This window comes from Limimonas halophila (genome assembly GCF_900100655.1).
Classification (GTDB): domain Bacteria; phylum Pseudomonadota; class Alphaproteobacteria; order Kiloniellales; family Rhodovibrionaceae; genus Limimonas; species Limimonas halophila.
Window position 1 is genome coordinate 1 of the sequence record NZ_FNCE01000010.1, and the last position, 93,771, is coordinate 93,771.

Below are 93,771 nucleotides of genomic sequence, written 5' to 3' on the forward strand. Positions count from 1 at the left end.
GTCCCGAGCATGCAAGAACAATGGGACGCGGTCACCGCGTCCCGAGCATGCAAGAACAATGGGACGCGGCGACCGTGTCCCGCCGATCCAACAAGAACAATAAAAACGAAAATGATGAGGGAGAGTCACGTCATGACAACGGGAGAGAGCGCCATGGACCGCCGGCGGTTCCTTCGGCTCGGCGGAGCCGTGGCGGCGGTGACGGCCGCCGGCGCGCCGGTGCTGTTGGCGTCCGACCGGGCGCTGGCGGTCGAATTGACAGGCGCCGTGGATCAGCACGGCGCCGACACCCTGCTGGCGATGCTGCGGCGCCTGTATCCGCACGCCAGCCTGGGGGACGTCTACTACCTGAACGTCGTGGCCGACCTGGACAGCGAGGCGGCTGAAAACGGGGAAACCAAGACGCTGCTCGCCGAGGGCGTGAAAACCTTGGACGACGCCATGGGCGTGCCGTTCAAGACGCTCTCCGACGGCTACCAGGTCAAGGTGCTCAAGCGGATCGAGGGCGAGCCATTCTTCGAGAAGGTGCGCGGCAAGGCCGTGGTGTCGCTCTACAACCAGAAGCTGGTCTGGCGCCAGCTCGGCTACGAGGGCGCGTCCTTTCCCAAGGGCGGCTACATCCGCCGCGGGTTCGACGACCTGGCGTGGCTGCCGGATCCGCCGGCCAGCGCCAGCCCGCCCGCCCACGGCTGACCGCCCCGCACGTTCAGGGAGGACGCACATCATGGCCACGATCGACGCATCCGACGACAGCGCCGTCGTCATCATCGGCTCGGGCGCCGGCGGCGGCACGCTGGCGAACGAACTCTGCCAGAAGGGCATCCGGGTGGTGCTGCTGGAAGCCGGCAAGCGCTATTCCATCGGCGACTTCACCAACGACGAGTGGGAAGCCTTCAACCAGCTGTCCTGGCTGGACCTGCGCACTGCATCCGGCAGTTGGCGCGTGGCGCGGGACTTTCCCAACCTGCCGGCGTGGATCTGCAAGACGGTGGGCGGCACCACGGTTCACTGGGCCGGCGCCAGCCTGCGCTTGCAAGCGCACGAATTGAAAGCGCGCAGCACCTACGGCGACGTGCCGGGCGCCAACCTGGCGGACTGGCCGCTATCGCTCGACGACCTGGAGCCCTACTACGACAAGGCCGAAAAGAAGCTGGGCGTCACGCGCACCAACGACATCCCCGGCCTGCCGGGCAACAACAACTTCAAGGTCATGTACAACGGCGCTTCGCGGGTGGGCTACGAAACCGTCCACACCGGGCGCATGGCGATCAACAGCCAGCCGCGCGACGGCCGGCCAGCGTGCCAGCAGCTTGGCTTCTGCTTCCAGGGCTGCAAGACGGGCGCCAAGTGGTCGACGCTCTACACCGAGATCCCCAAAGCCGAAAAGACGGGGAACCTGGACCTGCGCACCCAGGCGCAGGTGGTGCGGATCGAGCACGACGACGCCGGCAAGGCCAGCGCGGTGGTTTACGTCGACGCCAACGGCGACAAGCAGCGCCAGCGGGCGCGCGCGGTGTGCGTCGCCGGCAATTCCATCGAGACGCCGCGCATGCTGTTGATGTCCGACAGCAACAAATTCCCCGACGGGCTGGCGAACTCCTCGGGGCAGGTCGGGCGCAACTACATGCGCCACATGACCGGCTCGGTCTACGGGGTCTTCAACAACCCCGTGAACGGCTACCGCGGCACCACGATGGCCGGGATCATCCAGGATGAGTCGCGCTTCGACGACAGCCGCGGCTTCGTCGGCGGCTACGAGATGGAGACCATCTTCCTGGGCGTTCCCTTCATGGCGGCCTTCCTGAACCCCGGCGCCTGGGGCGAGGACTTCACCGAGGAAATGGAAGCCTACGACCACATGGCCGGGATGTGGCTGGTCGGCGAAGACATGCCGCAGGAGAGCAACCGGATCACGCTGCACGACTCCAAGCGGGATCAGAACGGCATGCCGGTGCCGAACGTGCACTTCGACGATCACCCCAACGACATCGCCATGCGCAACCACGGCTACAAGGCCGGCTCGGCGGTGTACGAAGCGGCGGGCGCCATCCGCACGATCGAAACGCCACCCTATCCCTCGACCCACAACCTGGGCACCTGTCGGCAGAGCGCCGACCCGGCGGACGGCGTCTGCAACAGCTTCGGCCAGACGCACGACGTGGCGAACCTTTTCATCTCGGATGGCAGCCAGTTCACCACCAGCGGCGCGGAAAACCCGACGCTGACGATCGTGACCCTGGCGATCCGGCAGGCGGACTACATCGCCGAGCAGATGCAGAAGCAGGCGATCTGATCCCCGCACGCCGCGCCGATGCGGCCGGGAGCGCTGTGCCAGCCGCAGCGCTCCCGTTTCGTGAGGGGATCGGATGAAGCCCAGCGCGGCGGCTTCGACCCCGCCGCGAGCGCGCCGTTATGGCGCGCCCGCCGCCGACCCGCCGTGAAGGTTCGGATGGCGACCGTCCCCGAGACAGCCGCCCCCATCGCCGGTCCGCGGGCGTCCGTTTGCCCGATTGATGGGATCAACCTGCTTCCAGGTTGCGGATGATGGTGCCGACGCCGCGGTCGGTGAAGGTTTCCAGCAGCAGGCAGTGGGGCACACGGCCGTCGAGGATGACGGAGGCCTCGACGCCCTGCTCGACGGCGTGCAGGCAGGTCTCGACCTTGGGGATCATGCCGCCGGAAATCGTCCCGTCGCCGATGGCGTAGCGGGTCTGGTCGGGCGAAAGCTCGGGGATGAGCGCCCCATTCTGATCGGAGACGCCGGGCACGTCGGTGAGCATGAGCAGGCGCGTGGCGCCGAGCGCCGCGGCGATGGCGCCGGCGGCGGTGTCGGCGTTGATGTTGAAGGTCTCGCCGTTGGGGCCCCAGCCGATGGGCGCGATCACGGGGATCATGCCGGCGTTTTCCATGGAGGCGATGACGCCGGCGTTGATGTGCTTGGGCTCGCCGACGAAGCCGAGGTCGACCACGCGCTCGATCTGGGAATCCGGGTCGCGGGTCTTGCGCTGAAGCTTGCTGGCCTCGATGAGGGCGCCGTCCTTGCCGGAAAGGCCGACGGCGGTGCCGCCCTCGGCGTTGATGGTGCTGACGATCTGTTTGTTGATCGTCCCGGCGAGCACCATCTCCACGACCTCGACGGTCTCGGCGTCGGTGATGCGCAGGCCGTCGACGTACTGGGACTGGACGTTGAGGCGCTCCAGCATGCGGCCGATCTGCGGGCCGCCGCCGTGGACGATCACGGGGTTGATGCCGACGTGCTTCATCAGCGCGATGTCGCGGGCGAACACCTTGGCCAGCTCGGGGTCGCCCATGGCGTGACCGCCGTACTTCACGACGAAGGTCTTGCCCGAGTACTGGCGCATGAACGGCAGCGCCTCGGTAAGGGTGCGCGCCGTCCGCAGCCAGTGCTTGGTCTCGCCGATGCTGCGCTGTTGGGTATTGCCCGCCATGCCCGCTCCCGTCGTCACTGTTCGATATGCGCCGCGAGCGCCGCGAGTTCGCCGCGGACCTCTTCGATGCCCCGGCCGGTCTGCGCCGAGGTGACGCGCACGACCGGGTGGAGGGCCACGTGCTTGGGCCCGAGATCGCGAACCGCCTGCACGGTTTCCGTCAACGCGGCCTGGCTGCGCATCTTGTCGGCCTTGGTGAGCAGTACCTGATAGGGCACCGCGGCCTGGTCCAACGCCGTCATCACGGCCCGGTCGTTGTCGCGCACACCGCGGCGTGCATCAACCAGCACGCACACCCGGCGCAGGTTCGGTCGACCACGGAGATAATCGTACGTCAGCTCGGTCCAGCGCCGCACCTTGTCCTTGGGCGCCTTGGCGTAGCCGTACCCGGGCAGGTCCACCAGCATCAGCGCGCCGGCGAGATCGAAGAAGTTGATCTGCTGCGTGCGCCCCGGCGTTTGCGAGGTGCGGGCCAGCATCTTCTGGCCCACGAGCGCGTTGATGAGCGAGGACTTGCCGCAGTTCGACCGGCCGGCGAAGGCGATTTCGGGCGTCTCGTGGGCGAAACTCGGCATGGAGTCCAGCTTGGCCGCCCCCGCGACGAAGCGGGCGGGCCGGGCGAACAGCAGCCGCCCGGCCTCCAGATCCAGGTCCGATTCCGGCTCGACAGCGGCCGGATCGGGCGCGGGGCCTTCGTCCACCTCGTCGTTCATGGGGCGTCGCTCATGGCGGTCAGCGCTTGCGGCCCTTGCGGCCCTTGCCGCCGCCCTTCTTGGCCGCGGCCGGGTTGCGCTTGCTCGTGCGCGGCCCGCCGTCGCCGCCCTGGGACGCCGCGGGTTGGGCCGGTTCCTCCGCCGGCTGCGCAGCTGCCGGAGCGGGTGCGGTTTCGGCCTCGCCATTGCCCGTGCCGGCGGCGGTGGCCGTACCGCCGTCGCCGCCCGAGCCGTTGGCGTCGCCCGTGCTGGCGGCCGGCTTGGCGGGCGATTCCATCTTGCCGCCGATCTGCATGCCCGCCCGGCGCATGATGATGTACTGCTGCAGGAAGGTGAAAATGTTGTTGCTCGTCCAGTACACCACCAGGCCGGACGGGAACTGTGCCAGCAGGAAGGTGAAGACGATCGGCAGCAGCTTGAAGATGCGCGCCTGCGTGGCGTCGGCCGGCTGCGGGTTCAGGGCCTGCTGGGCGTACATCGTGATGCCCATGATGATGGGCAGGATGCCGATGCTCAGGAAGTCGATCGGGCCCAGGTTCGGCACCTGATAGGGCAGCAGCCCGAAAAGGTTGATCCAGCTCGTCGGGTCCTTCGCCGAGAGGTCGTCCAGCCACAGCATGAAGGGGGCGTGGCGCATCTCGATCGTGACGAAGAGGACCTTGTAGACGGCGAAGAAGAAGGGGATCTGCACCAGGATGGGCAGGCAGCCCGAGGCCGGGTTCGCGCCCTCGCGCTTGTAGAGCGCCATCATCTCCTGGTTCAGGCGCTGCTTGTCGTCGCCGAACTGCTCGCGCAGGCGCTGCATCTCCGGCTGCAGCTTCCGCATCTTGGCCATCGAGCGGTAGGACTTGTTGGCCAGCGGGAAGAAGACGAGCTTGATGGCGAGCACCAGCAGGATGATGGCGACGCCGAAGTTGCCCGTAATCCCGGCGAAGAAATCAAGCGCGTGGAAAACCGGCTTCGTCAGGAAGTAGAGCCAGCCGAAGTCGACCGCCTTGTCGAAGTGCGGGATGCCGAGATCCTCGGCGTAGCCGTCCAGCAGCGAGACTTCCTTGGCGCCGGCGAACAGGCGGTTGGTCGTCGCGAACTGCTCACCCGGCGCGATGCGCGTGCTGTTGTGCAGGTAGTCGGCCTGGTACTTGTCGACGCCGTTGCCGTTGGTGTGGACGAAGCGCGTCTCCACCTCGGCGTCCTGGTCGGGGACCAGGCTGACCAGCCAGTACTTGTCCGTGATGCCGGTCCAGCCGCCCGTCGTGGTGCGGCTGATCGGGCCGTCCTCGCGCACGTCGTCGTAGTCGATCTCGTCCAGGGTGCCGTTGTACACCCCGATCGGGCCTTCGTGCAGAATGTAGTAGCCCAGCGTGTCCGGTGTGCCGCGGCGGGATACCAGCCCGTACGGGGCCAGCGAGACGGGCTCCCCGGCCTCGTTGGTGACGCGCTGCGTCACCTCGAACATGTAGTCTTCGTCGATGGAATAGGTGCGCTCGAAGCGCAGCCCGGTCTCGCCCGTCCAGGTGAGCGTGACGTCCTGGTCGACGGTCAGCTTGTCCGCGCTTGCCTCCCACCGCGCGTCGCGGCCCGGGACGTCCGCGGGGCCGCCCGAGGCCACCCAGCCGAAGGACGCGTAGTAGGCGTTCTCGGAATGCGGCGGGGAGAGCAGGTCGATCTTGGGGCTGTCGGGGGCGTTTTCGACGCGGTACTTGCGCAGCGTCAGGTCGTCGATGCGCCCGCCGACCAGCGAGATCGAGCCGTCCAGCTTGGGCGTGTCGATGGCCACGCGCGGGCTTTCGTCCAGCGCGTTCGCGCGGTTCGTGACCTCGCCCCCAGCACTGCCCGGCGCGCGGCCGTCCGCCGTGGCGCCGCCGCCGTCGTCGGGCTGCGGCGCCGAGGCCGGGGCGTCGCCGGTGGCCTGCGACTGGGCAGCCTGCTGCTCCGGCGCGGGCTTGCCGTCCTGGCCGGTCGGCTGCTCCTGCGTCCGGTAGAGCAGTTCGAAGCCGAGCAGAATGGCGACCGAGAGCACGATCGCCATGAGGAGGTTGCGCTGCTGCTCCATGGCGTCCGCCGTTCGTTACCGCCGGTCCTGCCCCGGTGCCCGGGCGGGTGGCACCGGATCGAAACCCCAGCTTCCCAGGGGATGGCAGCGCGCCAGCCGGCGCACGGTCAGCCACCCACCGTAGACCACGCCGTGGCGCCGGAGCGCGGTCAGCGCGTACTGGGAGCACGTGGGCTCGTAGCGGCAGTGACCGGGCGTGAGCGTGGAGATGGCCCGATACACATGAACCGCACCCAGCGCGGCGCGCTGGGCCAGCGCGGACGCGATGGGTGCGGCGTGCTTCATTCCGTGTCCTTCCCGGCGTCCGCCGGAGACGCGGCGGTGGTGCCCGCGCGGCCCGTTGCGGTGTTGTCGGCCCGGGCGTGCGCCGTTCGGCGATTGAGCTTGCGGACGGCGACGCGCACGTCGTTCAACAGGTCCGGGTACGCGCGGTCCAGCGTGGCCTTGCGCCCGATAACGACGTAGTCCGTGCCGGGCGCGCCTTCACGCGGCAACACCTCGCGCGCCGCGGCCCGGAGCCTGCGGCGCGCGCGATTCCGCTGCACGGCCTTGCCGACCTTGCGCGAAACGGTGATGCCCAGGCGCGCGACATCGTCGGCGTCGACACGCGACTCGCGCGGAAGCGCCTGCACCACGACTCCCGGCATGACCTTTTTATATCGCCCGCGGGCGATACGCAGGAACTCGGGCCGTTTGGTGAGCCGGCCGAGGCGCGGCATGCCTCGCGGGCGTCAGGCGCTCAGGCGCTTGCGGCCCTTGCGGCGACGATCGTTGATGACTCGGCGGCCGCCCTTCGTCGCCATGCGCGCACGAAAGCCGTGGCGGCGCTTACGGACCAGGTTGCTGGGCTGGAACGTCTGCTTCACGGCTGTAAGCTCCTGTTTGTCCGGCGGTGGGGCGCGGGTATAAGCGGCGGTCCAGTCCGTGTCAACGCGCATTGCCGCCGCTCGGCAGCGGGCAGCCGCCCGCGCATGCCGAGGGCACGGCTTCCACCGGGTTTCACGCCCGTTGACAGGGTCGTGATTTGGGTTCGCGCCCCAACCTGCGCCATATCAACGTTCGATGGGCGTGGGAAGACCGGGCTCCGGAAGCAATATGGGCGACAGGATGAGCACCAAGGATCAGGCAGACGCCCCGAACCAGGCCACGGGGACGGGGCGCCGTTCGCGGTTGACGCGGTGGCTGCCGCTGCTGGCGCTGGTGGCCGGGTTCGTCCTCTTCTTCGCGCTCGGCCTGGACAAGTACCTCAGCTTCGACGCGCTCGCCGAGCACCGGGCGTGGCTGGAACAACAGGTGGCCGACAACGCCGTCCTGGCGGCGGCGGCCTTCGTGGTGGTCTACGCGCTGGTGGCGGCCTTCTCCATCCCCGGCGGGGCTTTCCTGACCATCCTGGGCGGCTTCCTCTTCGGCACGATCGGCGGGGCGATCTACGCCGTGACGGGGGCGACCATCGGGGCGGTCGCCGTCTTCCTGGCGGCGCGCACGGCCCTCGGCGACGCGCTGCGCGAGCGCGCGGGCTCGGCCGTGGAGCGCATGCGCGCGGGCTTTCAGGAAGACGCCATGAACTACCTGCTCTTCCTGCGCCTGATCCCGGTGTTCCCGTTCTGGCTGGTGAACCTCGTGCCCGCGTTCCTGGGCGTGCCGCTGCGCACCTACGCCATCGGCACGTTTCTCGGCATCGCGCCGGGCTCGGTGGTTTACGCCAGCGTGGGCAACGGCGTGGGCAACCTGATCGCCGTTGGTGAGAAGCCGAACCTGGGCATCATCTTCGAGCCGAGCATCCTGGGGCCGATCATCGGGTTGGCCCTGCTGTCCATGCTGCCCGTGGGCTACAAGAAGTACCGCGCCTGGCGCGCCGCGCGCGGCTGAGCGATATTCGTCCTTTCAACACGTCTCCGGATCCCGAAACATGACACGCGAGCTTACGCCGGATCTCTGCATCATCGGCGGCGGGTCCGCCGGCCTCGCCATCGCCGCCGGGGCGCAGCAGATGGGGGCCGACTGCGTCCTCATCGAGCGCAACAAGATGGGCGGCGACTGCTTGAACTACGGCTGCGTGCCCTCGAAGGCGCTGCTCGCCGCCGGCCGCTCGGCGCAGCTGGAGAAGCTGGCACGCCAGTACGGCGTTCAGTACGGCGCGCCCACGATCGATTTCCAGGGCGTACACGACCACGTCCACGGCGTCATCGCGGGCATCGCGCCGCACGACTCCGTGGAGCGCTTCGAGGGCCTGGGGGTCACCGTCCTCACCGAGCACGCGCGCTTTGCGGATGCGCGCACCGTGGAAGCCGGCGACGCCCGCGTGCGTGCCCGCCGCTTCGTCATCGCGACGGGCTCCGGTCCCATGGTCCCGCCCATTCCGGGCCTTGATCAGGTGCCCTACCTGACCAACGAGACGGTGTTCGAGCTGACCGAGCGCCCCGAGCACCTGATCGTCGTGGGGGGCGGCCCCATCGGCTCGGAGATGAGCCAGGCTTTCGCCAACCTGGGCTCGCGGGTCAGCCTCGTGGACATGGCGCGCGTGCTGCCCAACGACGATCCCGAGGCCGCCGAGGTCGTGCGCGGCCAGCTCCGGGCCGACGGCGTGGAGATCCACGAGCAGGTCAAGGTCGCGGGCGTGGCCAAGGGCGCCGACGGCGGCGTCGAGGTGACGCTGGCGGACGCGGACGGCGAGCGCACCGTGGCCGGGAGCCACATCCTCGTCGCCGCTGGGCGTCGCACGAACCTGGACGGCCTCAACCTGGAGGCGGCCGGCATCGAGCACGCCAAGGGCAAGCTGACGGTCGACGACCGCCTGCGCACCACCAACAAGCGCGTGTTCGCCGCGGGCGACGCCGCCGGCAGCTATCAGTTCACTCACGCCGCCGCCTACCACGCGGGCGTGATCATCAAGAACGCGCTCTTCCGCCTGCCCGCGAAGGCGGACCACAGCGCCCTGCCGTGGGTGACCTACACCCACCCCGAGTTGGCCCACGTGGGGCTGAGCGAGGCCAAGGCGCGCGAGCAGCACGGCGACTCCATCCGCGTGCTGCAGGCGCCCTTCGCCGACAACGACCGCGCCCGCACCGAACGCCGCACGGACGGCTTCGTGAAGGCGATCACCACGGCCAAGGGCCAGGTGCTCGGCTGCACGATCGTCGGGGAGTCCGCAGGCGAGTTGATCTACCCCTGGATCCTGGCGGTGCAGCAGAAGCAGAAGGTGGGACCGCTGGCGCAGATGATCGCGCCGTACCCCACGCTGGGCGAGGCGTCCAAGGGCGCGGCGGGGCAGTTCTACACGCCGAAGCTCTTCTCCGAGCGGACTCGCCGCATCGTGCGCTTCTTGGCAAAGCTCGGCTGACGCGCTATTGCGGACGCAAGCACCTACCACGCACGTGGATGGTGCGGTCGCCCCGAACAGGAAGGGGTGCATCCGTACAGCATGTCGCGCATCCGTTTGCCGAGCGCCGTCAAGAGCCTGTCCGCGCGCCTGCTCGTGCTGACGATCTTTTTCGTCATGCTGGCGGAAGTGCTGACCTACGTTCCCTCCATCGCGCGCTTTCGCATGACCGAGCTGCAGGACCGCCTGCAGGCCGCCCATCTGGCCGTCATGGCCGCGCAGGACAGCGAACGGCTCTCGCCGAAGGCGGAAGCGGGCATGCTGCGCGAGGCGCAGGTTTACGCCGTCGAGCTGCACCGGCCGGATGGAACCGTGCGCAGCCTCGGCACCAGCGCTCATGTCACGCCCGCGCAGACCTATGACCTGCGCCGAGCCGGCCTTGTGGACATGGTCGGGAACGCCTTCGACACCCTTTTTACCGGTGGCGATCGGCGGTTGCGCGTCATCGGGCCGGTGCCCGGCCGTGACGACGCCGTGCTCACCGTAGACCTGGACGAAGGGCCCCTGCGCGCGGCCATGATCGATTACAGCGAGCGCATCCTGGCGCTGTCGCTGGTCATCTCCATCTTCACGGCCACGCTCGTCTACATCGCGCTCACGCTGCTGATGGTGCGGCCCATGCGCCGGCTGACCGACAGCATGATGCGCTTCCGCGAAGACCCGGAGAACCCGGACAGCGTCATCACCGCCTCGGGGCGCGACGACGAGATCGGCACCGCCGAGGCCGAGCTGGCGTCCATGCAGGAGCGCCTGACGAATGCGCTGCGCCAGAAGGAGCGCATGGCCGCGCTGGGCGTGGCCGTGACCAAGATCAACCACGATCTCAAGAACATCCTCGCCACGGCGCGCTTGGTGTCCGACCGCATGGGCGAGAGCGAGGACCCCGAGGTCGCGCGCATGGCGCCGCGGCTGGTCAAGACGATCGACCGCGCGGTGAACCTGTGCGTGCAAACCCTCACCTACGCCCGCGAAGGGCCGGTGCAGCTGGATCTCGACACGGTCGACCTGAACGCGTTGGTAAGTGAGGTGGCGGCCGGACTGCCCGTTGCCGCGCCGGATCAGGTGCGCGTGGACAACGAGCTGCCCGAGGGCTTCACGGCGACGGCGGACCGCGAGCAGCTCTACCGCGTCTTCGCCAACATCGCCCAGAACGCCGTGGAGGCCGGCGCGACGCACCTGCGCGTCCACGGCGGCCGGAAGGCGCGGCGCACGCTCGTCTGCATCTCGGACAACGGGCCCGGGCTGCCGCCCACGATTCAGGACACGGTGTTCCAGCCGTTCCAGACCGCGGGCAAGACCGGCAGCAGCGGCCTCGGGCTCGCGATCGCGCGGGATCTGGTGCGCGCCCACGGCGGCGAGATCACGGTCGTCAGCACCAGCGGCGAGGGCACGGAGTTCCGCATCGATTTGCCGGACCGCGCCGCTGCGGCGCAGGCCGTGCCGCGGGCTGCGGCGGGCTGACACGGCCGCGCCGTGCGCCGAAACGGTGGGCGGCGGGAGTGCGCGTGTGTAAACTGCGCGCGGGAATCGCCCCGCTTTTTCGGACAACGGACGTTTCGACGGCATGGATTTGTGGACGCGCTACACCTTGATCGGCGTCGCCATCGCGATCGCCGCGGTCATCGGGCTGAGCATGGCCGCCGGGGCGGAGACCAGCCGCGGCTACGGCTTCGGCCTGCTGATCTTCGCCGTGGCGGTGCTGCTCGAATTCCGTGTCGTGAACGCGTACTTCGACGCGCGCGACGGCCGTACGGCCAAGATCCTGCCGCGCGTGGACGAGATCACGCCGGCCAGCTTCGAGGGGCGCGTGATGGCGGGCGCCGGAAGCGCGGTCGTGGCCGTCGCGGTCGGGCTGTCCATGGCGGCGGGCGCGGCGCCGTCCAGCTTCAGCTACGCGCTGGGGCTGCTGATCTTCGCCGCCGCCGTCGGCTACATTTTCCTGCTCATCAAAAAGCACTTCGACAACCGCGACGCGGCCTGACGGCGCGGTGCCCGAACCTCTCGGATCGCGCCCCATCCCCCGGTGAATACAGCCGCGCAGAAGTGCGAGCGTAGGGGTTAAGCAGCCCACCAGTGTTCGCCGTGCACCAGCCGGCTCGGTGAGACCCAGCCCCCGGTGAATACAGCCGCGCAGAAGTGCGAACGCAGGGGTTAAGCTGCCCACAGCTTATCGCGGATCATGTCGTAGAGCCGCCGCGCGGGTTCGGAGGGCCGGCCGGGCGCGCGGTGCAGCGCGATTTCGATGGCGGGCAGGGACGGCAACCCGCTGTTTTCGTCCAGCGCGCGCATCTCCGGCGTCACCATGTTCACCGTTGTCGGGGACACGGCGAGGCCGGCGCGCACCATGGCCTGCTGGCCGGTTACGCTCTTGCTGGTGTAGATGACCCGCCACCGCCGGCCCGCTTCGGTCAGTGCGCGCGTGGCGTGTTCGCGGAAGACGCAGGCCTCGCGCGGATAGACCGCCAGCGGCAGCGGATCGGCGTGCTCGATGGCGCGCGAGCGCGCGGCGCTCCACACCAGGGGCTCGCGCCGCAGGGCCTCGCCGCCAGGGCTGCGGGTCTGGCGCGTGACGAGAGCGAGATCGAGATCGCCGCGGCGCACGCGGTCCACCAGGGAGACCGAGAGGTCGCAGCGCACGTCCAGGTTCACCGAGGGGTGCGCTTCCGAGAAGTCCCGCAGCGTCTCCGGCAGGTAGAACGCGTAGTCGTCGGGGATGCCCAGGCGCACCGCGCCCGACAGCGCCGCGCCCGTGAGATCCCGCCACGCCTCGTCGTTCAGGCGCACGAGTTCGCGGGCGTGGGTTTGCAGGCGCTCGCCGTCCACGGTCAGGCGCACGCTGCGGCCCTCGCGGTGGAAGACGGGCGTGCCGAGATCCCGCTCCAGCCGGCGGATCTGCATGCTCACCGTCGATTGCGTCGTGCCCAGCACCGAGGCCGCGGCGGTGAAGCTTCCCGCCTCCACGACCGTGAGAAAGGTGCGCAGCACGTCCAGGTCGAAGCTGTTGGCCGTGGTCATGCGTGCGGCGCTCAACTCATCGCCGTGTTTGATCGAAGCCATCACGGAGATGTCCTACCGCGATGGTCCGTTCCGACTTAGGTGTGCGCTGGCTTCAGGGTCAAGGCACGCAGGGAGGTCGGTCATGCAGCGGCGTATTCTGGACGGAACGGCAGCCTGGACGGCGAGCGAAATCCGGGCATTCGCGGCAGCGGTTTTCGCGGTGGTTCTCTGGGGGCTGCTGCCGGTGCTGCGCGAGCACGCCGCGAGCGTGCCGGCGATGCAGATGACGGCGCTGGCGCTGGCCTGCGCGGCGCTGGTGGCGAACCTCTCGGGCGGCCAGCGCGAAACCGGCGAGAGCGGCTCGGCGCACGTGGACGTGCGCACCTGGTTCGTGCTCTCGGGGGCGCTGGTGGGCGCCATCGTGTTCTACTTCCTGGGGCTCAACGCGGCGCCGGCGGCGCAGGTGACGCTGATCACCTACATCTGGCCGCTGATGTTCGTGGCCGCCAGCGAGGTGCTCACCGTCGGCCGCGTGCGCGCGGTGGTGCTGCTGGGCGCGCTGATCGCCTTCGCCGGCGCCGCGGTGCTGATCGCGCGCGACTGGGACGGCGGCATCGTGGCCGGGCACGCCGCCGGCTACGCGGCGGGGCTGGCCAGCGGCGCGTGTTGGACGGTGTATTCCCTGATCGTGCGCGGCCGGCAGGCGCTGGGCGCCGGCTTCTTTCCGCGCCTGTTCACGCTGGGCGCGCTTATCGCCGGGGCGCTCCACCTGTGGATCGAGCCCACGGCGTGGCCCATCGCGCCGGAGGCCATGCTGATCGCGGCGGCGATCGGCGCGGGCCCGTACGGCCTGGCCTTCATCGCCTGGGCGCACGGCATCCGCTACGGCCCGGTGCGCGCGGTCGGGGCGCTGACCTACGCCGTTCCCATCATCGCCAGCGCCTTCCTGGTGGCGCTCGGCCTGGCGGAGCCGTCGTGGCGCCTGGTGGTGGCGACGCTTGCCGTGATTGCCGGGGTCGCGGTGACCAGCCGCGGCAGCCGGCCCAAGGCGGCCTGAGCGGCTCCGGCATGCTCCTTTCGGGATCGGCTCGCGTCCGCTAGACTCAAGTTAATCGGAATGCAACCCGCGTAGCCGTACGAAGACGCCGGGCGGGTCCGAGGGGGAGCGAGCATGGCGCTGGATCCGGACAAGGCGCAGACCATTTGCGACCGCATTGCGGGCGAGTTGGACCTGACCGTGTCCTTCATGGGGGAGGGCGGGGAGATCTTCGCCTCCTCCGCCCGCGAGCGCATCGGCTCGAAGCACCGCATCGCCGCCGAGGTCATGGCGGGCCACAGCGACTGCCGCGACGTCTCCGCCGAGGAGGCGGCCCGCAGCGAGGCCATGCGCGAGGGGCGCAACATCGCCCTGGACGTGGACGGCGAGCGCGTCGCCAGCCTGGGCGTGGCCGGGCCGCTGCAGTTCGCGCGGCCGCTGGCGAACGTGGCGCGCGAGTGGGCGCGTTCCCTCATGCGCGAGGATCAGGCGCGCGCCGAACGCGACGCCGCCCTCAAGCGGCTGGGCGAGAGCCTGCGCGACGACATGGGTGCCGCCGTCCGCGAGGTCGACGACAGCGTGCGCGCGCTCACCGACGCCTTCGACAGCGTCAGCCGGCACCATTCGACGGTGCTGGCGGATGTGAGCAGCACGCGCGAGGCCACGGAAAGCGTGCGCGCGCATCTGGACGAAATGCGCCAGCGCGCGGAGGCTCTGTCGGAATCAGCCAACACCGTCACCAGCGCGGTCAAGGAAGCCGGCAGCAGCGCGGCCGAGGCGCGCTCGGAGGCCGACGACGCCAGCGAGGTCATGGACAAGCTGCGCACCGCCGCCGACGAGATCGGCAAGGTCGTCGACCTCATCAATTCCATCGCGCGCCAGACCAACCTCCTGGCGCTCAACGCCACGATCGAGGCGCAGCGGGCGGGCGAGGCCGGCAAGGGCTTCGCCGTCGTCGCCGACGAGGTGAAGAGCCTGTCCAACCAGACCACGCAGGCGACCGAGACCATCGGCCAGCACGTGCAGGAGCTGCGCGAGCGCACCGCCGCCGTCGACGAGCGGCTGCAGCGCGTGGTGCGTGCCGTGCACGGCGTCGAGGAGACGAACACGCGGATCGACACCACGGCCGCAGAGGCGGCGCGGCTCGTGGGCGAGATCGCGGACGGCGTGCAGCAGGCGGGCGCGCAGGGCGAAGCCGCGGGGGAGCGCTCGCGCTCGGCGGAGGATGCCGCCGGCAGCGCCGACCGCGACATTCAGGCCGTCGCCGGGGTCGGAGAAACGGCCCTCACGGCTGTCGCCAAGCTGCGCGAGCACCTGGACGCGACCGTGCGCGAACTGGGCGCTGCTGGCGCCGGAAGCGCCGCCGAGAACGCGGGTACGGCGGCAGCTGCGTAGCCCCGGGTCGCGCTCACCACCCACGACGGTTTGACGCTCCGGCCCGGCGTGGCGACACTGTTGCAAGATGCGTGTTTAGGGCAGGTGAGGATCGCGCGTGGGTCGAGGGGGGACAAGCCGACGCGCCGTGGCGGCGATGCTTGTGCTGGTGCCGGCCGTGGCGAGCGCCGAGCCGCTGTCGCTGGTGACCGGGCCCGGCTACGAGCCCTTCGCCGACCCCGACCTGCCCCACGGCGGCGTGGCCACGCGCGTCGTCCGCGCGGCCTTCGCGGCTGCCGGGCGCGAGGTCACGGTGAGCTACATGCCGTGGAAGCGCGGCTACCGGGCCACCCTGGCCGGGGAGTTCGCCGCCACCTATCCCTACGTTCATACCCCCGAGCGGGCGCGGAAGCTGCGCTACAGCCAGCCGATCGTGGAGACGAAGGCCAAGGCCTGGGTCCTGGAGGGCCATTCGCTTGCCGTGTCCGAGCCGCGCCAGCTCGACGGCACGACCGCGTGCCTGCCCGACGGCTACGCGCCGTCGAGCGCCACTGCGGCGGCGTACGCCGATGGCGCGATCGAGCGGCTCAGCCCGGGCTCGATGCGTGCCTGTTTCCGCTTGCTGCGGCGCGGCCGCGTGGACTTCGTGGAAACCAACCGCCCGGTCATGATCGCCAGCGCGTCCGCCGTGTTTCGGGACCTGGACGGGATTCGGCCGCTGCCGTTCGTGCTGGAGAAAAACGCGCTGCATCTGGTGGCGCCGCGCTCGGCGGCGGCCGCGCAGGACGTCATCGACACCTTCAACCGCGGCCTGGAAAAGCTGAAAGCCAGCGGTCGCTACGACGGGATGCTGGACACCTATCTGGCGGAGTGACGCCGGCCCGGGCGTCAGGCGGCGTTTTCCGCCGCCTCGCGCACACGCCGGCTGGCGCGAGCGGCCACGCTGGGCGCGTAGAGGACCGAGAGCGCCGGCTCTTCCGCGTGCCCCGGATTGACCACACCCATCGGGCCGTTTTCGCCGCCGTAGGCCGGGGCTTCCTCGGCGCTCAGCCGTTCCACCCAATACAGGCTGGGATCGGCGAACCCGCCGCTCCCGCCGGGCGCTTCGTTGCCGACATGGCGCGGCACGTAAATCTCCTCGGCGTCGGCCGCAAGCACGCGGGCCATCGCCGCCGAGGGCGCGCGAACCACGACGTCGTGCCAGATCCGCCGGTCCTGCCAGCGGCTGTCGGTCCGGTCGGCCACCGGGACAAAGCGCCAGAGCGGCATGGTTACTCCCCCGCAGGTCACGCCCGACCGGCGCGGATACCGTACGGCGCGGCGGCTGGCAAGGCCCCGCCGCGGGCGGCAGGCGGGGCCGGGTGCGGGTGTCCCGGGCGTTGACCGGGACGGTGCCGCGGCGTCACAACCGTGCGACGGGCAACCACCGCGGAGCGGGCATGTCCCAGAGCACTGCCTTCATCACGGGCGCGACGGGGTTCGTCGGCCAGAACCTGCTGGAACAGCTGACCCTACAGGGCTGGCAGGTCACGGCCCTCCACCGGCCGGGCGCCGACCCCGAGCCCCTCGACCGCTTTCACGCCACCCCCGTCGAGGGCGATGTTCGCGACCCCGACAGCCTGCACCGCGCCATTCCCCAGGGCGTCGACGTCGTCTTTCACGTCGCGGGCAACACCAGCGTCTGGTCGCGGCGCGATGCGCAGCAGTGGCGCGTCAACGTGGAGGGCACGCAGAACCTCCTGGCCGCGGCGCGGGCGCGCGGCGCCGGCCGGGTCGTGCACACCTCCACCTGGAACGTCTACGCCCCCGAGCTGCAGGCCCGGATCACGGAAGACAGCCCCAAGCTGGGCGCGGAGTCGTGGATTCACTACACGCGCTCGAAGTATGCCGCGGAAAAGGCGGTACACGACGCCGTCGCCGCCGGGCTGGATGCGGTGGTGGTGAACCCCGGCCACGTGATCGGCCGGTACGACGCCCGCGCCTGGGGGCGGCTGATCCGCGCCGCGGCGCGCGGGCTGGTGCCGCTGGCGCCGCCGGGAGAGGGCTCCTTCGCCCACGCGGAAGCCGTGGCGCGCGCCCACATCGCCGCTGCCGAGCACGGGCGCACCGGCGCCAACTACCTGCTGGGCGGGGCCGACGCCTCCTTCCTCGACCTCGTGCGCGAGGCCGCGACCCTCGCGCACCTGCGCTACGTGCCGGGTCACACCGTTCCGGCACCGCTGTTCCGCCTCGCGGGACGCGTGGGCGCGCTGATGGGCGCGGTCACGCGACGCGACCCGGGACTGACGCCGGAAGCCGCGGCGATCACCTGCACCCGCGCCCACATCGTCTCCGACCGGGCCGAGCGCGAGTTGGGCTACGAGCCGGCCGACCTGCACACCATGGTCGCCGACTGCTACTGGTGGATGCGCCGCCACAACGCGCTCTAAACACGCTCGAAAACGAAAACCGCCCGGCAGCCGCGGGGCTGCCGGGCGGAACGCCGCGGATTGGCCGGCGGCGTCAGCCGATGTCGCGGTTGACCGTGAAGCCGCGGCCGTCGCGCTTGAACTGGAAGTCGCCGTCGACGACGGCATTGGCCCAGGCCGCGGACTTGCGCAACCCGCCCAGCGGGTAGATGTGCATGCGCTCGATGCCGCAGTTGGGGTCTTCCGCCCAGTACTTGGCCAGGTCGCTGACCAATTCGTCCGGCGCGTTGGTGCTCATCAGCTTGCTGACGTTCTTCGCCCGCCGGGTGAGGAACTGGATCGAATTGCCGATCCCCGCCCAGCGGGCGTAGTTGAGCAGGGTCTTGATCGTCGCCAGCCCGGGCACGCCGATGTGGATGGGCAGGGTGTTGCCCTCCGCCTGGATCTTGCGGTCCCACTCGATGACCGGCTGGGCCTCAAAGATGAACTGCGTGACGATATAGACGTGGGCGTCGGTGCGCTCGGCGAAGCCGTTCTTCCACTTCAGCGCCCGCATGATGGCTTCGTCCGAGATATCCGGGCTGCCCTCGGGGTGGCCGGCGACACCGATCTTCTCGATCCCTTGCTTGTCGAACAGCCCGGTTTCCAGCAGCTGCATGGAATCCGAGAACTCGCCCACGGGATTGTCCACCGCGCCGGCGAGCGCGACGACCTGGCGCACGTCGGCTTCCCCGCGCAGGCGCGCCAGGAAGTCCTCCAGCTCGCCCTTGTTCTTCAGCGAGCGCGCGGCGATGTGGGGCGCCGGCTCGAAGCCCTCGCGGCGCAGGCGCGCGGCCACGCGCACGGTATCGCGGTAGTCCGAGCCGGGCAGGAAGGTCACCGCCACCTTGGTCCCGGGGTGCAGGTGATCGTTGTAGTCGTTGACCTTTTCGTCGCCCTTCGGGGTGGTCTCGATCGACCAGCCGCGAACGAACTGACGGATCTGCTCCGAGCGGTCGCTCGGCCGGTCGGCGTTGGCGGCGTCGCGCGCGCTGCTCATGGGGCTCGTGACTCCTTCCTCGAGGGTGGTCGGCACCGGGCCGTGGTCGGTTCGCGGTGTCGGGCCGGCCCGCCACTCGCGCGCGATGGATACCAGATCGCGCACGCGGTGCCAGGGCATCGGGCGGACTCGATCGCCGGTGAGCGTGGCGTCATCGTTGCCGCGGTCAAGGCCGGCGCAACGCCGCGGCGGTTGTCGTCGCGCCGTCACGCGGAATGCCTGATGCAGGCCCCGGCTGGCCTCCCGTGTGCGCCGCCGTCTGTTGCAGCTGCGCCACACTGCCCGCGGAGCCGTTACAGCGTAACCCGTCCGTCATCTCCCCGTCACGAACCCGCAATGGGCCGTCCCTAGCGTCCGCGCCGCACCGCGCCGGAAGGCCGCGCGGACACGGAACCAAGCGCCGCCCGGGCCGCGACGGCGCGGCCGGGGCGCACCAAGGAGGGGACGGACGATGGTCACAACGACGAACACGCTGCGCAGCGCCCGCCGCGCCAGCCTGGTCGCGGGCACCGCGCTTGCGGTGGCGATGACGGCCGGGCTGGCGACGCCGGCGGCCGCCCAGAACACCGAGCAAGAGCTCCGCCAGCTGCGCGAGCAGATGAACGACATGCGTGAGCGCATGCAGGAGCTTCAGGGCCAGGTGAACGACGTCCGCGAGACGGCGCCCGCCGATCGCTCGGTCCAGCCCGAGTACCCGGTGACGCTGACCGTCGCCGGCCGCGTCAACTCGGCCGTCCTGTACGCCGAGCAGGAGAACCAGGATCAGGCCTTCGTCGCCGACAACGACGGCTCCGGCTCGCGCTTCGAGTTCCTGGCCGAGACCGAGTTCGGCGAGTGGACCTCGGGCGTTGAGATCGTCGTCAGTGCCGAGGTGAACTCCACCGACGAGATCAAGTTCGGCGCCAACCAGGGCAACGCGGACGAGCTCAACGACCTGGGCAACTTCCGGCAGTCCCACTGGTTCATCGAGAACGAGCGCATCGGCTACTTCTCGATCGGCCAGGGCGACACGATGTCCGAGGACACCGGCCACGTCGACCTGTCCAACACCGCGCAGGCCGGCGCCGGCTCCGACGTCGACGACATGGCCGGCGGCCTCGAGTTCGTCGACGCCAACGGGCAGGACCTGCGGGTCGCCGGCGGCGGCGCCCCCACGGACGACGACGAGGTGGACGACTTCTTCGATGCCCTGGACGGCAGCCGCGCCCGCCGCGTGATCTACAAGACCCCGTCCTTCGGCGGCTTCTCCATCGGCGCCTCGCTGCGCAACGACGGCGACGAGCTGGTGCCGGACGTGGGCATCGAGTACGGTGCCACCTTCCAGGGCTTCGAGGTCGAGGCCGCGGCCGCCTGGCGTGAGAACGAGGACGACGAGAGCACCTTCCACGGCTCCGCGTCCGTGATGAGCCCGATGGGCATCAACCTGACGTTCATGGGGGCCACGAGCGAGAACGACGGCACCACGGACGCCGGCAACAGCATCGAGGACCCGAACGCCTTCTTCGTGAAGGCCGGCTACCAGGCCAACTTCGTCGAGGTCGGCTCGACCAGCTTCTCGATCGACTACTACACCGGCCGCGCCAACGACACCTTCGTGGCGCCCAGCGGCGCGCTGCCGGAGGCCGAGTCCTTCGGTGTCTCCGTGCTCCAGGAGATCGAGCCGCTCGCGGCCGAACTCTACATCACCGGCCGTCAGTACGACATCGAGGACGTGAACGCGCTGGCCAACGACGGCACGGCGGGCAACAGCACCGCCATCGGCAATCCGGACGAGATGCTGGCCGTCATCTCCGGCGCCCGCGTTCGCTTCTAAACCGCCGATCCGGTATCCGAACCGGTTCCCGGGGGTCCGCCGCGGCCCCCGGGTTTTCGCGTTGAAGGGAAATTTTGCCGTTGAAGGGGGAGACGATGCGCCACCACCGCCACACCGCCCTCGCGCTCGCCCTGCTCGCCGGCGCCGCCGCCGGCTGCACGGGCGAGGGCTACGCCCCCAGGGATGTCACCTCGAACGACGACTGCCTGACCTGCAAGCCGGAAGGCGGTCTGTTCTCCGGCGGCGACGGCCAGTTCACCGTACTCGGCGGGACCAGCAAGAAGAAGCTGGACACGGATGACCACCAGGACGGGGCCGAGTAACCGCCGCGCCGCCTTGGCACCCGCCCGCCGCACGGCTACAACGCTGGGCAGGACCCGTGCGGCTGGAGAAACGATCGTGCAGCGACGCAGCCTGCTTCGCGCCGGGGCGGCGGCCGCCGCCATGCCGCTGGTGTCGCGTGCCGCGCGCGCGGCGCCGGACCCCATCGTGATCGGCGACCTGAACAGCTATTCCGCGCTGCCGGCCTTCACGCGCCCCTACCGCAAGGGCTGGAAGCTGGCGCAGGCGGAGATCAACGACGCCGGCGGCGTGCTCGGCCGCCCCGTCGAGGTGGTTTCGCGCGACGACGGCGGGGCGCCGGGGCAGGCCGTTACCGTGGTCAACGAGCTGATCCGTCGCCACGGCGCCGAGCTGCTGATGGGCACGCTGCTGTCCAACGTGGGGCTCGCGGTGGCGGACACGGCCGCCCAGCGGCGCAGCCTCTTCCTCGCGGCCGAGCCGCTGACCGACGCGCTGGCGTGGTCGCAGGGCAACCCCTACACCTTCCGCCTGCGCCCAGGCACCTACGTCCAGGCGGCGATGCTGGCCGAACGCGCGGCGAAGCTGGATGCCAAGCGCTGGGCCATCGTCGCGCCCAACTACGAATACGGCCAGTCGGCGGTGAAGGCGTTTAAGCGCCTGCTGCGCGCGGCGCGGCCCGACGTGGACTTCGTGGCCGAGCAATGGCCGCCGCTGTTCGGCATCGAGGCCGGGTCGGTCACGCAGGCCGTGGCGTCCGCCGACCCCGACGCGATCTTCAACGTCACCTTCAGCACCGACCTCGTGAAGTTCGCCCGCGAGGGCCAGCTACGCGGGGTGTTCGAGGGCCGCGACGTCGTCTCGATGCTCACCGGGGAGCCGGAGTGGATGCAGCCCCTGGGCGCGGACCTGCCGGAAGGCTGGATCGTCACCGGCTATCCCTGGGACACCCTGGACACCGAGGCGCACACGCGCTTTCGCGACGCCTACCGCGCGCGCTTCGACGAGCACCCCTACATGGGCTCGGTCGTCGGCTACACCGCGCTGCACGCGTTGGCAAAGGCGATCGAGCAGGCGGGCGAGGCCGGCGCCGATGCTGTCGCCGCACAGATGCGTGGGCTGTCGCTCGACTCCCCCTTCGGCGGGATTCGCTTCCGCAGCGTCGATCAACAGTCCACGATGGGCACGTTCGTGGGCGAAACGGCGGTCAGGGACGGCCGGGGTGCGCTGGTGGACTGGACCTACAAGCCCGGCGAGGCGTACCTGCCGTCCGACGACACGGCTGCCGAGTGGCGGACTGCCGCCGGCAACTGAGGGCGTGCGCCGGCACGGTTTGGACAATCATCCCAATCGATACGGCACGAAGCACTTGAAGAACGGGACGGCCTGCCCGCAGGCTCCCCGTCATCCGCCGGTCGCCCGACCGGCCCACCCGCAGGAGACTGTGACCGATGAAGCTGAATGACGAGCAAGCCAAGGTCGTCGAGGAGCGCACCGGCCTGCAGCCGATCCCCGAGGACAATCCGGCGATGAGCCAGCTGAAGGAAAACTTCGGCGACCACACCTTCTATGTGGACGACCAGGGGCTCTACGTCCTGGAGGCCACCGAGGCGGAGAGCGAGAAGGACGATCCCGAGGCCGCCCAGGCGGTGCAGATCGCCAGCTGGACCGACGAGAACAAGACCGCGCTGCAGGCGCACGAGCCCCAGGCCACCGATGCCCAGTTCAAGCTGAAGCGCGACGAGGAATAACCCGGCGCCGCGCGCAGGCGTCCGGCGGGGCCGCCCGCCGGCAATGGCGGAAAAACGGGATCACGTGCTGGTCCGGTTTTTCCGGGCCTGTGCGGCTGTGCCTCCCAACCCCGGACGCGGATCGTCCCGGCGCCGTCGTGGCGGCTGAGGCCGTTCGCGCGTCCGCCAAGTTCCCCGGAGCCGCATGGATTTCGTGGTCGCTCAGGGCCTGACCGGGCTGGCGAGTGCGTCCGCCCTCTTCCTGGTGGCGTCCGGGCTGACCATCATCTTCGGTGTCACCCGCATCGTGAACTTCGCCCACGGCTCCCTCTACATGCTGGGGGCCTACGGCGCGTATTCGCTCACCACCACGCTCATGCCGCTGGCGGGCGGCCTGGGCTTCTGGGCCGGGGTGCTGGCGAGCGCGCTGGCGGTTGGCGCCGTGGGCGCGGCGCTCGAACTGCTGGTGATGCGGCGGCTCTACGGCTCGCACGAGCTGTTCCAGCTGCTCGCCACCTTCGGCGTCGTGCTGATCGTCGACGACGTGGCGCTCGCCGTGTGGGGGCCGCAGGATCTCGTGGCCCCGCGGCCGCCGCTGCTGGACGGCGCGGTCGCGATCATGGGCCGCGCCATCCCCACCTACGACCTCGTCCTCATCGCCCTGGGGCCGCTGGTGCTCGTGGGGCTGCACTGGGCCTTCCGGCGCACGCGCTGGGGGCTGCTGGTGCGCGCCGCCACGCAGGACCGCGAGATGGTGGGGGCGCTGGGCGTGAACCAGCGCGGCCTCTTCACCGCCACGGTGACGCTGGGCGCCGCGCTCGCGGGGCTGGGCGGGGCGCTCCAGCTCCCGCGCGAGGCCGCGAGCCTGACCATGGACATGGCCGTGATCGCGGAGGCCTTCGTGGTCACGGTGGTGGGCGGCATGGGCTCGGTGCTCGGCGCCTTCCTGGCGGCGCTGATCGTGGCGGAGCTGAACGCCTTCGGCATCCTGATCCTGCCGCAGATCTCCATCGTCCTGCTGTTTCTCGTGATGGCGGTGGTGCTCGTGGTGCGCCCGCAGGGCCTGCTGGGCCGCGCCGAGTTGCAGGCCAGCCCGACCCACGGGGAAAGCGAGCCGCTGCTGATCCCGGGCGGGCCGCGCACGGCCGCCGCCGCGGCGCTGGCGGTGGCGGCGCTGGCCGCGTTGCCGGCGGTGGCGGGCGGTTACGTGATCTCGGTGGCCACGGAAATCCTGGTGATGGCGCTCTTCGCCGCCTCGCTGCAGTTCGTGCTCGGCGTGGGCGGCATGATCTCCTTCGGCCACGCCGCCTATCTGGGGCTCGGGGCGTACGGCGCGGCCCTGCTGACGCAGTACACGGGCGCGCCCATGACCGGGGCGCTGCTGTTGGCGCCCCTGGCCGGGGGACTCGGCGCGCTCGTCTTCGGCTGGTTCTGCGTGCGCCTGTCGGGCGTCTACATGGCGATGCTGACGCTGGCCTTCGCCCAGATCGCCTGGGCGGTGGCGCACCAGTGGGTCGCGGTGACGGGCGGCAGCAACGGCATCCTGGGCGTCTGGCCGGCGCCCTGGGCGGGCGGCGTGACCGCGTTTTACTGGCTGACGCTGGCGGTCGTGGCGGCGGCGATCGCGCTGCTTTGGCGGACGGTTTTCGCCCCCTTTGGCTACGGCGTGCGCGCCACGCGCGACAGCCCCCGCCGCGCCGAGGCCGTGGGCGTGAACCTGCACCGCCAGCGCTGGCTCGGCTTCACGCTCGGCGGCGTTTTCGCCGGGCTCGCGGGCGGGCTGTACGCCTTCCTCAAGGGCAGCGTCTTCCCGGCCGTGCTGGCGATCCCGATGTCGATCGACGGGCTGGTGATGGTGCTGCTCGGCGGCGTGCAGACGCTGATCGGCCCGCTGCTGGGCGCGGGCGTCTACGACGGCCTCAAGACCGTGCTGATGAGCGCCACGGACACCTGGCGCGCGGTCGTGGGCGCGGCGATCGTGCTGCTGTGCGTCGCCTTCCCGCGCGGGCTGGTGGGCAACGTCAAGGCGTGGCTGACAACGCGAACGGGGCGTGCGGGATGAGCGAGCCGGTCCTGGCGGTGCGCGGGCTGATGAAGCGCTTCGGCGGCGTCGTGGCCGTCGACGACGTCACCTTCCACCTGGCGGCCGGCGAGATGCTGGCGCTCATCGGCCCCAACGGCGCCGGCAAGTCCACCTGCTTCAACTGCATCGGCGGGCAGCTCAAGGCCGACGGGGGCTCCGTCCGCCTCAGTGGGCGGCGCATCGACCGCCTGCCGCCCCGGCGGATCTGGCGTCTGGGGGTGGGACGGACCTTCCAGGTGGCGGCGACCTTCGCTTCGATGACGGTGGCGGAGAACGTGCAGGTGGCGCTGCTGTCGCGGGCGCGACGGCTGGGCGACCTGGTCACGCGCGCCAACCGCTTCCAGCGCGGGCGCACCACGGACCTGCTGGCGCGCGTGGGCATCCCCGACCTCGCCGACCGGCCGTGCGGGCTGCTGGCCTACGGCGATGTCAAGCGGGCCGAGCTAGCAGTGGCGCTGGCGAACGACCCCAAGCTGCTGCTCATGGACGAACCGACGGCCGGCATGGCGCCTGGCGAGCGCGCAAAGCTGATGGCGCTCGCCCGGCAACTGGCGCACGAACAGGGCATCGCCGTTCTCTTCACCGAGCACGATGTCGACATCGTCTTCGACCACGCCGACCGTGTGGCGGTGATGGACCAGGGGGCTCTCATCGCCGACGGCCCGCCGGGGCGCGTGCGCAACGACGCGCGCGTGCGCGAGGTCTATCTGGGCGGGGGCGAGGACGAACCGGCGCCGAACGGGGCCGGGGAGGCGGCGCCGTGCTGAGCGTGGACGGGCTGTGCGTGCGCTACGGCCGCGCCCGGGTGCTCTTCGACGTGGGCTTCGGCGTCCCCGAAGGCCGGGCCGTGGCGCTCATGGGCCGCAACGGCGCGGGCAAGAGCACCACGCTCAAGGCCGTCATGGGGCTGGTGACGCCCGAGCGCGGTTCCATCACCTTCGACGGCGCCGAGATCACGGGCCTGCCGCCCGCGCGCATCGCTCGCCTGGGCCTGGGCTACGTGCCCGAGGACCGGCGCATCTTTCCCGACATGAGCGTGGCGGAGAACCTCGCGGTGGGGCGCCGGTCGCGCGCGGACGGCGCGGGCTGGGACGAAGCGCGGGTGTTCGAGCTCTTCCCCGAACTCAAGGGGCTGCGCGATCGGCGCGCGGGCACGACGAGCGGCGGCGAGCAGCAGATGCTTGCCCTGGCGCGGACGCTCATGGGCAACCCGCGCCTGCTGGTGCTCGACGAGCCCTCGGAGGGGCTGGCGCCCAAGGTGGTCGCGCGCATGCGCGAGACCGTGGCCGACCTCAAGGCCGAGGGCCTGACGCTCCTGCTGGCGGAGCAGAACCTGGGCTTCGCACGCGCCGTCGCCGACGACGCCGTGGTGCTGCACAAGGGCCACGTCGCCGAGACCACACGCATGGCGGCGCTCGCCGACGATCCCGAGCTGCGGCGGCAATACCTCGCCGTCTGAATCCCCCGCGTGCGCGCCTGCGTATGTACGATTTCTTCACTTCGTGAGCGTTACGTGTCCATCCTGTGACGGCTCGAGCGTGATGAGGGCAGGCAGGGACGGGCCTGGCCGCACCAGGATGGGACGCGCACCGGCATGAAAGCCCGCGGGTACGAGGTTTACGGCCGCGCCGACGGCCGCTGGTTCCTGGACTCCGCGCACGCGGACAAGGCGCCGGCGGTGTCGCGGGCGCGCGAGGTGGCGCAGAGCCCCGGCTCGGGCTACGAACGCGTCGCGGTGTTCGAGGAGCGCCGCTTCCGCCCCCGCAACGTTCACGAGGAAAACTGCGCCGTCCAGCCGGGTGCCAGCCTGCGCATCGAGCCCATCGAGACGGCGCCCGTCTGCCAGCGCCTCACCGACTACTACGGCCTGCCGGCGCGGCTGACCGTGGGGCGGCTGCTGCGCCAATACCTCGACGCCGAGGGCATCACGGCGCTGGAACTGTTGCACGACGCGCTGCGGCTGCGCCGGCTGATGGGCGATTATAGCATGGCGCCGAAGGCACTGGGGCGCGTGGCGGGGCTCCAGGCGCAGGCCCTGGGCGTCTCGCACAGCCAGCGCATGGACGCCCTCTACCGCGCCGCCGACGCGGTGCAGCGCTGGGCGCACAAGACGCAGACGCGGCGCGGGCTGGTGCAGGCCCTGGAACGCGACGGCGTGCCGGGCGTGCGATCGGTGCTGCCCCAGGACGCCTCGGACGGCGCGGTGGCCATCTACACCTCCGGCGCGGTGGCGCACTACCTGCGCCTGTGCGGCGACTGGGACGAGAAGGTCGTCGCCCTCGCGGAGCTTGCGGCGCGCGACGACGGCGATACCCTCGCCGCCGCCGACGGGGCGATCGCCGAGATTCTGGACACACCCGACGCGATCCGCCGGATCGTGGACTGGCACCCCCACCTGGACGGGCTGGAAACCGGGCTCCAGGGCCTGATCCAGTTGGCGCAGGGGCAGGGCGACGGTGCCATGCCCACGCGCGCCGCCGAGACCGTTCGGGCGCTGGCGGCGCGGCAGGGGCTGCCGCAGACGCGCAGCATCCTGCTGGACCGCGTGGATCGGGGGCTGCGCGGCGTGCAGCCGCTGCGCCGCGAGGGCGGCGGTGACGAGGAGGCCTTGGCGGCACTGGTCCAAGGGCTTATCTCGCCCGGCGGCATCGTGGGCGGCCCCACGATGGCGGCCGCGCTAACCCGGCGGGCGCGGCTGGCGTTCGCGGCGGGCGAGGAAGACCTGAGCGTCGCGGACGCCGTGGCGCGGGTGCTCGCCCTGATCGACTTTCCCGGCGCCCGGCTGGGCTATCTGCTGGCGCTGGCGGCCTCGCCCCTGGGCCGCGAGCACGCGGCCGCGGTGCAGGGCCATCTGGCCCGCTTCGCGCGTGGGCTCGCAGGCCCGGATTCCCTAGTGCCCCGGAATGGACCGCCGCTGCATGCTGTCGTGCGCGATCTCAAGAGCCACCTCAAGGACCTGGAAGACGCGGGCGTGGCCGGCGCCGAGCTGCGCGCCGACCTGGACACGCTCGTGCGCCGCGACGACGGCCGCGCCGCCCCGGCATGACCCCCACGCGCGGGGTCGGGAGGCGCGCGCATGACCGAGCGCGTGCTTCAGATCTTCCAGATGCAGCAGGCGCGCGGCGACCGCGTGACGCGCTGGCTGGAAGCCGCCGGCTACGAGCTGGACCAGCGCTTCCCGTTCCGCGGCGATGCGCTGCCCGACCCGGGCGAGGACTACGCGGCGGCCGTGGTTTACGGTGGGCCGCAGAGCGCCAACGACACCACGTCCCAGATCCGCGACGAGTTGGCCTTCATCCGCGCCTGGACCGAGCGCGACAAGCCGCTCCTGGGGCTGTGCCTGGGCGCGCAGCTTTTGGCGGCGGCACACGGGGGGCGCGTCGGCAAGCACCCCGAGGGGCTGATCGAGGCCGGCTACACCCCGGTCCATCCCGGCGAAGCGGGCCACGACCTGCTGCCCGCGCCGCAGCCCTTCTACCAGTGGCACACCGAGGGCTTCGAACTGCCGGACGGGGCCGAGCGCATCGCCACGGGCGAGCGTTTTCCCAACCAGGGCTTCCGCTTGAGCCCGCGCATCTACGGCCTGCAATTCCACCCCGAAACCACGGTGCGCATCTTCTCAGCCTGGATCACCGAGGCCGGCCACATGCTTGAGCTGCCGGGCGCGCAGCCGCGCGAGCAGCACTTCCAGCAGGCCCTGCACCACGAGGACCGGGTCACCGATTGGCTGAACGGCTTCATGGCTGCGTGGCTGGGGCATGATGCAACCGGCCGGTGAGCTGCACCGGCGAATGCGAATAGGAGGGCGCGTGACCACGCACCGGCTTCCCCATCCCCACGGCGTGCTGCTCGACCGCGACCGGCCGATGGGCGGGCAGCTCGACGGCGCGCCCGTCGCGGGGGTCGACGGCGACACCCTCATGAGCGCGCTGCTGGCCCACGGGCGCCACGCCATCGCGCGCTCGCCCGTCTACGGGCGGCCGCGCGGACCGGTGACGCTGGCGGGCGTCGAAGGGAATCTGCTCGTCCGCGCGGGCGACGGCGCGCCGCAGCCCGCCGACGGCATGCGCCTGACCGACGGGCTGACGGCCGCGACCGTGAGCGGCCCGCCCGCGCGCGGCGGTGTTGCGGGACTGGCCCAGCGCCTGCGCGGCGGCAGCCCGTCCGGTTCGGTGACGACGGCCGGTGAGCTTCCGGCGGGAGAAGCGCACGAGCTGCACCCCGACGTGGCCGTGCTCGGCGGCGGACCCGCGGGGCTTGCGGCGGCGGAGGAAGCCGCGGCGAGCGGCGCCGGAGTGTTGGTCATCGACGAGCAGCCGCGGCTGGGCGGTTCGCTCGTCACCGGCCGCTGGGGCATCGAGCCGGGCCGGGGCGGCGACGAAGCCAGGCGGCTGCGCGCGGCGCTGAGCCAGCGCGACAACGTGCGCCTGCTTACGGGCGCGCGCTGCCTGGGCTGGTCCGCCGACGCGGGGCTGACGGCCGTGCGCGGCGGGCAGCCCTACCGGGTGCGCGCGCGCCAGCTCGTGGTCGCCACGGGCGTGCTGGAACAGCCCATGGTGTTCCGCAACAACGACCTGCCCGGGATCATGACGGGCACGGCCGTGCAGCGGGCGCTGCGCCTGTGGGGCGTGGCGCCGGGCACGCGCGCGGTGGTGTGCACCGTCAACCCGCAGGGCTACGCCGCCGCGCTGGACCTCGCCGACGCCGGGGTGGAGGTGGCGGCCGTGCTCGACCTCAACGAAGACCACTTCGACGGGCCCGAGCGCCGCGCGTGCGAGCACCGCGGCATGCGCGTGATGCCCGGCCACACCGTCTACGAGGCGCGCGCCGGGCGGGCCGGCCGGCATCTGGGCGCGGTGGTGATCGACGCGCTTGCCGACCACGAGGGCGACGTCAGCCACGCCACGGAGCGCGTGGCCTGCGATCTCATGGTCATGTCGGTGGGCACGGCGCCGCGCGCGGACATCCCCGCGCAGGCGGGCGCGACGCGCATCAACGACACCTACCACGGCACGCTGCTGGTGGAGGACGTGCCGGCCGGCATGCACCTCGCCGGCGGGCTGAACGGGGCGCACGACCTGAACGACGTGCTGGCGGACGGGCGCCGCGCCGGGTGGGCCGCCGCCAAGGCGCTCGGGGCCAAGGTCGGCCCGCGGCCCGACGACCCCACGGGGCCGCGCCCGCTGGTCGATTATCCCTGGCCCATCTTCCCGCATCCCAAGGGGCGCGAGTTCGTCGACCGCGACGCCGACGTCACCGTGGCCGACGTGCGCCGGGCCGCAGCCGAGGGGGCGGACCTGGATGCCGTCCGGCGCGCGACGGGGCTGGGCACCGGCTGGTCGCGGGGCGCGCTCTCGGCGCTCAATGCCCTGCGGCTGGCAGCGCGCGCCCGCGGCGAGTCGTCCGGCGGGCAGGTGCTGTGACCCATCACGCGATGGTGTCGGCGGGATGAGCCCGGTTGATGACATTGGGCTTGACGCATGCGCCGGGGCACGCGAGGCCATGACGGAATTCGACGCGCCGTCCGTCGGTCTCGCGATATTGACGCGCCCGGCCGGCGGTTAGCGTGCGCGCCGACCCGACCTGACACGCGTGTATGCCCACCATCGAGGAATCAGGGACGTCAGGGACAATGAGCGACATCGACATCGCACGCTCGGCGCATTACGAGCATATCAAAAACGTCGCCGAGAAAATCGACATCCCGCAGAAAGCGGTGATGGAATATGGCGACTACAAGGGCAAGGTCTCCTACGACTATCTCCGGTCCGTCAGCGACCGCCCGGACGGCAAGGTCGTCCTCGTCACCTCCATCAACCCGACCCCGGCGGGTGAGGGCAAGACCACCACGACCGTCGGCCTGGGCGACGGCCTGAACCGGATCGGCAAGAAGGCCGCGATCTGCCTGCGCGAGCCCTCGCTCGGCCCGGTCTTCGGCGTGAAGGGCGGCGCCGCCGGCGGCGGTCACGCCCAGGTGGTGCCGATGGAGGACATCAACCTCCACTTCACCGGCGACTTCCACGCCATCACCTCGGCGCACAACCTGCTCGCCGCGATGATCGACAACCACATCCATCACGGCAACGAGCTGGGCTTCGACCTGCGCCGCGTGGCCTGGCGCCGCGTGATCGACATGAACGATCGCGCGCTGCGCGACGTGACGATCGGCCTGGGCGGCGTCGCCAACGGCTTCGTGCGCGAGGGCGGCTTCGACATCACGGTCGCCTCCGAGGTCATGGCCATCTTCTGCCTGGCCACCGATCTGGAGGACCTGACGCGCCGGCTGGGCAAGATCGTTGTCGGCTACACGCGCGACAAGCAGGCCATCACGGCCGGTGAGCTGGAGGCCCCGGGCCCGATGAGCGTGCTGCTGCGCGATGCCCTGATGCCCAACATCGTGCAGACGCTGGAGAACAACCCGGCCTTCATCCACGGCGGGCCGTTCGCCAACATCGCCCACGGCTGCAATTCCGTGATGGCGACCAAGGCCGCGGCCAAGCTGGCCGACTACACCGTGACCGAGGCGGGCTTCGGCGCCGACCTGGGCGCGGAGAAGTTCTTCGACATCAAGTGCCGCAAGGCCGGCATCCGCCCGAACGCGGCGGTGGTCGTCGCCACGGCGCGCGCGCTGAAGATGCACGGCGGCGTCGCCAAGGACGACCTGAGCAAGGAGAACGTCGAGGCGCTGAAGAGCGGCTGCGCCAACCTGGCCCGCCACGTCCAGAACGTGAAGAAGTTCGGCCTGCCGTTGGTGGTGGCGATCAACCGCTTCCCGACCGACACCGACGCCGAGCTGCAGGCCATCCAGGCCTACGCCAAGAACGAGCTGGGCGTGGACGCCGTGATCTGCACCCACTTCGGCGACGGCGGCGCCGGTGCCGAGGAGCTGGCGAACAAGGTGGTCAACCTCGTCGAGGGCGGCACCGATCAGTTCGCCGCGCTTTACCCGGCCGACCAGGGGCTGTGGGAGAAGACGCGCACGATCGTGCGCGAGATCTACGGCGCCAACGACATCATCGCCGACAAGAAGGTCCGCGACCGCTTCAAGGAGCTGGAGGAAGAGGGCTACGGCCACTTCCCCATCTGCATGGCGAAGACGGCCAACTCCTTCTCCACCGACCCGAACCTGAAGGGCGCGCCGACCAACTTCGACGTGCCCATCCGCGAGGTTCGCCTCTCGGCCGGCGCCGAGTTCGTCGTGGTGATCTGCGGCGCGGTGATGACCATGCCCGGTCTGCCGAGCAAGCCGGCGGCGAACGAGATGTACGTCGACGACGAAGGCCGGATTCAGAACCTTTCCTGAGGGGCTGACACCGGTTATACACCCTGCGGCGCCCGGCGGCCCGGCAGGGCCGCCATCTCCCTCGGCGCACATGGGGCGGGGCCGGCACACGCCGGCCCCGCCTTTTTCGTTGGCTGGTTGGCCCTTGCCAAGCCGGCGACCGCGACGGTAGATCGAACAGGCATGCCACCGCTCGGACGAGCCGGTGTGCGGCGCGGTCGGGGCCAGTGTAGCTCAATTGGCAGAGCAACCGCCTTGTAAGCGGTAGGTTGGGGGTTCGAGTCCCTCCGCTGGCACCAGCCGCACGATCACGCCCCCCGATCGGGGCAGCCGAAGGTGTGGACCCGATGGCCAATCCCAACCGTGGCCGTTTCCGTATCACGCACGATAAGGTCGTCGCCGCCGCGGTCGTGGGCGCGGCCTTCGTCATGACCGTCGTGTTGCAGCCGGGGCTGACCGCGAAGCTGCTCGACGGCCTGGGGTTCTGACGTCGCGGCGGTCCGGCTGAGCCGCCGGGTCAGCCCAGGTGCTTCTTGCCGCGCTGTTCGCGCAGGATATCCACGATGCTGACCATGCCCACCAGGATGCCCTTGTTGGTCACGGGCATGTGGCGGACGCGGTGGGCGCGCATCGCCTGCATCACACGCGAAACCTCGTCGCGCGGGGTGCAGGTCCGCACGCTGTGCAGGCAGACGTCGCCCACCTTGCGACGCAGGAAGTCGTGACCCTTGTCGCCGATCCCCTGAACGATGTCGCGCTCGCTGATGATGGTCTGCGGTTTGTGGCCGTCCGGGGACACGACCAGCGCGCCGATGCGGTGCTTGGCCAGCAGCCGCGCCGCGGTCTGGATCGACGAGCTTGGATGCACCGTAAGGATGTTCTTGCCGTTGCGCTTGAGGACGTCCTTGACCTGCATGCCCCCTCCCGGTCGCGGCGGCGTGACCCGGCGCAAACCTGGGATGGAGGGGTTAAGAAACGCAAAACGGCGGGCGGCCGAAGCCGCCCGCGTGGCGGAACCGCGCCAAGACGCCGGCGTTACCAGGTGCCGGTGTTCTCCATGCTGGCCCACGGCTCCTGCTTGGGCAGCGCCTCGCCTTTCTGGAGCAGCTCGATGGAGATGCCGTCGGGCGAGCGCACGAACGCCATGCGCCCGTCGCGCGGCGGGCGGTTGATGGTGACGCCGCTGTCCATAAGGTGCTGGCAGGTGGCGTAGATGTCGTCCACGCGGAAGGCCAGGTGGCCGAAGTTGCGCCCGCCGGTGTAGGTTTCCGGGTCCCAGTTGTAGGTCAACTCGATCAGCGGCGCGTTCTCGGCGCTGGCGCGCTCGGCGTCCTCGGGTGCGACGAGGTAGATCAGCGTGGCGCGCGCCGGCTCCAGATCGCGGCGGCTGTGCTCCCGAAGGCCCAGCTTGTTGCAGTAGAAGTCCAGGGATTCCTCGATGTCCGCGATGCGGACCATGGCGTGCAGGTATTTCATGGTGCGGTGCTCCTTCGCGAGGCGGTGAGGGTAAGGGTTCCAAGGTGACGTGGCCGTGCGCGCCGCGCACCGCAAGCGGGAATCGCCCTGGCGGCGTGCGGCGAGTGCCCGACACAGCCGTGCCGCCACCTGTACAATCACGTGCCGCCGCAGCAGCACGAATCCGACGAGGCATGGATGGCACTGGGCACCGACCTGATCCTGGTCGCCGCTGGACTCGTGTTTGTGAGCATCCTGGCCGGGCTGCTCGCCAACCGCATCGGCGCCCCGCTGCTCCTGGTCTTCATGGCGCTGGGCATGCTCGCGGGCTCGGACGCCGGCCTGGGGATCACGCTGACCAACCTGGAGGCCGCGTCCACGCTGGGCGCGGCGGCGTTGGCGATCATCCTCTTCGACGGCGGGGTGCACACGCGCACGGAGATGCTGCGCCTCGCCGCCGGGCCGGCGCTGGCGCTGGCGACCGTGGGCGTGGTGGTGACGGCCGCGCTCACCGGCGCGGGCGCGGTGGCGCTGCTGGACGTGGGTTGGCGCGAGGGGCTGCTGGTGGGCGCCATCGTGGCGTCCACGGATGCGGCGGCGGTCTTTTTCCTGCTGCACCGGGGCGGATTGAACCTGGCCAAGCGCGTCAGCGCCGCGCTGGAGGCCGAGTCGGGCCTGAACGATCCCATGGCCGTGTTCCTCACGGTCACGCTGGTGGACATCATCCGCGTGGGCGGCGGGATCGGCTCGCCCGGTGCGCTCGTCGTCACCCTGGTCGTGCAGCTGCTGGGCGGGTTGGTAATCGGGCTGGCCGGCGGCTTCGCGCTGGTTTCGCTGATCAACGCGGTGCGGCTGGCTTCGGGGCTCTACCCCGTGTTCGCGCTGTCCGGCGCGCTGGTGGTGTTCGCGGCGGCGCAGGGAATGGGCGCGAGCGGCTTCCTTGCCGTGTACCTGACGGGCGTGGTGCTGGGGAATCGGCCGCACCGGGCAACCCAGCTGATCGACCGTTTTCAGGACGGGATCGCCTGGCTTAGCCAGATCGCGATGTTTTTGATGCTGGGCCTGTTGGTCGACATACCCACGCTGCTCGATATCCTGCCCGCAGCGCTCGGCGTGGCGGCGGTGCTCATCCTCGTGGCGCGGCCCGTCGGCGTGAGCCTCTGCCTGCGCCCCTTCGGCTTCGCCTGGCGGGAAACCGCGTTCATCTCCTGGGTGGGGCTGCGCGGCGCGGTGCCGATCTTCCTTGGCACTGTGCCGGTGCTGGCGGGGCTGGAGAACGCGCCCGTCTATTTCAACATCGCCTTCGTGTGCGTGGTCGCCTCGCTGCTGGTACAGGGCTGGACGCTGACGAACGCGGCGCGGTGGCTCAACCTGGTGCTGCCGCCGCTGCCGAGCGAAACCCAGCGCGTCGACGTGAACCTGCCCGGCGACGCCACCCGCGACCTGGCCGCCTTCGTCGTGCCCGAGGACAGCGACGCCGTGGGGCATCCGCCGGCCGCCGTGCGGCTGGACGAGGGGGTTACCGTGGTGTCGGTCGTGCGCGAGGGGCGCGTGATGGCGCCGGGCGAGGTGGGCCACCTCGTGCCCGGGGACACCGTGATGGTGGTCGGGCCGGGCGCGGCGCTTGAGCGGCTGGACGCCGTGTTCGGCCGCAAGCCCCCCAGCGATCCCCTGGGCCGCGACCAGGCGGCGCTCGGGGAGTTCGTCCTCAACGGGGCGACGCCGCTGGGCCGCGTGGCGGAACTTTACGAGGTGCCGGTCCCCGTCGCCGAGCACGACCTCTCGCTGGACCGCTTCCTGCGCCGCCACCTGCGCGGGCGACCCGCCACGGGCGACCGCTTGCGCCTGGGCGCGGTGGAACTGATCGTGCGCGAAACCGACGATCGAACGGTCACGCGGGTGGGACTGGAGCTGGAGCCGCGGCCCGTCCTCCCCATCGGCATGGACGCGCTGCGCATCTGGCGCCGGCACTGGACGCGACGGGTGTTCGGCCGGCGGCGTGCGTGAGGAACGTGAAACGAAACGAGCGGCCGTCCGCGTGGGAACGGCCGCTCGCTCGCGACAACGGCGCGTCGGAAAAACAGCGAGTCGATTTAAAGCCCGATCATCTTGAGCGCGACCACGGTCGCCGCGGTCAGGGTTAGCCAGATGACGGTGGCCGGCGGATTTTCCAGCACGTGCATGACGCGCGTTCGAACGTCCGGCCGGTTCACGCGGGGACCGCGGGCGTCCACTTGCTGCATGAGAGCCTCCCCAATCGACGATGATCCGAAATCGTCCGTCGGCTCCTTTTTGGTTTTGGCGCGAAAATACCACGGGGTAGCGTCCCGCCGAAATGGATTCGAATCTCCCCGTTCGGGGTACGCGCCGGGCAGGGTTTCTGGGCGGGCGCGGGTGGATGGCTCTTGCGTCGGCCCCCCTCGCGAGCGCATCTTACCCGTGCGACCCGCGCTCGCCGTGATCGCGCCACGCGTTGACTTCGGTTTCACCTTCTCCGGGGCAGCCGCGAAAGGGGCCGGATGCGACGGGGCGGTCGCCATACGTTCGTGACTGACTCGGAGAAGAGACGACCATGACGATGGGTACGGTGAAGTGGTTTAACACCACCAAGGGGTACGGCTTCATTGCTCCGGACGGCGGCGGCAAGGACGCGTTCGTCCACATCACGGCCGTGCAGCGCGCGGGATTGGAATCCCTCCAGGAAGGCCAGCGCATCGAGTATGAGTTGGTGGCCGGCCGCGACAATCGCCAGGCGGCGGACAATCTGCGCATCGTCGAGTAATTCGGCGCACGCTGCAGACACCGTGACGAAGGGGAGCGGCAGCCGGACGGCTGCCGCTCCTTTTTATGGTCCCTCATTTTTCGCCCGGGCCCATGCTTTTCACGCCGTGCCGCTGTTTCGATCCACCAGCCCGTGACACGTGCCGCCCGTCGCGCCACGTCATCCCTGGTACGCGATGGAGGACGGCATGCGCGCGATGGGCTTGGCTGTGGCGGCGATGATGTTGGCGGCGCTGCCGGCGCAGGCGGGGATGGAGCGCTTCACCTGGGCGAATCGGCCGCTCGTGGTGCTGGCGCCGGATGCCGATCATCCCGCGCTCGGCGAACAGCGCGCCATTGCCGAGGCGCACGCGGCCGGCTTCCGCGAACGCGACATGGTTGTCGTCACGCTGGCCGGCGACGGCCCTGTGCGCGTGGACGGTGAACCCGCCCGCGATGTCGACCCGGCCGCCCTCCGCGCCCGCTTCGGCGTCGCGCATGACGCTTTTCGGGCGCTTCTGGTGGGCAAGGACGGCACGGTCAAGCTCTCGCGCGGCGAGTCCATCGCCGCCGACACGCTCTTCCGCACGATCGACGCCATGCCCATGCGCCAGCGCGAGATGCGCGAGCAGGGCGACGGGTAGCTGTCAGGATCCGCCATCGCGGGCGATGACGCTGTAGACGACGTCCTCGCCGGGGCGCACCTGGACCACGTGTTCGTGCGTGCGGCCACCGTTGGTGACGGCGACCTCGTACCAGCCCGCGTCCAGCAGCAGGCGCGGCCGCGCGGCCGCGGCCTCGGCGACCTGCTTGCCGGCCGCCTTGCCGCGCGCGTAGGTGCGCACTTTCCAGCCGAGCTCGCCGGCGATGGGCGGCTGGCCCGGCTGGGGACGCAGCTCTAGGCGCACGTGGCCGGCTCTTAGGTCGATGCGCCACGTCGCCGGCCCGTCGCCGGCTTCGAGCGTCCGGTCGATGACCCGCCGGGCGCCCTGATAGCGCACGAGCAGGCGGTAGCGCCCCGGTTCCAGCGACAGCTTCGCGGGCAGGCGGTCGCGCGCCGCCACGTGTGGGCCCGCTGTCCCGTTCGTCATCGCCCAGACGCCCACCTTGGCGGCACCCTGGAGCGCCGCCGCGCCGTCGGCGGGCACGGCCTTGATCTCAACCGGCCGCGCATGGACGGCATGCGCGCCGGCCGTCAGCGCAAGGGCCGCAAGCCCCGCGCCTGTGCAGCTTTTCCAATCGGCCACGATCCCCCCACGGCCTGTGGCAGTGAACACAGGTCAAGGAGTCTCGCGGATCGCGGTTAATTCAGCGTTTACGGTGCCGTCGGGGCGAGGCCGCAGAGCGGTCAGATCTCGTCGGCGGCGCGGGCGGCCATGTCGCCGAATTCGCGCAGGAAGACGGAGCCGGAGACGGTGCGCTGAACCAGGACGCTGCGCTTGTCATTGTCGTCGCGCTTGCGCTTGACGAGGTCCAGGTCGCTCAGCCGGTCGATGGCGCGGGTGATCGCGGGCTTGGAGGCGCCGAGCGTCTGCGCCAGGCCGCGCACGGTGTGCGGCGGCTCCGCCAGGTAGACGTGCAGCAGGACCGCCATCTGCCGCGTCGTCAGGTCGGGCTGTTCGCGCGCGATCCCGGCCAGCGTCACGGCGTGCCAGAGGTTGAGCGCTTGCTTGGGGTCCATCTCCACGGCGCACCTCGTTCCAGGCCCGCAACGAACCTACCCGCAGCGGCCCGTCGGGGGAACCCCCGATCACCTGAATAAAGTTACGCCGACCGGCTCGCCAGCCAGTCGGTCAGCGCGGTGTAGGCGGCGCGCAGGCCCATGGCCTCGCCGCCCTTGGGCCGTCCCGGGCCGGGCGAGGTGTTCCACGCCATCTGGTCCAGGTGCGCCCACGCGGTGCCCTCGGGCACGAAGCGCTGCAGGAAGAGTGCCGCCGTGATGGCGCCGGCGAAGCCGCTGTCGGGGACGTTGACCAGGTCCGCCACCTCGCTCTTCAGCCAGGATCGGTAGTCCTCGACCAGCGGCATCTGCCACACACGGTCGTGCACGCGCTCGCCGGCGTACTGGATGCGCCGGGCGAGGGCGTCGTCGTTGCTGAAAAGCGCCGGCACGTCCGGGCCCAGGGCGGCGCGCGCGGCGCCGGTGAGCGTGGCGAAGTCCAGCACCAGCTCGGGCGAATCGGCCGCGGCTTCCGCCAGGGCGTCGGCGAGCACCAGGCGGCCCTCGGCGTCGGTGTTGCCCACCTCGACCGTCAGGCCTTTGCGGGTCTGGAGCACATCCTGCGGCCGGAAGGCGTCGGCGCTGACGCTGTTCTCCACGCACGGCACCAGCAGGCGCAGGCTCACGGGCAGGCCAGCGTCCATGATCATGCGCGCCAGCGCCAGGGCGTGCGCGGCCCCGCCCATGTCCTTCTTCATCAGCTTCATGTTGTTGGCCGGCTTGAGGTCCAGGCCGCCGGTGTCGAAGCACACGCCCTTGCCCACGAGCGTCACCTGCGGCCCGCCGCCGGCGTTCCAGCGCAGATCGGCGAGGCGCGGAGCGTGGGCAGCGGCGCGCCCGACGGCGTGGATGGCCGGGTAGTTCCGGCGCAGCAGCTTGTCCCCCTCGATCACCTCCACGCGCGCGCCGTGGCGCTTGCCCTCGCGGCGCACGGCGTCCGCCAACGCCGCGGGGCCCATGTCGTTGGCCGGGGTGTTGATGAGGTCGCGCACCAGCGCCGTCGCCTCGGCCGCGCGCGTGACGGCGGCGCGGTCGGCCCGCGCGGGCCAGACGAGCGCGGCGGGCTCGCGCTGGCGCGCGACGTAGCGGGTGAAGGCGTAGCTGCCCAGCGCCCAGCCGAGTGCCAGCAGCTCGGCGCTCGTGGCCTCCAGGTCCGTGTCGAGGCGGTAGGTGCCCTGCGGCAGCGCCGTCGGCAGCCCCGCGAGCGCCCAGGGATCGTCGAGCCGCTGCACCCCCGCCAGCACGCGCGCCAAGCCCCCGCTCGCATCGGGAATCAGCGCGTGCGCGCCGGGCTTCGCCGTGAACCCCGTGGCGCGGACCCAGCCCGCCAGCGCCTCGTCTTGCGTTTCCAGCCAGCGTGCCAGGCCGTCGGCGGTCAGCGGGGTGATGGGGACGGCGGCGTCGGTGCGCTCGACCAGGTGCTGCATCGCGGAACCTCGCGTGCCGGGACTCGTTTCGACTGCCTTACGCGCAAAGCGGCGTGCTGTCAGCCCGAACGCGGATGCCGTTTGCCCGCGCCCAGATGCGCTCCACTTTTTCGGCTGGGGATCACAGTGTCACAGACTGTCCCATCCCCCTCTGGGTTTGCGCCTGCGGCCCAAACCCGTCTCCCCCTTCCCCAACTGGGGAAGGGGGAGATTATAGAGAGGGTTGGGGCCGCATACATCGATCAAGACAGCCACAGTTTCTAGGATGAGAGCGATCGCCGATCCCATGTCCGATGTTGCGGGTGCCGCGCGCGCGGACACTGCCCTGCTGCTGTGCGCCCACGGCACCAAGGGCGTGGCCGGCGCGGTGAGCACCCACGCCGAGGCGCTGGCGGCGCGCGGCATCTTTCACAGCGTGCAGGGCGGGGCGCTGTACGGCACGCCCAAGATCGATTGTGTGCTCTGCGGCCTGGACGCCCCGCGCGCGGTGCTCGTGCCCTTCATGATGGCTGCCGGCTACACCCTGGAGACGCTGCGCACCCGCTTGGCCGCGCACCCCTGGGGCGAGCGCGTCCACCTCGCCGATCCGGTCGGGGTGCGCGCGGAGATCCCGGAGATGGTCGCGGAGATGGGCGAGGCCGCGGCGGCCGGGCGGGGCTGGGCGCCCGGCGAGGTGGCGCTGCTGGTCGTCGGCCACGGCACGCGCAAGCATTCGGCCTCGGGCGCGACCGCGCGGGCGTCTGCCGCCGAGATCGCGGACAGCGGCCGCTTTGCCGAGGTCGGCACGGCGTTCCTGGACGAGCCGCCCGAAATCGGCGAGGCCGTGGCCGCCTTCCGCGCGCCCGCATGCGTGGCCGTCGGCTTCTTCACCGATGCCGGCAACCACGGGCGCGAGGACGTGCCCGAGCTGCTGGCGGAAACGGGCGTGCCGCACGTCTACGCCGGGCCGCTGGGCCCCGACCCGCGCATGGCCGAGCTGATCCTCAAGCAGGGGCTGGCGGCGGCATGACCGGGGACGTGAACACCGCCATCGCGGCGTTGGATGCCGCCAACGCCGAGGACCCACGCACGGTCACCGTGGACGGCGAGTCCTGGCCGGCGGAGCTGCTCTATGCCCGGCGTATGCGCGCCTGGCTGGACCGCCTGTACCCGGACGCTTCGGACGCGTTGCGGCTGGCGGCCTCGGCCCAGCACGTGCGGCGCTGGGAGATCCCGCGCGGCGACTATCCCGAGGGGCGCGACGGCTACCTGCGCTGGCGCACGCACCTGAAGCGCCACCACGCGAAGGTTGCCGCGGCCATCCTGGCGGATGCGGAATGCGATGACGCGACGATCCGCCGGGTGCAAACGCTCGTGCGCAAGCAGGGTATCAAGACCGATCCGGAAACCCAGGCGCTGGAGGACGTGATCGGCGTCGTCTTCCTCGACAGCTATGCCGCCGATTTCGTGGAGAAGCACGACGAGGCGAAGGTCGTGCGCATCCTCGCCAAGACCTGGGCGAAGATGTCCGAAACCGGGCGCGAGGCGGCGCTGACCTTGGACCTGCCGCCGCGCGTGCGGACGCTGGTGGAGCGGGCCGTGAGCGGATAGCGGCGAGGTGAACGGCCGTGGGTGGCCTCGACGGCTGCTGGTCGCGGTGATTGAACGAGCTTGACGGACTACCGCAGCCGCCAAGCCGGAAAAATCATCATCAGGGACGTGCCGACGTTTTTCGTGCTTTCAATGTGTAGCTGCCCACCGAGGCTCTCCACCATCGCTTTGACCAGTGAAAGGCCGAGACCGATTCCCTCCGATGTCGAAATCCTGTCCGTGTCCGCCTGATTGAAGGCATCCGTAACGCGGGGCAGGTCTTTTTCGTCGATGCCGCTGCCTGTGTCGGCAACCGTTAACGCCACATCGTTCGCAGCCGTCCGTTCCACGGAAATTTTCACGCGTCCGCCAGCGGGCGTGAATTTGACGGCATTGGCAAGGGCGTTGACGAGGCTTTGCCGGATCAGTTTCGGGTCGGCCAAAAGATGCCAGGCCGGAGACACATCGGCTTCCAGCTCAACCCCTTTGGTTTGGGCTGACGGTTCGTTCATCATGCAGCATTCAGTAACGATTTGGCGCAAATTGATATTTTCTTCATGAATATCGTACTGCCCCATTTGGAGGCTGCTCATTGTCAATATGTCGTTGACAAGTTCCAGAAGATGTTTCGCGGAGTCTTTGACGTTACGAGCTGCATCGATGTAGTTTTCATTGCCGATATTTCCGTATATGTCGTTCTCGATCATCGACGAAAATCCGACGATGGCGTTGAGCGGCGTCCGGAGTTCGTGGTTGATGCTCGTAATCAAGTGATCCTTGGCCTTGTTCGCTTCCTCTGCGGCCCGCCGCGCGGCAACGAGCTCTTGCTGGCGCTGTTTTCGCTCCGTGATGTCCCGCACCACGGCGGTAAGATAATGCGTGTTTTCGTGCTCGGTTTTGAAAAAGGACGCCTCGGCGGGAAATTCCGCCCCCTTCGCGCGCAAGCCGACGATCTCGCCCCGTTGTCCCATGAAGCGGCCAGCCTCGTCGGCCCTCAGGAAGCGCTCGACATGGTCCCGGTGCGCCGTCCGATAGCGAGGCGGAATCAGGATCTCCAGCGGTTGGCCGAGGAGATTGGCGGGACTGTACCCGAAGATGTCGCCGGCCCCGGCGTTTGCAAACACAATGGTTTGGTCGGCATCGACCGAGATCACGCCGTCCGGGAGATAGGCGGGCAATTCATCCGTGATCGTCATACCTCGTTCCCGATTGCATGGCGCGAAGCGACTGGACAAGGCACTGTCCGCCCGCCCGACGACATCCCGGGCATTGCGACTGCACGATTTCGGCCACGTCGGGTGCAAGTCGCCCCAGCTCCGGACACGAGCGGACGCGGCTCGCTTGCCTGCCTTCCTGGTCCGTCATGAACGCCTCGTCTGCGCGGCGGAATGACAAGGATGTTTCACCAGTAAAAACCATATATTTTTTATGGATTTTGTCAACCAGTTTCGTCTGCGCTGTCCATTCAGCCCGCTGCGCAGCCGCAACAAAATGATGGTTTCTTGTGCAAAAGAATGTGCGCGAGGGGGCGGCGTCACACGGCCTGCACGTCGCGCAGGAAACGCTCGACCTTATCTTCCAGGCCTTGGCCGCGGTCGCTGATGGCGCTGGCGGCCTCCAGCACATGCTCGGCCTTGGCCCGGGTGTTCTCGACCGCCTGCGCGGCGTCCTGGATGCCCTGGGATACCCGTTCGGTGCCGTCCGAGGCCTGGGCCACGTTGCGGGCGATTTCCTGGGTCGAAGTCGTTTGCTGCTCCATCGCGCTTGCGATGCTCGACGCCGCCTCGTCGATGTCGCGGACACTGGCGGAGATGCGTTCGATCGCGGACACGGCCTCGCGCGTTTCGTTCTGCACCTTGGTGATGCGGGCGGCGATGTCTTCGGTGGCCTTCTGCGTCTGGTTGGCGAGCGATTTGACTTCGTCCGCGACGACGGCGAAGCCTTTGCCGGCTTCCCCGGCGCGTGCCGCCTCGATGGTCGCGTTCAGGGCGAGCAGGTTGGTCTTTTCCGCGATGTCCTGGATCTGCTGGATGACGTCGCCGATCTGCCCGGCCGCGTGTTCCAGGGCCTGGACGCGCTCGTTGGCGCTTTCCGCTTCCCCCCGTGCGGTGCGGGCGGTGCTGGACGCCTGATTGACTTGCTGCGAAACCTCTTCGATGGACTGGTTCAGTTGCTGCGCGGCGGAGGCGACGGTCTGGACGTTGCTGTTGGCATCCGAGACGGCGGAAACGGCGTCCTGCGTCTGCTCGCCCGTCTCGCGCGCCATGCGCCGCATTTCGGTCGCGGTGTCCTGCAGTTGCTGGGTCGCATCCCGGATGCTCGCGAGCGCGTCCTTGGCGGTGGTGTCGAATTCCTCGATCATCTCGCCGCGCCGCCGGTTGCGCTGCTCGCGCTGTTCCAGCGCCATGTCGTTGTAGACCTCCAGGGCCATGTCCATGTCCAGGAACACGGCCTTGTTGATGGTCTGGATCACCGACGACAGCTTGGCCGGGCGGAACTTGTAGATATTGATCGCCCGGTCCACGAGTTCGTTCAGGATCGTGCAGTAGCCGCCCATGTACCAGGTCTGGGCAAGACCGATCTTGTAGTGCTGTTCGCCCACGCGGCGGGCACATTCGCGGTATTCGCCGTCGAACGTGCCGCTGAAGAGCAGATGCCAGTGGTGCTTCTGCGCCTCGCGCACACGGCGGATGTCGCCGTCGCCGCCGAACATCGCGGCGAGTTCGGGATAGTCGGTGATGTGCCGGTAGAAGCGGTCGAGGATGTCGTCGAGGTGGCGGTCCACCACCTCGCCGCGGACCGTGCGCACGGTGTCCGCCTCGCGCTCACCGAAGCCGAAATAGGCCTTTTTGACGTCGACGTCCTTGTGACGGTTTTCCGTCGTCTGGGCTTCAACCGTCATGCCGGATTTCTCCCGCTTGGCGCCATTCGCGTTGGAATGGCCGTATCTTTATTGGGGTTATGATTCCATAAGGGGGTGTGTACCCAAAACAAAGAATCTCCACTGATCACTAACCTGGGTTAGTGCATATGTGGACGCTTTCATTCCGTGAGCAGGGGGAACTAAACTCGTAATGGTTCGTTGCGTATCTATTGTATTCCAAAGATTTGAGGATTGGCGTCGTTTTTCCAAATCGGCAGCTCACAGGTCTGCTCGATGACTGCCGAACCGGACGCGGACGGCGCCGCGTCCGGTTCGGGGTGAGCGGCGATCAGACCGCGTTCACTTTTTTCAGGAAATCGTCCACGGTCTCGCTCAGCTCGCGCGTCTGCTTGGCGACGTTCTCGGCCGCGCCCGTGACCTCCTTGGACGCGCTCTGCGTCTCGTCGGCGGCCTCGCGCACGCCCTCGACGCTCTTGGTCACCTGGCCGGTGCCTTCCGCCGCCTCGGCGACGTTGCGCGCGATCTCGTCGGTGGCGGAGTTCTGCTCCTCGATCGCGCTGGCGATGCTGTGGGCGACCTCCTTGATCTCCTCGATCGTCTTGGTGATCGAAGCGATGGCGTCCACCGCCTTCCGGGTCTGTTCCTGAACGGAGCGGATCTCGCCCTCGATCTGCTGCGTCGCCTTGGAGGTCTGGTTCGCCAACGACTTCACCTCGTCGGCCACGACGGCGAAGCCCTTGCCGGCCTCGCCCGCGCGCGCCGCCTCGATCGTGGCGTTGAGCGCAAGCAGGTTGGTCTTGTCGGCGATGTCCTGGATCATCGTCACGACCTCGCCGATGTTCCGCGCGGTGGTTTGCAGCCCCTCCATCGTCTCGGTCGTGCTCTGGGCTTCTTCGGCGGCGCTGGTGGCGATCTCGGTGGAGCGGTTCACCTGCCGCCCGATCTCGCCGATGGAGTTGGACAGTTCCTGTGCCGAGGAGGCGACGGTGTCCACGTTGGTCGAGGCCTGCTCCGCGCTGGAGGCCACGGTCGTCACGCGGTCGGCGGCCTGACTGGCGGCGTCGCTCATCGTGTGCGCGGTGCTGTCCAGCTGTTCCGATGAGGCACGCAGTGTCTGCATGATCGTGCCGATGTCGCGCTCGAAGCCCTGCATCAGCTCTTCCAGGCGCTTGGTGCGCTCTTCGCGGCGGCGGTTCTCCTCGGCCTGCTCGCGCTCCAGGCGCAGGCGCTTGTCCGTGGCCTCGCGCAGGGTGCGCACGGCCTGTGCCGCTTCGCCCATCTCGTCGCGGCGTTCGGGCAGATGCATGCGCACGCTCGTGTCGTCTTCCGCCAACGCGTTGAGCGCCTGGGTAATCCGGCGCGCCGGGTCGGCGGTCCAGCCGACCAGCAGCCGGCCCGACAGGACGCTCAGCACGACGACCACGCCGCCGCCGATCAGCAGGCTCCAGAACGCCCAGGCGTTGGCGCTGGCCTCGCGCTCGCGCGCCGCGGCGACGGCGTCCTGCTGAAGGCTCTCATAGTCGGCCAGGGCAGCACGGATGGCGTCCGCCTTGTCCTGGTTCGCGCGGTTGGCGAGCATGTCGCGCGCCTCGGCCTGGTCGTCGCGCGCCGTTTCGATCAGCGGCTGGGCCACGTCCGAGCGCCAGGTCGTCACGGCGTCCTTGAGCGTGTCGCGGATCTCCTGCTCTCTGCGGTCGGTGGACCCCAGCTCGTCGGCGCGGGCCAGGGCCGTGTCGAACCGCGACGCCCGTTCCCGGTATTGCTCGACGAACCCGGTCTCGCCCGTGCGAACGTAGCTGCGCAGCGCGACGAGCTGGCCGCGCATGTTGGCGCGCATCTCCTCAATGGCGACGAGGCTCTTGTAGCGCTTGTCGACCGTGACCGTGATTTCGTGGATCGTCTGGACTTGGCTGAAGACCACGGCACCGACGACGAGCGCCACGGCCGTGAGGCTGCCGAAGGCGAGCGCGATCTTGCGCCCGAACGAAAGATTGGCGAGCGCGGCGAACATTTGTCCTCTCCCGGTCGCGCTTGGGTCTGCCTGAACCGCGGTTTGTACGGCGAACGCTGTTGACACGCCGGTTTGTCAAATGGGCGCGAACCCACATTGCGTAAACCGCCGCGGAGGGTGGGAGGGGAATCTTGACCGATCGTTGAGACGCGCCGGCCAAGTTCGTCGCGGCATCGTGCCGGTGGTCGGTTAGGCCCCGTTCTTGCGCAGCAGGAACAATCCCTGCTCTGCCAGCACGTTCGAGAACCAGGGCGTTCGGAGCTTCTTGTCGAAGCCCTTGTCGTCCAGGCTGAGCGCGCGCTCGACCGTGATGTCGAGGCTGTCCGCGAGCGCCAGGAAATCGCGGATCGTGCACAGGTGGATGTTCGCCGTTTCGTACCAGGGATCGGGCAGGAACCCGGTTTCCGGCATGCGCCCGTGTAGGAGCAGGTGCCCGCGCACGCGCCAGTGCCCGAAGTTGGGGAAGGAGACGATGGCGTGCCGGCCGATGCGCACCAGGTGCTCCAGCACCAGCTTGGGCGCGCGCGTGGCTTGCAGCGTTTGCGACAGCACGACGTAGTCGAACGCGCGCGTGGGATAGTCCTTCAGGTCGGTGTCGGCGTCGCCCTGGACCACCGAAAGCCCGTGGCGCACGCAGGCGTTCACTCCGGCCTGGCTCAACTCGATCCCGCGGCCGATGGCGGCGCGCTCGTGCACCAGCAGTTCCAGCAGCGCGCCGTTGCCCGTGCCAACGTCCAGTACGCGCGCCCCCGGCTCGACCATGCCGGCGATGAGCTGGAGGTCGGCGCGGATGCTCTCGCGGCGCGGGGCGGGGGTGTCGGCGGCGGCGCTCACCGGCCCAGCCCCCGGTGTTCGGCGCAGCCCTGGAGAAAGCCGCGCAACACGGCGAACAACTCGGGCTCGTCCAGCAGGAAGGCGTCGTGGCCCTTGTCGGACTCGATCTCGCAGAAGCTCACGTCGGCCGCCGCGGCGTTGAGGGCGTGGACGACCTCGCGGCTTTCCGGGGTGGGGAAGAGCCAGTCGCTGGTGAAGGAGATGACGCAGAAGCGCACCGGGGTGTCGCGGAAGGCCTCCGCCAGCACGCCGCCGTGCTCCGACACCAGGTCGAAGTAGTCCATCGCGCGGGTGATGTAGAGATAGGCGTTGGCGTCGAAGCGGTCGACGAAGGTGGAGCCCTGGTGGCGCAGGTAGCTCTCCACCTGAAAGTCGGCGTCGAAGCCGTAGGTGACGCTCTTGCGGTCCTGCAGGCTGCGGCCGAACTTGCGGTGCAGCGCGGCTTCCGAGAGGTAGGTGATGTGCGCGGCCATGCGCGCCACCGCAAGGCCCCGGCGCGGTGCCGTGCCGGCCTTCATGTAGTCGCCGCCCTGCCAGTCCGGGTCGGCCATGATGGCCTGTCGGCCGACCTCGTGGAAGGCGATGTTCTGGGCCGAGTGCCGCGCCGCGCCCGCAATGGGCACGGCGGCGAAGGTGCGCTCGGGATACGCCGAGGCGAACTGCAGCGCCTGCATCGCCCCCATCGAGCCGCCGATGACGCAGAACAGCTTCTCGATGCCCAGGTGGTCCAGCAGCATCACCTGGGCGCGCACCATGTCCGCGATCGTGATGACGGGGAAGTCCAGGCCCCACGGCTCGCCCGTGTCGCGGCGGATTTCCGGCGGTCCCTCGGTGCCCGAGCAGCCGCCCAGCACGTTGGCGCAGACGATGAAGTAGTGATCGGTGTCCAGCGGCTTGCCGGGGCCGATCATCAGCGACCACCACCCGGCCTTGCGCGAATGCGGCGGGTCCACGGGGTGCTGGTCGCCCGTGAGCGCGTGGCACACCAGAATGGCGTTGGAGCGGTCCGCATTGAGCGTGCCGTAGGTGCGGTACGCCATGCGGAAGGGGCCGAGTTCCGCGCCGCAGTCCAGCTTCAGCGGCGTCTCGTGGCCCAGCTCGACGCGGTGGCCGGCGTCGAGCGCGGCCCGGGCCGGGCTGCTGGTGGGCGCGGGATTGTCCATCTTCATCGCAACTCGCGGCTCGTGTGGCCCCAGGCCCTCACCGGCGAAAGCCCATCGCACACGCTAGCGGCGCACGTCCAATCGGCCGAACCGCTTGGACACGTGGACGTTGAGAGCTAGAAACCCCGGTCCGGGCTGTCAACGGATACGGCGTGGGGGTTTTGCGGTCGGGTCGCCGCCCGCGCGGGGTTTTGTTTTGATCTGCCGCGGGTGACACCCTATTCCTACACGACGTGTGCGGGGGCTGCCACACGCCGTCCCGATGGGCAGGTGCGCCGACCGGTCGTGGCCGGGCCGCCGCGCGCCGCCGGCCAACCGACGGGCTGGCCACGCGCTTCGCGCGGCCGGCCAATCGACCAGGATACGGGTGCCATGACGCTGGGGGAAACCTCGCTCGCCGAGCTGCGCCAGGAAATCGACGCCATCGACGACTCGCTGCACGACCTGCTCATGCGCCGCGGCGACGTGCAGGCGCATGTCGGCCGGGCCAAATCGGGCGACGGCGTGTATATCCGCCCCGGGCGCGAGGCGCTGGTGCTGCGCCGGCTCATGGCCCGCCACCAGGGCAGCTTCCCCAAGCCCGCGCTCGTGCGCATCTGGCGCGAGATCTTCGCCGCCGGGCTGTCGCTCCAGGGCGACTTTTCCGTGGCCGTGCCGACCGCCGGCAACGGCGCCATGAAGACCCTGGCCGTGGACCACTTCGGCGCGCTGACGCCCACCCTCGAGCTCGCCGATGCGGGCGAGGTGCTGGCTGCCGTGCGGCGCGGGGACGCGGCCGTGGGCGTGCTGCCAATGCCCCAGCCGGGCGAGGCCGAGCCGTGGTGGCGCCGGCTCGCCCGCGATCCCGGCGCGCCGCCCATCATCGCCCGCCTGCCGTTCGCCGCGCCCGCCAGCCGCGCCGGCGACGCCGAGGCCCTGGCGGTCGGCGCCGCGCCCGCGGAGGACACGGGCAACGACCGCAGCTTCCTCGCCCTGGAAGCCACCGGCGAGGCCACCGACGCCGACGTCAGCACGGCCGTCACCGACGCCGGCTTCGAGCCCGTGGCCTGGCAGACCGCGCCCGCTGACAACGGGGGCGGCCGGCTCCACCTTCTGGAAACGCCGGGCGTGGTCGTGCCCGGCGACAACCGGTTGGAAACGCTCGCCGGCACGCCCGCCGTCGCCGACGCCCGCGCGCTCGGCAGCTACGCCGTGCCGCTGACCGCCGCCGAACTGGCCTGATACCTTTTTCGAGCCCGGAGACGTTCCATGCCGCCGCAGCCGCGCCCCGGCATCCTGGCCACCGAGCCCTATCAGGGCGGCGAAAAGGAGCTGCCCGGCTTCTCGCGCGTCGCCCGCCTCGCCTCCAACGAGAACCCCTTCGGCGCCAGCCCGCGCGCGCTGGAGGCCTACGAGACCGCGCGCGAGGGCCTGAATCGCTACCCGGACGGCCACAGCGCCGCGCTGCGCACGGCCATCGGCGAGGTGCACGGCCTGGACCCGGCGCGCATCGTCTGCGGCGCGGGCTCGGACGAGCTGATCGGGCTGCTGACCGAGGCCTACGCCGGGCCGGGCGACCGCGTCGTCTACAGCCGCCACGGCTTCCTGATGTACCCCATCTTCGCCACCACGGCGGGCGCCACCCCGGTAGCGGCGCCGGAGGCGAACCTCACGACCGACGTGGACGCCATTCTGGCGCGCGTGACGCCGGAGACGCGCGCGGTCTTCCTGGCGAACCCGAACAACCCCACGGGCTCCTACCTCTCGCGCGCGTCGCTGGAGCGCCTGCACGCCGGCCTGCCCGAGGACGTGCTGCTGGTGATCGACGCCGCCTACGCCGAGTACGCCACGGCCGGCGATTACAGCGACGGCGCGGAGCTGGCGGCGCGCAGCGGGAACGTCGTGGTGACGCGCACCTTCTCCAAGATCTACGGGCTCGCCGGCCTGCGCATCGGCTGGGCCTACGGGCCGCCGGGGATCGTCGACGTGCTCAACCGCGTGCGCATGCCCTTCAACGTCGCCACCCCGGCGCAGGAAGCCGGCGCGGCCGCCGTGCAGGACCGCGACTTCGTCGCGCGCTCGGTGGCGCACAACACGCAGTGGCGTGCCTGGTTCCGCGAGCGCGCGCAGGCCGCCGGCATCGAGGCGCTGCCGTCGGAGGCCAACTTCGTCCTGTTGCGCTTCGCCGACGAGGACGCGGCCGAACGGGCGCTCAGCACGTTCAAGGCGGGCGGCGTGCTGGTGCGCCAGATGGGCAAGTACGGCCTGCCGGACTGCCTGCGCGTCTCCATCGGCGGCAGCGAGGACATGCACATGGCCGCCGACGCGCTCGACGCCTTCGCGGGGCAGCCGGGATGAGCGGGCAGCGCGTCGCCAACCGCCTGGCGATCCTGGGGATCGGCCTGATCGGCTCCTCGCTGGCGCTGGCGGCGCGCCGCCACGGCCTGGTCGGGGAGATCGTGGGCTGCGCCCGCTCGCCGGAAACGCGGCGGACGGCGCTCGACCTCGGCATCGTGGACGCGGCCACGGGCGACCCGGCGGAAGCGGCGGCGGACGCCGACATCGTCGTCTTCGCCACGCCGCTGAGCGCCTATCCCGCGCTGGCCGAGGCCGTCTCGCCGGTGCTGAAGGCGGAAAGCATCGTCACCGACGTCGGCTCGGTGAAGCAGTCGGTGATCCGCGACATCGGCCCCTTCGTGCCGGACCACGTGCACTTCGTGCCCGGCCATCCGGTCGCGGGCACGGAGAAGTCGGGGCCGGAGGCCGGCTTCGCCGAGCTGTTCGAGGACCGCTGGACCATCCTCACGCCGCCGCCGGGCACGGACCGCGACGCGATCGCGCGGATCACGGCGCTCTGGCAGGGCGTGGGCGCGATGGTCGAGGAGATGGACCCGCGTCACCACGACCGCGTGCTCGGCATCACCTCGCATCTGCCGCACCTGATCGCCTACACGATCGTCTCCACGGCGTCGGACCTGGAGGGCGACGAGCGCCAGGAGGTCATCAAGTTCGCCGCCGGCGGCTTCCGCGACTTCACGCGCATCGCCGGGTCCGACCCCGTTATGTGGCGCGACATCTTTCTGAACAACCGGGATGCGGTGCTGGAGATCCTGCAGCGCTTCAACGAGGACATCACCGCACTTCAGCGTGCCATCCGCTGGGGCGAGGGCGAGGTGCTCGCCGAGCGCTTCGACCGGGCGCGCCAGATCCGGCGCGGCGTCATCGAGGCGCATCAGGCCGGCTCGTTCGATCCGCGAGAACCGGAGAAAGCCGCCCCAGCGGCATCGGACCCACAAGCACCTTCCCGTTCCGGAAATGAAGGGGAACGGTGATCGTCTTCGGCCCCTCGTCCTGAACCTGCTGCAGCGCCGCCGCCAGCATGCGCGCATAGCCGGCGATGCGCTCCGACACCCAGCCGGCCTCCAGCAGCGCCCGGACGGCCGGTTCCAGCCCGCGCACGTCGACCTGAAGCGTGCCCGCCGGGCGCAGCTTTTCGTCCAGGGCCACTTGACCGTCGGCTTTGACCGTGACGTCCGCCCAGTGGACGCTTGCCGCGTGGACTTCCAGCGCGCCGCCGTTGCTGCGCCAGGCCTGCAGGCCCTCGCGCGTGATCGCGTCCGGAAGCGGCCCGCGCAGCGTGGCGTCGATGCGGATGCGCCGCACCGTCCGGCCGAGCGGGAGCGCCAGTGGGGCCGGCAGCGTGACCTGTCGAGCCTCCGTCCGGAGTGGGACGCGGTGCTCACCGGCGTTTGCCCCACCGCCCATGCGCGCGGTGACGTGCTCGGCGCCAACCCGGCCCGCCCGAAGGCCCGTCAGGTCGACCTCCGCGAGCCGCATCCGGCCGCGCTGGAGGGCCCCGGCGGTCGAGAGGGTGGCCCGCCCCCGCGCTTCCTTGCCGTCCAGGCGCAGTGTGCGGCCCGCCTGGGTGGTGAGCGTGTGCGTGCCCGGCGCGCGCCAGTGCACCGTCAACGGCTGTGTCAGCTGCGCTCTCGCCGTCACGCCGGGAAGCTGCCAGTGCCAGCCGGCGGGCGCCCGCACGGCGGGGCCGTCGAAGCGCGCGGTGATGCGGCTCGGAAAGCCTCCGATCTCGGGCTCGGCATCGGTGAAGGCATAGCCCTCCGCGCGCCGCTCGGCGAGCCAGTTGCGCCAGCTTTCCGCCAGTGCCGTGCTGGCCCACAGCCAGCCGCCGCCGACGACGGACGCCGTCAGCACGAGCAGCGCCAGCGGCACGAAAACCAGCAGCTTGCGGCGCATGGCACGTCTCCTCGTGTGCGCGGGCCGGTGTGAGCAGGCGGGTCGCGGCGGTTTTCCCGCCCCGCCGGACGGGGTAGGCTCCGCCGGCGCGTTCATCACGGGCCCCGGACCATGACCCGATCCGATCAGTCAGCCAAGTTCTACCAGGGCAAGCCGCGGCTGGACCCGCCGCCGGACGCGGATTTCTGGGTGTTCGCCTACGGCTCGCTCATCTGGCGGCCGGGCTTTCCGCACCTCGAGGTCAAGCGGGGGCTGTTGCGCGGCTATCACCGCCGCTTTTGCGTGTATTCCCACACCTATCGCGGAACACCCGACCGGCCGGGCCTCGTGCTCGGCCTCGACCGCGGCGGCTCGTGCCACGGGCTCGTGTACCGCGTGCCCGCCGCCGAGGGCGAGTGGGTCATGGACTACCTGCACGACCGCGAGATGGTCCTGGGGGTCTACGATCCGCGCTGGCTGGCCGTGGATACCGACGATGGGCGCGTCATGGCGGCGGGCTTCGTCGTCGATCCCGGTCACCCGCAGTACGCCGGCGACATCAGCCGCGCGGAGATGGTGCGCCTCATCCGCCAGGGCGAGGGGCGCGGCGGTCCGTGCGTGGACTACCTGCGCAACACCGTGGCGCACCTGGACGCGCTGGACATGCACGACCACACGCTGCATGAGCTCTTGCGCGAGGTGGACGGCGCCACCTGAGGGATGGTCAGCCGACGGCGGCCGTGCGGCGGCTGGGGACGCCCGCGCCAATGTCGATGAAGGTGATGTCGAGCGCGCCCTCGCGCGCGGCCGGGTTGGCGCGCGTGTCCACGGAGAAGGGGCGCTCGTCGCTGTCGGAAACGGCAAAAAACTGGCAAACGCCGCGGCGGTCGTCCGCCACGGGCAGGAAACAGATCTCCGCGCGGTAGGCCAGGCCGTGGCGGCGCACGACCTCGCGCACCAGCCGCATGCCGCAGGGATGCTGGACGGCCTCGCGGATGACGTGGACGCGCCAGTCCGCGTGTTCTCCCGGCAGGCAGTCGCGGAAACGCATGCCGGTGGGCTCGAATCCCCAGCGCTCGACCACGTTCGAGCCGGCGAGCCGGATGACGGGGTCGCCCGCGTCGCCGTCGAAATCCATGACCAGACAATCGGCCATCAAGCGGCCCAGGCTTTCCGGGGCGATCCCGCTGCGTGCCGGGATCACGGTCCTGGCCGCGTCCCGCCAACCGCACCACGTATGCACGAACGCGCGGCACGTCGGGCCGGTGAACTGTTGGGGCAGGCTCCTCTCGCTCGTGGGCACGCGGGACCTCTCCAGCATCGACGGTTGTGGGAACGCTAGTGCGGCTTCGCCCACGCCACAACATTTCAATTTCGAGATATTCAAATGCGTTAACTGTGGTGCGGCTCGCGGCTCACGCCCCGCAGCGGGAGGCGCCGCAGTGCGCGCACACCCGGCACCCCGGATGGCCCAGCACCTCGCGGGCACCACAGACCCGGCACGGTTCCTCGGCGAGCGTGCGGTGGTCACCCGGGCTGGTTTGGCCCGCATCGCCGCCGGCTTCCAGCACCGCGCCGGTCGTGGGGTTCGGACGGTAGGTGGTGCAGCCTTTGCAGCCCGCCTCGAACGCGCGGCGGTAGACGTCCTTGAAGGCGTCGAAGCCGATGTCGGCGGGGACGTTGATCGTCTTGGACACCGAGGCGTCGATGTAGCGCTGCACCGCCGCCTGCATGGCGACGTGAGCGTCCGGTGTCAGCGATTCCGTGTCGACGAAGGCGGGCGGCAGGGCGCTGTCATCGCCCACCAGGCGGCGGTATTCGGCCACGGCGTAATCCGTGACCGTGACCTCGCGGTGGGTGTCGTCGCGCTGGCGGATCTTGCGCGTATAACTCGGGCTGTAGACCGGCTCCAGGCCGGAGGAGACGTTGTTGGCGACCAGCGAGATCGTGCCCGTGGGCGCGACCGAGCCGACGAGGCCGTTGCGCACGCCGTGCGCGGCGATCGCCGCGCGCACGTCGGCGTCCAGCGCCTGCACCGTGGGGCTTTCCAGGTAGCGCTCGCGGTCGAACAGCGGGAAGGGGCCGCGCTCGCGCGCCAGCTCGACCGAAGCCAGATAGGATCGCCGCTGTAGCGCGTGCAGCCAGTCTCCGGTGCGCGCGACGGCGGCGTCGCTGCCGTAGGTCAGCCCGCACATCATCAGCGCGTCGGCCAGCCCGGTCACGCCGAGCCCGATGCGGCGCTTGGCCACGGCTTCCTCGCGCTGCTGCGCCAGCGGGAAGCGCGAGACGTCGATGGCGTTGTCCAACATGCGCACGGCCCGGGGCACCAGCTCGTCCAGCGCGCTTACGTCCAGGTCGGCCGCGTCCGTGAAGGGATGGCGCACCAGCCGCGCCAGATTGATCGAGCCGAGCAGGCACGCCCCGTACGGGGGCAATGGCTCTTCGCCGCACGGATTGGTTGCATGAATAATTTCACAATATGCGAGATTGTTGAGGGCGTTCACGCGGTCGATGAAGATGACGCCCGGCTCGGCGTAATCGTAGGTGGCCGCCATGATGCGGTCCCACAGTTCGCGGGCGCGCAGCGTGCGGTACACCTCGCCCCCGAAGGTCAGCGGCCAGGCGTCGTCCGCCTCGACGGCGGCCATGAAGGAGTCCGTCGCCAGCACCGAAAGGTTGAACATGCGCAGGCGGGCCGGGTCCGCCTTGGCGGCGATGAAGGCCTCGATGTCCGGGTGGTCGCAGCGCAGCGTGCCCATCATGGCGCCGCGCCGGTTGCCGGCGCTCATGATGGTGCGGCACATCGCGTCCCAGACGTCCATGAAGCTGACGGGCCCGGAAGCCGTGCCGCCCAGCCCGCGCACGGGCGCGCCCGCTGGGCGCAGCGTGGAGAAGTCGTAGCCGATGCCGCCGCCGGCGCGCAGCGTTTCCGCAGCTTCGCGCAGGTGGGTGAAGATCCCGTGCAGGTCGTCCGGGATCGTGCCCATGACGAAGCAGTTGAAGAGCGTGACCTCCAGCCCCGTGCCCGCGCCGGCCAGGATGCGGCCCGCCGGCATGAAGCGGAAATCGTCGAGCGCCGCGCGGAAGGCGTCGCGCTGCGCCGCGCGCGTGTGCGCCGGCTCGGCCTGGGCGAGCGCGGCGGCCACGCGGTCCCAGGTCTCGCCGATGTCGGCTTCCAGGGGCGTTCCGTCGGCCGCCTTGCGGCGGTACTTCATGTCCCAGATGCGCTGGGCGATGGGCGTCAACTGGACCGTCATGCCGCGCGCGTCCGCCGGTGCCTGTGGTCCCGGCAGTTTGGCGGCACAAGCTCGCGCGGCAAAGGGTCAGGCGACCTCCACGGTTTCACCCGCCAGCGGCACCCCGGCGTCGGCCAGCATCGCCAGGTCCACGTCGCTGATGTCCCGGCTCTCCCCGGCCCTGAGCGCGGTGGCCATGAGGTCGCCGTCGTCGGCGAGATGGTAGGGATCGCCGTCCGCCAGCGGGACGGTATCCCCGCCGTTCGCCTCGCGCGCCGACGCGCCGTCGAAGACGAGGCCGCCGAAGGGGTCGCTTTCGACGTTGGTGTCGAAGGTGGACACACGGCCGACGTTGCTGGTGTGCGTGCCGTTGAAGCCGAGAACGTGGCCCAGCTCGTGCGTCAGGATGGTGAGTGCATCGAACTGCGTGCGCGGCACGTCCTCGGACAGCTCGGTGTTGAAGACCCAGTCGTCGACCTCGGGGATCTCGATGCGCAGATCCTCGCCGATGCCGTTGGGATCGGTGCCGGTCTTCAGCTCCGCGACGACGCCCTGCTGGTGCACCGGCTGGCCCGCGTCGTCGACCAGCCCCGTGTCCACGGTCGTCCCGCTGAGGGCCTGCGCGAGGGTGCTGTCCGGGAGATCGGGGTCGCTGATGATCTCGGCCTCGATCGTGACGTCGGTGTCGATGGCCAGTTCGTCCGTCCACTGCACCCAGGCCGCTTGCAGGGAGTCGCGCAGCTCCGGCCGGACGCCGTCGAACACACCCGCCGGGTCCGTGAAGGTGGCTTCCAGTTCGGCGCCCGCGGTTGCGCCGCCGTCATCGGATCCGTCGCTCGTCGAGGTGCCGCCGCTTCCGGTGTCGGCGATGCCGGAGATGTCCGTGCCATCCAGGTTGACCGTCGACGGATCGAAGCCGGAATCGACGGCCCGCCCGTCCACCTGAACGCTCGGGGTGCCGCTGCCCGCGTCGATGCCGGCGGTCGTGCTGCCGTCGGCGAAGGCCAGCTCGACATCGGCGTTGAGCGCGATCTCCGCGCTGGCGCCGTCGGGGCGCGAGACCGTCAAGACGTTGCCGCCGGCGGAGAAATCGTAGGCGTCGGCGTCGCGCGCGAATTCCACCCGGTCGCCCGTGTTGCCGCCGAAGCTGATGTCCCCGCGGGCCGGCACCTGAAGGGTTTCCGCCGCGCGGGTCCCGCTTACCCGGGCCTGAAGCGGCAGCAGCACCGTCTGCTGGCTGCCGTCGAGGACGAAAAGGTTGCCGTCCATGCCGCCACGCTCCTTTACCGCCAAGGCCGCCCATCATGCCGCGCCAGCTTGAACAAAGCTTTAACCCGGAGGGGCCCATCGTTGGTCGCCAGCCAGAACAGCATATCGCTCCGCGCCGCCGAAGGGGGAGGCGATGCCGCGCCACGCACCGACCGCCGCGGCACCGGCTGCCGCGGCTCGCTCGCCGTTCAAGGCCCTGCGCGCCTGGCTTCAGGGCTTTCAGTACAGCGAGGATGCCGACCCCGAGGGCGCCTTCGTCGGCGACCCCGCGCGGCTGGCCCGGATCGGCCGGCGGCAATTCAAGCGCCACCTCGCCGCGCTGGAGCGCATCGTTGCGGAAAACCGCGTCAACCGCCGCGACCGCGTGCTCAACATCTTCATCGGGCTGGCGCTGTGCGTGATCGTGATCGGGGTCGTGATCCTGGTTCCCAACCTGCTGCGCTACGCGCGCTACGGCCTGTCGGAGCGCAACGCCCGGCGCCGGCTGGACGCGGACCGGGCCCGCTTTCGCGCGCGTTTCGGCACGCCGCCGGGGTAGGGCTCACCCCGCGCGGGCCTGCTCGGATACGGCCTGCTTGTCGCCGCGCGCTTCGCGCACCAGCCGCGCCGTCGCCGGTTCCAGGCTGTCGGTCAGGCGGCGCATGAAGGCCTTGCGGCTCAGGCCCGGTTCGATGGGCGGCTGGATTTCCATGACGATCCGGCCCGGCTGCTTGCGGAAGGCGTGCCGCCCCCAGAACACCCCGGAATTGAGCGCGATGGGCACAACCGGCAGGTTGAGGTCGCGGTACAGCGCGGCCACGCCCGGATGATAGTCGCCGGGCGCGTCGGGCGGCCGGCGCGTGCCCTCGGGATAGATGATCAGCGGCCGGCCCTGGTCGACCACGGCCCGCGCCCCGCGCAGCATGCGGCGCAGGGACGCGGCGCCGCCCGCACGGTCGATGGGCACGGCGCCGTGGCGCAGCAGGTACCAGCCGAACGGCGGGCTCCAGGTCAACTCGCGCTTCAGGATGTAGGCGGGGTCGTCGAACACCAGCGGAAACGCGAGGGTGTCCCAGGCGGACTGATGCTTGGCCGCCACCAGGAAGGGCGGGTCCGGCAGGTTCTCGCGCCCGCGGATTTCGTGGCCCAGGCCGACGATCCCGCGCAGCAGCCAGAACAGCACCCGGATCCACACGCGGCCGCCAGCCAGGATCCACCGCCGCGGCGCCGCCAGCAACGGCAGGCAGGCGATCATCATGAACGCGGTCCAGGCGAAGCCGACCACGTTGAACGTCAGCGAGCGCATCATGGATGAGCGGCTCCGGTCAGGCTCTCGCGCACCAGCGCGGCGAGGTACTTGCTGTATTCCGTCATCAGCAGGCGCGCCTTGTTCGGCGCGCGCCACCAGGGCGCGGCGCTCAGCCCCGGCGGGAACACGGGATGGGGCACGATGTGCACGTCCGGCAAGCGGGCGCGGAACGCCAGCAGGCTGCGCGGGATGTGGTAGGCGGCGGTGACGAGGCGGAGGGACTCGACGCCGTGCCGGGTCACCCATTCGGCGGTCTCGTCCGCGTTGCCGCGCGTCGTCCGTGCCGTGTGGCCCAGGTCGACGCAGCAGGTGATGTCGCCGTGATCGCGCCCGTTCGCCTTGAGCACCGCGTCCAGGTCGACGCGCTCGTGCACGCCGGAAATCAACAGGCGCTCACCCAGGCCCTCGGCCAAGAGGTCCAGCCCGACCGCCACCCGGCGGTTGCCGCCCGTGAGCACGACAATGGCATCGGTGGCGCGTGTGGGCTCCGCCACGCGCTCGGGCAGGTGGGTTGTGAACCACAGGAACCCGCCAAACCAGCCGGCCGCTGCGAGGCCCACGAGCCCGATCAGCCAAGCGGCGCCGCGCCGGCGCACACGCTTGCCGCTGGCGAGCGCCCGGCGGGCCATGTCACGCCAGCCTCGCCAGGGTGCGCAGCACGGTCAGCCGCGCCGTCGCCGTGGCCACGGCTGCGGTCGCCACCGGGATGAGGCCGAGCGACGCCCACTGCCAGCCGGCGAGTGCCAGGTCCGGGATGAGCGCGCCGCCGCCCACCGAGATGGCTTCGCGCAGGATCAGCAGCGTGGCGGCTGCCAGCACCACCCCGATCACGCCGCCGAGCAGGCCCAGCCGCAGCGCGTGGTGCTGGAACTGCCGGGCGATGTAGCCGTCCTGCGCCCCGATCAGGTGCAGGATCTCGATCACGTTGCGGTGCACGGCCAGGCCCGTGCGCGTGGCGAAGATCACCGTCACCACGGCGGCCGCCGTGACCAGTCCCATGACCAGCACGGCCACGCCCTGGAAGGAGCGCACCACCTCCAGCAACCGGCCCAGCGTGCGCTGGTGGTCGTCGATGGTCGCGCGCGGCGCGGCCGTTTGCACGGCGGCCTGGAGGTTCGCCATGTCGGGCGGGTTGGCGCGGTTCACGCGCGCCGCCACCAGCGCGGGCAGCGGCAGCTCGCCCAGGCTGCGGCGCTCGCCCAGCCAGGGGGCCAGCATCTCGCGCACCCGCTCGTCCGGAATGGGGCGCGCGCTGGCGATGCCGGGCCGGCGCTTGAGGGTGTCGACGACGTTGTTCACCTGCGCGGCGCGGCTCACCTGGCTGTCCGGGCCGGGCGGCGGGATCTGCACCGTGAGCCGGCCGGCCAACCCGGTGTCCCAGCGCTCGGCCAGGTTGCTCACGGCCAGCGCCGCCGCCAACGCCAGCGTGGCGAGATAGACCATGAAGCCGATCAGCCACGGCAGGTAGCGGGCCGAGGCGTCCTTCTGCAGGGGAACGTCGCGCCGGGCGAAGATCACGCCGTCCCCCGCCTCAGCCGTGACGCTGGCGCGGGGGATCGCCCGCGGCGCTGTCCCCGCCCGCGAGGCGGATGACGGGGTGCTGGAAGCGCTGCACCAGCTGCTCGCTGTGGGTGGCGATCACGACGGTCGTCCCCATCTTGTTGAGTTCCTCGAAGAGGTACAGCAACCGGAGAGCAAGACGATCATCCACGTTGCCCGTGGGCTCGTCCGCGAGCAAGAGGCTGGGCCGGCCGATGACGGCGCGCGCGATGGCGACGCGCTGCTGCTGCCCGCCGGACAGCGTGGGCGGGTAGGCGTGCAGGTGCTCGCCCAGCCCCACCCAGGCGAGCAGCTCGGCCACGTGCTCCGAGACGCTGGTGCCGCCCTTGCCCTGGACGCGCAGCGGCAGCTCGACGTTCTCCAGGGCCGTGAGGTGGTCGAGCAGGCGGAAGTCCTGGAACACGACGCCGATTCGCCGGCGCAGCAGCGTCTTGTCGCGCCGCGTGAGCTGGGCGATGTCCTTGCCGAACAGGCTCACCCGACCGTCGGACGGCTTGTGCCAGAGGTACATCAGCTGCAGCAGCGAGGTCTTGCCCGCGCCGCTGGCGCCCGAAACGAAGTGGAACGAGCCGGGCTGAAGGTGGAAGCTGAGATCGCGCAGCACGTGGTGGCCGGTGCCGTACTGGAAGCTCACGTTGTCGAAGCGAACCACCGGCGTCCCCCTTGTGGCCCCTGCTGGCCCCCTGCGTGGGCGCGCCGCCGCAACGCCGCGGCTTGCGCGCACGGACGCCGACACCTATAAAGCGGGAAACCAAGGTTTTCCAGCGCCCTCGCGCAATGATTCTGACCTGTCCCCAATGCGGTTCTCAATTCCGGGTGGCGGCTGAGAAGCTCGGCCTGTACGGGCGGACCGTGCGCTGTTCGCGCTGCAAGCACAGCTGGCACGCCACGCCGGACGACGACGAGTCCGAGGAGCTGGAGCTGAGCCCGGACGGCGAGCCCAATCAGACGGGCGAGGGCACAGCGGCCGCCGAAGGTAACGACGGGGCGGGCGAAGCGGCCTCGCCCCACGCCTTCGACGAGGATCTGGCCGAGTTCCGCGCCGCCCACCGCCGGGCCATGCGCGCGGCCAACCCGGAGCCGGACGCGGGTCGGCGCTTCCCGCTTGGCTGGCTGGTGTTCGCCGCCGTCGTGCTCGCCATCGTCGCGGGCGGGTGGTTCGGCCGCCAGCAGGTCGTCGCCTACGTGCCCCAGACGGCGGCGCTCTACGATCTGGCCGGCGTGCCCGTGAACAGCGTTGCGCCGGGGCTGAAGCTGCGCGACGTCACGCGCCGCCGGCAGCTGGTGAACGACACCAACCAGCTCGTGCTGGAAGGCCGCATCGTGAACAGCGGCGACCGGGCGCAAAGCGTTCCCCCGATCCGGGCCACGCTCTACAATCAGGCCGGGGAGCGCCTGACGGCGTGGCGGTTCCGTGCCGAGGCATCGCAGTTGGCGCCGGGGGCGGAGACGACCTTCAGCTCGCGCCGCCCCGATCCCCCGAAAGAAGCACGCGAACTGTCCCTGACCTTCGTCGCGTCGTCGTCCTGACTTGTGATAAGGTTTTCCGCCGAAATCGGCTCGGTCGGGGTGTGACCGGGCGCCACGACGGGGCGGGCCATGGCGGACGCTGAAACCTCGGAAAGTGCCCATGCGGCGGTGGGCGGCGCGGCGCAACGCGTTCTCCTGGTCGACGACGACACGGCCGTGCGCACCTTCGCCGCGCGCGCCCTGGCCAACCGCGGCTACGCGGTGACCGCCGCGGCCAACGGGGAAGAGGCGCTGCGGCTGCTGGACGACGGCGCCGGCGCCGAGATCGTCGTCACCGACATCGTCATGCCGGGCATGGACGGGCTGGCGCTGGCCCGCACCCTGCGCCAGCGCCAGCCCGGCCTGCCGGTGATCCTGATGACGGGCTACGCCGAGGCCGCGCAGCGCAGCGAACTGGAAGCCGCCCCGGCACTGACGCTGCTCACCAAGCCCTTCCGGCTGCACACGCTGTGCGACAGCGTCGCCGCGCGGCTGGGCGATCCGGCGTGATCCGGGGCGCCGGGGCGGCGGTCACGCCGCGCCGTGCAGTGCCTGGAGCAGTTCCGGATACTGCGGTTCCTCGTCGGGCGTGACGACGCCGTGGCGGATGAAGAAGTCGATCATCACCACGGAAACGTTGAACTTGAAGGCGTCGCTGTCGCGCACGCGCGCCAGGGCATCCGCCACGTCCATCAGCTCGAAGCGCACGATCTCGCCGTCGCGGCACGCGGGCGTGAAATCGGCCGGCACATCCAGGTCGTAGATGAAGAGGGTGTCGTCGCGCAGTCCGCTCTCGGCCTCGCAGACGTAGCTGAGCGCGCCGACCGGTGTGGCCTGGCGCGCCAGCTCGGCCGGCATGGCGGCTTCCTCGTCGGCCTCGCGCACCACGGTGTCGTGCGCGCTGTCGCCGTGGGCCATGCCGCCGGCGACGAGGTGGTCCAGCTTGCCGGGGGCGACGCGCTTGTCGGCGGCGCGGGTGCCCACCCAGATCGCCAGGCCGTCCGGCCGGCGCACGAAGCCGTTCAGGTGAACGCCGTAGGACTTCACGCCGAACAGCGGCACCACGCCCCGGTCCAGGCGCAGGCGGGCGGGCGTCGCCCAGGTTTCCGAAACCCCGTAGGCCTCGCCCCGCGGCGTGGGCGCGTCGCCGCGCGCGGCCAGGGTTTCCGCCACGTCGTGAACGGCGCGCGAGCGTGCGTCCACGTCCGCCAGGCGCGGGGAGAGCGTCACCGCCGCCGCGTCCACCCGGAAAACGTCGGGAAAGTCGGCGAGCGCGCGGGCCGTGGCGTGGCGCACGCGCCCCACACGGTGGCCGTCCACCACGAAGGGGCGGAAGGCATCCGGGTCCCAGGTGCGGACGGCGGCGATGCGGTCGAAGAAGCTCACGCGAAGTCCTTGTCCGAGGTGAGCACGGCCTCCACGCCCCAGATCTGCCGCAGCAGCCGGGCCAGGAAGGCGCTTTCGTGTTGGCTCAGGTCGGCCACCTGCACGTCGATGGCCAGCTCGTCGCGCTCCGGCCCCATGCGGTCGGCGTGCCAGCGCTCGGGGGTGAGGCTGCGCTTGGCAAAGACTTCCAGCACGCGCGGCATCAGGCCGGGATCGGCGCAGGCGCGGATGGCGAAGCAGGTGACGCGGTGGGGATGGGGCGCGGATGCGGTCGCTTGGGACGGCGCGGCGGCGCCGGACGGATCAGCACGCATGGGAAACTCCTGCGCGGCGATGGCGGATCGGGATCAGACGCACTGCATACCCGGTGCCCATGCGGGCACCGGGCCCGTAATTCGCTCATCGCGGCTGCGCAGGACGGTGCGTGTCATGACAGGCCGAACGGTAGGAAGCCCTCGGGGAAGGGTCAAGGCGGCGGGCCGGATCATCCCGGCCCAATGCACGTCCCGGCATTCTCCACGGCGCTGTCCCCAAGGGGCTCCACCGCTTCTGGGGATAATCCTACCCCGTTCGAGGGCGAGGCTGCCACTACCAGGTTATCCCGAAGGTGATCCACAGGGCCGTCCCCGCGATCTGGGGACGGAAATTCATCCCCAACGCTATCCCCAGGGTGATCCGCAGTGCTGTCCCCGCGATCTGGGGAAAACCGCGTTTGGCGGCGGACGCGGGGCGTCCACACACGAACGCGCCGCCGGGCGGCTTCCCGGCGGCGCGCGGTGTACGGTCCAGGTCTGTGGAGGGCGCCCTTACTCGGGCAGCTTGTCCAGCTGGTCCTGGGCGAAGCCCTCGATCTCGATGAGCAGCTCCATCTCGTCGCCGATCGCGGGGGTGTACTTGGAAACGCCGAAATCCGAGCGCTCGATGGTGCCGCGTGCGGAGATGCCGGCGGTGAGGATGCCGTTGTACTGGGGGAGCGGGTGCTCGCCCAGCTTGTTCAGCGTCACATCCAGCGTCACCGGCTTCGTGGTCCCGTGCAGCGTCAGCTCGCCCGTGATCTCGGCGGTGTTTTCGCCCGTCTTCTCCACATCCGTCGAGGTGAAGGTGATCTCCGGGTATTCCTTCACGTTGAGGAAGTCGGGGCTGCGGATGTGCTCGTCGCGTTTGTCGTGCTGGGTGTCCACGCTGTCGGCCTGAATGGTGACGTTCACGGCCGCGTTGTCCGGGTTCTCCTTGTCGATCGTGAAGGTGCCGGAGAAGTCGGTGAACTCGCCGATCGCGTCCGAATAGCCGAAGTGCGTGATCATGAAGGCGATGTCGGAATGCGCCTCGTCGATCTTGAAGGTCTGCGGCTCGGCCTGGGCGGCCGTTGCACCGGCCAGCGCGGCGGTCATGCCGGCCGCGGCGGCGAGCGTGCGTCCGGTTCGCGTGATCGGGTTGCGCATGGCGTTGTGGCTCCCGTTGTGTTGGTGATGGCTTTCAGTCTCCGGCCGGGCGTGTCGCCACGATCCGGATTTCGATGTCGACCTCGTTGGGCACCATGCCGGTGTTGCGCCACACGCCCTGGCCGATGCCCCAGCGCAGGCGCTTCACCGTCACCGTGCCCTCGGCGACCGCCTTCAGCGTGGCGTCCCGGCGCGTGACCGCCAGGGTGAAGGGCAGGTCCACCGGGTGCGTCTGCCCGCGCATCGTCAGCTCGCCGTGGGCGACGTAGCGCTTGCCGTCCTTGTGGGTGAAGTCGTCGGCGACGAAGCGCGCGGTGGGATGCTTCTCGGCGTGAAAGAGTTGTTCGGACGTGATCGTGTCGTCGCGCTCCGCCGAGCCCGCGTCGACACTGGCAATCTCGATTTCCACGTCCACGCGCCCGGCGTCCGGGGCGTCGCGGTCGAACGCGATGCTGGCGTCGAACGCGGTGAACTCGCCGGGCACGGGCGAGCCGGACTGCTCGGCCACGAAGCCCACGCGGCTTGCCTCGGGATCGACGTCCCAGCTCGGCGCGTCGGCGGCGTGCGCGGGCGGCGCGGCGAACAGCAGCGCGGCGGCGGTCAGGCGCTTCATCATGGGCGGTCTCCCCGCAGCGGTGCGCCCGGCAGCATGCGGCGCAGCACGTCGTTGCCGAGCACGAGGTGATGGCGCAGCGCGGCCAGGACGTGCAGCGCGACAAGCGCCAGGATGAGCCACGACACGTAGAAATGGGCGGCGGCGAAGGTGTCCTCGATCGTCTTCGAGGTGCCCGGATCGGGCAGACGCCAGCCCCAGATCAGCGACGGAAAGCTGGAGTAGAGCGAGAACACGAGCCCCGTGATCGGCTGGGCGAAGATCACGGCGTAGAGCCCGGCGTGCGAGGCGTGCGCGGCCCAGTGCTCCCAGCGCGGCAGCCCGGCCGGCATGCCCGGCACGGGGTTCGCCAGCCGCCAGCCCAGGCGGAGCACCGCGAGCACCAGGATCGTCACCCCGATCGACTTGTGCAGGTTGTACAGCTCGATCTTGAAGGGGGTGTTGGGCAGCTCCTCCATGTACCAGGCGAGCGCGAACTGCGCGACGAAGCCCACGACGATCACCCAGTGCAGTGCCTGGGCCACGGCCCCGTAACGGTGCGCGGTGTTGCGAAGCTGCATGCCACATCCTTCAGTAGTAAAGCGGCTGCGAGCGGGCAATGGCCACGAGCACCGCGACCCCGGCCGGCAGGAGTGCCACGGCGAGGGTGAGCGCGTGCTGCCCGAGCGCGGCCGCGGGCGAACCGGCCGACTGCGGCCGCGCGGCGCCGAAGAGCGCGTCGCGGACGGTGTCCGCAAGCAGTACCGGGGCGAGCAGTGCCAGCGCCAGCGGTTCGGCCTGGGTGTAGAGCGCCAGGATGGTCACCAGCCCCACCAGGGGCAGGCCGGTGGTCAGGTGCATCAGGCTGCCCACGCCGCGAGGGCTCCAGCCCACGGCCGTCAGCGCGCCCGCCAGCGTCGCCGCCAGGACGCCCACCAGCTGCGCCATGGCGTAGGATGAGCCGTAGAGCCCGATGGCGGCGGCCGCGATGGTCGCCAGCATCACCCGGCCGGCGTGGCCCCGGCCCGGCGCTTCCGCCGCGCGGGTCAGCACCCAGGTTGCCGCGGCGCCAACCAGCAGCGCCCGCACCCAGGCGTCCGCATGCGGCACGGCCAGCCGCGGCCACCCCAGCCACAGGAGCGCCAGCGAGACGGCGCCGGCCACGACCAGCAGCCGCCCGCGCGCGCTGCTGACGCGCAAGGCCGCCCAGCCCGCCAGCAGGCCCAGGGGCGCCAGCCAGGGCAGCTTTTCCACCGCTCCGCTCGGCGGCACGTCCGGCCAGCCCAGCACGCCCACGAGCCCGGTGGCGAAGCCCGCGATCACCCCGAGCGCCCCGGCGAAGCCGTTCGTTCGCGCCTTCCCCGCCAGCAGCCAGGTGCCCCCGGCGACGACCAGAGCCGCGATGAAGGGCAGAGCAAGACCGTCGATCAGCGCGGCGTTGAGCATCCGGGCCTCCGTGTCCGCAAATGACGGTAGATCGTGTGCGCGCGCTGGCCAATGCGGCGGACGTGAACAGCCTGTGGCCGCTGCGGAAACGATACGGGATCGGCGCGCTTCATCCGTGCCGCACCGTCATCGCGTGGCCCCCGCACACGGTTTCCATGGCACGCTCCTTGGTCCGGATGCGCACGCCGGCGGTCGCCGGTCGGCTCGGCGCCGAGACGGCCGGGATTCCCCGGCGCGGCGAGTTCGTCCGCTCGCACGCGCCCCCGAGCGGCCTTGGCGCATTCGCGCTGCCGGGTCACAATCGGAACCTCCGCGGGTCCGTGTACCCCGCCGTCGGGTGACGGGGCGCCGCGACGGACCGCTCGGACGGGAGACGATGTCCCAACGCCAACGCGATCATCTGCCGCCGCCGCTCGAGATTCCGTTGCTGGGCAGCCGCACCGGCAACCTGCTGCTGCGGCCGTGGTTCGACCGCGTCACGATTCGCTGGGTGACGCGGCTGTTTTTCCCCATGTCGCGCGGCTGGGCCGCTGCCGGTGTGGCGGAAGGCTCGCAGCGCCGCTTCGCCCGCGAACTCGGGGTGCGCACCGCTGACCTGCCGCGCGCGGCCACGACCCGCCTGCTCAACGCCGTCCACCGGACACAGGATGACTACCGCGCCGCCCGCGAGGAATGGCTGGAGACGTTCTACGCCGATTCCCAGCCCGCGCAGGAACGGCTGGCGGCGGCGGAGTCGGCCCGCGAGCGCGCGGCTCAGGCCTACATGGCCACGCGTGCCTACGCCTTTCCCATCCACGTGCGCCAGCGCCTGCCGGGGGTGGCGTTTTCCATCACCGATCCCGACACCGTCGCCGCCGCGCACGCGCACCGCCTGAACGGGCCGGCCACGCGCTTTCCGCCGCCGCCAGCGCCCGAGATGCGGCAGACCTACGGCGTCGGCGGCGGCTACGGCGAGGTGTCGTGGCTGGGCTGGCCCTCGCCGGGGGCGGGGGACACGGCCTGGGCGCGCGTCTACACCCCGACGGACGTGAAGAACCCGCCGACGCTGATCCATCTCCACGGCATCGGCATGGAGATGGAGATGTGGCGCGCGCAGCGCGATCCCGTGAACGCGCTCGCCCGCGACGCCGGCATCCGCGTGATCCGCCCGGAAGGGCCCTGGCACGGCTCGCGCATGATGCCCGGCTACCACGGCGGCGAGCCCGTGCTGGCCTTCGCGCCCGAGGGCTATCTCGACTACCTCCAGACCTGGGTGGCGGAAGCCGCGCAGCTCATCCGCTGGGCGCGTGCCACCAGCACCGGCCCCGTGCTCATCGGCGGGCTGAGCCTGGGCGCGCTGACGGCCCAGATCGTCGGGACCGTCGCGGCATGGTGGCCGCGCGAGCTGCAGGCGGATGCGATGTTCCTGGTCGCCACCAGCGGCGACATGGTCGAGGTCGGCTTCGAAGGCGCGTTCGCACAGGGCTTCGGCCTGGGCGAGAAGCTGCACGAGCACGGCTGGACGCACGACAAGCTGGTGGACTACCGCACCCTCATGGAACCGCAGGGGCCGCCCGTGATGCCGCCGGAGCGCGTGGTCATGCTGTTGGGCCGGAAGGATGCGGTGACGCCCTATTCGGGCGGGCTGGCGCTGGCGCGGCAGTGGCACCTGCCCTCGGAAAACGTCTTCGTGCGCAACCGGGGGCACTTTTCCACGCCGCTGGGGCTGCACCAGGACCCGAGCCCGCTGCACCGCGCCGTCGAGGTCTTGCGCGCGAGCGCCTGACCGGGTTGTTTCGTGGGCGCGGGCGCCCAAAATCCACGCCCGGATCGACAACGGACCGATGCCATGAATTCGCTGGGCTTCGACAAGCAGCCGCAGGACACGCGCGTGGTGGTCGCCATGTCGGGCGGGGTGGACAGCTCCGTCACGGCGGCGCTGCTGGCGCGCGAGGGCTACGATGTCGTCGGCGTGACGCTGCAACTCTACGACCACGGCGAGGCCGTGGGCAAAAAGGGCGCGTGCTGCGCCGGGCAGGACATTCACGACGCCCGCCGCGTCGCCGACCGGCTGGGCGTGCCGCACTACGTCCTGGGCTACGAGAAGCGCTTCCAGCGCGCCGTCATCGACGACTTCGTGGACAGCTACGTCCACGGCGAAACGCCCATCCCCTGCGTGCGCTGCAACGAACGCGTGAAGTTCCGCGACCTGCTGTCCACGGCGCGCGAACTGGACGCCGACTGCCTGGCGACGGGCCACTACGTCCAGCGGGCCGACGGCCCGAACGGGCCGGAGCTGCACCGCGCCGTCGATGCGGATCGCGACCAGAGCTACTTCATGTTCGCCACCACGCGCGAGCAGCTCGATTTCCTGCGCTTTCCGCTCGGCGGCCGGCCCAAGGCGGAAACGCGCGAGCTGGCTGAGGAATTGAGCCTCGAGGTCGCCGACAAGCCCGACAGCCAGGACATCTGCTTCGTGCCCCAGGGCAGCTACGCCGAGGTGGTGAAGAAGCTGCGCCCGGAGAGCATCCAGCCCGGCGAGATCGTCGACGTGCACGGCCACGTGCTCGGCGCCCACAGCGGCATCGTGCACTTCACCGTGGGTCAGCGCCGCGGGCTCGGCATCGGCGGGCAGGCGGAGCCGATGTACGTCATCCGCCTGGAGCCCGAGACCAAGCGCGTCGTCGTGGGCCCGCGCCGCTATCTGGGCTGCGACACCGTGCACCTGCGCGAGGTGAACTGGCTGGACCCGGAACCGGGGCCCGAGGGCGCGCGCGTTGCCGTCAAGTTGCGCTCGGCGATGGAGCCCGTGCCCGCGCGTGCGTACGCGGACGGCGCGGGCGGCGGCACGGTCGTGCTGGACGAGCCGGCGCAGGGGATCTCGCCGGGGCAGGCCGCCGTGTTCTATGACGGCACCCGCGTCGTCGGCGGCGGCTGGATCGCCCGGGCCGAGCTGGCCGCGCAGGACGGGCATGGTGTCAGCCGCGGGGAACAGACCGCGTCGGCAGCAGCCTCGTGAGCCTTGTCGCGCACCATCCGGCTCAAAAATCGCGCCCGCCTGCGATCGAACATCCCATGCCATGTTGACGGGGGAGGCGCGAGCGGGCATTTAAAGAGCCTGATTTTCTCGCGATCACGCGCCGGGCGGCCGATCACGGCCGCCGCATTCATCCCGAGACGATCTCCGCAAAACCCTCGGGCGTTCCAGAAGCGTGTGGAACGCGCGCCATGCGCCGCCACCCGGCACGCACGCGTGCGCCCTAGAGCACGATGAGACGATCCAGTCTCCGGCTGCTTGCCTCATCGTGCTCTGTGTCTGCGGTTTGCGGGCATGATTGCACGCCTTGGGCGCGCGACTGCGTGTCCAGAGCCCAGGCTGGAGCAGCCTGACCTCATCATGCCCGTAGCGGGCCGTTTGCGCCCGGCGCTGAAGGATCGATACTTTTGACCGACCAGACCACATTCGCCGACCTCGGCCTCGAATCCCGCATCCTGTCCACGCTGACGAGCGAGGGCTACACCACGCCCACGGCCGTGCAGGGCCAGGCCATCCCCGCGCTCGTCGAGGGGAAGGACCTGCTGGGCGTCGCCCAGACCGGCACGGGCAAGACCGCCGCGTTCTGTCTGCCGCTGCTGAACCGCCTGGCCGCTGAGCGCGCGCGGCTGACGCCGACGGCCGCGCAGGCGCTCGTGCTGGCGCCGACACGCGAACTCGCCATCCAGATCGAGGAAGCCTGCCGTACCTACAGCCGCGGGCTCGGCCTGCGGACGGCCGTCGCCGTGGGCGGCGTGCCCAAGGGCAAGCAGCGCCGCGCCCTTTCCGGCGGGGTCGATGTGCTGATCGCCACGCCGGGCCGGCTCATGGACCTGCTGCGCGAGGGCAGCGTGCGCCTGGATCAGGTGAGCAAGCTGATCCTGGACGAGGCCGACCGCATGCTGGACATGGGCTTCGTCGACGAGGTGCGCCAGGTCGCCCGCATGACCGCGAGCCCGCGCCAGTCGATGATGTTCTCGGCGACGATGCCGAAGGCCGTCGAGCGGCTGGCGAACGAGCTGCTGAGCGATCCGGCCCGCGTCGAGGTCAGCCCCAAGGCCCCCACGGCCGAGCGCATCGACCAGCGCGTCTACCACGTCGCCCAGGGCGAGAAGCGCGGGCTGCTCGCCGGCCTGCTGAACGACGAGGCGTTGTCCCGCGTGCTCGTGTTCACGCGCACCAAGCACGGCGCGGACAAGCTCTCCGAGCAGCTCGCGCAAGGCGGCGTCAGCACGGACGCGCTGCACGGCAACAAGACCCAGGGCGCGCGCCAGCACGCGCTCAACCGCTTCCGCAAGGGCAACGCCCGCGTGCTCGTCGCCACCGACATCGCGGCGCGCGGGCTCGACGTGGACGGCGTCAGCCACGTGGTGAACTACGATCTGCCGGACGCGCCGGAGAGCTACGTCCACCGCATCGGCCGCACCGCGCGCGCCGGCGCCGAGGGCGTGGCGCTGTCGTTCTGCGATCCATCCGAGCGGCGGCACCTGCGCGGCATCGAGAGCTTCACCCGCAACCGCCTGACCGTCATCGGCGAGGAGCCGCGCGGCGGCGATCGCCGGAGCGATCGTGGCGCGCGCGGGCGGCCCGCGAACGGCAAGCCGAAGGGCGATCGCCGGAGCGGCCAGGGCCAGCGCCGCGCCGCGTAAACGCCGGCATCGCACGGCCGGACATCATGAGCCCGGGGATCGCGCCCCGGGCTCAACCTGATTCCGGGGGCTATGAACGCGGGGTTTCGCAAACCGCACCCGCCCCTCCCAACCCTCTCCCGGCGGGAGAGGGTCGCCGCGCCGTGAGGCGCGGCGGGGTGAGGCTGTGGCGGTTCGGATGGCGATGCCGCTTGGTGCGCGTGGCGCGCCGGGCTCGGTCGAGAGTGTCTGCCGCCCCCTTTGATGTTTGTCGCGGCGGCCCCGGCACCGCCTCACCCCGGCGGGCCGGGCATCGCCACGGCCCGCCGCCCCTCTCCTGAAGGAGAGGGGCAATCGCGGTTCGCCTGCCACCCTTCCCCAAGACAGCCCCAAACACCTCGTTGGTCGGGCGTCCACCAGCCTGACTGACACGATGCAACAAGTGTTGTTGCTAAAGGAATTTTTTGAGCAGACCGGTGCGGTCGAAGAGATCTTCGAGGACTTCCATGCGCTCGCGGGTGGCGTCCCAGCGCAGGTTTTCGACGGCGGCGATGAGGGCTTCGACGACGACGAGCATGACGGCGGAGGAGTCCCAGGCGGAGGGGGCGTCGATGCCGCAGTTGAAGACGTGCTGGGCGTGCTTTGAGACGGGCGAGCCCCATTGGTCGGTGAAGAGGACGACGGTGACCTCGCGCTCGCGGGCGATTTCGGCGAAGCGGACGAGGTCATTTTCGTAGCGCCGCACGTCGAAGACGACGAGCACGTCGCCGGGGGACATGCTGAGCAGGTAGTGCGGCCAGCCGCTGGCGGTGGAGGGGACGAGCGTGACGCCGTCGCGGATGACCTGCATGTGGGTGAAGAGGTAGTCGGCCAGGGCGCGGGTGATGCGCCCGCCGACGATGGACACGCCGCGGCTGTGGTCGGCCAGCAGCTCGGCGACGGCGTCGAAGCTCGCCGGGTCGATGCGGGAGAAGGTGCTGCGCAGGTTGCTGGTCACCGTCTCCGCGAAGCGGTTGAGCATGTGCTCGTCGGGCGCTTCCTCGGTGCGCGCGTCGTGCTTGGTGATGGGGCCGGTGGTGGTGGCCTCCAGTTCGCCGCGCAGCGAGGCCTGGAAGTCCGGGTAGCCCGTGAAGCCGAGTTTCTTGACCAGCCGCGCGACCGTGGGCGTGGAGACGTCCGCTTTTTCCGCCAGCGCGGTGATGCTGCCGAGTCCGGCGGCCGGGTAGTGCGAGAGCAGGGTGTCGGCGAGCTGGCGCTCGGCGCGCGTGAGGTCCTCGAAGCGTTGGCGCAGGGCCTCGGCCACCGTTTTTGGCGTTTCGTCCATGTCGATCCCCCTTCGACCGGCCCCGCGAGTGGTCCCCGGCGCAGCCCGGTCGTGAACGGCCCGGATGGGTAGGCCGCACGCGCAAGGCTGGCAAGGGCTACCGCGCCGAAGCATGGAAGCCACCCCGATGGTCTGAAAAGACCTATTCACGTATGGACATGCTAGAAAATCCTATGAAACACTCAGGTTAACGCACAGGGCTTCGTCCCGCGCACCCCGCGGGCGAGGGCGCGTTGTCGCGCCCGGCCGGGCGGCCGGGCGTTCGTTGGGAGACGACAAGGGAGGCCCTTCGATGACCGACAACAACAATCTGACCAAACGCGACTTTCTGAAGCGGACGGGAACGGCGTCCGTCGCCGCGGCGTCCACGGTGTTTGCCGCGCCGTACGTGCGGGCGCAGTCCGACACGATCACCTGGCGCTTGCAGACCTACGCCGGTCCGGCGCTGGCGGAGAAGGTGATCAAGCCGTCGATCGACGAGTTCAACCGCATCGCCGACGGCGAGATGAAGATCGAGCTGTACAACGCCAACCAGCTCGTCCCGCACGGCGAGCTGTTCCGCGCGTTGCAGAACGGCACGGTCGACGCCATCCAGAGCGACGACGACTCCATCAACGCCCCGGTCGACGTGTCGATCTTCGGCGCGTACTTCCCCTTCGCCTCGCGCTATTACCTGGACGTGCCGGTGCTGTGGAACTGGTACGGCATCCGCGAGCTGTTCGAGGACGCCTACGCCGAGATCGACAACGTCACCTACCTGAGCACGGGCGCCTGGGATCCGTGCAACTTCGCCACGAACAAGCCGATCCGCTCGCTGGAGGACTTCAAGGGCCTGCGCCTGTTCATGTTCCCCACGGTCGGCCAGTTCATGCAGCGCTTCGGCGTCACGCCGGTGTCGATCCCGTGGGAGGACGTGCAGGTCGCGCTGCAGACGGGCTCGCTGGACGGCGTCGCCTGGTCCGGTATTGCCGAGGACTACAACGCCGGCTGGGCGGACGTGACCAAGTACTACCTGACCAACAATGTCTCGGGTGCTTGGGCCGGGTCCTACTTCGTCAACAGCACGAGCTGGGAGAAGGTGCCGGAGAAGCTCAAGCGCCTCTACATGATGTGCATCGACGCGTCCCACTACAACCGCCTGCAGTGGTACTGGTGGGGTGAGGCCTACTACCGCGTCCACGGCGAAAAGCTGGAGATGACCTCCATCCCCGAGTCCGAGTGGCGCACGGTCGAGGACGAAGCCTTCAAGTTCTGGGACGAGAAGGCCCAAGAGGGCCCCCGCAACGCGCGCGCCGTCGAGATCCTCAAGCAGTACGTCGACACGATGCGCAAGGCGGGCCCTCCATACCGCTACGAGTCCTCGTAACACCCAGTGATCGGACCGGTGTTTCGCGCACCGACCCGCCACGGCTCTACGTCAACGGAGGTTTTCATGACCCGTCGTGTGATGGCCGCGATGTTCGCCGTGGTCGGCGGCATCGCCTTCAGCGCCCCCGCGCTGGCCGCGGACCAGGAGAAGCCGTCCTTCAGCGAAGCCGACGCCAACGGCGACGGCAAGGTCAGCACCGAGGAAGCCAAGGAAGCCGGCTTCGACAAGTATCAGATCGTCGCGCAGGACGTGAACCAGGACGGCATGCTGACCGAAGAGGATTGGAAATACATGAGCTACCGCAGCAACTTCAACCTCTCCGGCATCGACTGAGGATGGCGGCGGCCGGTCCCGCGGCCCGGCGCGGGGCCGGCCCGATCCCGCTTTCGTCCGGTTGAAGCGCCCGGCCGCCAAGGGCCGCGCGGAACCGGCCCGGCCCCGCTTTCCCCTGGCCTCGCTTTTCAAGGACGTTCGCGTCGCATGACCCCACCCGAAACGGCACAGGATTTTCCCGACCCCGCCGCCCGCGTCGCCAACGACGCGGGGCGCGCACCGGTGCTGCTGCTGTGCGACCACGCCACCAACGCCATGCCGCCGGCCTTCGCCAACCTGGGGCTGCAGGCGCCCGAACTGGACGCCCACGTCGCCTACGATCCGGGCGCGGCGGCGTTGACCGAGCGGCTCGCCGACAAGCTGGACGCGGCGCAGGTGCAGTGCGGCTATTCGCGCCTTTTGATCGACGTGAACCGCGATCCGTCCGTGCGCGACAGCATCGTCGTGGAGAACGACGGCATCCGCGTGCCGGCGAACGCGACGCTGCCCGAAGCCGACCGCGCCGCGCGCGTCAAGAACATCTACGAACCCTACCACGCCGCCATCGACGGCGTGCTCGACACGCGCCTGCGGGCGCAGGGGGCGCAACTCGTCGTCGCCGTCCACAGCTTCGCGCCGCGGGTCCAGGGCGTCGACCGCCCGTGGGACATTGGCGTGATCTTCAACGAGGACCGGCGGCTGGCGCGCGAGCTGGTGGGCAACTTCGTCGAGGTCGAGGAACGGCCCAGGCTCACCGTGGGGCTGAACGAGCCCTACAGCCCGGACGACCGCGTTTACCACACGCTGGCGCGGCACGCGGAAGCCCGCGGGCTGCCCTGCGCCATGATCGAAGTGCGCAACGACGAAATCGCCACGCCCGGGGACCAGGACCGCTGGGCCGAGCGCCTGGCCGGCGCGCTGACGCGCAGCCTTTCGGCGCTGGCGCCCTGACCGCCGATCCCGCGGCCCGGGCCGCACCACGAACCGACATCGAACCCTCGCACGGGGAGGTGCCTGCATGATGACGCTCGACGAGCTTCGCCAGGCGGCGGAGGCCGGAACCATCGACACCGTCCTGGTCTGCTTTCCGGACATGGACGGGCGCCTGCTGGGCAAGCGCGCCACGGTTCACTTCTTCCTGGAGTCCGTGGTCGAGGAGACGCACGCCTGCGACTACCTGCTGGCCTGCGACATGGATATGGAGCCGGTGCCCGGCTACAAGGTCGCCTCCTGGGATCTGGGCTACGGCGACTTCGTGCTGAAGCCGGACCTGAACACCCTGCGCCGCGTGTCCTGGCTGGAGGGCACGGCGCTCGTGCTCGCCGACCTGACCGACGAGGAAGGCCACGATCTTTCCCACGCACCGCGCAACGTGCTGAAGAAGCAGCTCGCGCGCCTGGACGCCAAGGGCTGGCGCGCCATGATGGGCTCCGAGCTGGAGTTCTACGTCTTCGACGAGACCTTCGGCACGGCCGCGGACAAGGGCTACAAGAACCTCGACTACGCCGGGAATTACATCCAGGACTACCACATCCTCCAGACGACCAAGGAGGAGCCGCTGATCCGGGCGATCCGCAACCATATGGATCGCACGGACATTCCGGTGGAGGTGTCCAAGGGCGAGTTCGGCCCCGGGCAGGAGGAGATCAACCTCAAGTTCGCCGAAGCCCTGGAGATGGCCGACCGCCACACGATCTACAAGAACGGCGCCAAGGAGATCGCGCATTTCGAGGGCTACGCCATCACCTTCATGGCGAAGTACGCCTTCGAATACGCCGGCAGCTCCTTCCACCTGCACAGCTCGCTGTGGGACAAGAATGCGGGCGCGCCGCTGTTCCCGGACGCGGATGCCCCGCACGGCATGAGCAAGCTGTTCCGGCACTACCTGGCGGGCCAGCTCGCGCTCTTCCGCGAGATGACCTATTTCTTCGCGCCCTACGTGAACTCCTACAAGCGCTTCCAGGCGGCGTCGTTCGCCCCGACCAAGGCGGCGTGGAGCTTCGACAACCGCACGGCCGGCTTCCGCATCATCGGCCACGGCAAGGGCCGGCGCGTGGAGTGCCGCATCCCCGGCGCCGACGCGAACCCCTACCTCGCCTACGCGGCCACCCTGGCGGCCGGCCTGTACGGCATCGAGAACGAGCTGGAGCTGCCCGAGCCCTTCTCCGGCAACGCCTATGACGCCGTCGACATCCCCGACGTGCCCAAGACGCTGCGGGAGTCCATCGAGGCGCTGGACACCTCCAAGGTCATGCGGGACGCGCTCGGCGACGAGGTGGTCGATCACTACGTCCACACCGCGCGCTGGGAGCAGTACGAGTACGACCGCCGCGTGACCGACTGGGAGCGCCAGCGCCTCTTCGAGCGCTGCTGACGAACCGGGCGGGGCGGGCAGCCGCCCCGCCGCCGCGGCCGTGTCTCGTGCCGATTTTCACGCACCGTCAGAGCAAGCGAGCCGGATCCCGATGACGCGACAGCTTCAATGCATTTCCCCGATCGACGGCCAGGTCTACGCCGAGCGGCCCTACGCCTCGCAGGCGGAACTGGACGCGGCGCTCGACCGGGCGCAGCGCGCGCAGGCGGACTGGCGGCAGGTGCCGCTGGACCGGCGCATCGCCATCCTGAACGACGCCATCGACCGCTTCGTCGCCGAGCGCGAGCAGATCGGCGAGGAGATCACGGCGCAGATGGGGCGGCCCATCAAGGCGTCGCCCAAGGAAGCCAACATCTTCGAGGAGCGCGCCCGCTACATGCTGCGGGTCGCGCCGGAGGAGCTTGAGCGCCTGGAGATCGCGGACGACCGGGGCCGGCGCCAGTTTATCAAGCGCGAGCCGGTGGGCGTGGCGCTCGTCGTGGTGCCGTGGAACTACCCCTACATGACGGCTGTGAACTCCGTCTGGCCGGCGCTGGCGGCGGGCAACGCCGTAATCCACAAGCCCTCGGCGCAGACGCCGCTGTCGGCGGAGCGCTTCGCCCGCGTGCTGCACGAGGCCGGGCTGCCCGAGGGCGTGTTCCAGGCCGTCCACCTGGACCGCACAATGACCTCCGGCGCGGTGGCGGACCCGCGCGTGGACTTCGTCGCCTTCACCGGCTCGGTGCCGGGCGGGCGCGCCGTGCAGGCGGCCGCGGACGGCAACTTCCCGGGCATGGGGCTGGAGCTGGGCGGCAAGGACCCCGGCTACGTGCGCCCGGACGCCGACATCGCCAAGGCCGTCGCGGGCACGGCCGAGGCCGCCTTCTTCAACAGCGGCCAGTCGTGCTGCGCGCTGGAGCGCCTCTACGTCCACGCCGACGTCTACGACGACTTCCTCGCCCGCTTCGTCGAGGAGGTGAAGGGCTTCACCCTGGGCGACCCGCGCGATCCCAACACCTCGCTGGGCCCGCTGGTGCGCACGGACGCCGCGGCCTTCGTGCGCGAGCAGGTGGACGCCGCCGTGAAGGCCGGCGCGACGGCGCACATCGACCCGGCGGACTTCCCGGCGGCCAAGGACGGCACGCCCTACGTCGCGCCGCAGGTGCTCACCAACGTCGATCACACCATGGCGATCATGACCGAGGAGACCTTCGGCCCCGCCGTGGGGATCATGAAGGTGGAAAGCGACGACGAGGCCGTGAAGCTGATGAACGACAGCCAGTTCGGGCTCACCGCCTCGATCTGGACGCGCGACATCGACGCCGCCGAGCGCCTCGGCGAGCGCATCGAAACGGGCACCGTCTTCGCCAACCTCGCCGACTACCTGGACCCCGCGCTGGCCTGGGTCGGCGTCAAGCAGACCGGCAAGGGCTGCACGCTCTCGCGCCTGGGCTATCAACAGCTCACGCGGCCCAAGTCCTTCAACCTGCACCGCGTCTGACCGCCGTTCCCGCCACCGCATCCGAGTTGTTCAACAGGGGCGCGCCAACCATGAGCCAGCCGACCGCGACCTGGACCTTCCCCACCACCATCCGCTTCGGCGCCGGCCGCCGGCGCGAGCTGGCCGAGGCCTGCCGGGCCGTCGGCATGCACCGCCCGCTCGTCGTCACCGACGCCGGCCTGGCCGACCACGGCATCATCCGGGAAATCCTCACCCTCGTCCGCGCGGACGGCCTAGAGGCCGGGCTGTTCGCCGACGTGAAGGGCAACCCCACGAGCGAGAACGTCGACCGCGGCGTCGAGGCCCTGCGCGCCGGCGGCCACGACGGTGTCATCGTCGTCGGCGGCGGCAGCGCCATGGACGCCGGCAAGGCCATCGCCTTCATGACCGCGCAGACGCTGGGAATGGAGACCTTCGAGGACATCGGCGACAACTGGAAGCAGGCCAACCACGCGGGCATCCTGCCGTCGATCGCGCTGCCGACCACGGCCGGCACGGGCTCCGAGGTCGGGCGCGCCTCGGTCATCCACGTCGCCGCCGTGGACCGCAAGGTGGTCGTCTTCCACCCCGAGATCCTGCCCAAGCAGGTGATCGCCGATCCCGAGCTGACCACCGGCCTGCCGCCGTGGGTGACGGCCGCCACGGGCATGGACGCGCTGGCGCACTGCCTGGAGGCCTACTGTGCGCCCAGCTATCACCCCATGGCCAAGGGCATCGCCGTCGAGGGCACGCGTTTGGTCAAGAAGTCGCTGGTGCGCGCCTACACCGACGGCACCGACCTGGAAGCGCGCTCGGACATGCTGGCGGCGGCGATGATGGGCTGCGTCGCCTTCCAGAAGGGGCTCGGCGGCATCCACGCCATGAGCCACCCCGTCGGCTCGATCTACGACACCCACCACGGCCTGACGAACGCCGTGGTGATGCCCTACGTGCTCGCTTTCAACCGCTCGGCCGTCGAGGGCGATCTGGGCCGGCTGGCCGGCTACCTGGAGCTGCCCAAGGCGTCGTTCGAGGGCGTCATGGACTGGGTCACCGAGCTGCGCCGCGAGCTGCAGATCCCGCAGACCCTGGCCGAGCTGGGCGTGGGCACGGAGCGCATCGACGACATGGCCGCGATGGGGGAGATCGATCCCACCGCGGGCGGCAACCCCATCCCCCTCACGCGGGACAACCTGCGTCCGCTGTTCGAAAACGCAATATCGGGTAAAATAGACAATTAACCCGGCGACACCGCCGCCAGGGACAACCGCCGGGGTTGTCGGGCCCCGGCAGGCTCGCGGATGGGGAGGCAGGCATGCCGAAGCCGGTGCGATGGTACATCCTGGCCGTGGACGCCCTGTCCTACTGGGTGGGGCGGCTGGCGCTGTACCTGATTTTCGTGATGATGGGGACGCTGCTGTTCGCCGCGTTTTCGCGGGTGACGTTCAACCTGTCGTTCGTCTGGCTCGTGGAAACGATGCAGTTCACGCTCGTCGCCTACTTCCTGCTGGGCGGCGCCTATTCCATGCAGCTCGGCTCGCACGTGCGCATGGATCTCTTTTATGAACGCTGGTCCGAGCGCACCAAGGCCGTCGTCGACGCGGTCACGATCTGCTTCCTGATCTTTTATCTGGTGTTCCTGCTGTACGGCGGCATCGCCAGCACCGAGTACGCCATCAAGTACGGCGAAACCAGCCGCACCGCGTGGTCCCCGCCGATGGCGCCCATCAAGGTGATCATGTGCTTCGGGATCGGGCTGATGCTGCTGCAGGCCACGGCCCGCTTCCTGAAAAACATTGCCGCGGCGCTGGGGGTGCGGGCGACATGAGCCACGAAATGATCGCGCTCACGATGCTCGGGGGCATGCTGGTCCTGTTGTTCACGGGCCAGCGGGTCTTCGGCGCCATCGGCTTCGTCGCCGCCGCCTCGGCGGTGGCGCTCTACGGGACGGGCGGCAACCAGATGCCGTTCAACGCCGCGATGACGGTGCTGGACTGGTACCCGCTCGTGACGCTGCCGATGTTCATCTACATGGGCTACATGCTCTCGGAGTCCGGCATCTCCGGGGATCTCTACAAGATGTTCCACGTCTGGGCCGGTCCGCTCAGCGGCGGCTTGGCGATGGGCACGATCGGGGTGATGCTGGCGATCTCCGCGATGAACGGGCTCTCGGTCGCGGGCATGGCCATCGGCGCCTCGATCGCGCTGCCGGAGATGATGCGCCGGGGCTACAACAAGCTGATGATCACCGGCACCATCCAGGCCGGCAGCTCGCTGGGCATCCTGGTGCCGCCGTCCGTCGTGCTGGTGCTCTACGGCATCATCGCCAAGCAGCCCATCGGCCAGCTGTGGCTCGCCGGCATCATTCCGGGCCTGATCCTGGCGGGTCTGTTCGTTCTCTACATCGGCATCCGCTGCTGGCTGCAGCCGGGGATGGGGCCGCCGCTGCCGCTGGCGGAGCGCCAGGAGTACAGCTTCGCCGACAAGCTGCGCCTGCTGCGCGCGGGTATTATCCCGCTGGTCATCTTCTTCACGATGATGGGGCTCTTCTTCACCGGCGTGACCAGCCTGGTGGAAAGCTCCGCCGTGGGCGCGGCGGCGGCCACGATCGTGGCGGCGGTGAAGGGGCGCCTGACGTGGTCGGTGACCGAGAACACCATCCGCAACACGCTCAGCATCAGCTGCATGTTCCTCTGGGTGATCATGGCGGCGCTGTGCTTCGGCGCGGTGTTCGACGGGATCGGCGCCAAGTACGCGATTCAGTCGCTCTTCCTGGAGGGCTGGGGGCTCGGCCCGTGGGAGACGCTGATCATGATGCAGCTCTCCTTCATCGTGCTCGGCATGTTCCTGGACGACACGGCGATGCTGGTGATCGTGGCGCCGCTCTACGTGCCGCTGGTCATGCGCCTGGGCTTCGATCCCGTGTGGTACGGCGTCCTCTACACGATCACCTGCCAGATCGCGTACATGACCCCGCCGTTCGGCTACAACCTCTTCCTGATGAAGGCGATGGCGCCCGACGATGTGGGGCTGCGGGACATCTACCTGTCCATCATCCCCTTCGTCTTCATCATGGTGATCGGGCTGGCGATCATCATGGCCTTCCCGCAGCTCTCGCTGTGGCTCCCGGAGCTGGTCTACGGCGACTGAGGCCGGCCGGCCCGCGCGACCAAGAAGGCCCCGGTGCGGCGAGGCTGCACCGGGGCCGTGTTTTGCCTGCCGCGTTCAGGCCGAGACTGACGGGCTCAGCGCGCGCGCACGGCGTTCAGGCGGTCCGGAAAATTGGTGAAGATCCCCGTGACGCCCCAGTCGATCAGCCGCTGCATCCGGGCCATGGAATCGATGGTGTAGACGTGCACGCCCAGGCCGGCGCGGCGCGCGGTGTCCACGAAGGCCGCGTCGATCACCTGCCGGTCCTTGTAGTGCATGTTCGTGCCGATGCCGACGGCGTACTCGTCGACCGCGTTGAAATCGCTGACGCTCACGGCATTGGGCGCTGGCGTGACCTTCTTCCATTCCTTGAGCGGGGCGCCGGCCTCGTAGCCCTTGGGGTGGAACCAGATCAGCTGAACGAGCGGGATCTCGGGGTTGAGCTCGTGCGCCTTTTGCAGCGAGTCCTGGACGAACGACTGGATGACGATGCTGTCGGCCTCGACCAGATCGTATTCCTCGACGAGGTTCACCAGCTTCTTGGTGAGGCCGGGATTTTCGCCGGGCGACTTGATCTCGATGTAATACTTCTGGTCCGTGCCGTATTTCTCGAAAAGCTCGCGCAGCGTGGGAACCTGGGCGCCCTCGAACGCCGTCTTGGCGCGGTAGGGGTATTTCTCGTTGAACCAGGTGCCCGCGTCGAGCTTCTTGAGCTCCTTGAGCGTGTAATCGCTCAGCGGCCCCGAGCCGTCCGTCGTGCGGTCGACCTTGGTGTCGTGGAAGGCGACGAGGCGGCCGTCCGCCGTCAACTGGGCGTCCAGTTCCAGGTAATCGGCGTTCAAGTCGACCGCCTTGTCGAAGGCGGGCATGGTTTCCTCGGGCGCGTGCCCGCTGGCGCCGCGGTGGGCGATGTTCAGGACCTCGCCGTGATCGGCGAGGGTGTCGGCGCCGGCGGCGGTCGCGCCGACGCAGCTCAGGGACAGCGCGGCGGTGAACAGGCGCAAGACCTGCCGCATGGTTGCCTCCATGATGTTCGGAACACTCGGGAAAAAGCCGTCAGGCTGGCGGAACGCTGCCCACCGGGAGGCTGGCTCCCGGTGGGCCGGACCGCGTCCTTACTCGGCGATCTTCATGGGCGCGTCCCACGCCTCCAACTCGGTCTCGGTCCAGTCGCCGTAGGTGGCGTTCGGCAGCACGATCCAGTCGGTGCCGAACTTGTCGGCGTTTTCCTCGACGGCGGCGCGCTTCTCCGCCACGGACCCCTCGAAGGCGCCGTCGAGATCGGCCAGCGAGTCACCGATCAGCATGATGATCTCGTGGTTCTCGCGGATGGCGGCGCGCCGCTTGGTCTTGGGGTTGCCCTCGCTCCACAGCTTGACGGTTTCCGCGGAAGCCTGCGGCAGCCCCAGCTCCTGGAGCGTGTCGACGGTGTGGGGCTTGTTCGAGCCGAAGCGGTTGGAGACGTAGAAGATGTTCACGCCCTGCGCGTCGGCATAGGTCAGGAAGTCCTTGGCGCCCGGGATCAGCTCGGGCGTGCCCTCGCGCTCCCAGTGGCCCCAGGTGTCCCAGGTGGTGTAGGTGTGGCAGTTGCGCATGTCGCGCACCAGCAGCGGCGTGTTGTCGACCAGGGTCTCGTCCGCGTCGGTGACGATGGCGAGGTTCTCGGTGCTGCCGTGGCGGGCCAGCTTGTCGTCCAGCTGCATGCGCGCGACCTTGAAGGCCTGACGCTGGAGCGCGTCGATCACGGCGGATTGCTGCTGGAACTTCAGGCCTTTCTCGAAGGTGTACTGCTTGCACAGCTTTTCGTCGTCCTCGGCGTGGGCCGTGCCGAGCGGGACGGCGGCGCCGGCCAGCAGCGCCAGCGTGCCCGCGAGAACCGTGGCTTTCTTCAAAAGCGGCGTACGCATGCGCGTCATGTCGTGCCTCCTGTTCCGGTGCTTTGCGTTATCAAGCCTGTTCGGCGACAGATCGCCGGGTACGGATTTTCGCAGGATAACCGAGATTGATTGAACGTTCAAAAAAACATCGTGGATGAGCCGGCGGCACCCGCGCCGCTTACGCATGCATCGCCGTTCAAGCATGGGCGCTCGGCGCAGGCCACCTGTTTGGTCGTACGGACGCGCATGGAGCGGAACGCATGGCCTCATGTTGGCTTTGCGCGTCCCTGACATTGTTGAAGCGGCTGGCTTTCAAGGCGATTCGACGCGAATTGAAACCAAATCGTTCGGCTGTGCCGTTGAGCCCGACTTGCACCGTGGCCGGCGCGGCACCCGGCAGCCACCCGTGGCGGTTTGTTGAGGTTCGGCAATCGAATGTCACGGGGACAGTGAAGGCATGGCGTTCGCGGCCGCTCTTGCTTTAAGATAAGGCATGATGCTGCTCGATGAAGCCTACGCACGTATCACGGACGCGGAGCGCGAGCGCTCCTTCGTGATGAGCGACCCGGCGCGGCCCGACAATCCCATCGTCTTCGCCAACGACGCCTTCCTGCGCCTGACCGGGTACGCGCGCGACGAAGTGATGGGCCACAATTGCCGCTTCCTGCAAACGCCGGAGACGGATGGGGCCAGCGCGGCCGCCCTGCGCGAGGCCATGACGCAGCCGACCGCGATCACGGTGGACATCCTCAACCGGGCGAAGGACGGCACGCCCTTCTGGAACCGCCTGCGCATCCGCCCGATCTTCGGCGACGACGGCAGCCTGGAAAACTTCGTCGGCGTGCAGAACCCGATCAACGCGGACGATGTGCGCGCCAGCCCACTGTGGGGCATCGCCAGCATGGCGATGTGAGCCGAAAAAGGGGTGGGGGCCTCGCAAGCCCGCCACGCCCTCGTGCCGAAGGGCCAGTCGCCGGCGGTTCATCCGGGGCCGGTGCGTGGGGCGACCGGTGTTTACGCGTCGCCGCTCAATTCCGCGATGATGGGGCAAGTGGGTGAGGTGTCGGCCTCGCACCGCGCAACGGTCGCCGCCAGCGTGCGTTCCATGCGCTGGAGATCGGCGATCTTGCACCGCACGTCTTCGAGATGCGCGGCGGCGGTCTCCCGGATGTCCGCGCAGCACGGGCCGCGCTCGGCGAGATCCAGCAGCGTGCGGACATCGTCCAGCGTGAAGCCGAGATCGCGGCTGCGCCGGATGAAGGTCAAGCGGCGGGCGTGGTCCGGGGTGTAGCGGCGGTGCCCGCCGTCGCTCCGCGGGGGCTGGGGCAGCAGGTCGATCTTTTCGTAATAGCGGATGGTCTCCACCTTCACGGCGGTGCGCCGCGCCAGCTCGCCGATCGTGAACGTCCCGTCCGCCATGCCGTGATCCCTTGAATCTATAGTCGCTACGGCCTTTAGCGTGAGCCGTCACGCGCCCCGGGTGCAAGGCGCGGGGTACCGTGTCGGCGGGGCGGCCAAGGGTTTTCGCAGGAAGGGTTGGGCGAGCATGAAGCTTCTGTGCACGGGGCTGGCGGGCACCGCGATCACCGCGCTGTGCTGTTTCACGCCGCTGCTGGTGGTGCTGTTGGGAAGCCTTGGGCTGTCGGCGGCGGTGGGATATCTGGATTTCGTGCTGCTGCCGGCGCTGGCGTTCTTTCTCGGTGTCACGGTCTATGCGGCCTGGCGGATGCGACGCCATGCCTGAGGTTCACTCGACCATCACCTGCCCGTACTGCGGTCACACGCGCACGGAAAGTATGCCGCTGAATGCCTGCGTCGCCTTTTACGCCTGCGCGGGGTGCGAGCGGCTGCTGCGCCCGAAGGCGGGCGATTGCTGCGTGTTCTGTTCCTACGGCACGCAGCCGTGCCCGCCGGTGCAGGACGCCGATGCGGGAGGTCCCGATGGCTGCTGCGGGGCGTGACCCCCAGCGCGCGTTCGGGCTTTTCGTTCGTTCGCCTTGTGGACGCCGATGAATCCGCCCGGCACATCGGCAGGCCACCGGCAGGTTATGCGCCTCCGCGCTGAAGCACCCGCAGGCGGCTGTTCACCAGATCCCGGTCCACATAGGCGCCCTGGAGGTGGCGGCGGCCGGTGTTGGGGTCGAAGGACTCACGGCCGTGCAGGACGCGCAGGTTGTCGAACCCGATCATCTGCCCGGGCTGGAGCTGGAAGCGGATCATGAAGCGCGGGTCGCGCAGCAGCTCCCAGAAGCGCACATAAGCCCGGTAGAAGACCGGCACCGTATCGGCCGGCATGCGCAGCTTGTCGCGGATCCAGTTGTTGAAGCGGATCTCGCTCAGCGCCCCGTCGGCGTCGCGGCCCACGGTGGGCGCGCGGAAGGCGATGTCCGCCGTCTCGTCCTGGAAGCGGAAGTCCACCGGCTGGCTGGCGAGCACCTCGAAGGCCTCGGGGTCCTCGCGCTTGAGCTGCTCGGCCACGGCGAAGCCGTCGGTGAGCAGCGAGGCGCCGCCCTCGGCGGCGTTTTCCAGGCAGTAGAGGAACTGGAAGTCGGGCGGGCGCTGCCAGTTGGGCAGGTCGACGTGCGGCTCCAGTTTGATCGCGGTGTAGGCGGCGTTGTTCGGGTTGGGCTTGGAGACGACGTCGAACATTCGCCCGAAGTTGGTTTCGCGCGGCCAGCCGATGCGCTCGACGGCGCCCAGCACTTCCTCGCCCTCGGTCGGGCCGTCGGTGATGAGCGCGATGCCGTAGCGGCTCAGGTTCTCCAGCCAGGTGCGCAGCCCGGCGTCGGTCGTTGTCATCGCCGTCCACGACACCTGCGGCAGGGTCTGCATGCCCGCGGCGTCCCAGAAGCCGCGGCCGTCGCCGCCGGCCGGGCCGCCGCTGTCGTCGCGCAGGCGCAGCCAGCCCGGATCGAACAGGCTTTCGTGGTGTCCGCCGCCCTCTGGCCACAGCAGGCCCAGCGCCCCGTCCGGCGTAACCTCGGCGGCCGGCTGCGGCACCGGCCCGTAATCAACGAGGTCGAAGGTGCGCTCGCGCGTCTGCGGGTGGCGGCAGGCGCTGCACGGGCAGTGGTCGCGCAGCCAGATGCGGTGGAAGCGCGCCTCGCGCCCGTCGTCCCAGGTCACGGCCACGCGGTCGCCCTCGACGCGGGCGCCGGTGAGGCGGTGCGGGCTCGCGTAGGGTTCCAGCTCGCCCATCACGACGACGGGTGCGGCGTCGGTCACGGCGTCGTACGGCATCCCTTCGTCCTCCCATCGGCTGCGTGCGGGCCGGAGGGTGCGCGGGTGGCCGCGTCGCGCGCAAACGACTATTCTGCACGCAGAGCCCAAGCTGAGATCATCGGGGGCGCAGGCATGGCCCGCCGCATTCCGCCCGCCACCTGGCTGCGCGCCTTCGACGCCGCCGCGCGCCACATGAGCTTCACGGAAGCGGCGCGCGAGCTGGGCGTGACCCAGTCCGCCGTCAGCCGCCTGGTGCGCCACCTGGAACAGCACGTCGGCCAGGACCTCTTCGTGCGCTACCCGCGCAGCATCGCGCTGACGGAGGTGGGCCGCGCCTACGCCCAGACCGTCCACGAAGCCTTCGACCGCCTGGCCGGCGGCACCGAGGAGGTCTTCGGCGTGGCCCGCGACGAGCCGCTGACGGTCCGCGCCACCCCCGGCTTCGCGGTGTTCTGGCTGGCGCCGCGGCTGGCGGACTTCCGCGCGCGCTGGCCGGAGGTGGCGATCCGGCTCGCCAGCGGCGTCTGGGCCAGCGACTTCACGGGCGACGGTGCGGACCTGGAAATCCGCTACGGCGACGGCGACTGGGACGAGGTGGAGGCCGTGCGCCTGACGCGCGAAACCATCTTTCCGGTGTGTGCGCCGTCCGTGGCCGCCGGCCTGCATCGGCCCGCGGATCTTGCCGAGGCGACGCTGATCCACGCCGTCGGCTTCGAGGCGGGCTGGCCGAGCTGGCTGGACGAGGCGGGGGCGGACGCGGTCATGGCCTCGGCGCGCGCGATCTCCAGCGACACCATCGCCGCCACGGTGGCCCTGGCGCGCGCGGGCAGCGGCGTGGCCCTGTTGCGCAGCTCCTTCGCCGACGCGGCCCTGGCGGACGGCGGGCTGGTGGCGCCCTTCACGCAGGCCACGCCCTTGTCCGAGGCGTTCTACGTTACCTGGCCGTCGCTGCGCCCGCTGCGCCCGGAAGCGGCGGCGTTCCGCGACTGGCTGGTGGGGCGGGCAGATGTCGAGCCCGACCGACCCATGAGCTGAGCACGGCCTCAGCCCGGAAAGAAATCATTTGTGCCGGTGCGCGGGTGCACCGCAGCGTACCTCCCAGGGCATACCCCGGACGCCATTCCCGTTCGGGTCCGGCGGCGCCGCCCGCGCCCGGGCCGTTTTTTCAACAGGCCGCAGCGTCCGCGCCGCGCCGGCGTCGTCAACGCGTTCAAAGACACACAACAACGGGAGGCCCTGCAATGACTGGGATCAGGACCGAGTTGACCGCCCCGCGGCTGGCGGCTTTCGCCGTGGCGGGCGCTCTGGCGCTGACGGCCGGTATGCCGCGGCCCGCGAGCGCATCCGAACCGATCCGCTTCGCCGTGCAGGCATGGCCCGGCGTGACCGTGAAGACCGCCGTGGCCACACGGGTGCTGGAGGCCATGGGCTACCGGACGGAGACGCGCGAGCTGGGCTCGCAGTTCATCTACAAGGGCATTGAGAGCGGCGAGGTGGACGTCTCCTTCGGCGCCTGGATGCCGGCGCACAAGTCGATGCTTCAGCCACTGCTGGACAAGGGCGAGGCGGTCCAGCTCGCGGCGAACCTGAAGGGCGCCATCCAGGGGCTCGCCGTACCCACCTCCGTCTGCGAGGCCGGGATCACCAGCGTCGAGGATCTCGTCGCCAACGGCGAGCGCTTTGGCCGCAAGATCTACGCCATCGAGCCCGGCGCGGGCATGACGCGCGCCTTCAAGAAGGCGGTGAAAAACGATTACCAGGGCCTCGGCGACTGGGAGGTCGTGCCCAGCAGCGTCGCCGGCATGCTGGCCCAGGTGGAGCGCGCGGTCGGCAAGGACGAAGCCATCGTCTTCCACGGCTGGAAGCCGCACTGGATGGACGTGAAGTTCGACATCTGCTTCCTGGACGACAAGGAAAGCAGCGAGATCGCGGCGCTGGAAACCACGGTCCACACCGTGATCCCCGACGGCTGGACGGACGCGAACCCGAACGTCGCGCGCTTCCTGAAGCAGTTCCGGGTCGAGCCCTCGACCCAGAGCCGCTGGATCCACGCCTATTCCTACAAGGACCGCGAGCTGGATCGGGTCGCCCGGCAGTGGATCGAGCGGAACCTCGACACCATCGAAGGCTGGCTGAAGGGCGTGACGGCCAAGGACGGCGGCCCCGCCATCGACGCCGTGCGCGCCGCGTACGGCAGCAGCTGACCCCGCGGCCAGCGCCGGCCATGGATCGCCCCGCGCGTGCCGCCCGGCGCGCGGGGCGTCTTTTTTGCGCGGCCGTCCCGGCCGGCATGTCCCGCATGCGCGGCGCGTCCGCGCGGCTCGCCGCCAGCCGGTGGGTGTCGCGCCGCCGCGGCGCCCGGTCAATGCTGCGTCGTGTGCGTGAGGTGTTTGAGCACGTCCATCAGCAGCCGTGCGACCGTGTCCCGCGGCATGTTCATGTGGGCGGCGATGTCGTCCGTCGAATGTCCGTCCAGCGCGAGCCGGACGACCCATTGATGGCGCTCGTCCACCTGCGGTGCCTGCTGATGCGTCATGGGGGTGTTTCCCCTCCGCTCGGTTGCGGTCGCCATGGACGGTCCCTCTTCGGTGCTGTCGCATTCCCACGATCAGGGACGCTTGCCGCGGTTCCGGTTTGCGACGGTCGCCGCTGCTTCGCGGACATCTCATCCTTACGAGGTCATGGGCCGTCTGCACTAACATGCACTAGCGTTTGCTCGGGTGGACGCCCGGATGAACGGGGATTCGGGGGAAGGACGTACCATTAATTGTAAAAAATGCACGAAGCGGCTCGAATTTTCATTTACCCGGATTTGATCGACTCCTGTATCGGCCGCTGCGGTCGGGTCCATCACGGCCCGGCGCACGGAAACGCTTTGCGCGGCCGGCCTTGGCGGGCACCGTCCGTGGGTGGCACCCCAGTGCCGGCTCGCGCTCAGGTAGAGAAAGCGTCGCGATCCCGATGACCCGCACCCCGCTTGCCGACCGCTTGGCCGAGGTGGGCGCCTTGTCGCCGCAGCAGCGTGATCGCCTCTCGGGGTTGGCGGGTCGCCGCGTCGTGCTGCGCCGCCGCACGGCGCTCATCCATGAAGGGGAGACGGCCACGTGGTTCCCGGTGGTGGAGCAGGGCTGGCTGGAACACGAGCGCATCCTGGCGGACGGGCGGCGCTGCGCGGTTCAGGTGAGCCTGCCGGGCGACCTCGCGGACACCGTCATGCCGCTGACCGGGCGCGCCCAGTTCACGATCACGGCGACCACGGACGCGCGCGTGCACCTGGTCGATGCCGCGGGGTTCATGCGGCTGCTGCACGACGACCCCGCCGTCGCCCGCGCCTTCACGGGCCTTCAGGCGGTGTCGGAGTGTCGCGCCCGCGAGCGGCTGGTCGCCTTGGCGCGCATGAGCGCCTATGAAAAACTCTCTTTCCTGTGCCTGGAGCTTCTGTCGCGGCTGGAGGCCGCCGGGCACGCGAATGGCGGCGGCTTCGAGCTGGCGCTCAGCCAGCGCACCCTGGGCGAGGTGCTGGGCCTGCACGCCGTCCACGTGAACCGCATGTTTCACCGCCTGGAAGCGGACGGCTTTATCGTGCGCGATGGAAGCTTTATCCGGGTGGTGGATCGGGACATCCTGGCCGACCTCGTGGACTTCCGCCCGTGCCACGGCTGGCACGCGTGCCGGCCCGATGACCGGTCCTGACGGCTCCCACGGATTGGACGCGAATGGTTTCCAACAAACGAAATACGGGCGAGACGAACGACGACACGGACGGGCAGGCGCCGGCCGACGGCGGCCCGCCCATTCCCATCGTGGGCATCGGCGCCTCGGCGGGCGGGGTGGAGTCCCTGCGCCAGTTCCTGGGCGCCATGCCGGCGGACAGCGGCATGGCCTTCGTCGTCGTCCAGCACCTCCAGCACGGCCGACACAGCTTCATGGACGAGGTGCTGGCCGGCTACACGGCCATGCCGGTGGTCCAGGCCGAGGACGGGATGCCGGTGGCGGCCGACCGCGTCCACCTGCTCCCCTCGGACGCGCTCCTGACGATCCACGACGGCGCGCTGCGGCTTGAGGGATGGGCCGGCGAGGAAGAGCCGCGCCGCATGCCCATCGACACCTTCCTTCGCGCGCTGGCCGAGGACCAGGGCCGCAACGCCGTCGCCGTCATCATGTCGGGGGCCGGCAGCGACGGCACGCTGGGGGTGCGCGCGATCAAGGAACACGGCGGGCTGGCGCTCGCCGAGGCGTTCTCGGACACGCGCGGGCGCGGCGGCTTCGAAAGCATGCCGCAGAGCGCCGTCGCCACCGGGCTGGTGGACTTCGTCGTCACCGCGCGGGAGATGCCGGAGCAGCTCCTGGCCTATGCGCGCCATCTCAACGATATCGCCGGAAACACGGGGGTGGAGACGGTCGCGCAGGAGGCCGCGGACTACCTGCGCGAGATCTGCGCCGTGCTGCTGGCGCGCAAGGGGCGCGACTTCCGCCACTACAAGACCAACACCCTGGTCCGGCGCATCCAGCGGCGCATGCAGGTGCTGCGCATGACGTCGGCCGCCGCCTACGTGGAGCACCTGCGCGAGGACGCGCAGGAGGTGGAGCGCCTGGCCCACGAACTGCTGATCACGGTGACCAGCTTTTTCCGCGACCCCGACGCCTTCGACGCCCTCAAGCAGTTCACGATCCGGCCGCTGCTGGAGGACAAGACCGCCGACCAGGCCCTGCGCATCTGGGTGCCCGGCTGCGGCACGGGCGAGGAGGCCTTTTCCATCGCCGTCCTCGTTCAGGAAGTGCGGGAGGAGCTGGAGCGGTTTCCGCGCGTGCAGATCTTCGCCACGGACATCGACGAGCCGGCGATCGAAAGCGCGCGCACGGGCCGCTACCCCAAGTCCGTGGCCGCGGACATCCCGCCCAACCGGCTGCGCCGCTACTTCACCGAGGAGGAAGAGCACGACCGCGTCGTCAAGGACGTGCGCGAGATGTGCATCTTCTCCGTCCACGATCTGGTGCAGAACCCGCCGTTCTCCCGGCTGGACCTGATCTCCTGCCGCAACGTGCTGATCTACTTCGACAACGAGCTGCAACGCCGCCTGATCCCGGTCTTTCACTATGCGCTGCGCGAGGGAGGCTACCTCTTCCTCGGCGCGTCGGAGACGGTGGCGCAGCAGAAGACGCTGTTCGGCACGGTGGACAAGAAGCACCGCATCTATCGCCGGCGGCGGCAGGCGGCGAATCAGCACCCGGAGTTCCCCTTCCTCGCCGCCACGCAGCCGCCAGACATGCCGCACACCCCGGCGCCGCGCGACGGCGCCGCCGCCGACAGCGCGCAGAAGGTCGAAAAGCTCGTCCTCGACTGGTACGGGCCCGCTTTCGTCGTCGTCGACGAGCAGTTCAACGCGATCCAGTACTCGCGGCGCACGGGCAAATACCTGGAACAGCCCGCCGGCGCGCCGCGCACGAACGTGCTCGAACTCGCCCGCCCGGGCTTGCGCGTCGATCTCCAGGCCGCCCTCAAGAAAGCCAGCGAACAGCAGGGGGAGGCTGTCCGGCCGGACGTGAGCGTGCGCACCAACGGCAAGGCGGAGCGCGTCGACATCGTCGCCACCCCCATCAGCGGCAAGAGCGCGGCGCCCGTCTACCTCGTCGTCTTCCGCCCCAGCGAGGCGCCCGAAGCGCAGCCGGCCGCCACCGGCACCGAAACGGAAGCGGCCGAAAGCCCCGGGGAGTCCGGTGACGGGCGGGTGCGTCAGCTCGAATACGAACTCGCCTCCACCAAGGAGGATCTGCAGACGACGATCGAGGAGCTGGAAACCTCCAACGAGGAGCTGAAGTCGGCCAACGAAGAGCTGCTCTCGATGAACGAGGAGCTGCAGTCCTCCAACGAGGAGCTGGAGACGACCAAGGAGGAAGTGCAGTCCGTCAACGAGGAGCTGGAGACGGTCAACCAGGAGCTGAACCGCAAGGTCGCCGAACTGGACCAGACCAACACCGACCTGCGCAACCTGCTGCAGAGCACCGACGTGGCGACCGTCTTCCTCGACCGCCAGGCCAACATCAAGTGGTATTCGCCCGCGGCCACGCGCGTCTTCAACCTGATCGACAGCGACGTGAACCGCCCGATCACGGACATCACCTCGCGCGTCGACCTCTCGGGCTTGCGGCCGGACATCGACGCCATGCTGCGCAGCGGCGAGACGATCGAGCGCGAGGTCGTCAGCCACGACGGCGCGGCCACCTTCGCCATGCGCGTGCTGCCCTACCGCGACAACGAGGACCGCGTGGACGGGGTGGTGCTGACCTTCGTGGACATCACCGACCTCAAGGCCGCCGAGGCCGAAAGCGAGGCGCGCGCCCGCGAGGCGCGCCAGGCGCTCGCCGATCTGCACGCGCTGCTCGACGTGGCGCCTGTCGGCATCGCCATTGCCCACGATCCCGAGGGCGAGACGCTCACGGTCAACCGCGCGGCGGCCAAGATGCTGGGCGGAACCGACCGCACCGTCATTCCGGGCGCGGCCGGCGCCGAGCACCGCGTGGAAAAGGACGGCGAGCCCGTCGCGGCCGAGAATCTGCCGCTCCAGCGGGCGCTCAACACCGGCGAGACGATCGGCGACGAGGACCTGCGCATCGTCCCGCCCGGCGGCGAGGGCATCGAGGTGCTGATGACGGCCGCGCCGCTGCTGGACGAGGCGGGCGGCGTGCGCGGCGCGGTCACGGCGTTCAACGACATCACCCAGACCAAGGCCGCCGAGCGCCGCCAGCGCCTCTTGGTGTCGGCCCTGCAACACCGCGTGAACAACGTGCTGGCGGCCGTGCGCTCGCTGGAGCGCGAAACCCGCGAGACCTGCCGCGATCTGGACGACTTCGCCGAGCGCTTCGAGGGCCGCCTGGACGCGCTGGGGATCACCGAGACCATGATGGCGCGAACCGGCGGCGAGCGTGTGGACCTCGACGAACTCGCGGAAGAGACGCTGCCACGGGCGCTGTATGCCCCGGGGACCGTGACCGTCGAGGGGCCGCCGGTCAGCCTCAGCCGGCGCGCCGGGCAGCTCATGGCCCTGGCGCTCAACGAGCTTTTGACCAACGCCATCAAGCACGGGGCGCTCACGGCCGAAAGCGGCCGCATCGCGGTCGCCTGGGAAGCGGAGCGCACGGAGGGCGGCGGGATGCTGCGCTTCACCTGGACGGAACGAGGCCTGGCGCAAAGCCCGGCGCCGGTGGAGCGCGAGGGCTTCGGCCTCGATCTGGTGCAAAACGGCCTGCCGCTGGAGCTGGGCGGCAGCGGCGAGGTGAGCTTCGGCGCGGACGGCATCACCTGCACGCTGCGGCTGCCGCTGGACGGGGAGGTGGCGCTGGCGAACGGCGAACGCGGAGAGCGGCACGATGGCGACGCCGCATGACGCCGACACCCTCGCGGGCCTGCGGGTCCTGCTGGTCGAGGACGAGTACCTCGTCGCCCGCGGCCTGCGGCGGCTGCTGGCCGATGCCGGTGCGACGGTGTTCGGGCCGGTGGGAACCTTCGCCGACGCGCGCGCCGCGCTGGCCGCCGAGGCCATCGACGTCGTGCTCCTGGACATCGCCCTGCGGAACGAGGAAGAGAGTTACGCGCTGGCCGACGAGCTGGTGGCGGCGGGCCGCCCCTTCGCCTTCGTGACGGGCTACGACCGCTCGGTGCTGCCCGAGCGCTTCGCGGGCACGCCCTGGGTGGGGAAGCCGTTTTCGCAGCACGCCATCGCCCGCGCCGTGCGCACGGCGATGGGGTCGGGAGCGGTGGAGTGATGCGGGCGTTCGCCACGCTGGCCGTGATCGGGACGGCGGCCGTCTCCGTGGCGGCGCCGTTTGGGGCCGAGGCCGACGGGGATTTGCTGGACGCGCGCGGGCCGTGGGAAAAGCTGACGGTGCCGAGCGAGGCGGCGGCGCGGTTCGATTTCCGCGACGCCGGCACGGTGCGCATCGCCGCCGACGAAGCGGTGGGCTTTCTCTACCGCCCGGTGCGCGAACGCTGCGGGCCGTGCGCGCGTGTGCGGTGGTCGTGGCGGGTGGACGAACCCATGCCGCCCAGCGACCAGGGCAAGGCGGACGCCGACGACCGGGCGCTGGCAGTGCACCTCTGGTTCGACACCGGCAACCGCGACAAGACCCTGCGCGGCGACCTCGCCGCGCTGTGGGGCTATCCCACGGTGACGCACGCCATCACCTACGTCTGGGGCGGCGTGCGCCCGGCTGGAACCTTCGTGCAGAACCCGTACTACGACCGCGGCAAGCTGGTGATCCTGCGCGAAAGCGGCGCGGCCACGGGAAGGTGGCGCACGGAGCGCCGCGACCTGGCCGCCGACATCCGCCGTGCCTTCGGCAATGGGGTTTCGGTGGCGGACCTGGAATACGTCGCCGTCTCCGCCGACACCGACAACACCGACAGCCAAAGCCGGGGCCGCGTGCGCGGCCTGCGGCTGGCCGCGGCGGACGACTGACCGGCGCGCGGTTTTCGTTGCGCTTTCACCGGATCTTATACTGGCGAGCCAATGAAATCATACGCTGCGAGATCATAGCCCCATCCCCCTCTGGGTTTCGGGCTATCGCCCCAAACCCATCTCCCCCTTCCCCTACAAGGGGAAGGGGGAGATTACAGAGGGGGTTGG

94 protein-coding genes and 1 tRNA gene are annotated in these 93,771 nt (G+C 70.1%); 55 read left to right on the forward strand and 40 right to left on the reverse strand.

All coding sequences use genetic code 11. The annotated features are described in order from the left end of the window. Window positions 1-132 precede the first annotated feature (132 nt). The gene (locus BLQ43_RS11665; RefSeq protein ID WP_090021070.1) at window positions 133-693 is read left to right on the forward strand and encodes a hypothetical protein; all 561 of its coding nucleotides are present in this window, start codon (window positions 133-135) and stop codon (window positions 691-693) included. 31 nt (window positions 694-724) lie between these two features. Beyond that, window positions 725-2,293: a GMC family oxidoreductase gene (locus BLQ43_RS11670; RefSeq protein WP_090021072.1), complete on the forward strand. Its 1,569-nt coding sequence runs from the start codon at window positions 725-727 to the stop codon at window positions 2,291-2,293. A gap of 226 nt (window positions 2,294-2,519) precedes the next feature. Here BLQ43_RS11670 and argB read toward each other — a convergent pair whose 3' ends face one another. The 6 genes from argB to rpmH are packed head-to-tail and all read right to left on the reverse strand — an operon-like array spanning window position 2,520 to window position 7,081. Then, window positions 2,520-3,449 (reverse strand): acetylglutamate kinase, encoded by a 930-nt coding sequence (gene argB / locus BLQ43_RS11675; protein WP_090021075.1) that lies wholly within the window; start codon window positions 3,447-3,449, stop codon window positions 2,520-2,522. A 14-nt stretch (window positions 3,450-3,463) separates the two neighbouring features. Then, complete coding sequence (gene yihA / locus BLQ43_RS11680; protein WP_090021080.1) at window positions 3,464-4,162, reverse strand: ribosome biogenesis GTP-binding protein YihA/YsxC; 699 nt, start codon at window positions 4,160-4,162, stop codon at window positions 3,464-3,466. 19 nt (window positions 4,163-4,181) lie between these two features. After that, window positions 4,182-6,215 carry a membrane protein insertase YidC gene (yidC, locus tag BLQ43_RS11685; RefSeq protein WP_090021082.1) on the reverse strand — a complete coding sequence of 678 codons (2,034 nt, stop codon included), beginning with the start codon at window positions 6,213-6,215 and terminating at the stop codon, window positions 4,182-4,184. A 15-nt stretch (window positions 6,216-6,230) separates the two neighbouring features. Further along, the gene (gene yidD / locus BLQ43_RS11690; RefSeq protein WP_090021084.1) at window positions 6,231-6,500 is read right to left on the reverse strand and encodes a membrane protein insertion efficiency factor YidD; all 270 of its coding nucleotides are present in this window, start codon (window positions 6,498-6,500) and stop codon (window positions 6,231-6,233) included. Further along, a complete protein-coding gene (gene rnpA / locus BLQ43_RS11695) occupies window positions 6,497-6,934 on the reverse strand; it encodes a ribonuclease P protein component (RefSeq protein WP_090021086.1) in 438 nt (145 codons plus the stop codon). The genes yidD and rnpA overlap by 4 nt, the downstream gene beginning before the upstream one ends. A 12-nt stretch (window positions 6,935-6,946) precedes the next feature. Further along, window positions 6,947-7,081, reverse strand: coding sequence for a 50S ribosomal protein L34 (gene rpmH / locus BLQ43_RS11700; RefSeq protein WP_090021281.1), 135 nt, complete (start codon window positions 7,079-7,081; stop codon window positions 6,947-6,949). Between the two features lie 241 nt (window positions 7,082-7,322). Here rpmH and BLQ43_RS11705 point away from each other — a divergent pair, with 241 nt between their 5' ends. From BLQ43_RS11705 to BLQ43_RS11720, 4 genes are all read left to right on the forward strand, one after another. Beyond that, entirely contained in the window at window positions 7,323-8,084 is a 762-nt protein-coding gene (locus BLQ43_RS11705) for a TVP38/TMEM64 family protein (protein ID WP_090021283.1), read from the forward strand. A gap of 40 nt (window positions 8,085-8,124) precedes the next feature. Beyond that, a complete protein-coding gene (locus tag BLQ43_RS11710; protein ID WP_090021088.1) occupies window positions 8,125-9,555 on the forward strand; it encodes a dihydrolipoyl dehydrogenase family protein in 1,431 nt (476 codons plus the stop codon). 81 nt (window positions 9,556-9,636) lie between these two features. Then, window positions 9,637-11,055: a sensor histidine kinase gene (locus tag BLQ43_RS11715; RefSeq protein WP_090021091.1), complete on the forward strand. Its 1,419-nt coding sequence runs from the start codon at window positions 9,637-9,639 to the stop codon at window positions 11,053-11,055. 103 nt (window positions 11,056-11,158) lie between these two features. After that, window positions 11,159-11,575: a hypothetical protein gene (locus BLQ43_RS11720; RefSeq protein ID WP_090021093.1), complete on the forward strand. Its 417-nt coding sequence runs from the start codon at window positions 11,159-11,161 to the stop codon at window positions 11,573-11,575. 170 nt (window positions 11,576-11,745) lie between these two features. On the opposite strand, the gene BLQ43_RS11725 is transcribed toward BLQ43_RS11720, so the two are convergent. After that, window positions 11,746-12,651 carry a LysR substrate-binding domain-containing protein gene (locus BLQ43_RS11725; protein WP_218119199.1) on the reverse strand — a complete coding sequence of 302 codons (906 nt, stop codon included), beginning with the start codon at window positions 12,649-12,651 and terminating at the stop codon, window positions 11,746-11,748. 82 nt (window positions 12,652-12,733) lie between these two features. On the opposite strand from BLQ43_RS11725, the gene BLQ43_RS11730 reads away from it, so the two are divergent. From BLQ43_RS11730 to BLQ43_RS11740, 3 genes are all read left to right on the forward strand, one after another. Further along, the gene (locus BLQ43_RS11730; protein ID WP_090021098.1) at window positions 12,734-13,648 is read left to right on the forward strand and encodes a DMT family transporter; all 915 of its coding nucleotides are present in this window, start codon (window positions 12,734-12,736) and stop codon (window positions 13,646-13,648) included. A gap of 114 nt (window positions 13,649-13,762) precedes the next feature. After that, complete coding sequence (locus BLQ43_RS11735; RefSeq protein ID WP_090021101.1) at window positions 13,763-15,022, forward strand: methyl-accepting chemotaxis protein; 1,260 nt, start codon at window positions 13,763-13,765, stop codon at window positions 15,020-15,022. A gap of 136 nt (window positions 15,023-15,158) precedes the next feature. Then, on the forward strand, window positions 15,159-15,875 hold the full coding sequence (locus BLQ43_RS11740) for a substrate-binding periplasmic protein (RefSeq protein ID WP_245659574.1): 717 nt from the start codon (window positions 15,159-15,161) through the stop codon (window positions 15,873-15,875). Window positions 15,876-15,889: 14 nt separating this feature from the next. Here BLQ43_RS11740 and BLQ43_RS11745 read toward each other — a convergent pair whose 3' ends face one another. Continuing rightward, entirely contained in the window at window positions 15,890-16,270 is a 381-nt protein-coding gene (locus BLQ43_RS11745; protein ID WP_090021106.1) for a hypothetical protein, read from the reverse strand. Between the two features lie 170 nt (window positions 16,271-16,440). On the opposite strand from BLQ43_RS11745, the gene BLQ43_RS11750 reads away from it, so the two are divergent. Next, window positions 16,441-17,430, forward strand: a complete 990-nt coding sequence (locus BLQ43_RS11750) for an NAD-dependent epimerase/dehydratase family protein (protein ID WP_090021109.1) — start codon at window positions 16,441-16,443, stop codon at window positions 17,428-17,430. A 73-nt stretch (window positions 17,431-17,503) separates the two neighbouring features. Here BLQ43_RS11750 and BLQ43_RS11755 read toward each other — a convergent pair whose 3' ends face one another. Next, a complete protein-coding gene (locus tag BLQ43_RS11755; RefSeq protein ID WP_090021285.1) occupies window positions 17,504-18,448 on the reverse strand; it encodes a methylenetetrahydrofolate reductase in 945 nt (314 codons plus the stop codon). 451 nt (window positions 18,449-18,899) lie between these two features. On the opposite strand from BLQ43_RS11755, the gene BLQ43_RS11760 reads away from it, so the two are divergent. The 13 genes from BLQ43_RS11760 (at window position 18,900) to BLQ43_RS14665 (ending at window position 32,144) form a co-directional block, all read left to right on the forward strand. Then, window positions 18,900-20,261 (forward strand): hypothetical protein, encoded by a 1,362-nt coding sequence (locus BLQ43_RS11760; RefSeq protein ID WP_090021111.1) that lies wholly within the window; start codon window positions 18,900-18,902, stop codon window positions 20,259-20,261. Window positions 20,262-20,356: 95 nt separating this feature from the next. Continuing rightward, window positions 20,357-20,584 (forward strand): hypothetical protein, encoded by a 228-nt coding sequence (locus BLQ43_RS11765; RefSeq protein WP_090021113.1) that lies wholly within the window; start codon window positions 20,357-20,359, stop codon window positions 20,582-20,584. A gap of 76 nt (window positions 20,585-20,660) precedes the next feature. Then, window positions 20,661-21,875, forward strand: a complete 1,215-nt coding sequence (locus BLQ43_RS11770) for an ABC transporter substrate-binding protein (RefSeq protein WP_245659567.1) — start codon at window positions 20,661-20,663, stop codon at window positions 21,873-21,875. A 137-nt stretch (window positions 21,876-22,012) separates the two neighbouring features. Continuing rightward, window positions 22,013-22,312 carry a hypothetical protein gene (locus BLQ43_RS11775; protein ID WP_090021117.1) on the forward strand — a complete coding sequence of 100 codons (300 nt, stop codon included), beginning with the start codon at window positions 22,013-22,015 and terminating at the stop codon, window positions 22,310-22,312. Between the two features lie 184 nt (window positions 22,313-22,496). Further along, entirely contained in the window at window positions 22,497-24,353 is a 1,857-nt protein-coding gene (locus BLQ43_RS11780) for an ABC transporter permease (protein ID WP_090021120.1), read from the forward strand. Continuing rightward, a complete protein-coding gene (locus tag BLQ43_RS11785) occupies window positions 24,350-25,141 on the forward strand; it encodes an ABC transporter ATP-binding protein (protein WP_090021122.1) in 792 nt (263 codons plus the stop codon). Before BLQ43_RS11780 ends, BLQ43_RS11785 begins: the two co-directional genes overlap by 4 nt. Next, the gene (locus tag BLQ43_RS11790; protein ID WP_090021124.1) at window positions 25,135-25,833 is read left to right on the forward strand and encodes an ABC transporter ATP-binding protein; all 699 of its coding nucleotides are present in this window, start codon (window positions 25,135-25,137) and stop codon (window positions 25,831-25,833) included. The genes BLQ43_RS11785 and BLQ43_RS11790 overlap by 7 nt, the downstream gene beginning before the upstream one ends. Window positions 25,834-25,968: 135 nt before the next feature. Then, window positions 25,969-27,420 carry a hypothetical protein gene (locus BLQ43_RS11795; protein ID WP_090021127.1) on the forward strand — a complete coding sequence of 484 codons (1,452 nt, stop codon included), beginning with the start codon at window positions 25,969-25,971 and terminating at the stop codon, window positions 27,418-27,420. 30 nt (window positions 27,421-27,450) lie between these two features. After that, window positions 27,451-28,152 (forward strand): glutamine amidotransferase-related protein, encoded by a 702-nt coding sequence (locus tag BLQ43_RS11800; RefSeq protein ID WP_090021129.1) that lies wholly within the window; start codon window positions 27,451-27,453, stop codon window positions 28,150-28,152. A 31-nt stretch (window positions 28,153-28,183) separates the two neighbouring features. After that, entirely contained in the window at window positions 28,184-29,797 is a 1,614-nt protein-coding gene (locus BLQ43_RS11805) for an FAD-dependent oxidoreductase (protein ID WP_176758655.1), read from the forward strand. Between the two features lie 209 nt (window positions 29,798-30,006). Then, entirely contained in the window at window positions 30,007-31,677 is a 1,671-nt protein-coding gene (locus BLQ43_RS11810) for a formate--tetrahydrofolate ligase (RefSeq protein ID WP_090021134.1), read from the forward strand. A gap of 202 nt (window positions 31,678-31,879) precedes the next feature. After that, window positions 31,880-31,955: transfer RNA gene (locus BLQ43_RS11815), tRNA-Thr, on the forward strand. Between the two features lie 48 nt (window positions 31,956-32,003). Next, window positions 32,004-32,144 carry a hypothetical protein gene (locus BLQ43_RS14665; RefSeq protein ID WP_176758656.1) on the forward strand — a complete coding sequence of 47 codons (141 nt, stop codon included), beginning with the start codon at window positions 32,004-32,006 and terminating at the stop codon, window positions 32,142-32,144. Between the two features lie 29 nt (window positions 32,145-32,173). Here BLQ43_RS14665 and BLQ43_RS11820 read toward each other — a convergent pair whose 3' ends face one another. Further along, complete coding sequence (locus BLQ43_RS11820; protein WP_090021137.1) at window positions 32,174-32,572, reverse strand: CBS domain-containing protein; 399 nt, start codon at window positions 32,570-32,572, stop codon at window positions 32,174-32,176. A 119-nt stretch (window positions 32,573-32,691) separates the two neighbouring features. Beyond that, window positions 32,692-33,132: a VOC family protein gene (locus tag BLQ43_RS11825; protein WP_090021139.1), complete on the reverse strand. Its 441-nt coding sequence runs from the start codon at window positions 33,130-33,132 to the stop codon at window positions 32,692-32,694. 177 nt (window positions 33,133-33,309) lie between these two features. On the opposite strand from BLQ43_RS11825, the gene BLQ43_RS11830 reads away from it, so the two are divergent. Next, window positions 33,310-35,118 carry a potassium/proton antiporter gene (locus BLQ43_RS11830; protein WP_090021287.1) on the forward strand — a complete coding sequence of 603 codons (1,809 nt, stop codon included), beginning with the start codon at window positions 33,310-33,312 and terminating at the stop codon, window positions 35,116-35,118. 86 nt (window positions 35,119-35,204) lie between these two features. Here the strand turns inward: BLQ43_RS11830 and BLQ43_RS14670 are convergent, their stop codons facing one another. Further along, the gene (locus tag BLQ43_RS14670; protein WP_176758657.1) at window positions 35,205-35,354 is read right to left on the reverse strand and encodes a hypothetical protein; all 150 of its coding nucleotides are present in this window, start codon (window positions 35,352-35,354) and stop codon (window positions 35,205-35,207) included. A 329-nt stretch (window positions 35,355-35,683) separates the two neighbouring features. On the opposite strand from BLQ43_RS14670, the gene BLQ43_RS11835 reads away from it, so the two are divergent. Continuing rightward, window positions 35,684-35,893, forward strand: coding sequence for a cold-shock protein (locus BLQ43_RS11835; protein WP_090021144.1), 210 nt, complete (start codon window positions 35,684-35,686; stop codon window positions 35,891-35,893). 187 nt (window positions 35,894-36,080) lie between these two features. Beyond that, the gene (locus tag BLQ43_RS11840) at window positions 36,081-36,515 is read left to right on the forward strand and encodes a DUF4174 domain-containing protein (protein WP_176758658.1); all 435 of its coding nucleotides are present in this window, start codon (window positions 36,081-36,083) and stop codon (window positions 36,513-36,515) included. A 3-nt stretch (window positions 36,516-36,518) separates the two neighbouring features. On the opposite strand, the gene BLQ43_RS11845 is transcribed toward BLQ43_RS11840, so the two are convergent. From BLQ43_RS11845 to BLQ43_RS11855, 3 genes are all read right to left on the reverse strand, one after another. Continuing rightward, window positions 36,519-37,118, reverse strand: a complete 600-nt coding sequence (locus BLQ43_RS11845; RefSeq protein WP_090021149.1) for a hypothetical protein — start codon at window positions 37,116-37,118, stop codon at window positions 36,519-36,521. A gap of 101 nt (window positions 37,119-37,219) precedes the next feature. Next, the gene (locus tag BLQ43_RS11850) at window positions 37,220-37,552 is read right to left on the reverse strand and encodes a MarR family winged helix-turn-helix transcriptional regulator (protein ID WP_090021152.1); all 333 of its coding nucleotides are present in this window, start codon (window positions 37,550-37,552) and stop codon (window positions 37,220-37,222) included. Window positions 37,553-37,635: 83 nt separating this feature from the next. Continuing rightward, a complete protein-coding gene (locus BLQ43_RS11855; RefSeq protein ID WP_090021154.1) occupies window positions 37,636-39,018 on the reverse strand; it encodes a leucyl aminopeptidase family protein in 1,383 nt (460 codons plus the stop codon). 286 nt (window positions 39,019-39,304) lie between these two features. Between BLQ43_RS11855 and BLQ43_RS11860 the strand changes: the two genes are divergently transcribed. Continuing rightward, window positions 39,305-40,027, forward strand: a complete 723-nt coding sequence (locus tag BLQ43_RS11860) for a CbiX/SirB N-terminal domain-containing protein (protein ID WP_090021156.1) — start codon at window positions 39,305-39,307, stop codon at window positions 40,025-40,027. Then, entirely contained in the window at window positions 40,024-40,608 is a 585-nt protein-coding gene (locus tag BLQ43_RS11865; RefSeq protein WP_090021159.1) for a DUF4202 domain-containing protein, read from the forward strand. Before BLQ43_RS11860 ends, BLQ43_RS11865 begins: the two co-directional genes overlap by 4 nt. Before the next feature lie 68 nt (window positions 40,609-40,676). Here BLQ43_RS11865 and BLQ43_RS11870 read toward each other — a convergent pair whose 3' ends face one another. From BLQ43_RS11870 to metX, 5 genes are all read right to left on the reverse strand, one after another. Then, complete coding sequence (locus BLQ43_RS11870; RefSeq protein ID WP_090021161.1) at window positions 40,677-41,783, reverse strand: PAS domain-containing sensor histidine kinase; 1,107 nt, start codon at window positions 41,781-41,783, stop codon at window positions 40,677-40,679. A 338-nt stretch (window positions 41,784-42,121) separates the two neighbouring features. Next, a complete protein-coding gene (locus BLQ43_RS11875) occupies window positions 42,122-43,489 on the reverse strand; it encodes a globin-coupled sensor protein (protein WP_090021164.1) in 1,368 nt (455 codons plus the stop codon). A 310-nt stretch (window positions 43,490-43,799) separates the two neighbouring features. Continuing rightward, window positions 43,800-45,482: a methyl-accepting chemotaxis protein gene (locus BLQ43_RS11880; RefSeq protein WP_090021166.1), complete on the reverse strand. Its 1,683-nt coding sequence runs from the start codon at window positions 45,480-45,482 to the stop codon at window positions 43,800-43,802. Window positions 45,483-45,671: 189 nt separating this feature from the next. Then, the gene (gene metW, locus BLQ43_RS11885; RefSeq protein WP_245659569.1) at window positions 45,672-46,316 is read right to left on the reverse strand and encodes a methionine biosynthesis protein MetW; all 645 of its coding nucleotides are present in this window, start codon (window positions 46,314-46,316) and stop codon (window positions 45,672-45,674) included. Next, window positions 46,313-47,485 (reverse strand): homoserine O-acetyltransferase MetX, encoded by a 1,173-nt coding sequence (metX, locus tag BLQ43_RS11890; protein ID WP_090021168.1) that lies wholly within the window; start codon window positions 47,483-47,485, stop codon window positions 46,313-46,315. Before metX ends, metW begins: the two co-directional genes overlap by 4 nt. Before the next feature lie 366 nt (window positions 47,486-47,851). On the opposite strand from metX, the gene BLQ43_RS11895 reads away from it, so the two are divergent. The 3 genes from BLQ43_RS11895 to BLQ43_RS11905 are packed head-to-tail and all read left to right on the forward strand — an operon-like array spanning window position 47,852 to window position 50,790. Beyond that, window positions 47,852-48,700, forward strand: coding sequence for a chorismate mutase (locus BLQ43_RS11895; RefSeq protein WP_090021171.1), 849 nt, complete (start codon window positions 47,852-47,854; stop codon window positions 48,698-48,700). A gap of 27 nt (window positions 48,701-48,727) precedes the next feature. Then, window positions 48,728-49,816: a histidinol-phosphate transaminase gene (gene hisC, locus BLQ43_RS11900; protein WP_090021173.1), complete on the forward strand. Its 1,089-nt coding sequence runs from the start codon at window positions 48,728-48,730 to the stop codon at window positions 49,814-49,816. Further along, the gene (locus BLQ43_RS11905) at window positions 49,813-50,790 is read left to right on the forward strand and encodes a prephenate/arogenate dehydrogenase family protein (protein ID WP_090021175.1); all 978 of its coding nucleotides are present in this window, start codon (window positions 49,813-49,815) and stop codon (window positions 50,788-50,790) included. Before hisC ends, BLQ43_RS11905 begins: the two co-directional genes overlap by 4 nt. Here BLQ43_RS11905 and BLQ43_RS11910 read toward each other — a convergent pair. Next, the gene (locus BLQ43_RS11910) at window positions 50,678-51,712 is read right to left on the reverse strand and encodes a DUF2125 domain-containing protein (RefSeq protein ID WP_176758659.1); all 1,035 of its coding nucleotides are present in this window, start codon (window positions 51,710-51,712) and stop codon (window positions 50,678-50,680) included. The genes BLQ43_RS11905 and BLQ43_RS11910 overlap by 113 nt on opposite strands. Window positions 51,713-51,823: 111 nt before the next feature. Between BLQ43_RS11910 and BLQ43_RS11915 the strand changes: the two genes are divergently transcribed. After that, window positions 51,824-52,408 carry a gamma-glutamylcyclotransferase gene (locus BLQ43_RS11915; protein WP_090021181.1) on the forward strand — a complete coding sequence of 195 codons (585 nt, stop codon included), beginning with the start codon at window positions 51,824-51,826 and terminating at the stop codon, window positions 52,406-52,408. A gap of 7 nt (window positions 52,409-52,415) precedes the next feature. On the opposite strand, the gene BLQ43_RS11920 is transcribed toward BLQ43_RS11915, so the two are convergent. The 3 genes from BLQ43_RS11920 to BLQ43_RS11930 all read right to left on the reverse strand — a co-directional run bounded on the left by BLQ43_RS11920 (window position 52,416) and on the right by BLQ43_RS11930 (window position 56,196). Next, entirely contained in the window at window positions 52,416-53,012 is a 597-nt protein-coding gene (locus BLQ43_RS11920) for a PAS domain-containing protein (protein ID WP_281217574.1), read from the reverse strand. Between the two features lie 94 nt (window positions 53,013-53,106). Beyond that, window positions 53,107-54,948 carry an adenosylcobalamin-dependent ribonucleoside-diphosphate reductase gene (locus BLQ43_RS11925; protein ID WP_090021186.1) on the reverse strand — a complete coding sequence of 614 codons (1,842 nt, stop codon included), beginning with the start codon at window positions 54,946-54,948 and terminating at the stop codon, window positions 53,107-53,109. 66 nt (window positions 54,949-55,014) lie between these two features. Then, a complete protein-coding gene (locus tag BLQ43_RS11930; RefSeq protein ID WP_090021189.1) occupies window positions 55,015-56,196 on the reverse strand; it encodes a hypothetical protein in 1,182 nt (393 codons plus the stop codon). A 133-nt stretch (window positions 56,197-56,329) separates the two neighbouring features. On the opposite strand from BLQ43_RS11930, the gene BLQ43_RS11935 reads away from it, so the two are divergent. Beyond that, a complete protein-coding gene (locus tag BLQ43_RS11935) occupies window positions 56,330-56,734 on the forward strand; it encodes a hypothetical protein (protein ID WP_090021191.1) in 405 nt (134 codons plus the stop codon). A 3-nt stretch (window positions 56,735-56,737) separates the two neighbouring features. On the opposite strand, the gene BLQ43_RS11940 is transcribed toward BLQ43_RS11935, so the two are convergent. From BLQ43_RS11940 to ftsE, 4 genes are read right to left on the reverse strand one after another with little or no spacing between them, the layout of a single operon-like run. Next, window positions 56,738-57,484 (reverse strand): lysophospholipid acyltransferase family protein, encoded by a 747-nt coding sequence (locus BLQ43_RS11940; protein WP_090021193.1) that lies wholly within the window; start codon window positions 57,482-57,484, stop codon window positions 56,738-56,740. After that, window positions 57,481-58,113 (reverse strand): YdcF family protein, encoded by a 633-nt coding sequence (locus BLQ43_RS11945; RefSeq protein ID WP_090021196.1) that lies wholly within the window; start codon window positions 58,111-58,113, stop codon window positions 57,481-57,483. The genes BLQ43_RS11940 and BLQ43_RS11945 overlap by 4 nt, the downstream gene beginning before the upstream one ends. Window position 58,114: 1 nt before the next feature. Next, window positions 58,115-59,002, reverse strand: a complete 888-nt coding sequence (locus BLQ43_RS11950; RefSeq protein WP_090021199.1) for a cell division protein FtsX — start codon at window positions 59,000-59,002, stop codon at window positions 58,115-58,117. A 13-nt stretch (window positions 59,003-59,015) separates the two neighbouring features. Beyond that, on the reverse strand, window positions 59,016-59,696 hold the full coding sequence (gene ftsE, locus BLQ43_RS11955) for a cell division ATP-binding protein FtsE (RefSeq protein ID WP_090021202.1): 681 nt from the start codon (window positions 59,694-59,696) through the stop codon (window positions 59,016-59,018). 125 nt (window positions 59,697-59,821) lie between these two features. Between ftsE and BLQ43_RS11960 the strand changes: the two genes are divergently transcribed. Further along, window positions 59,822-60,574, forward strand: a complete 753-nt coding sequence (locus BLQ43_RS11960; RefSeq protein ID WP_090021291.1) for an MJ0042-type zinc finger domain-containing protein — start codon at window positions 59,822-59,824, stop codon at window positions 60,572-60,574. A 69-nt stretch (window positions 60,575-60,643) separates the two neighbouring features. Next, the gene (locus tag BLQ43_RS11965) at window positions 60,644-61,063 is read left to right on the forward strand and encodes a response regulator (RefSeq protein ID WP_090021204.1); all 420 of its coding nucleotides are present in this window, start codon (window positions 60,644-60,646) and stop codon (window positions 61,061-61,063) included. A 21-nt stretch (window positions 61,064-61,084) separates the two neighbouring features. Here the strand turns inward: BLQ43_RS11965 and BLQ43_RS11970 are convergent, their stop codons facing one another. From BLQ43_RS11970 to BLQ43_RS11995, 6 genes are all read right to left on the reverse strand, one after another. Next, entirely contained in the window at window positions 61,085-61,939 is an 855-nt protein-coding gene (locus BLQ43_RS11970; RefSeq protein WP_090021207.1) for an NUDIX hydrolase, read from the reverse strand. Next, window positions 61,936-62,253, reverse strand: a complete 318-nt coding sequence (locus BLQ43_RS11975) for an ACT-like domain-containing protein (protein ID WP_090021210.1) — start codon at window positions 62,251-62,253, stop codon at window positions 61,936-61,938. Before BLQ43_RS11975 ends, BLQ43_RS11970 begins: the two co-directional genes overlap by 4 nt. 492 nt (window positions 62,254-62,745) lie before the next feature. Then, window positions 62,746-63,381, reverse strand: coding sequence for a YceI family protein (locus tag BLQ43_RS11980; protein WP_090021215.1), 636 nt, complete (start codon window positions 63,379-63,381; stop codon window positions 62,746-62,748). Window positions 63,382-63,415: 34 nt separating this feature from the next. Then, entirely contained in the window at window positions 63,416-63,994 is a 579-nt protein-coding gene (locus BLQ43_RS11985) for a YceI family protein (RefSeq protein WP_176758662.1), read from the reverse strand. After that, window positions 63,994-64,554, reverse strand: coding sequence for a cytochrome b (locus BLQ43_RS11990; protein ID WP_090021220.1), 561 nt, complete (start codon window positions 64,552-64,554; stop codon window positions 63,994-63,996). The genes BLQ43_RS11985 and BLQ43_RS11990 overlap by 1 nt, the downstream gene beginning before the upstream one ends. A gap of 10 nt (window positions 64,555-64,564) precedes the next feature. Further along, on the reverse strand, window positions 64,565-65,419 hold the full coding sequence (locus BLQ43_RS11995) for a hypothetical protein (RefSeq protein ID WP_090021222.1): 855 nt from the start codon (window positions 65,417-65,419) through the stop codon (window positions 64,565-64,567). 376 nt (window positions 65,420-65,795) lie between these two features. Between BLQ43_RS11995 and BLQ43_RS12005 the strand changes: the two genes are divergently transcribed. The 3 genes from BLQ43_RS12005 (at window position 65,796) to BLQ43_RS12015 (ending at window position 70,081) form a co-directional block, all read left to right on the forward strand. Then, window positions 65,796-67,184 (forward strand): alpha/beta hydrolase family protein, encoded by a 1,389-nt coding sequence (locus BLQ43_RS12005; RefSeq protein ID WP_176758663.1) that lies wholly within the window; start codon window positions 65,796-65,798, stop codon window positions 67,182-67,184. Window positions 67,185-67,247: 63 nt separating this feature from the next. After that, the gene (mnmA, locus tag BLQ43_RS12010) at window positions 67,248-68,417 is read left to right on the forward strand and encodes a tRNA 2-thiouridine(34) synthase MnmA (protein WP_090021229.1); all 1,170 of its coding nucleotides are present in this window, start codon (window positions 67,248-67,250) and stop codon (window positions 68,415-68,417) included. A gap of 425 nt (window positions 68,418-68,842) precedes the next feature. Further along, window positions 68,843-70,081 (forward strand): DEAD/DEAH box helicase, encoded by a 1,239-nt coding sequence (locus tag BLQ43_RS12015; protein ID WP_245659572.1) that lies wholly within the window; start codon window positions 68,843-68,845, stop codon window positions 70,079-70,081. 430 nt (window positions 70,082-70,511) lie between these two features. Here BLQ43_RS12015 and BLQ43_RS12020 read toward each other — a convergent pair whose 3' ends face one another. Next, entirely contained in the window at window positions 70,512-71,384 is an 873-nt protein-coding gene (locus tag BLQ43_RS12020; protein ID WP_090021232.1) for a MurR/RpiR family transcriptional regulator, read from the reverse strand. A gap of 292 nt (window positions 71,385-71,676) precedes the next feature. On the opposite strand from BLQ43_RS12020, the gene BLQ43_RS12025 reads away from it, so the two are divergent. The 8 genes from BLQ43_RS12025 (at window position 71,677) to BLQ43_RS12060 (ending at window position 80,048) form a co-directional block, all read left to right on the forward strand. Beyond that, window positions 71,677-72,750 carry a TRAP transporter substrate-binding protein gene (locus BLQ43_RS12025; protein ID WP_090021234.1) on the forward strand — a complete coding sequence of 358 codons (1,074 nt, stop codon included), beginning with the start codon at window positions 71,677-71,679 and terminating at the stop codon, window positions 72,748-72,750. A gap of 66 nt (window positions 72,751-72,816) precedes the next feature. Continuing rightward, window positions 72,817-73,086 carry a hypothetical protein gene (locus tag BLQ43_RS12030; RefSeq protein ID WP_090021237.1) on the forward strand — a complete coding sequence of 90 codons (270 nt, stop codon included), beginning with the start codon at window positions 72,817-72,819 and terminating at the stop codon, window positions 73,084-73,086. A 147-nt stretch (window positions 73,087-73,233) separates the two neighbouring features. Beyond that, entirely contained in the window at window positions 73,234-74,016 is a 783-nt protein-coding gene (locus BLQ43_RS12035; protein ID WP_090021239.1) for an N-formylglutamate amidohydrolase, read from the forward strand. A 67-nt stretch (window positions 74,017-74,083) separates the two neighbouring features. Beyond that, entirely contained in the window at window positions 74,084-75,439 is a 1,356-nt protein-coding gene (locus tag BLQ43_RS12040) for a glutamine synthetase family protein (protein ID WP_090021243.1), read from the forward strand. Between the two features lie 91 nt (window positions 75,440-75,530). Next, on the forward strand, window positions 75,531-76,919 hold the full coding sequence (locus BLQ43_RS12045; protein WP_090021246.1) for an aldehyde dehydrogenase family protein: 1,389 nt from the start codon (window positions 75,531-75,533) through the stop codon (window positions 76,917-76,919). 50 nt (window positions 76,920-76,969) lie between these two features. Further along, entirely contained in the window at window positions 76,970-78,139 is a 1,170-nt protein-coding gene (locus BLQ43_RS12050; protein ID WP_090021249.1) for an iron-containing alcohol dehydrogenase, read from the forward strand. Window positions 78,140-78,213: 74 nt separating this feature from the next. Next, entirely contained in the window at window positions 78,214-78,726 is a 513-nt protein-coding gene (locus BLQ43_RS12055; protein WP_090021251.1) for a TRAP transporter small permease subunit, read from the forward strand. Next, window positions 78,723-80,048, forward strand: a complete 1,326-nt coding sequence (locus tag BLQ43_RS12060) for a TRAP transporter large permease (protein ID WP_090021254.1) — start codon at window positions 78,723-78,725, stop codon at window positions 80,046-80,048. Before BLQ43_RS12055 ends, BLQ43_RS12060 begins: the two co-directional genes overlap by 4 nt. A 95-nt stretch (window positions 80,049-80,143) precedes the next feature. Here BLQ43_RS12060 and BLQ43_RS12065 read toward each other — a convergent pair whose 3' ends face one another. Together BLQ43_RS12065 and BLQ43_RS12070 are read right to left on the reverse strand one after the other, a co-directional pair. Beyond that, a complete protein-coding gene (locus BLQ43_RS12065) occupies window positions 80,144-81,064 on the reverse strand; it encodes a glycerophosphodiester phosphodiesterase (RefSeq protein WP_090021296.1) in 921 nt (306 codons plus the stop codon). A gap of 99 nt (window positions 81,065-81,163) precedes the next feature. Continuing rightward, on the reverse strand, window positions 81,164-81,964 hold the full coding sequence (locus BLQ43_RS12070) for a 5'-nucleotidase, lipoprotein e(P4) family (RefSeq protein ID WP_218119200.1): 801 nt from the start codon (window positions 81,962-81,964) through the stop codon (window positions 81,164-81,166). A gap of 454 nt (window positions 81,965-82,418) precedes the next feature. Here BLQ43_RS12070 and BLQ43_RS12075 point away from each other — a divergent pair, with 454 nt between their 5' ends. After that, window positions 82,419-82,838, forward strand: coding sequence for a PAS domain-containing protein (locus BLQ43_RS12075; RefSeq protein ID WP_090021256.1), 420 nt, complete (start codon window positions 82,419-82,421; stop codon window positions 82,836-82,838). A gap of 101 nt (window positions 82,839-82,939) precedes the next feature. Here BLQ43_RS12075 and BLQ43_RS12080 read toward each other — a convergent pair whose 3' ends face one another. Further along, entirely contained in the window at window positions 82,940-83,344 is a 405-nt protein-coding gene (locus tag BLQ43_RS12080) for a MerR family transcriptional regulator (protein WP_090021258.1), read from the reverse strand. A gap of 127 nt (window positions 83,345-83,471) precedes the next feature. On the opposite strand from BLQ43_RS12080, the gene merF reads away from it, so the two are divergent. After that, complete coding sequence (gene merF / locus BLQ43_RS12085) at window positions 83,472-83,669, forward strand: mercury resistance system transport protein MerF (protein WP_090021260.1); 198 nt, start codon at window positions 83,472-83,474, stop codon at window positions 83,667-83,669. After that, the gene (locus BLQ43_RS12090) at window positions 83,662-83,886 is read left to right on the forward strand and encodes a GDCCVxC domain-containing (seleno)protein (protein ID WP_090021262.1); all 225 of its coding nucleotides are present in this window, start codon (window positions 83,662-83,664) and stop codon (window positions 83,884-83,886) included. Before merF ends, BLQ43_RS12090 begins: the two co-directional genes overlap by 8 nt. A gap of 85 nt (window positions 83,887-83,971) precedes the next feature. Here BLQ43_RS12090 and BLQ43_RS12095 read toward each other — a convergent pair whose 3' ends face one another. Continuing rightward, the gene (locus BLQ43_RS12095; RefSeq protein WP_218119201.1) at window positions 83,972-85,165 is read right to left on the reverse strand and encodes a TauD/TfdA family dioxygenase; all 1,194 of its coding nucleotides are present in this window, start codon (window positions 85,163-85,165) and stop codon (window positions 83,972-83,974) included. 114 nt (window positions 85,166-85,279) lie between these two features. Between BLQ43_RS12095 and BLQ43_RS12100 the strand changes: the two genes are divergently transcribed. Both BLQ43_RS12100 and BLQ43_RS12105 read left to right on the forward strand, forming a co-directional pair. Further along, window positions 85,280-86,182, forward strand: a complete 903-nt coding sequence (locus BLQ43_RS12100) for a LysR substrate-binding domain-containing protein (protein WP_090021265.1) — start codon at window positions 85,280-85,282, stop codon at window positions 86,180-86,182. Between the two features lie 206 nt (window positions 86,183-86,388). After that, window positions 86,389-87,351, forward strand: coding sequence for an ABC transporter substrate-binding protein (locus BLQ43_RS12105; protein ID WP_090021267.1), 963 nt, complete (start codon window positions 86,389-86,391; stop codon window positions 87,349-87,351). A 158-nt stretch (window positions 87,352-87,509) separates the two neighbouring features. Here BLQ43_RS12105 and BLQ43_RS14460 read toward each other — a convergent pair whose 3' ends face one another. Beyond that, complete coding sequence (locus BLQ43_RS14460; RefSeq protein ID WP_143006274.1) at window positions 87,510-87,683, reverse strand: helix-turn-helix domain-containing protein; 174 nt, start codon at window positions 87,681-87,683, stop codon at window positions 87,510-87,512. A 425-nt stretch (window positions 87,684-88,108) separates the two neighbouring features. On the opposite strand from BLQ43_RS14460, the gene BLQ43_RS12110 reads away from it, so the two are divergent. From BLQ43_RS12110 to BLQ43_RS12125, 4 genes are read left to right on the forward strand one after another with little or no spacing between them, the layout of a single operon-like run. Then, window positions 88,109-88,840, forward strand: a complete 732-nt coding sequence (locus tag BLQ43_RS12110; protein ID WP_090021269.1) for a Crp/Fnr family transcriptional regulator — start codon at window positions 88,109-88,111, stop codon at window positions 88,838-88,840. Between the two features lie 23 nt (window positions 88,841-88,863). Next, complete coding sequence (locus BLQ43_RS12115) at window positions 88,864-92,532, forward strand: CheR family methyltransferase (RefSeq protein ID WP_090021273.1); 3,669 nt, start codon at window positions 88,864-88,866, stop codon at window positions 92,530-92,532. Beyond that, window positions 92,516-92,911 carry a response regulator gene (locus BLQ43_RS12120; RefSeq protein WP_090021276.1) on the forward strand — a complete coding sequence of 132 codons (396 nt, stop codon included), beginning with the start codon at window positions 92,516-92,518 and terminating at the stop codon, window positions 92,909-92,911. Before BLQ43_RS12115 ends, BLQ43_RS12120 begins: the two co-directional genes overlap by 17 nt. Then, entirely contained in the window at window positions 92,911-93,603 is a 693-nt protein-coding gene (locus tag BLQ43_RS12125; protein ID WP_090021279.1) for a DUF3047 domain-containing protein, read from the forward strand. The genes BLQ43_RS12120 and BLQ43_RS12125 overlap by 1 nt, the downstream gene beginning before the upstream one ends. Window positions 93,604-93,771 lie beyond the last annotated feature (168 nt).

Bases quoted from the DNA above. Each gene is read 5' to 3' on its own strand.
- BLQ43_RS11665 (WP_090021070.1), top strand. From the start codon at position 133: ATGACAACGGGAGAGAGCGCCATGGACCGCCGGCGGTTCCTTCGGCTC.
- BLQ43_RS11670 (WP_090021072.1), top strand. From the start codon at position 725: ATGGCCACGATCGACGCATCCGACGACAGCGCCGTCGTCATCATCGGC.
- argB (WP_090021075.1), bottom strand. From the start codon at position 3,449: ATGGCGGGCAATACCCAACAGCGCAGCATCGGCGAGACCAAGCACTGG.
- yihA (WP_090021080.1), bottom strand. From the start codon at position 4,162: ATGAACGACGAGGTGGACGAAGGCCCCGCGCCCGATCCGGCCGCTGTC.
- yidC (WP_090021082.1), bottom strand. From the start codon at position 6,215: ATGGAGCAGCAGCGCAACCTCCTCATGGCGATCGTGCTCTCGGTCGCC.
- yidD (WP_090021084.1), bottom strand. From the start codon at position 6,500: ATGAAGCACGCCGCACCCATCGCGTCCGCGCTGGCCCAGCGCGCCGCG.
- rnpA (WP_090021086.1), bottom strand. From the start codon at position 6,934: ATGCCGCGCCTCGGCCGGCTCACCAAACGGCCCGAGTTCCTGCGTATC.
- BLQ43_RS11705 (WP_090021283.1), top strand. From the start codon at position 7,323: ATGAGCACCAAGGATCAGGCAGACGCCCCGAACCAGGCCACGGGGACG.
- BLQ43_RS11710 (WP_090021088.1), top strand. From the start codon at position 8,125: ATGACACGCGAGCTTACGCCGGATCTCTGCATCATCGGCGGCGGGTCC.
- BLQ43_RS11715 (WP_090021091.1), top strand. From the start codon at position 9,637: ATGTCGCGCATCCGTTTGCCGAGCGCCGTCAAGAGCCTGTCCGCGCGC.
- BLQ43_RS11720 (WP_090021093.1), top strand. From the start codon at position 11,159: ATGGATTTGTGGACGCGCTACACCTTGATCGGCGTCGCCATCGCGATC.
- BLQ43_RS11725 (WP_218119199.1), bottom strand. From the start codon at position 12,651: ATGGCTTCGATCAAACACGGCGATGAGTTGAGCGCCGCACGCATGACC.
- BLQ43_RS11730 (WP_090021098.1), top strand. From the start codon at position 12,734: ATGCAGCGGCGTATTCTGGACGGAACGGCAGCCTGGACGGCGAGCGAA.
- BLQ43_RS11735 (WP_090021101.1), top strand. From the start codon at position 13,763: ATGGCGCTGGATCCGGACAAGGCGCAGACCATTTGCGACCGCATTGCG.
- BLQ43_RS11740 (WP_245659574.1), top strand. From the start codon at position 15,159: ATGCTTGTGCTGGTGCCGGCCGTGGCGAGCGCCGAGCCGCTGTCGCTG.
- BLQ43_RS11745 (WP_090021106.1), bottom strand. From the start codon at position 16,270: ATGCCGCTCTGGCGCTTTGTCCCGGTGGCCGACCGGACCGACAGCCGC.
- BLQ43_RS11750 (WP_090021109.1), top strand. From the start codon at position 16,441: ATGTCCCAGAGCACTGCCTTCATCACGGGCGCGACGGGGTTCGTCGGC.
- BLQ43_RS11755 (WP_090021285.1), bottom strand. From the start codon at position 18,448: ATGAGCAGCGCGCGCGACGCCGCCAACGCCGACCGGCCGAGCGACCGC.
- BLQ43_RS11760 (WP_090021111.1), top strand. From the start codon at position 18,900: ATGGTCACAACGACGAACACGCTGCGCAGCGCCCGCCGCGCCAGCCTG.
- BLQ43_RS11765 (WP_090021113.1), top strand. From the start codon at position 20,357: ATGCGCCACCACCGCCACACCGCCCTCGCGCTCGCCCTGCTCGCCGGC.
- BLQ43_RS11775 (WP_090021117.1), top strand. From the start codon at position 22,013: ATGAAGCTGAATGACGAGCAAGCCAAGGTCGTCGAGGAGCGCACCGGC.
- BLQ43_RS11780 (WP_090021120.1), top strand. From the start codon at position 22,497: ATGGATTTCGTGGTCGCTCAGGGCCTGACCGGGCTGGCGAGTGCGTCC.
- BLQ43_RS11785 (WP_090021122.1), top strand. From the start codon at position 24,350: ATGAGCGAGCCGGTCCTGGCGGTGCGCGGGCTGATGAAGCGCTTCGGC.
- BLQ43_RS11795 (WP_090021127.1), top strand. From the start codon at position 25,969: ATGAAAGCCCGCGGGTACGAGGTTTACGGCCGCGCCGACGGCCGCTGG.
- BLQ43_RS11800 (WP_090021129.1), top strand. From the start codon at position 27,451: ATGACCGAGCGCGTGCTTCAGATCTTCCAGATGCAGCAGGCGCGCGGC.
- BLQ43_RS11810 (WP_090021134.1), top strand. From the start codon at position 30,007: ATGAGCGACATCGACATCGCACGCTCGGCGCATTACGAGCATATCAAA.
- BLQ43_RS14665 (WP_176758656.1), top strand. From the start codon at position 32,004: ATGGCCAATCCCAACCGTGGCCGTTTCCGTATCACGCACGATAAGGTC.
- BLQ43_RS11820 (WP_090021137.1), bottom strand. From the start codon at position 32,572: ATGCAGGTCAAGGACGTCCTCAAGCGCAACGGCAAGAACATCCTTACG.
- BLQ43_RS11825 (WP_090021139.1), bottom strand. From the start codon at position 33,132: ATGAAATACCTGCACGCCATGGTCCGCATCGCGGACATCGAGGAATCC.
- BLQ43_RS11830 (WP_090021287.1), top strand. From the start codon at position 33,310: ATGGCACTGGGCACCGACCTGATCCTGGTCGCCGCTGGACTCGTGTTT.
- BLQ43_RS14670 (WP_176758657.1), bottom strand. From the start codon at position 35,354: ATGCAGCAAGTGGACGCCCGCGGTCCCCGCGTGAACCGGCCGGACGTT.
- BLQ43_RS11835 (WP_090021144.1), top strand. From the start codon at position 35,684: ATGACGATGGGTACGGTGAAGTGGTTTAACACCACCAAGGGGTACGGC.
- BLQ43_RS11840 (WP_176758658.1), top strand. From the start codon at position 36,081: ATGCGCGCGATGGGCTTGGCTGTGGCGGCGATGATGTTGGCGGCGCTG.
- BLQ43_RS11850 (WP_090021152.1), bottom strand. From the start codon at position 37,552: ATGGACCCCAAGCAAGCGCTCAACCTCTGGCACGCCGTGACGCTGGCC.
- BLQ43_RS11855 (WP_090021154.1), bottom strand. From the start codon at position 39,018: ATGCAGCACCTGGTCGAGCGCACCGACGCCGCCGTCCCCATCACCCCG.
- BLQ43_RS11860 (WP_090021156.1), top strand. From the start codon at position 39,305: ATGTCCGATGTTGCGGGTGCCGCGCGCGCGGACACTGCCCTGCTGCTG.
- BLQ43_RS11865 (WP_090021159.1), top strand. From the start codon at position 40,024: ATGACCGGGGACGTGAACACCGCCATCGCGGCGTTGGATGCCGCCAAC.
- BLQ43_RS11870 (WP_090021161.1), bottom strand. From the start codon at position 41,783: ATGACGATCACGGATGAATTGCCCGCCTATCTCCCGGACGGCGTGATC.
- BLQ43_RS11875 (WP_090021164.1), bottom strand. From the start codon at position 43,489: ATGACGGTTGAAGCCCAGACGACGGAAAACCGTCACAAGGACGTCGAC.
- BLQ43_RS11880 (WP_090021166.1), bottom strand. From the start codon at position 45,482: ATGTTCGCCGCGCTCGCCAATCTTTCGTTCGGGCGCAAGATCGCGCTC.
- metX (WP_090021168.1), bottom strand. From the start codon at position 47,485: ATGAAGATGGACAATCCCGCGCCCACCAGCAGCCCGGCCCGGGCCGCG.
- BLQ43_RS11895 (WP_090021171.1), top strand. From the start codon at position 47,852: ATGACGCTGGGGGAAACCTCGCTCGCCGAGCTGCGCCAGGAAATCGAC.
- hisC (WP_090021173.1), top strand. From the start codon at position 48,728: ATGCCGCCGCAGCCGCGCCCCGGCATCCTGGCCACCGAGCCCTATCAG.
- BLQ43_RS11905 (WP_090021175.1), top strand. From the start codon at position 49,813: ATGAGCGGGCAGCGCGTCGCCAACCGCCTGGCGATCCTGGGGATCGGC.
- BLQ43_RS11910 (WP_176758659.1), bottom strand. From the start codon at position 51,712: ATGCGCCGCAAGCTGCTGGTTTTCGTGCCGCTGGCGCTGCTCGTGCTG.
- BLQ43_RS11915 (WP_090021181.1), top strand. From the start codon at position 51,824: ATGACCCGATCCGATCAGTCAGCCAAGTTCTACCAGGGCAAGCCGCGG.
- BLQ43_RS11920 (WP_281217574.1), bottom strand. From the start codon at position 53,012: ATGCTGGAGAGGTCCCGCGTGCCCACGAGCGAGAGGAGCCTGCCCCAA.
- BLQ43_RS11925 (WP_090021186.1), bottom strand. From the start codon at position 54,948: ATGACGGTCCAGTTGACGCCCATCGCCCAGCGCATCTGGGACATGAAG.
- BLQ43_RS11930 (WP_090021189.1), bottom strand. From the start codon at position 56,196: ATGGACGGCAACCTTTTCGTCCTCGACGGCAGCCAGCAGACGGTGCTG.
- BLQ43_RS11935 (WP_090021191.1), top strand. From the start codon at position 56,330: ATGCCGCGCCACGCACCGACCGCCGCGGCACCGGCTGCCGCGGCTCGC.
- BLQ43_RS11940 (WP_090021193.1), bottom strand. From the start codon at position 57,484: ATGATGCGCTCGCTGACGTTCAACGTGGTCGGCTTCGCCTGGACCGCG.
- BLQ43_RS11945 (WP_090021196.1), bottom strand. From the start codon at position 58,113: ATGGCCCGCCGGGCGCTCGCCAGCGGCAAGCGTGTGCGCCGGCGCGGC.
- BLQ43_RS11960 (WP_090021291.1), top strand. From the start codon at position 59,822: ATGATTCTGACCTGTCCCCAATGCGGTTCTCAATTCCGGGTGGCGGCT.
- BLQ43_RS11965 (WP_090021204.1), top strand. From the start codon at position 60,644: ATGGCGGACGCTGAAACCTCGGAAAGTGCCCATGCGGCGGTGGGCGGC.
- BLQ43_RS11975 (WP_090021210.1), bottom strand. From the start codon at position 62,253: ATGCGTGCTGATCCGTCCGGCGCCGCCGCGCCGTCCCAAGCGACCGCA.
- BLQ43_RS11980 (WP_090021215.1), bottom strand. From the start codon at position 63,381: ATGCGCAACCCGATCACGCGAACCGGACGCACGCTCGCCGCCGCGGCC.
- BLQ43_RS11985 (WP_176758662.1), bottom strand. From the start codon at position 63,994: ATGAAGCGCCTGACCGCCGCCGCGCTGCTGTTCGCCGCGCCGCCCGCG.
- BLQ43_RS11990 (WP_090021220.1), bottom strand. From the start codon at position 64,554: ATGCAGCTTCGCAACACCGCGCACCGTTACGGGGCCGTGGCCCAGGCA.
- BLQ43_RS11995 (WP_090021222.1), bottom strand. From the start codon at position 65,419: ATGCTCAACGCCGCGCTGATCGACGGTCTTGCTCTGCCCTTCATCGCG.
- BLQ43_RS12005 (WP_176758663.1), top strand. From the start codon at position 65,796: ATGTCCCAACGCCAACGCGATCATCTGCCGCCGCCGCTCGAGATTCCG.
- mnmA (WP_090021229.1), top strand. From the start codon at position 67,248: ATGAATTCGCTGGGCTTCGACAAGCAGCCGCAGGACACGCGCGTGGTG.
- BLQ43_RS12020 (WP_090021232.1), bottom strand. From the start codon at position 71,384: ATGGACGAAACGCCAAAAACGGTGGCCGAGGCCCTGCGCCAACGCTTC.
- BLQ43_RS12025 (WP_090021234.1), top strand. From the start codon at position 71,677: ATGACCGACAACAACAATCTGACCAAACGCGACTTTCTGAAGCGGACG.
- BLQ43_RS12030 (WP_090021237.1), top strand. From the start codon at position 72,817: ATGACCCGTCGTGTGATGGCCGCGATGTTCGCCGTGGTCGGCGGCATC.
- BLQ43_RS12035 (WP_090021239.1), top strand. From the start codon at position 73,234: ATGACCCCACCCGAAACGGCACAGGATTTTCCCGACCCCGCCGCCCGC.
- BLQ43_RS12040 (WP_090021243.1), top strand. From the start codon at position 74,084: ATGATGACGCTCGACGAGCTTCGCCAGGCGGCGGAGGCCGGAACCATC.
- BLQ43_RS12045 (WP_090021246.1), top strand. From the start codon at position 75,531: ATGACGCGACAGCTTCAATGCATTTCCCCGATCGACGGCCAGGTCTAC.
- BLQ43_RS12050 (WP_090021249.1), top strand. From the start codon at position 76,970: ATGAGCCAGCCGACCGCGACCTGGACCTTCCCCACCACCATCCGCTTC.
- BLQ43_RS12055 (WP_090021251.1), top strand. From the start codon at position 78,214: ATGCCGAAGCCGGTGCGATGGTACATCCTGGCCGTGGACGCCCTGTCC.
- BLQ43_RS12060 (WP_090021254.1), top strand. From the start codon at position 78,723: ATGAGCCACGAAATGATCGCGCTCACGATGCTCGGGGGCATGCTGGTC.
- BLQ43_RS12065 (WP_090021296.1), bottom strand. From the start codon at position 81,064: ATGCGGCAGGTCTTGCGCCTGTTCACCGCCGCGCTGTCCCTGAGCTGC.
- BLQ43_RS12070 (WP_218119200.1), bottom strand. From the start codon at position 81,964: ATGACGCGCATGCGTACGCCGCTTTTGAAGAAAGCCACGGTTCTCGCG.
- BLQ43_RS12075 (WP_090021256.1), top strand. From the start codon at position 82,419: ATGATGCTGCTCGATGAAGCCTACGCACGTATCACGGACGCGGAGCGC.
- BLQ43_RS12080 (WP_090021258.1), bottom strand. From the start codon at position 83,344: ATGGCGGACGGGACGTTCACGATCGGCGAGCTGGCGCGGCGCACCGCC.
- merF (WP_090021260.1), top strand. From the start codon at position 83,472: ATGAAGCTTCTGTGCACGGGGCTGGCGGGCACCGCGATCACCGCGCTG.
- BLQ43_RS12090 (WP_090021262.1), top strand. From the start codon at position 83,662: ATGCCTGAGGTTCACTCGACCATCACCTGCCCGTACTGCGGTCACACG.
- BLQ43_RS12095 (WP_218119201.1), bottom strand. From the start codon at position 85,165: ATGCCGTACGACGCCGTGACCGACGCCGCACCCGTCGTCGTGATGGGC.
- BLQ43_RS12100 (WP_090021265.1), top strand. From the start codon at position 85,280: ATGGCCCGCCGCATTCCGCCCGCCACCTGGCTGCGCGCCTTCGACGCC.
- BLQ43_RS12105 (WP_090021267.1), top strand. From the start codon at position 86,389: ATGACTGGGATCAGGACCGAGTTGACCGCCCCGCGGCTGGCGGCTTTC.
- BLQ43_RS14460 (WP_143006274.1), bottom strand. From the start codon at position 87,683: ATGACGCATCAGCAGGCACCGCAGGTGGACGAGCGCCATCAATGGGTC.
- BLQ43_RS12110 (WP_090021269.1), top strand. From the start codon at position 88,109: ATGACCCGCACCCCGCTTGCCGACCGCTTGGCCGAGGTGGGCGCCTTG.
- BLQ43_RS12115 (WP_090021273.1), top strand. From the start codon at position 88,864: ATGGTTTCCAACAAACGAAATACGGGCGAGACGAACGACGACACGGAC.
- BLQ43_RS12120 (WP_090021276.1), top strand. From the start codon at position 92,516: ATGGCGACGCCGCATGACGCCGACACCCTCGCGGGCCTGCGGGTCCTG.
- BLQ43_RS12125 (WP_090021279.1), top strand. From the start codon at position 92,911: ATGCGGGCGTTCGCCACGCTGGCCGTGATCGGGACGGCGGCCGTCTCC.